Source organism: Lachnoanaerobaculum sanguinis (genome assembly GCF_033242365.1).
Taxonomy (GTDB): Bacteria; Bacillota; Clostridia; order Lachnospirales; family Lachnospiraceae; genus Lachnoanaerobaculum; species Lachnoanaerobaculum sanguinis.
In genome coordinates, this window is the sequence record NZ_BTHK01000011.1 from 1 (window position 1) to 115,343 (window position 115,343).

Consider the following 115,343-nt stretch of genomic DNA (forward strand, 5'->3'; position numbering starts at 1 on the left):
TTCAAATTTTTTGAAATATTTTTTATGTCAGAAAAGCCTTTAAAATAAGGGATTTAAAAGAATTGCATAAAACTAAATAGCTTATTAGAAATTTAAAACGTCGGAACTTTCATAGTACTTCGACGGAAGACGGGTATGAAAATTCGGTAAAGAGCTTGTATTATACTCGACAAAGTAATTTACAGGCTCTTTTGATATTATTTTCAATTTTACTGTATAAATATCCGCTTGAAAAAAAATATTAAAAGCATTATAATGTCAATGCAAATGATAGAAGTAAATACAATGGCTGATTATATTCATTTTAAGAACGTGCATTTATTTCAGATTGTTTGCAGATAAAATAAAAATAGATATGTCAATTATCGGCATCTATTTGTGAAGGGATGATCTTAGTGGCTAAAGAAAACCGAAATACTACAGGAAGTAAGGCATCAAAAGGCAGTGAAAGTGCAAATAAGAAAAAGATGTCACCGCAGGAGTTCTTACAGAAACTGGAGGAACTTGTAAATAAGGGCATGGCTTCTGACATGAAACTTAATATAGGTGAGATAAATGATTTTTTTGCGGGTACGGAGCTGAATGCCGACAACGTAGAGCAGATTTATTCTTACCTTGAGAACAAGGGTATTGAGATCAATGAAAACATCTCGGATGATATTAATATTGATATTGACAATATTGATAATATAGACAGTATTGCAGATGATGACTCACTACTCTTAGACGACGATGATGAGTTTGACAAGGACTCTGAAGAGGACATAGATCTCAGTGCGATTGACCTGCTTGAAGGTGTAGGTACTGAGGACCCTGTAAGAATGTATCTTAAAGAAATAGGTACTGTACCTCTCTTGACAGCAAATGAAGAGCTTGAATTGGCGAAAAGAAAACAGGATGGCGATGAATACGCAAAGCAGCGTCTTATAGAAGCTAACCTTCGTTTGGTTGTAAGTATTGCAAAGAGATACACAGGAAGAGGAATGAGTTTCCTTGACTTGGTACAGGAGGGTAATTTAGGCCTTATAAAAGGTGTAGAGAAGTTTGACTACACAAAGGGCTTTAAGCTTTCAACATATGCTACATGGTGGATCAGACAATCTGTAACAAGAGCACTTGCAGATCAGGCAAGAACCATAAGAGTTCCGGTACATATGGTAGAGACCATAAACAAGATGAGCAAAATGCAAAGAAAACTTACTTTGGAACTGGGTTATGAGCCAAGTGTTACAGAACTTGCAAATGCACTTGATATGACAGAAGAAAAGGTCATGGAAATAATGCAGATTGCAAGAGAGCCGGCATCTTTGGAGACTCCTATAGGTGAGGAAGATGATTCAAACCTTGGAGATTTTGTAGCCGATGCAAATGTTTTGACACCTGAGGGAAATGTCGAATCGGTAATGCTCAGAGAGCATATCGATACATTGCTTGGAGACTTGAAAGAAAGAGAAAGACAGGTTATTGTGCTTAGATTCGGTCTTGAGGATGGACATCCTAGAACCTTGGAGGAAGTAGGAAAAGAGTTTAAGGTAACAAGAGAGAGAATAAGACAGATTGAGGCTAAGGCTTTGAGAAAGCTCAGAAATCCTGTCAGATCAAAGAGAATCAGGGACTTTTTGGCGTGATGAAGAGAAATTTACAAAAAGAATTGGAAGATATTATAAAGAAAGAGGAAGCTTTGGGCAATCGCCCAAGGCTTCTTCTTCATGCCTGTTGCGGACCGTGTTCATCATATTGTATGGAATATTTGGAAAAGCATTTTGATTTGACTGTGTTTTTTTACAACCCGAATATTGATGACACCAAGGAATATAGGCTCAGGGTGGAAGAAGCAAAGAGGCTGATAGAAGAGATGGATTTTACTTCAGAGGTAAAATTTATTGAAGGAGATTATGATCCGAGTATTTTTCACAGCAGAATAAAGGGCTATGAAAATGAAAAAGAGGGCGGAAAAAGATGTGATATCTGCTTCGAGCTAAGACTGCATGAGGCTGCAAAAGCGGCATCAGATTACGGTTTTGACTATTTTACAACTTCTCTTACAATTTCACCTATGAAGAATGCCGAAAAACTTTGTGAAATAGGTGAAGAGGTGGCTAAAGAATATAATGTAAAGTATTTGCCAAGCGATTTTAAGAAGAAAAACGGATATAAGAGATCTGTGGATTTGTCTAAGGAACATGAGCTATACAGGCAGGATTATTGCGGATGCTCATTTTCAAAAAGAGAGTCGATTGAAAGAGCCAAGGCAAGAGAGAATATCGTTTGACGATTGGTATACTTTGATTTATAATTAATAGGTAATGTTTATATCAATGATCAAAAGATCTTGAAATATGAAAGGAAGATTATTATGTTAAGTAGAAAAATTACTATCAAGAATCCTTCAGGTTTGCACCTACGTCCGGCAGGAGTTCTGTCACAGACAGCAATGAAGTTTAAATCAGATATAATAATTGAGTACGGTGAGAAGAAGATAGTTGCTAAGAGCGTACTTAATGTTATGGCTGCAGGTATCAAGTCAGGCACAGAGGTAAATCTGATAGTTGAAGGTGATGACGAAGAGGAAGCAATGAAGACTTTGGTAGAGGCTATCGAGTCAGGCCTTGGTGAAAAATAATAAATAATTTTTCTATTTGTAACATATCATACTTGACAAATGCCTATATTTGGTGGTTAAATAATGCAATGTATTTTGTATTGTGCAAAATACGATGTTATAAAATGAGGTATAGATATGAAAGAAAGAAAAATCCGCCTTCTGTCGGTTGAAGACGCTAAGAACTTTGTTAAAGTTGCTACCGGGTGTGATTTTGATGTGGATTTATATGACAACAGTATCATGATTGACGCAAAATCTATTATAGGAGTGCTGAGCATGGACCTTAGACATGTTTTGGCAGTCAGATATTCAGGCGAGAACGAAGAATTGGAAGCTTTTTTAGATGACCATATGAAGGGAATCGAGAAAATAGCTTAAGCATATTTATGAAATATCATAAATGGTTTAAAATAAGCCGGCTTGACCGGTAGTTGTTTAACATACAGGCAGGTCTTTGACTTGCCTGTTTTTTCATATAGAAGAGACGGAAAGGTAATTATGAGAATAGGACATGGATATGATGTTCACAGACTTGTAGAAGGCAGAAAGCTTATAATCGGAGGAGTGGAGATAGAGCATACTCTGGGACTTCTCGGGCATTCGGATGCGGATGTGCTTTTACATGCGATAATGGACTCTTTACTTGGAGCTGCAGGACTTGGGGATATAGGAAAACATTTTCCGGATACAAAAGCGGAATATAAGGATGTAAGCAGTGTTGTGCTTTTGAAAAAAGTTGCTAATATACTTGACGAGAATGCATATATAATAGAAAATATAGATGCAACTGTTATTGCGCAAAAGCCTAAAATTGCTCCTCATATTGATAGGATGAAGGAAGTGATATGTGATACGCTGAGTATATCACCGAGCCAATTGAATATAAAGGCGACCACAGAAGAGGGGCTTGGCTTTACAGGAAATGAAAGCGGTATATCTGCGCACAGTGTCTGTCTGTTGAATTCGGTAAGAGATGCTTTTTATGTATCTACAGATTCAAAGGATTGCACCGGCTGCAACGGATGCCCAAGTAAAGGATAAAAGGAATTTTATGAAGATTTTTAATACACTTTCTAAAAGGAAAGAAGAGTTTGTACCTATTGAAGAGGGAAAAGTAAGAATGTATGTCTGCGGACCTACAGTCTACAATTTGATACATATCGGAAATGCCAGACCGATGATTTTCTTTGATACGGTAAGAAGATATTTTGAATACAGAGGATATGATGTAAACTATGTTTCAAACTTTACGGATGTTGATGATAAGATAATCAATAAGGCGATAGAAGAGGGCGTTGATGCCTCTGTAATTTCCACAAGATATATAAATGAATGTAAGAAAGATATGGAGGCAATGAATGTGCTTCCTGCAACAAAAAATCCTCTGGCAACAGAAGAGATAGGCGGTATGGAGGAGATGATATCAACTCTTATCGAAAACGGCCATGCATATGTGGCAAAGGACGGTACGGTATATTTCAGAGTAAAAAGCTTTGACGGATACGGTAAGCTTTCACATAAGAATATTGATGAACTTCAGTCCGGATTCAGAGAGATTAAGGTAACGGGTGAGGACAAAAAGGAAGACAGCAATGACTTCGTGCTTTGGAAACCTAAAAAAGACGGAGAGCCTTACTGGGATTCACCATGGTCAAAGGGAAGACCGGGATGGCATATAGAATGTTCCGTAATGAGTAAAAAATATCTTGGCGATCAGATAGATATCCATGGCGGCGGAGAAGACCTTATCTTCCCACATCATGAAAACGAGATAGCTCAGTCGGAGTCGGCAAGCGGAAAGAGCTTTGCAAATTATTGGATGCATAATGCGTTCTTAAATATTGACAATAAGAAGATGAGTAAATCTTTAGGTAATTTCTTTACAGTAAGAGATATCAGTGAGAAGTACGATCTTCAGGTATTAAGATTTTTTATGCTCTCCGCACACTACAGAAGTCCTCTTAATTTCTCGGCGGAGCTTATGGAAGCTTCAAAGAACAGCTTGGAGAGAATTCTTACAGGTGTTGAAAACTTAAAGGATGTTCAGAAGAAGAATAATACTTCACCGATTACAGATGCCGAGCTCTCAAATCTTGAGATGGCAAAGGTATTAAAGGATAAGTTTGTAGCCGCGATGGATGATGATTTCAATACGGCTGATGCGATAAGTGCTATATTTGAGCTTATAAAGCTTTCAAACACTTCATTAAATGAAAACAGCACAACAGAGTATGCAAACGGACTTTTAAATATAATAGAGCCGCTTTGTGACGTACTTGGAATTATTACAGAAAGAAAGACCGAAATTCTTGACAGCGAAATAGAGGATCTGATAGAGCAGAGAACTCAGGCCAGAAAGAATAAGGATTTTGCACTTGCTGATAAGATCAGAAACAATCTCCTTGAGAGAGGTATTGTACTTGAAGATACAAGAGAGGGAGTTAAATGGAAGAGATCTTAGATTATCTTCTGAAACCTTTTAATATAGAAAAAAGGGATGCAAAAGAGTTTTCTCCATTGGTACTGGCTTATATAGGTGATGCGGTATATGAACTTATAATAAGAAGTATTCTGGTATCAGGTGGAAACCGCCCGGTAAATAAACTTAATAAGGATGCCACTTCTCTTGTAAAAGCCGGAGCACAGGCACAAATTATAAAACTGATAAAGGATGAGTTAAGCGAGGAAGAGTTCACCATATTTAAAAGGGGTAGGAACTCTTCTCCGCATACCATGGCAAAGAATGCCAGTATGACTGATTATAAATATGCTACCGGATTTGAAAGTCTTATAGGTTTTTTATATCTGGACAATCAGTTTGACAGAGCGCTTGAACTTGTCAAAACCGGTCTTGACAGATTCTTGGAAAATAATGATATTGGAGTAAAGAATATATGAATGAAAATGCCATAGAAGGCAGAAATGTGGTAATAGAGGCTTTCAGAAGCGGTAAAACTGTTGACAAATTATACTTGCAGGACGGTTTGAAGGACTATACAGTTTCTACAATATTAAGAGAAGCCAAAAAGCACGGTACATATGTAAATTTTGTAAGTAAGGACAGACTTGACACAATGAGCGAGACCGGAAAGCATCAGGGAGTTATTGCCATAGTTGCTGCATATGAATATGCAAGTGTTGAGGATATACTGGAAAAGGCAAGACAAAAAAATGAGCCGCCTTTTGTATTTATTTTAGACGGCATAGAGGATCCGCATAATCTCGGTGCAATTATAAGAACAGCCAATCTCAGCGGTGCTCATGGAGTGATTATACCTAAACACAGAGCTGTAGGGCTTACTGCCGTAGTGGCAAGGGCTTCAGCAGGAGCTATAAATTATACGCCTGTTGCCAAAGTCACCAATATAAATAAAATCATGCAGGAGCTGAAAGATGCAGGAATGTGGTTTGTTTGTGCAGACATGGGCGGCGAAAGGATGTATAATATTGATTTGACGGGAAGTATCGGACTTGTAATAGGTAATGAGGGAGACGGAGTAAGTGAAAGCGTCAGGAAAAATTGCGATTTCATAGCTTCTATACCTATGAACGGTGATATTGATTCACTCAATGCATCCGTTGCCTGTGGTGTATTGGCTTATGAGATAGTCAGACAGAGGATTGCGAAAGGAGCAATATATGAAAAGTGATAAGAGAAAAGTTGTTCTTGTAGGATGCGGTATGGTCGGCATGAGCTACGCATATGCTATGTTAAACCAAAATGTTGTGGACGAGCTTGTTCTTATAGATGTAAATAAATTAAGAGCAGAGGGTGAAGCTATGGATTTAAACCATGGTCTTGCCTTTTCAGGCTCACATATGAGAATCTGGGCGGGAGATTACAGCGACTGTACAAATGCGGACATTGTCGTAATATGTGCAGGTGTTGCTCAGGCGCCGGGAGAGAGCAGAAGGGATCTTTTAAAGAGAAATATGGAAGTGTTCAAATCCATTATCGACCCTATTACGGAGAGCGGATTTAACGGAATATTCCTTGTTGCTACAAACCCTGTAGATATAATGACTGAGATTACATATAAGCTTTCGGGATTTAATCCGAGAAGAGTAATCGGATCGGGTACGGCACTTGACTCTGCAAGACTTAGATATCTTCTCGGCTCATATATACAGGCTGATCCGAGAAGCGTGCATGCCTATGTTATAGGCGAACATGGTGATTCGGAGTTTGTTCCTTGGTCAAATGCAATGCTTGCAACAAAGCCTATAACAGATCTTATAGCCGAATCAAAGGGCAAATTGAATATAGAAGAGCTTGATCGCATTGAAGACGATGTAAGAACGGCCGCTTATAAGATAATAGAAGCTAAGAGAGCTACATACTACGGTATAGGAATGAGCCTTACAAGAATTACAAAGGCAATACTGGGTGATGAGAACTCGGTTCTTACAGTATCTGCAAATCTTCGCGGTGAATACGGACAAAATGATGTATTCGTTGGAGTCCCATGTGTGATAAACAGTGCAGGAATCCAAAGAATACTTGAATTCTCTCTTACAGACGAGGAAAAGGCAAAGTTTGCAAAATCCTGTGAGGAGCTTAGAGCTACATATAAAGAGCTGGAAGAGAAATAAAATAGAGACATCTTTGTTTCATTTTGGAGGGTAGACTTGAAAGACAAATATTATTCTATTGGGAGAGTATCGGAAATATGTAATATTCCTATAAAGACTTTAAGATATTACGACAAAATAAATGTAATGGTTCCAAGTATAAGACAGGAAAACAATAATTACAGATATTATAGTCATGATCAAATGGTAAGGCTTTTTATCATAAAGAGGCTCAGATATATGGGCTTTTCGCTGGAAGAGGTTAGAAATATATTAAAAGAAGATAATATTCAAAAGATAGAACTTATAGTGACAAAAAAACAAAACTCCATAAAAGATGAAATTATTGAGCTCAATAAAAAGTATGAAGAAGCTGCTACTTTAAATAATAAAATTAAATCTGCGCAAAGAATACTTGAAGACAGTAATAATTACAATGTAGAAAGTTCTTTTAAGCTTGAAAAGCAAAGAGAAGTATATGTATTTGGTAAAACTACCATGATGCAGTCTTATAAGAACGAAAAAGTCAGTCTGGAAAAATGGATAGATATTATAGAGTCTGCAAAAGAAAGGAATCTGAATATTCAGGGTGATATACTTGTATCCTATCATACTGAGATGTTTGGACAATTTATTCACAGAGATTGTGAGGTGGAGTTTTCCATTGTAGTTGAAAATGATATCAAGGATGTTGAAGTAAAGAAATTCGGAAACTTTCTTGCCGCCAATGCTATACATGTCGGCGATTACAGCGATATAGTGCATACATATATTTCTCTGAAAAGATGGATAGAAGAAAACGAGCTTATGGTGGATGGACCTGTGACAGAAAGATTTATGCTTTCACCGGTGGATCTGCCTAATACAGATCGACATATAGTAAAAATAATAGTTCCGGTAAAACCGAGAAACTAATAATTGAATAAAGAGTATATTTATATACCGGTAAAAAGTCTCCCCTTAGGGGAGGCTTTTTTGTTTTACATAAATAAGGTTACAAAATTTTGAGATAGGCATAACTAACAAAAATATAAAGTTGATATTGTGTAAGATTACTTTCAAAAAATGGAAATATGCACAAAAGAAAGATTAAAGTTATTTTTTATTAAATTAATTATACGAAAATTTATTCTTTTAGCAATAAATTTATAGGAGACAAAAAGGAAATACAGATAAAATATATGTTAAATTCAGAAAAAATTAACTTGAATATACAATAGCTGTATATTCTAAGATAATAATTGAATAAAATAAGTTCTTAAACAAATAATAGTTAATTATTTAACATTTAAAAACAAAATATGTAGGAAAGGAGGACAGTATGGCGGGATTTATTATATCAAATACCATATCAAACATAATTGTATGTGGCCTATGGACATATATTTCAGCTATGTTTGCCGGTCCGCTGATAGCAACTTGGGTAGGCTTTGCAGGATGTACATCTTATTATGCAGCAGGTTGTGGTAAAAACGGTTTTATCAGATCATTATGCAGTAATATGGCAGGTATCTTTATCGGATGTACAATCATTTGGCTATGTGTAAATGTAAACGGAAGTCTATGGTTTAACGGATTGATAACAGGAATATTCAGTGGAGTTATCATCTATATCACACATTGTGATTTAACCAGATTTGCAACTTGCACATTTATGGGCGGCTTTAGTGCTTTTGCATCAGGTGGTAATTGGAAGATGTTGATTATTTGCTTTATCCTGGGAAATATCGTTGGGCTCGCATCGGATTATCTGGGTAGATTTATATTAGCAAAGTTTTTCAAGAAGACTGATAAAAAAGACTGGGTTATTGCTAAATTTTTAGAGGATTAAGAATCAAAAAGTAAGGGGTTTTAATATGAGCAAAATTTTAAAATTGGCATATGGCATGGAGAAGTCGGAAGGCTTTAATTACAGACTTGCCATGGAGGAAGCATCCAGGTGTCTTCTATGTGAAGATGCACCTTGTTCTAAGGGATGTCCGGCAGGGACAGACCCGGCTAAGTTCATTCGCTCACTGAGATTTAAGAACATAAAAGGTGCTGCAGAGACAATAAGAGAAAACAATCCTTTAGGTGGTTCATGTGCCTGGGTATGTCCTTATGACAGAATGTGTGAAGAAGAATGTAGTAGATGTGGAATAGACAAGCCTATACAGATCGGTAAAATACAAAGATATCTGGTTGAAGAAGAACAGACTATATCGGCAAAGTTTATCAGTGCCGGAGAAAAGATCGGAAAGAAGGTAGCGCTGATAGGTGCCGGACCTGCATCACTTGCTTGCGCAAGAGAGCTTGCACTTGCAGGAGTGGATACAACTGTTTTTGAAAAGCAGGCTAAGGCCGGTGGAGTTTTGAGATATGGTATTACACCTACAAGACTTCCCGACAGAGTTGTGGATTTTGATATAGAACTTATAAAAGAGCTGGGAGTAAAGTTTGAATTTAATAAGGAAATAAAATTTGAAGATATTCCTAAGCTAAAGAGTGAGTATGACGCCGTATTTGTCGGAGTCGGACTTTGGGATTCAAAGAAGGTTGCAGTAGAAGGCAGCGAGCTTAAGGGCGTTGAATCGGCTATTGATTTCTTGTTTAAAGCAAGAACCGGTGAGACAAAAGAGCTTCCGGAGAGAGTAATTGTAATCGGTGGTGGTGATGTAGCGATGGATTGTGCTACAACCGCAAGACAATTGGGTGCTGAGAAAACATGTATCTGCTATAGAAGAACTATAGAAGAAGCACCTGCAAATATTGAAGAGATTTCTTTTGTAAGAGAGATGGGAATTCCTATTTATACAGGATTTGCGCCTGAAAAGATCTGTGGGGAAAACGGTCATGTAAGAGCTCTTGTTGCAAAGGGAATGAAGGACGATAATGAGATGACACTTAAGGCAGATATGGTTATCTTTGCTATAGGTCAGGACCAGGTAGAGGATTATAAAGGACTTATGGCAGGTGATGGAGTATTCACCGGCGGTGACGCATTACATGGTGTCGGTATAACAGTGGTAGAGTCTGTTCATGAAGGAAAAGAAGCGGCTTACCAGATATTAGATTATATAAGGTGAGGAGATTAATATGGCTTTGAAAAAAGATTTATCAATAAATTTTTTAGGTGTTGATTGTGAGAATCCTTTTTTTCTATCTTCTTCACCTGTAGGCAGTAATTATGAAATGTGTGCCAAGGCACTGAGAGCCGGTTGGGGTGGTATTTTTTATAAAACAATAAGTGTTTTTATACCAAATGAATGTTCCCCAAGATTTGATATAGCCTCAAAAGAGGGAACACCTTGGACCGGATTTAAGAATATGGAGATGACTTCAGACAAGCCGAATGAAGTAAACTTTGAGTTCATTAGGCAATTAAAGAAGGATTTTCCGAATAAAGTGATAGTTTCAAGTATTATGGGCGCTAGTGATGACGAGTGGGCAATACTTGCGAAAGAGTCTGAAAAGGCCGGAGCGGATATGATTGAGTGTAATTTCTCATGTCCACAGATGACATCATCCACTATGGGTTCTGATGTAGGACAAAATCCTGATTTGGTAAAACATTATTGTGAAGTGGCTTCTTCAAGTACTAAATTGCCGATAATAGCAAAGATGACACCGAATCTTGGAAATATGGAGATTCCTGCAAGAGCCGCTATAGAAGGCGGTGCAAAAGGAATAGCTGCAATCAATACGGTAAAATCTATCACAAATCTTGATATAAACTTAAGAACAGGAATGCCTGTTGTAAACGGAAAATCTGCAATATCAGGGTATTCCGGAGCGGCGGTAAAACCTATTGCACTTAGATTTATATCAGATTTAATGCATGATCCTATTGTAAGTAAAGTTCCTATAACCGGAATGGGCGGTATAGAGACTTGGAGAGATTGTCTTGAGTTTTTGATGTTAGGTGCATCAAATCTTCAGGTAACAACTGCAGTAATGCAATATGGATATAGAATTGTTGAAGATATGATAAGCGGTATGTCACATTATATGAATGATTACGGAATCAATAAACTTCAGGATATAGTGGGCACTGCTGTAGGAAATATTGTAGGTGCCGATGATTTGGACAGATCATATAAGATTCTGGTTCAGATTGATAAAGAAAAATGTGTCGGATGTGGAAGATGTTATGTATCATGCTTTGATGCGGCACATCAGGCCATTGAATATGACTATGCAACCAGAGTACCTACAATAAATGAAGATAAATGTGTAGGATGTCATCTTTGCTTAAATGTTTGTCCGGTAATGCATTGTATACAACCGGGAAAACTTGTTTATAAGGATAAGAATGATAATCATACCATAAATTTAAAGGAAAATAATAGTTATCTATAATATATCAGGGGGGTTGATCTATGTTAGATTTAATTATTAAGGGTGGAACTGTAGTTACGGCAACGGATATGTTCCCATGTGACGTAGGTGTAAAAGACGGTAAGATTGTTGAGATGGGAATGAATCTTGATATGGATGCCAAGGAAGTAGTGGATGCTACAGGAAAACTTGTACTTCCGGGAGCATTGGATGTACATACCCATCTGGCCATGCCTTTTGGAGGAACAATTTCTGCAGACAGTTACCTTTCAGGTACCAGAGCTGCAGCCTGTGGAGGTGTTACTACAATATTTGACTATCCGGTTCAGAGAAAAGGTGGCACCATTATGGATTTGGTAAATTCCAAAAAAGCCATACTTGAAAAAGAAGCATGTGTGGACTGGGCATCTCATTGTATTATTACAGACTTTAATGACGGTCAGATACTTGAAGAGATGGAAGAAGCCGTTAAAGAAGGTATTACTTCTTACAAATGCTTCATGGTTTACAAAAAAGCCGGAATGATGGTGGATGACGGAATGTTTGCGACTTTGCTTCTCAGAGCAAAGGAACTTGGAGCATTGGTAAATGTTCATGCAGAGAATTCCGATATGATAGATTATTTTGAAGCTAAGTTTAAAAAAGAAGGAAACTTGAGTCCTTGGTATCACTATCTGGCACGTCAGGAGTTTGTTGAGGCTGAAGCCGACAGAAGAGCTTTGCATTGGTGTAAGCATTTGGATGCACCGCTCTACATTGTCCATATGGCTGACAAGGAAGGACTTGAAGCATGTATAGAAGGTAAGAAAGAGGGCGTACCTATTTATGTGGAGACCTGCCCACAGTATCTTGAGTTTACATGTGAGGTATATAAGAGAGAGGACGGAAGAAACTTTGTATGCTCACCTCCTATAAAGGGAGAGGAAAGCAGACAGGCTCTTTGGGAAGCTATAAAGAAAAATCAGGTTGATGTTGTTGCAACAGATCACTGCCCGTTCCAAAGTTATGAAAAGGATTGGGGTATAGACGACTTTACAAAGATTCCAAACGGATGTGCAGGTGTAGAAAATATGTATCCGTATATGCTTGATGCAGCTAATTCAGGTAAAATCACTTTCTCACAGGCGGTAGCTCTTTGCTCAACAAATCCGGCAAGAATATTCGGATGTGATAAGAAGGGCGGAGTCATAGTAGGGAATGATGCGGATATAGTTATTTATGACAGGGATAAGGATTTTACAATAAGTATAAATAATATGCATTCCGACTATGACCATACCATATGGGAAGGAAAGAAGCTTCATGGATATCCTGTAAAGACATTCCTTAGAGGACAGCTTGTCTATGATAACGGAGATTTCGTTGGAAAGCCGGGAATGGGTAGATTCGTAAAGAGAGTACCTAGAAGTTAAAGTATTAATGATTGTATTTTACTGTCACTGCTTTATATATAGGTAGTGGCAGTACGATTTTAAATAATATGTTGTTTTAATAGGGGGTAATATGTATAAGTGTAGCGAAGATAGAATGGCAGATAAAATCAAGACCATGAGTCAGTTTGGTGATGCAGGACATGGCGGTATCACAAGATATTCTCTTTCAAAAGAAAATCTTATGGCAAGAGCTGAATTCAAAAGAAGAATGGAAGCTATCGGTGCAAAGATTAAGACCGATGATATGGCAAATATGTATGCAACATTAGAGGGTAGCGATCCTACCTTACCTGCAATTGTTATGGCTTCACATTCAGATTCGGTTAGAAACGGTGGAAACTATGACGGTATTTTAGGTGTAATGGGAGCTATGGAGGTCTTGGAGACTGTTGCAGAACAGAAGATACCTCATAAACACAATCTTGTAGCAATGATTTGGACCAATGAGGAAGGTTCATTATATCCACCGGCTATGATGTCATCAGGTGTTATCTGTAACGATTATTTGCCTGAAGAGATTGGAAAGAAGTTTAAGCATGAGGACATGCTGGCATCAACCTCGGTTCTTGATAAGAATAAGACATTTAAAGAGGCTCTTGAAGCAAGCGGCTATAAGGGAGATGTAGCAAACAGATTAAATCCTAAGGATTATAAGGCAATGTTCGAGCTTCATATTGAGCAGGGACCTATCCTTGAGGCTGCAAAGAATGATATCGGAATAGTTACCTGTGTTCTTGGAATGATAAACTACAGAATCAAAGCGTTCGGACAGTCAGATCATGCAGGAACAACTCCTATGCCATATAGAAAAGATGCATTATATGCAGCTGCAAAGCTTTTACAGTATCTTCATGATGAGCTTGATAAGCTTGATAAGGCATTAGTATATACCACAGGTGAGATAGTATGTCATCCAAATGTACATACAGTTATTCCTGATTTTGTAGAGTTCTCAATTGATGCAAGACATGAGGATCCTAAGGTTATAGAGCAGGTTGTTGAAGTAATAAAGAATATGCCGAAGGAAATAGTAGGCTGTACTACAGGTTATGAGAGGGCATGGTCACGAGACACAGTTTACTATGATGAGAAGCTGGTAGGTTATGTAACAGAAGCTGTAAATGAGCTCGGATATTCAAATCAGAGAATTAACTCAGGTGCAGGACATGATGCACAGTTTGTAAGTTATATGATGCCTACTACAATGATATTTGTACCTTCAAAGGACGGACACTCACATTGCGAAGAGGAGTTTACACCGGTTGAGCAGTGTACAAAGGGTGCCAGCGTACTTTTGAATGCAGTATTGAAGTGTGATGCTCAATAATATGATTTAAGTGTTGGGGTCAAATATTTTGGCCCCAACATTACAGTAGAACAGAGGTGTGAAATGAGTGTTAGAAAAGTAGCGGAATTAAATTACAATATGACAACTGCCGATGCAAATAATGTTGACGGAAAAATACCGTTTGGAAGACAGTTTGATTTTATCGGTGATGTTGAAACAGAGTTGATGATATTAAATGACGGAGATGAATCTTTGTGCCTTGGATATACAGATGTTGAACTGTATGAAGATGCGTATGTAGGTGATCAACTTAATTTTAGAGCAGAGATGCTAAAGGTGGGAAATACATCAAGAACCTGTAGAATAAGTACATATAAGGTTGCAACACCTGCGTATAGAATGGGTATCAAAGATGCAAATCCGGGAGATATGTATTATTTTGATCCTCCAAAATTGATTACTGAAGGTACTGTAGTACTTGTAGTAAAGAAAGAATTACAACGTGGAAATCAGCCAAGTGGTGAAGTTATTGACCCTTGGAGAGAACTTGATCTTTAATAAGGGGGTATTATGAGTACTGAAGTTACATTAAGATATAGAATGTCCGATAGAGATGTTTTCTACGGTGGAGGAGTTGTAAACGGTGCAAGGTCTATTACTTTGATGGAAGATACCGCAAACAGATTGATGACTAAGGTTTATGGAAATCAGAGCAGATGTGCAAAGGTAAGAAAAGTAAGATTGTTTGTGCCATGTTTTGCCGGAGATTATATGGAGTATAAGGCGAGACTTTTGGGTGAAGAAAACGGAAGAGCAATTATCGAAGTGCGTTCATTTAAGGTTGCGGTTATCCCTGAGGAGCCTGAGTTTGAAAGCTCTATAGATGTTTTGGAGGATCCTCCTCTTTCAACTGTATGTATTTTTGAATATGTTATTCCTGCAAAGAAGGAGAAAAAGAAAGCAAAAGCCCTTGAGGGGCTGAAAGTTCTTGATCTTACACATGCATATAACGGTCCTTTCTGTACCGCACTTTTAGCAGACAACGGTGCTGAGGTTATAAAGATAGAGCCTCTTACAGGTGATCAGTCAAGATATTGGCCTCCAATGGATGACAATAGCGGTGAGAGCGGATTTTATGCATTTATAAACAGAAATAAAAAAGGAGTTACTCTTAACTTAAAGACTGAAAAAGGAAGAGAGATTTTCTATGACCTTGTCAGAGAGGCTGATGTGGTGGTAGAAAACTTCAGAGTCGGAGTAACAAAGAAATTACAAGTTGACTATGAGACATTAAAGAAGATAAATCCGAGAATAATTTATGCTTCAGGTAGCGGATTCGGACAGTACGGCCCGTTCTCAAACAGACCATGTTATGATATCGTAGCACAGGCTCTCGGAGGAATGATAAATCTTACAGGTTATATGGATGCACCACCTGTAAAATGCGGTGTGTCGGTAGCTGATAATGTTACAGGTATTTACCTATGTGTAGGTGTACTTATGGCTCTTTACAGAAGAAATATAAGCGGTGAAGGCCAGCAGGTAGATGTAGCTATGGCGGATACTATATTTACATTGCTTGAAAATGCGATAATATATACAACTCTTAAGGGAATAATACCTCAGAGACAGGGAAATATAGATGCGACAGTATCACCTTTTAATGTATATGAGGCTAAAGACGGATATATTGCTTTAGGAGTAGGTACAGATAAGCTGTTTAAGGTATTCTGTGATGTGATCGGAAGACCTGATCTTGTTACGAATGAGAAATTTGCAACCAATGATCTCAGAATCAAAAATTACAATGACGGTTTACACGAAATAATTGTGGACTGGGTTAAGCAAAGAGGTAAGGCTGAAGTGGAGAGTATGTTTGAAGAGGTCGGAATACCTTGCGGACAGATACTTGATATGAAGGAAGCTATTGAGCATCCTCATTTTAAAGCAAGAGAGATGATGGTACATGTTGAACATCCTACAATTGGAGATATGTATATACAGGGTTGCCCTATAAAGCTTAGTGAAACACCGGGAAGTGTAGATACACCTGCACCTTTACTTGGACAGCATAATAAAGAGGTTTACGGCTTTGATGATGAAACATTAAAGCAATTAAAAGAAGAAGGCATAATCTAGTGGAGGAAAAGAAATGGATCTTAATTTTTCCAAAGCACAGCTGATGCTGAAAAAAACAGTGGCTGACTTCAGCGAAAATATGGTAAAACCCAGAGCTGAAGAAATAGATAGAAGCGGTAAATTCCCAAAGGATCTATTCCTGGAAATGACAAAGATGGGGCTAACAGGTATAGGAACCGAGGAAAAATACGGAGGTAGCGGCGGTAGCGATATTGAAAAGATAATTGCTGTAGAAGAAATAGCAAAACATTGCGGTTCTACCGCTGCAACACTTTCAATACATACTATATTTGCTTCAGTACTGGGAAAGTTCGGTACTGAAGAACAAAAACAAAAGTATTTACCTGTAGTATGTGCAGGTGGAGAGTTGGGGGCATTTGCCCTCACCGAGCCGAATGCCGGATCTGATGCGGGAAGTGCAAGAACAACTGCAATATTTGATGAGAGTACACAAGAGTATGTTCTAAACGGTACAAAATGCTTTATAACAGGTGGCGGTTTGGCAAAGTATGTATTGGTATTTGCTCTTACATCACCTGAATTAAAGACCAAGGGGCTTAGTTGTATACTTGTGGAGCGTGGAACACCGGGATTTTCAATAGGTAAGATTGAAGATAAGATGGGACTGCATGGCTCTGAAACGGCAGAGCTGATATTTGATAATTGCAGAGTTCCTAAAGAAAATCTTATCGGTCCTCTTGGAAAGGGCTTTAAGATTGCAATGACTGCACTTGACGGTGCGAGGATAGGAATTGCCGCACAGGCTGTGGGAATAGCGGCAGGTGCATTGGATGAAAGCGTAAAGTACACAAAAGAAAGAGTACAATTTGGCAGACCGATTTCTTCATTGCAGGGATTACAGTGGTATCTGGCAGAAATGGCTACAAAGGTTGAATGTGCAAGATGGATGACCTACAGAGCTGCAAACTTGAAAGTCAGTGGAATGCCACATACAAAAGAGGCGGCAATGGCAAAGCTTAATGCATCAAAAGTAGCTGTTGAAGTAACGGATAAAGCATTGCAGATACATGGTGGTTATGGATATATGAGAGATTATCCATTGGAAAGAATGTATCGTGATGCAAAAATAACAGAAATATACGAAGGTACTTCAGAGATTCACAAGGTTGTTATAGCCAGAGAAGTGCTGAAATAGGGGGTATTATGAAAATCATTGTATGTATAAAGCAGGTGCCAAATACAAGTGAGGTCAAGATTAACCCTGAGACAAAAACACTTATCAGAGACGGAGTGGAGAGTATAATAAATCCGGATGATAAAAATGCCCTAGAAGCGGCATTAAGGTTAAAGGATGAAAAAGGTGCGCAGGTCGTTGTACTTAGTATGGGACCTATGCAGGCAAAAGAGGCTTTACTTGAAGCTTTGGCTATGGGGGCGGACAGCGCTTATCTTATAAGTGACAGAAAATTCGGCGGATCCGATACTTGGGCTACAGCAACTATATTGGCAGCGGCTATAGAAAAAATCGGAGGTTATGACCTTATAATATGCGGTAGACAGGCTATAGACGGTGATACTGCACAGGTTGGACCTGAAATAGCGGAATTCCTTAATATTCCACAGGTGACATATGCCAAAGAGCTGAAACTTAAAGACGGTGCGGTAACTGTTAAGAGATATTGTGAATCAAAGGACTATGAATTTGAAGTTAAACTGCCTGCCCTTATTACAGCTATTAAGGAACTTAATACTGTAAGATATCCAAGTGTAAAGGGGATCTTCAAGGCTTATGAGAGCGATGAGGAGTTGGTAGAGGTGTTGACCTTTGATGATTTGAATGTAGATGAAACACAGATAGGTATTAAGGGATCGCCTACAAATGTACACCGCTCGTTTGTACCTGTAAAAGAAAAACATAGTGAGTTTATAGAAGGAAATACAGCTATGGAAAAGGCTAAACTTCTTTTAACAAAGCTATACGAAAATAAATTGATACAGTCCGGAGGTGCCAAGTAGTGGAAAGAGCAAAGGTAAATCAAGACATTAATCTAAATGCCTATAAAGATGTATGGGTACTTGCGGAATCTGTAAACGGTAAGATATTACCTATAACATTGGAGCTTATGGGTGAGGGAAGAAAACTTGCAAATGAGCTTGGAAAGCAACTTGCAGTTATTGTACCCGGATACAATATAGAAGAGGCTGCAGGGGAGCTTGTGGAGTATGATGTTGATACGGTATACTATGTAGAACATGAGCTTTTAAAAGACTTTTCAACATTTGGTTTTGTTGAAGTATTATCAAAAGAAGTAAAGAAAAGAAAACCTGAAGTGCTCTTAGTAGGGGCAACTTCAATCGGCAGGGACATAGGACCGAGACTTGCTGCAAGACTTGGAACAGGACTTACTGCAGATTGTACCGGACTCGAGGTGGATGCAGAAGATAAGAAGCTTCTTATGACAAGACCGGCTTTTGGCGGAAATATTATGGCGACTATTATATGTCCTAAAAACAGACCTCAAATGGCTACAGTAAGACCGGGAGTAATGGCAAGAGCCAAGAAAACAGGTAAGTCGGGTGCAATTTTTGAGAAAATTATCCCTGAACTTAAAGAAGAGGATATAAGAACAAAACTGTTAGGAACAGTTGAGCATGACAAAGAACGAGTAAATCTGACAGATGCCAAGATTATAGTATCCGGAGGAAGAGGTATCAAAAATAAGGACGGTTTTGCTTTGATTGAAAGTCTGGCTAAAGCTTTGGGCGGTGAAGTCGGTTCATCACGTGCCTGTGTGGATGCAGGATGGATAGATTCTTCTCATCAGGTAGGACAAACAGGAACTACAGTAAGACCCGATCTTTATATTGCTTGCGGTATATCGGGAGCTATACAGCATTTGGCAGGAATGAGTGAGTCAAAGTATATTGTTGCAATAAACACAGATAAAAATGCACCTATATTTGATATTTGTGATTATGGCATTGTAGGTGATTTAAAAGAAATCATACCGGCTCTTGTTTCAAGTATAGAATCGGGAGAGTTTACATTATAGTCGATTGTCGGTAATTTTGAATATGGGGTGGCTGATGCTGCCCCTGATTTTGTTTATTTAAGGTTTGAAAAATTAAGGAGGAGATATGGAAGAAGTATGTGTTAAAAATAAAATGGAGGTGGAACCGATAAAATCTCTAATTTTAAAGATGTCCATACCGCCTCTTATTTCTATGTGCATGCAATACTCTTACAATCTTTTGGATTGTATATTTGTATCATGTGTCAGCGAGAAATCATTAAGCGCTGTATCAATAATTTTTCCTATTACTACACTTTATATTGCTATAGCCATTTGGATTGGAGTAGGAGTAAGTGTGCTTGTAGCAAAATACCTCGGGGAAAAGGATGAGGAAAAGGCTAATACGATAGTTGCCAATGGAATAATAGTGTCTTTTGTTGTGAGCAGTTTGGTAACTTTTATAACAATGAACATTATGAGGGGATTTATACTTTCATTTACAAGTGATCCGGAGACTATCGGTTTGGCACTGGAGTATATGGATATATGTGTATTTATGGCAATTCCATGTGCAGTACATATTTGTATACAAAAAGTATTGCAGGGAACCGGAAATATGCTGGCACCTATGTGCTTTCAAATAGCGGGTGTATTAACCAATCTTATATTTGATCCTATACTTATATTCGGATACTTCGGATTTAAACCGATGGGAGTGAAAGGTGCTGCTATTGCAACAGTTATGGGATATACTGTCTCTACTATTTTGGCATTTTTGGTATTGATATTCCAAAAGCAAAAGGTTAAACTCGGTTTAAAATACTTTATACTTCGGTTTAATCATATAATGGATATCTTTGTAGTGGGTTTTCCGTCTTTTATAATGAATGTGCTTGGTGCGGCAATGGTATATAATACAAATCTCTTTTTGAAACAATATTCGGAGATTGCAATAGCTTTTTTTGGAGCGTATTTTAAGATACAGCAGATGGTAATAATGACATTAAACGGACTTATACAGGGATGTATACCTGTTATGAGCTATAACTACGGTGCAAAAAGAGAGGACAGATTAAAGGAGAGTCTAAAGATAGGCACAATTGTTGCAATAATACTTACATCATTCAGTATAGTAATGCTTTGGACTTTTACAAAAAATATATTGCTGACCTTTAATCCTCCGAAAGAGATGTTTGAGTTTGGAATTTTTGGTATCAGGATAATGAGTCTTAGCTATGTATTTGTTGGAATTACCACAATGATTGCATCATATATGCAGTCCACAAAGAATGTAGGCAAAAGCATATTGATAAATCTTTGCAGACAACTTTTGGTACTGGTTCCGGTGATATTTGTCGGCTCAAAGACATTCGGTATAAAAGGAATATGGAGCGCATTTTTGATAACGGAGTTGATTTGTGTAGTGTTCAGCTTTGTACTATATAAGAATACAAAAATAGATATGGAAAATATTGGTAGTAGATAGCGCTTTATTTAAACTATAACATATATAAATACAATTATGTTCTGTATATTTTAGAAACAATATGTTATAATTTGGTTAGATAAACCTAACTAAAGCGAATATAGTTTTATATACAGGAGGATTATTATGGCGGAAAAAGGACATGAATTCCTGGCAAGAATTGGTAAGACAAGGCTTAGACCGGGAGGAATAGAGGCAACTAACTGGCTGCTTGAAAAGGCTGATATTAAGGAGGACTCAAAAGTTCTTGAGGTTGCCTGCAATATGGGGACTACTTTAGTTCATATAGCAAAAAAATATGGATGTGATATTGTGGGGGTGGATCTTGATGAGAAGGCAATTGAAAAGGCTGAGAAGAAAATAAAAGATAATGGATTGGAGAACAAAGTAAAAGCCATATGTGGAAATGCATTTGATCTGCCTTTTGAAGATGAGAGTTTTGATGTGGTAATCAATGAAGCGATGCTTACAATGCTTTTGGGAGATCAAAAGGAAAAAGCTTTAAGAGAGTATTATAGGGTATTAAAACCGGGTGGAATGGTAGTAACTCAGGATGTGGTTTTAATTACAGATAATAATGAAAGGGCGAAGGAGCTTCGAATAGGACTTAGCAGAGCTATAAATGTAAATGTTGAACCTCTTTTGAGCGATGGTTAGGAATCCTGCTTTGAAAGGGTCGGATTTAAAGTGGAAAGTAAAACAGGCCCTATGACACTTATGAGTATTCCGGGAATGATGAAAGATGAGGGAATATTCGAAGCATTAAGTATTATAAAAACAGGATTACAGGAATTTAATAAAGAATATTTTCAGAGAATGCGCTCTTTTATGATGGATAATAAAAGGGAACTTGGGTATATTTGTTTTGCAGGAAGAAAAGCGTAAACAATAAAAAATTACTTGCAAATATTGCGCTCATATGCTAATATTGTCAAGTAATGAGCCGGTGTGGCGGAATGGCAGACGCGACAGACTCAAAATCTGTTATTCGAAAGGGTGTGCGAGTTCGAGTCTCGCCACCGGCATTAGACTGTATGAGGAATTCATACAGTTTTTTTAATGCAAAAATATTTTACATTAAAAATATAGTATCAAATCGGATATAAAGGGATAAAATTGGACATTGCATAGAAAGTTTTAAAATTCTTCCTATAAAATGGAAAAGTAAGTCTTTTTATGCTAGAATACATCAAAGAATTTTTATAAGACTTTTATAAAGGTGGCAATATGGATTATAGTAAAGAAGCTTTAAAATTACATGAGGAAAACGGCGGTAAGATTGCCGTTGTAAGTAAAATAAAAATAAATAACAGAGATGATTTGAGTACTGCATACACTCCCGGAGTAGCACAACCTTGTAGAGAGATTGCAAAGGATCCTGAAAATGTGTGGAAGTATACTGCAAAGAAAAATCTTGTGGCGGTAGTTTCAGACGGAACGGCTGTGCTTGGACTTGGAGATATAGGCCCGAAGGCCGCAATGCCTGTAATGGAGGGTAAGGCAATACTTTTTAAAGAGTTCGGTGATGTGGACGCTTTTCCTATATGCGTAGATACAAAGGATACGGAGGAGATAATAAAGACTGTAAAGAATATTGCGCCATGCTTCGGTGGAATAAACCTGGAGGATATTGCCTCACCGAAATGCTTTGAAATAGAAGAAAGACTTGAGAAAGAACTTGAGATACCTGTATTTCATGATGACCAGCACGGTACCGCAATAGTTGTTACAGCGGCACTTATTAATGCTCTCAAGCTTGTAAAAAAGGAAATGTCTGAAATAAAAGTTGTGCTGAACGGACCCGGAAGCGCCGGTACTGCAATTATAAAAATGCTTTTGGAATCAGGTGTGAAGGATATAACGGCCTGTGATGAGTTCGGTATACTGTATAAGACCAGACCTCAGGGTATCAAAGATCATAAGGAGTGGCTGTGTACAGTTACCAATCTTAACGATATGAGAGGAAACTTATCTGATGCTCTTGCAGGTGCGGATGTGTTTATAGGAGTTTCTGTAGCAAATATCCTTACCGAGGATATGATAAAGACAATGGCTGACAAGCCGATAGTCTTTGCCATGGCAAATCCGAACCCTGAGATTTCATATGACGAGGCAATAAAAGCAGGGGTAGCTGTAATGGGAACCGGAAGAAGTGACAGACCGAATCAAATCAATAATGTACTTGCTTTCCCGGGTATATTCAGAGGGGCGCTTAATGCAGGCGCAAGAGATATTAATTATGATATGAAAAAGGCGGCGGCAAAGGCTATTGCGGAGTATATAAAGCCTGAGGATCTTAATGCGGAAAATATTATACCTTCCGCACTTGATAAGTCGGTGGCGCAGGCTGTAGCCAAGTCGGTAGAAAAAGCCGCTATAGATAGCGGTGCTGTCAGAAAGTAGGATATAGTTATGGAAGATATAAAAGAGATATTTTTATTTTCATATAATGAATTGAAAAAAGTAAAAACGATTACGACAGTTGCAATGTTTGTGGCACTGTCAATTATACTTGGTGCTTTTACCGTTCAAATAGGAAATTTCCTAAAAATCGGTTTTTCCTCATTGACTACTGTAAGTATAGGATATTTGTTCGGACCGATAGTCGGAAGTATATTCGGTGCAATTACCGATATTGTAAAATATATGATAAAGCCTACCGGACCTTTCTTTCCGGGATTTACATTTAATGCTGTTATAGCAGGCCTTATATATGGAAGTGTTCTATATAAAAAGCCTGTTTCGATAACAAGGATATTGGTAGCTGAAGTTTTGGTAAGCTTTTTATGTAATATATTGCTTGGTACACTTTGGCTCAATATATTATACGGAAAAGCCTTCCTTGCTATTTTACCTATGAGAGCGGTAAAAAACATGATTTTACTTCCTATAAACAGTTTTATGGCATTTGCTATATTAAAGTTTATGGAGCAGCATAACTTAAGAAAAAACTTCGATTAGAAGTATTAAAATACAACTCACGAAAATACTATAAAAGCTGTGAAATAAAAATAAAAATAATTTTAAAAAAGTGCTTGCAATCGGTTTTTGTTTGTGCTATCCTAGTATGGCTGTGACATTGATAGCTAAGAAGCATAGGTTGCCGTTTACGGGTTTTATGTGGAGCGAAGGTCATGTTGCAAAAACTGGCGACAAGTCACTGTACAAACAGCATCTCATATTGAGTATTTTCGTGGGTTAGTCACTATGACACGCACGGAAGAGTGTACAGTCACCACTTGTCAATTTCTTTTATAAAGATTGAAAAGGAGGCGGCTTTTTTTATGGCAAATCAGGTAATGAGAATCACATTAAAAGCTTATGATCATCAATTAGTTGACAGCTGTGCTGCAAGAATTGTTGATACTGTAAAGAAGACAGGAGCAGCTGTTTCAGGACCTGTTCCACTACCAACAAAGAAGGAAGTGGTTACTATCCTTAGAGCTGTACATAAGTACAAAGACTCTCGTGAGCAGTTCGAGCAGAGAACACACAAGAGACTGATTGATGTCATTGCACCATCACAGAAGACTGTTGATGCACTTTCCAGATTGGAAATGCCTGCAGGTGTGAACATAGACATCAAAATGAAGAGTAGATAATCCGCTAAATAGCGTTAATCCTGCTCTAGGATGAGCACAGAGTGCTCCGCTGTAGAATAAACCAGGAGGTATATTAATGAAGAAGGCAATACTTGCTAGAAAAGTCGGTATGACACAGATTTTCGATGAGAACGGTGTGTTAATACCTGTAACAGTTCTTCTTGCAGGACCATGTGTTGTTACACAGGTTAAGACAGAGGAAAATGACGGATACAATTCAGTTCAGGTTGCATATGGACAGATCCGTACAAAGTTGGTTAATAAGGCTAAGGCAGGTCACCTTGCTAAGGCAGGAGTTGAGAAGACTGTTGTAGAGAACGGTGACAAGAAGAGAGAAGTTTTTGCTGCCGGAAGATTTATCAGAGAGTTCAAGTTTGAGAATGCATCAGAGTATGCTCCAAAGGCTGAAATCAAAGCAGATATCTTCGCTGCAGGAGATAAGGTTGATGCAACTGCTATCTCAAAGGGTAAAGGATTCCAGGGTGCTATTAAGCGTCATGGACAGTCAAGAGGACCTATGAGTCACGGTTCCAAGTTCCACCGTCATCAGGGTTCAAACGGTTCATCTTCAGATCCAAGCCATGTATTTAAGGGCAAAGGAATGCCTGGACATATGGGCGCAAAGAAGGTAACTACACAGAATCTTGAAATCGTAAGAGTTGATGCAGATAAGAACCTTATCCTTGTAAAGGGTTCAATGCCGGGTTCAAAGAAGGCTCTAATAACATTAAAAGAAACTGTTAAGAAGAAATAACTAACAGAAAGGAGGAACACAAATGGCTAATATATCAGTATTTAATATTGAAGGAAAAGAAGTAGGTAGTATAGAATTAAATGATGCTGTGTTCGGAGTTAATGTTAACGAGCATTTAGTTCATATGGCAGTTGTTGCACAGTTGGCAAACAAGCGTCAGGGAACACAAAAGGCAAAGACCCGTTCCGAAGTTAGTGGTGGCGGAAGAAAGCCTTGGAAGCAAAAAGGTACAGGACATGCACGTCAGGGTTCAACAAGATCACCTCAGTGGAAGGGTGGCGGTGTTGTATTCGCACCTACTCCAAGAGATTATACAATCAACTTAAATAAAAAAGAGAAGAGAATTGCTCTTAAGAGTGCCCTTACAAGCAGAGTTCTTGAGAACAAGTTCATCGTTGTTGATGATTTCGCAATGAGCGAGATTAAGACAAAGAAAATGCAGCAGACTTTAAATAACTTAAATGTTAAGAAGGCGCTTGTTGTATGTGCTGAGAATGAGAAGAACACTGTACTTTCTGTTAGAAATATTTACGGTGTTAAGGCTGCTTCACCTAAGACTATCAATGTATATGATATCTTAAAGTACAATACAGTAGTTGCTTCAAAGGACGCTGTTAAGACTATAGAGGAGGTATATGCGTAATGGCAAATATTCAATACTATGACGTAATACTTAAGCCGGTTATTACAGAGAAGAGCATGCTCGGCATGACAGATAAGAAATATACTTTCCTTGTACATCCTGACTCAAACAAGACAATGATCAAAGAAGCGGTTGAGAAGATGTTTGACGGCGTTAAGGTTTCAAAAGTAAATACTATGAACCAGGATGGAAAGACAAGAAGAAGAGGAATGACAACAGGTAAGACTGCAAAAGTTAAGAAGGCTATTGTATGGCTTACAGAGGATAGCAAAGAGATCGAGTTGTTCCAGGGCTTATAAAGCAACAAAAGTTGCTTTCCCGAAATTGATTCGGGATATATTATACGGCATCCTGCCGTGATAAAGTGCGTAGCACAAGAAGGAGAAAAAAATGGGAATAAAGAAATATAGTCCATATACACCGTCAAGAAGAAACATGACAGGTTTGGACTTTAGCGTAATCACAAAGAGTACTCCTGAGAAGTCATTATTGGCACCAATTAAGAAGAACTCAGGAAGAAACAATCAGGGTAAAATAACAGTTAGACATCGCGGTGGCGGTGCAAAGAGAAAATACAGAATCATCGACTTTAAGAGAAACTCTAAAGACGGAGTTCCTGCAAAAGTTGTTGCTATAGAGTATGATCCGAACAGAACAGCTAACATTGCACTTATTGCATATGTAGACGGTGCTAAGGCTTATATACTTGCTCCTGAAGGACTTCAGGTCGGAGCTACAATCGTTAGCGGTTCAGGTGCAGAGGCAAGAGTTGGAAACTGTTTACCACTTGCAGAGATTCCTGTAGGTGCACAGATTCACAATATCGAGCTTTATCCGGGAAAGGGCGGACAGCTTGTTCGTTCAGCAGGAAATGTTGCACAGCTTATGGCAAAAGAAGGTAAGTATGCAACTCTTCGTCTTCCTTCAGGTGAGATGAGAATGGTTCCAATCATTTGTAGAGCTACTATCGGTGTTGTTGGAAACGGTGAGCATTCACTTGTTAAGCTTGGTAAAGCCGGAAGAAAGCGTCACATGGGTATAAGACCTACAGTTCGTGGTTCTGTTATGAACCCTAATGACCATCCACACGGTGGTGGTGAAGGTAAAACCGGAATCGGTCGTCCGGGTCCATCTACTCCTTGGGGCAAGCCGGCTCTTGGTCTTAAGACTAGAAACAAGAAGAAACAGTCTAATAAGTTGATCATCAGAAGAAGAGATGGTAAGGCCGCTACTAAATAAAGGAGGAAAGATAAATGTCACGTTCACTTAAAAAAGGACCATTTGCAGATGCAAGTTTATTAAAGAAAGTTGATGCAATGAATCAGACCGGCGACAAGAGTGTTATTAAAACATGGTCACGCCGTTCAACAATCTTCCCACAGATGGTAGGTCATACTATTGCTGTTCATGATGGAAGAAAGCATGTTCCGGTATATGTTACCGAGGATATGGTAGGACATAAGCTTGGTGAGTTCGTTGCAACAAGAACTTACAAAGGACATAAAGCTGACGATAAGAAAGCTTCAAGATAAGAGAGGGTTGAAAGGAGGTTTTTTAAATGGCAAAAGGACATAGATCCCAGATTAAAAGAGAAAGAAATGCAGTTAAGGACACCAGACCATCAGCTAAGCTCTCATATGCCAGAGTACCTGTTCAGAAAGCATGTTTCGTGCTTGATGCAATCAGAGGAAAGAATGTTGGTGAGGCTTTGGGTATTCTTATGTATAGCCCAAGATATGCGTCAAGTGTTATCAAGAAATTGGTAGAGTCGGCAGTAGCTAATGCTGAGAACAATAACAATTTAGATCCTTCTAAATTATATATTGCAGAGTGTTATGCAAGTGATGGCCCTATAATGAAGAGAATTAAGCCAAGAGCACAGGGTAGAGCTTATCGTATTGAGAAGAGAATGAGCCATATCACAGTGGTCTTAGATGAAAGATAGGAGGAGACGCGAAAATGGGACAGAAAGTTAATCCACATGGACTTAGAGTCGGTGTTATAAAAGACTGGAGCTCCAGATGGTACGCTGATAAGGATTTCGCTGATTGTTTAGTAGAAGACTACAATATCAGAAAGTTCTTAAAGAACAAGCTTTATTCAGCAAGCGTATCAGATATTGAAATAGAGCGTGCTTCAGACAGAGTTAGAATAATACTTCATACTGCAAGACCGGGTGTTGTTATCGGTAAGCAGGGTGCAGAAGTTGAGAAATTAAAGAAGGAAGTATCAAAGTTTACAGATAAGAAAGTATTCATTGATATCAAAGAAATCAAGAGACCTGACAGAGATGCACAGCTTGTAGCTGAGAGCATTGCTACACAGCTTGAGAACCGTATATCATTCCGTAGAGCAATGAAGTCAACAATGTCAAGAAGTATGAAGGCAGGAGTACTTGGTATCAAGGCAAGCTGCTCAGGACGTCTTGGCGGTGCCGACATGGCTCGTACAGAGTTCTATTCAGAGGGTACAATTCCTCTTCAGACATTAAGAGCTGACATTCAGTATGGTTTTGCTGAGGCAAACACAACATACGGTAAAGTTGGTGTTAAGGTTTGGATATATACCGGTGAGGTGCTTCCTCAAAGAAAAACACAGGAAGGGAGCGTAAAATAATATGTTAATGCCTAAGAGAGTAAAGCGTAGAAAACAGTTTAGAGGTTCTATGGCCGGAAAGGCCTTAAGAGGCAATAAGATCACTTATGGTGAGTATGGTTTAGTGTCCCTTGATCCTTGTTGGATAAAGTCAAACCAGATAGAGGCTGCCAGAGTTGCTATGACTCGTTATATCAAGCGTGGTGGTAAAGTTTGGATAAAGATTTTCCCTGATAAGCCTGTTACAGCAAAACCTGCTGAGACTCGAATGGGTTCAGGTAAGGGATCTACAGAATATTGGGTAGCTGTTGTAAAGCCGGGTCGTGTATTATTTGAGATCGCAGGCGTACCTGAAGAGGTTGCCAGAGAGGCTCTTCGTCTTGCAATGCATAAGCTTCCTTGCAGATGTAAGATAGTTTCAAAGGCTGATTTGGAAGGCGGTGAAGCAAGTGAAAACTAAGAATTATGTAAACGAATTAAAGTCAAAAAGCTTAGAACAGTTAAATGAGGAATTGGTTTCCGCAAAGAAGGAACTTTTCAACCTTAGATTCCAAAATGCAACCAGCCAGTTGGATAACACTTCAAGAATTAAGGAAGTTCGTAGAAACATTGCCAGAATTCAGACAGTTATCACTGAGAATGCAAAATTGGCATAAAGATAAAGGAGATAAACCGTGGAGAGAAATCTTAGAAAAACCCGTATCGGCAAGGTTGTTAGCGATAAGATGGATAAGACAATCACTGTTGCAATCGAAGACCATGTAAAGCATCCACTTTATGGCAAGATTGTAAAGAAGACTGTTAAGTTCAAAGCACATGATGAAAAGAATGAATGTAACATTGGCGATACTGTAAAGATTATGGAGACAAGACCTCTTTCAAAAGATAAGAGATGGAGACTTGTACAGATAATTGAGAAGGCAAAATAATTTAGGTAGGAAGGAGTATCCGGCATGATTCAGCAGGAAACAAGATTGAAGGTAGCCGATAACACCGGAGCAAAGGAATTGCTTACAATTCGTGTTATGGGTGGTTCAACTAGAAGATATGCTCATATCGGCGATATAATCGTCGCTACCGTTAAAGATGCAACACCAGGCGGTGTTGTAAAGAAAGGTGATGTTGTTAAGGCTGTTGTAGTAAGATCAGTCAATAGCACACGCCGTAAAGACGGTTCATACATCAGATTCGATGAAAACGCAGCAGTTATAATCAAGGATGACAAGACTCCAAGAGGTACTCGTATCTTTGGACCGGTTGCAAGAGAACTTCGTGAGAAGCATTTCATGAAGATTGTATCTCTCGCACCTGAAGTATTATAAGGAGGTCTAGCGTGCATAAAATCAAAAGAGACGATATGGTTAAGATCATATCTGGAAAAGATAGAGGCAAGACAGGTAAAGTATTAAAGGTTGATACTAAGAAGAACAGAGTAGTAGTTGAAGGCTGTAATATGATTACAAAGCATACAAAACCAAGTATGGCTAACCAGAACGGTGGAATCGTAAATACAGAGGGAACTATTGATATATCAAATGTAATGTTAGTTGTTGACGGTAAGGCTACAAGAGTCGGTTTTGAAGTAAAAGACGGCAAGAAGGTTCGTGTAGCTAAGAAGACCGGCAAGGCTATCGACTAATTGGAAAGGAGGAAAACATGACAAGATTAAGGGAAACATATGAGAACGAAATCGTTGCAAAGATGATTGAGAAGTTTGGCTATAAGAATCCTATGCAGGTACCAAAGCTTGATAAGATCGTTATCAACATGGCTGTTGGTGAAGCAAAAGATAATGCAAAAGTATTAGATGCTGCAGTTAGAGATCTTGAAATTATCTCCGGACAAAAGGCGGTAGTTACAAAGGCAAAGAAATCAGTTGCTAACTTTAAACTTAGAGAGGGTATGCCTATAGGTTGTAAGGTAACTCTTCGTGGTTCAAAGATGTATGAGTTTGCTGACAGACTTATAAATCTTGCTCTTCCTAGAGTGCGTGACTTTAGAGGTGTAAATCCTAATGCATTTGATGGCAGAGGAAATTATGCTCTTGGAGTTAAGGAACAGCTTATCTTCCCTGAGATAGAGTATGATAAGATTGATAAAGTGCGTGGTATGGATGTTATATTCGTTACTACAGCAAACACAGATGAAGAAGCTAGAGAACTTTTGACATTATTCAATATGCCATTTTTCAAATAATTTAGGAGGAAGATTTCATGGCAAAGACTTCAATGAAGATTAAGCAGGCTAGACCGGCAAAATTCTCTACAAGAGAATACAGCAGATGCAAAATCTGCGGTCGTCCACATGCTTATCTTAAAAAGTATGGTATCTGTAGAATTTGCTTCCGTGAATTGGCTTATAAGGGTCAAATCCCGGGAGTTAAGAAAGCCAGCTGGTAGGCATTGAGCACTTAATGAGCACAAACGAAGTGCCGTGCGAATTTAGTGCGAAAGCCCGTCCCGAGACATTGAACACTTAGTGAACACGTAGTGTGAACTTAGTGTGAAAGTCGTTCGCGACACTCAGCGAAAACAAAGTTTGAGCGCTAGTGGAGTCGAACCAACCTTGCAAACATATGTATGCGAATGTCGAGTGGACGTTGTAAAGTTGCAAAAAGCTTAATCGAAGTAAAAAAGTAGTAATCAGATACATTTAAAATAAACAGGAGGAAAAAATTCCATGACAATGAGCGATCCAATTGCAGATATGCTTACCAGAATCAGAAATGCAAATACTGCAAAACATGACTCAGTTGATATTCCTTCCTCAAAGATGAAAATAGCAATAGCTAACATACTTGTAGAAGAAGGTTATGTAGAGAAGTACGAACTTGTTGACAATGGTAACTTCAAGGATATCAGAATATTCTTAAAGTATACAGCTAACAAGAGCGAGAGAATAATAAGTGGATTGAAGAGAATTTCAAAGCCGGGCTTACGTATATACGCAAGCAGAGAAGAGCTTCCAAGAGTTCTTGGCGGTCTTGGAACAGCTATTATTTCAACAAATAACGGCGTTATCACAGACAAAGAAGCAAGAAAGCTTAACGTAGGTGGAGAAGTATTAGCTTTCGTTTGGTAGGCATTGAACACTTAACGAACGCGAGCAAAGCGAAGCGTGAGTTTAGTGTGAAAGCCCGTCCCGAGACATTGAACACTTAGTGAACACGCAGTGTGAACTTAGTGTGAAAGTCGTTCGCGACACTCAGCGAAAACGAAGTTTGAGCGCTAGTGGAGTCGAACCCACCGGCAGATATACGTTTGCCGATGTCGAGTGGATGCCGCCCGGCACATTTGTGTATGCAAATGTCGAGTGGACAAAACAAATATAAATTAAGTTTCAACTCTAATAGCAGTAGTCATAAAGAAATATTTCTTTAATGGCTGCCTATTAGATGATATAAACCTGAAAACCTGAGCGAAAAGCTCACGATAAATTTAAGGAGGAAGACGGCATGTCACGAATTGGAAGAATGCCTATCGCAATTCCGGCAGGAGTAACTGTTACAATTGCAGAAAATAATCATGTGACTGTAAAAGGTCCTAAGGGTACACTTGAGAGAGCATTACCTGTAGAAATGACTATTAAGCAGGAAGGTGATGATATTGTAGTAACTAGACCAAATGACTTAAAGAAGAATAAGGCATTACACGGTCTCACAAGAACTCTTATACATAACATGGTAGTAGGTGTAACCGAAGGCTATGAGAAGGTACTTGAGGTAAACGGTGTTGGTTACAGAGCAGCAAAGCAAGGAAACAAGCTTGTACTTTCACTCGGATATTCACATCCTGTAGAGATGGAAGATCCTGAAGGTATCACATCTGTTCTTGACGGACAGAACATCATAAAGATTCAGGGTATTGACAAGGAAAAAGTTGGTCAGTACGCTGCTGAAATAAGAGGCAAGAGAAAGCCTGAGCCATATAAGGGCAAGGGTATCAAATACTCTACTGAAGTTATCAGACGTAAAGTCGGTAAGACCGGTAAGAAATAATAGGAGGGTAAGTAAATGGTTAGCAAAAAATCAAAAAGCGATCTTAGAACTAAGAAGCATTACAGATTACGTAATCGTCTCAGCGGAACAACTGAGAGACCACGTCTTGCTGTATTTAGAAGTAACAACCATATGTACGCTCAGATTATTGACGACACAGTGGGAAATACAGTAGTTAGTGCCTCAACACTTGAGAAGAGTGCAAGAGCGGAGCTTTCAAAGACAAATGATGTAGATGCTGCAGCATTCGTTGGAACTCTTATTGCAAAGAGAGCACTTGAGAAGGGTATAGACAAAGTTGTGTTTGATAGAGGAGGATTCATCTATCAGGGTAAGATTGCCGCACTTGCAGAAGCTGCACGTGAAGCAGGATTACAATTCTAATAGGAGGAGAAACATACATGAAGAGACAAATCATCGATCCAAGCAAATTGGAGTTAAATGACAGAGTCGTAAATATCAAGCGTGTATCCAAAACCGTAAAGGGTGGACGTACAATGAAGTTTTCTGCTCTTGTTGTTGTAGGTGACGGTAATGGTCATGTCGGTATCGGTCTTGGTAAAGCAGGAGAGGTACCTGAGGCTATCCGTAAAGGTAAAGAAGCTGCAACTAAGTCATTAGTTGAAGTTAGAATAGATGAGAATTTCAGTGTACCACATGATTACACAGGAAAATTCGGAAGTGCAAGTGTTCTTTTAAAGAGAGCACCTGAAGGTACAGGTATCATCGCAGGTGGCCCTGCCCGTGCGGTATTGGAGCTTGCAGGATATAAGAATATCCGTTCAAAGTCTTTAGGTTCAAATAACAAGACAAATGTATGTCTTGCTACACTTGCAGGTTTAGCAGCACTTAAGACTCCTGAGGAGATTGCAAAACTCCGTGGAAAGTCAGTTGAAGAAATATTAGCATAATAGGAGGAAAATATGGCAAAGTTAAAAATTACATTGGTTAAATCCCCTATCGGTGCTATCCCAAAACAGAGAGCAACTGTAGAGGCGCTTGGTTTAAGAAAATTAAACAAGACAGTGGAAATGCCTGATAATGATGCTGTAAGAGGCATGATTTGGCATGTAAGACATCTTGTAAAAGTTGAAGAAGTCTAAAGAAGGAGGTGTAGTTATGGATTTATCTAATTTACAGCCTGCATTAGGCTCAAAGCATAGCGATAATTTCAGACGTGGCCGTGGACATGGTTCAGGTAACGGTAAGACTGCCGGTAAGGGTCACAAGGGTCAGAAAGCTCGTTCAGGTGCTACAAGACCGGGATTCGAAGGTGGACAGATGCCATTATACAGACGTATCCCTAAGAGAGGATTTACAAATCGTAACTCTAAGGATATCGTAGCTGTAAACATTTCTGTTCTTGATCGTCTTGAGGACGGTATAGAAGTTACTCCTGAGACATTAGTAGCTGCAGGAATAATCAAAAATACAAGAGATGGAGTTAAACTCTTAGGAAACGGTTCATTAACAAAGAAGTTCAATATCAAGTATATTGCTGTTAGTGAAAGCGCAAAAGCTAAGATTGAAGCCGCAGGCGGAACTTGTGAGGTGATCTAATGCTCACAACACTCCGAAATGCATTTAAGGTAAAGGATGTACGAAAGAAGCTTCTGTACACATTTATAATGCTGGTAATTATTCGCTTCGGCAGTAATTTACCGATACCGGGTGTGAATACAACTTATTTTAAAGATTTTTTTGCAAAGCAGACCGGTGACGCATTTGGATTTTTCAATGCAATCACCGGAGGCTCATTTGAAAGTCTGAGTGTGCTTGCACTAAGCATTACTCCATATATTACAAGTTCTATCATAATCCAGCTTTTGACAATTGCAATTCCTGCACTTGAGGAATTACAACAGGATGGTGAAGACGGTAGAAAAAAGATAGTAGAGTACACAAGATACTTAACTGTCGCACTAGCCCTCTTACAGTCTTCAGCCATGGCAATAGGATTCGGTAGACAGGGACTTTTAATTCATTTTGGAATAAAGAGTGTAGTTGTAGCTGTAGTTACAATGACAGCAGGTAGTGCATTTTTGATGTGGATGGGAGAGAGAATTACGGAAAATGGCGTAGGAAACGGTATTTCTGTTGTTCTTCTTCTGAATATTCTTGCTTCATTACCGTCAGACTTTAACAATCTGTATGTCAGATTCTTAAAAGGTCAGACAGTGGCAAGAATGGTGGTTGCCGCAGTTATTATAATAGCTTTTATAGTAGCAATGGTAGTGTTCACCATTATCTTACAGGACGCCGAGAGAAGGATTCCTGTACAGTATTCATCCAAAACGCAGGGTAGAAGAAGTGTAGGCGGAACATCATCCAATATTCCGCTTAAAGTAAATACTGCAGGTGTTATTCCTGTTATTTTTGCTTCTTCATTATTCTCTACACCTATAGTTATTGGCCAATTCTTGCAAATTAATAACGGCTCAATAATAGGTGAGATATTAACATATATGAATTCATCAATGTGGTTTAAGCCTGAAGCACCGAAGTATTCAATCGGACTTATAGTTTATATCATTTTGATTATCTTATTTGCTTATTTTTATACATCAATTACTTTTAACCCACTTGAGGTAGCTAACAATATGAAGAAATCAGGCGGATTTATACCGGGTATCAGACCCGGAAAACCTACCAGCGATTACTTCTCAAAGATTTTAAGCTACATTATCATTATAGGTGCAACAGGACTCATAATAGTTTGTATCATACCTATAATAATTTCAGGATTGTTCAATATCAGTAGACTTTCATTTACCGGAACATCCCTGATCATCATTGTTGGTGTAGTCCTTGAGACAATAAAAGCAATTGAATCACAAATGCTTGTAAGAAATTACAGAGGATTCTTATTAGACTAGTCATCTTACGAAAAACCACTGGGGATATTCTTCAGGGGTTTTTCGTGGTTACTAATGAAAATTGGGGAGATACGCCATGAAAATTATTATGTTAGGTGCACCCGGTGCCGGAAAAGGCACACAGGCAAAGAGAATTGCAAAAAAGTATAATATACCGCATATATCCACAGGCGATATATTCAGAGCAAATATAAAAGAAAAAACCGAGCTTGGAAATAAAGCAAAAGAGTATATGGATAAGGGAGAGTTGGTCCCTGACGATATTACTATCGGAATGCTTTTAGACAGAATACATAAAGATGATTGTAAAGACGGTTTTGTACTTGACGGTTTTCCAAGAACGATACCTCAGGCAAAGTCTTTAACAAAGGCGTTATCGGAGCTTGGTGAAAAAATCGATTATGCTGTAAATATAGATGTTCCGGATGAGTCGATTATCACAAGAATGGGCGGTAGAAGAGCATGTTTAAATTGCGGAGCTACATATCATATAGTATATTCGGCACCGAAAGCGGAGAATGTATGTGATACATGTGGTAACGAGCTTGTAATCAGGGATGACGACAAGCCGGAGACCGTAAAGAAAAGACTTGAGATTTATCATGATCAGACACAGCCTTTGATAGACTACTATGATAATGAGAAAATTTTGACTTCAGTAGACGGAACAAAGGATATGGAAGAAGTATTCTTAGACATTATTGCAGTTTTGGAATAGATTGTGAGGATGAAAATGGCAGTAACAATAAAGTCTGACAGAGAAATACAATTGATGAGAGAGGCCGGAATAATACTGGCTAAAACTCATGAAGAATTGGAAAAGGCATTACATGCAGGTATGAGTACATATGAGGTGAATAAAATCGGAGATGAGATAATAAGATCATACGGTTGTGTTCCTTCATTTTTGAACTATCACGGTTATCCTGCTTCAATATGTGTGTCTGTAAATGAAGAAGTTGTACATGGTATTCCGTCAAAGAAAAGAATTTTAAAAGACGGAGACGTTGTGAGTCTAGACGCAGGTGTTATCTGGAAGGGATACCATTCAGATGCTGCCAGAACCCATATAATAGGCGAAGGAAGCGAAAAAGCAAAGGAACTTGTAAAGGTTACAAGAGAGTGCTTTTACGAGGGAATAAAATATGCGATTGCAGGAAATCACCTGAATGATATCTGTAAGGCAATAGGAAGTTATGCAAAAGAAAGAGGATATGGCGTAGTAAGAGATCTTGTGGGACATGGTATAGGTACACATCTTCACGAAGACCCTGAAGTTCCAAACTTTGATATGAAAAGAGGCGGAATTAAACTACAGCCCGGTATGACACTTGCAATAGAGCCTATGATTACGGCAGGAAGAGATGAAGTGGTATGGCTTGATGATGACTGGACGGTTGTTACAGATGACAACTCGCTTGCGGCACATTATGAAAATACTATTTTGATAACAGACGGTGAGCCTGAGATCCTTTCTTTAAGAAAAATATGATAAATACAGGCGATATCGTAGTATCAATAACGGGACATGACAGAGGAGAGCATTATTTGGTCATAGACTGTGACAAAGATTTTATCTATGTTGCCAACGGCAGATTAAAGACTCTTGACAAGCCGAAGAAGAAAAATAAAAAACATGTCAGCAGGCTTGGAAAAAGTGATGAATTTATTGATATTAAGAACAGTGGTGATAACTTTAACGATGTTAAGTTAAAATATCTCTTGAAAAAGTGGAGGAATAAATGTCTAAATCAGACGTTATAGAGATTGAAGGAACAGTTGTTGAAAAGTTACCTAATGCAATGTTTCAAGTAGAACTTGAGAACGGGCATCAGGTATTGGCACATATCAGCGGTAAACTTAGAATGAATTATATAAGAATTTTACCGGGTGATAAAGTTACTATCGAATTATCTCCATATGATTTGACAAAAGGAAGAATCATTTGGCGTGATAAATAAAATAAGACCTTGCATATTATAGTAGTTAATGCTATAATACTATGGCGTCTTTATTAGTAGCGATGAAAGGAGAGTTACAATGAAGGTCAGATCTTCAGTGAAACCGATTTGCGAAAAATGCAAAATAATTAAGAGAAAAGGTTCCATCAGAGTAATTTGTGAGAACCCAAAGCACAAGCAGAGACAAGGTTGATCTGCATAGGAATAAGGAGGAAGTAGGTAAATGGCTCGTATAGCAGGCGTTGATTTACCAAGAGAAAAGCGTATTGAGATTGGTTTGACATATATCTATGGTATAGGTCTTACAAGTTCAAAGCGTATCTTGAAAGAGGCTAATGTAAATCCTGATACAAGAGTAAAGGATCTTACAGACGATGAAGTAAAAGAATTGGCACAGGTTATTTCCGATACTCAGATGGTAGAGGGTGATCTTAGAAGAGAGATCGCTATGAACATCAAGAGATTACAGGAAATAGGATGTTATCGTGGTATTCGTCATAGAAAGAATCTTCCGGTTCGCGGACAGAAAACTAAGACAAATGCAAGAACACGTAAGGGTCCAAGAAAGACAGTAGCAAACAAGAAGAAATAATAGATAATATAGTCTATTCATTTTTTCGAAAAGTAATTTTCGCTGTATGTTTTAAAAACAGGAGCGTAGTAAAGTTTAAAAAGGTAGGTTAGTTTAATGGCAAAGAATGCGTCCACCAAGAAGGTGACAAAAAAGCGCGTAAAGAAAAACGTTGAACGCGGACAGGCACATATTCAGTCATCATTTAACAATACAATTGTTACATTAACTGATACCCAGGGTAATGCGATATCATGGGCAAGTGCCGGTGGTCTAGGATTTAGAGGTTCAAAGAAATCTACTCCATATGCGGCATCTATGGCTGCAGAAACTGCTGCAAAGGCAGCTTTAGTACATGGACTTAAGTATGTAGATGTTATGGTAAAGGGACCCGGTTCAGGAAGAGAAGCAGCTATTCGTGCGTTGGCTGCATGTGGAATAGAAGTAACAAGTATTAAGGATGTAACTCCGGTACCACACAATGGATGTCGTCCACCAAAACGCAGAAGAGTCTAATAGGAGGTACTAAAAGTGGCAATTAATAGAGTTCCCGTTCTTAAAAGATGCAGATCACTTGGCCTTGAGCCGGGTTTTCTGGGAATAGATAAAAAGTCTAACAGAGATACAAAAAAAGCAGGCCGTAAGCTTAGCGAGTACGGTTTGCAGCTTAGAGAAAAGCAGAAAGCAAAGTTTATCTACGGTGTATTAGAGAAACCGTTCAGAAATTACTATGCTAAGGCTGAGAGAATGAAGGGCCAGGTTGGTGAGAACCTTATGATTCTCTTAGAGAGAAGACTTGACAATGTTGTTTTCCGTATGGGATTCGGCAGAACAAGAAAAGAAACAAGACAGATTGTTGATCATAAGCACGTTCTTGTAAACGGTAAGTGTGTAAATATTCCATCTTACCTTGTAAAGGCAGGAGATGTTATAGAGATCAAAGAGAAGGCAAAATCATCTGCAAGATATAAAGAAGTTGTAGAGTCAACAGCCGGAAGAATTGTACCGGCTTGGATTGATGCAGATCTTGAAAACTTAAAAGGTACTGTAAAGAGCCTCCCTACAAGAGAAGAAATTGATGTTCCTGTAGACGAACTTCTTATCGTTGAGTTGTACTCTAAGTAATAGGAATCTTAACAGCTGATACTTATTTTCGTATCAGCTGATTTGCTAATAATAGAAATATTTTAGCCTTGAAGTATTAACCAAGTCTCAAATATTTGAGACATAGATATAGTTTATCTAAAAGGAGGGACATTCGTGTTTGATTTTGAAAAACCCAATATAGAGATTGCAGAAATTTCCGAGGATAAGAAGTTCGGCAGATTCATATGTGAACCACTGGAGAGAGGTTATGGAACAACTTTAGGCAATTCCCTAAGAAGAATCATGCTCTCATCCCTCCCTGGATCGGCTGTCAGTCAGGTTAAGATTGACGGTGTGTTGCATGAATTTTCTTCCATACCGGGAGTAAAAGAAGATGTGACAGAGATCATAATGAATGTAAAGAGCCTTGCAATCAAAAATACATCTATTGATGATGAGCCGAAGGTTGCTTATATAGATTTTGACGGTGAAGGAGTTATCACTGCAGAAGATATTCAATGTGATCCAAGTATAGAAATCATTAACAAAGACCAGGTTATTGCAACAGTTTCAGAAGGAAAGTTCTACATGGAACTGACAATAACAAACGGTAGAGGTTATGTAAGTTCAGATAAAAATAAAGGAGAGGATACTCCTATAGGTGTGATAGCTATTGACTCTATTTATACACCTGTAGAGAGAGTAAATCTTCTTGTAGAGAACACTCGTGTAGGTCAGATGACAGACTTTGATAAATTAACACTTGATGTTACTACAAACGGTACATTGGCACCTGATGAGGCGGTAAGTTTAGCTGCCAAAGTTTTGAGTGAGCACCTTAATCTGTTTATAGATTTGTCTGATAACGCTAAAACTGTCGATGTAATGGTAGAAAAAGCAGAGGATGACAAGGAAAAAGTTCTGGAGATGAATATAGATGAACTTGAACTGTCAGTTAGATCTTACAACTGTTTAAAGAGAGCAGGAATCAATACAGTTGAAGAATTGTGTTCACGTACTTCAGATGATATGATGAAAGTCAGAAATCTGGGTAGAAAATCATTAGAAGAAGTCCTTCAAAAGCTTGAAGAGCTTGGACTTCACCTTCGTGAGAGCGAAGAATCATAAAAAAGAATAAATAGACATATATAGTAAGTCCAATGTCAGCGTATATATGTTTCCTATGGAGGAGAAAAAAATGGCAAAGTATAGAAAACTTTCAAAGACATCAAGTCAGAGAAAAGCATTATTGAGAAACCAGGTTACAGCACTTTTACAGCATGGTAAGATTGTGACTACAGAGGCAAGAGCAAAAGAGATCAGAAAGATTGTTGAGCCGCTTATAGCATTAGCTGTTAAGGAGAAGGATAACTTCGACCTTGTAAAGGTAAATGCAAAGGTTGCAAGAAAAGATGCTGACGGCAAGAGAGTAAAAGAAGTTGTAGACGGTAAGAAAGTTACTGTTTATGACGAGGTGGAGAAGGAAATCAAGAAAGACAGACCTTCAAGACTTCATGCAAGAAGCAAAATCAATGCTGTAGTATATGTTCCGACAGAGTTACCTGCAAAGGCAGCCGGAAAGAAGAAGAATACAAAGTCAGTTGACCTTGCAAAGAAGCTTTTCGATGAGTACGGTCCAAAGTATGCAGATCGTAAGGGTGGATACACAAGAATAGTTAAGATCGGTCTTCGTAAGGGAGATGCGGCTATGGAAGTTTTACTTGAGTTAGTATAATACCATCTTTGATATATAAAAGTAGCAGTCTATGACTGCTATTTTTTATGCAATAAATTTGACATTGATTGAGCTTACAGAATATTTATGATATAATTCGATAACTACGACAGGAGAGTCTTTTATGATTGAAAAAAAACTTAGAGGATATATTCTGCCTAATATCCTTGCTACAACAGGTACATCATGTTATGTATTGGCAGATACTATTTTTATATCGATGGCGGAAGGAGCAAACGGAATAACCGGATTAAATCTTGTTTTACCTATATTTGCAATAACATTTGCTATAGGAGCCATGATCGGAATAGGCTCTGCAACAAAGTACACATTATTAAAGTCACTTGGTAATAAAAACAGTGCGGATAAATATTTTTCAAATTCATTTTTTTGGAGCTTCTTATTCAGCTTACCTTTTTTAATTTTGGGTATTTTTGTTCCTGATGTTGTACTTAAGATTTTCGGTGCGGATGAAGTAATAGTAAATGTAACTCACACATATGCACGTATTATTCTTTGCTTCTCGCCGTTTTTTATGTTGAACTTTACATTTACAGCGTTTGTGAGAAATGACAACTCACCGAGGATTGCTATGGCGGCAACACTCATAAGCGGAATTTTTAATATAATATTTGATTACATACTTATTTTCCCCGTAGGTATGGGTATGGCAGGTGCGGCACTTGCAACAGGAATATCACCGATAGTAAGTATGAGCATCTGTATGGTACATTTTCTGTCAAAAAAGAATAATGTGCGTTTTTGCTTTAATTTGCCTTCAGTAAAAAAATTGATTTTATCATGCAGTCTCGGTCTGGTGGCATTTGTAGGTGAAATTTCAAACGGAATAATAACAACAGTATTTAACTTTATACTGCTCTCACTTGTAGGTAATATAGCGGTTGCAGCATATGGAGTTATAGCAAACTCCGCCTTGGTGGGAGTGGCGATGCTAAACGGTGTATCACAAGGATTACAGCCCGTGGCAAGTGAAACTTTCGGTAAAGGTGAAAATAAAGACTTAAAGAAAATATATATATATTCAATTTCTGTAGGTATGATTATAGCAGGAGTTTTGGTGGCAACGGTTATGGCATTTGCTCCAAATATTATAGCCGAATTTAACAATGAAAATTCCGATGTGTTGGCAAATTATGCAATTCCGGGTATCAGAATTTATTTTATAGGATTTATACCTGCCGCATTTAATATTATTACGGCAGGATTTTACAGTGCTACAGGAAGAGGAAAAGAGTCCTCTCTTATAGCAATATCAAGAGGTATAGTGGCAATAATTGTATTTGCACTTATCTTACCGGGGATTTTCGGAATAACAGGAGTTTGGAGCTCATTTTTTGCTGCGGAAATGTTTACTGCAATATTATGTATAATACTGATGAGAAAAAGTTTTTGAAAAAAATAAAAAATTTGCAACAGCATGCAATAAAATGATATTCTCATGCATTAATATAGTGAAAGGATGATTATTAGATGCTTAATTTTGTGGCGGTCTTGGAGGAGGGATCAAAAGCTTCGTCGACGGTGGATGATAAACTTATAAAAGATATCGCAAAGGGAAGTATGGAGGCTTTACATACTTTATATGAAAAAACTCATAAAAGTGTATATGCCTTTGCCCTTTCAATAACAAAGAATACTCATGATGCAGAGGATATTTTGCAGGATACTTTTTTGAAAATCTATCAAAAGGCAGCAGATTACACCTCATACGATAAACCGATGGCATGGATATTTACAATAGCAAGAAATTTTGCACTTATGAAGATTCGTGACGGAAAAAAAGAGGGTAGTTTAGAAGATGATAATGATTTGCCGGAACAGGATTTTTCCTTTGTGGAAGATCTCAGTGAGCGTATTATTCTAAAAACAACTATAAATAAGTTGGACGATAATGAAAGAACGATACTTTTGCTGCATGCGGTGGCAGGTCTTAAGAATCGTGAAATAGCGGAATTACTTGATATGTCCATAAATACCGTGCTTTCAAAGTACAACAGGACTGTCAGGAAGATGCAGAAATACTTGGAAGAGGAGGGCTTTTGATGAAAAGAGAAGAAATTGAGAAGAAGCTCGACACTGCTGTATCGGGAATGATTCCCGAGGATATGTTTAAAAGAATTTCTGAAAATATTGTTTCTGTTGACGCAGAAAGGATTGAAAAAGGAATGAAGAAGAAGTTTAATATATTCGGTAAGGGATTTATAGGAGTGGCGGTTGCCGCTTGTGTGCTGTTTGCAGTAGGAGTTGTAGGTGTTCCGTATTACGGAAATAACTATGTTCCGGATTCACATGTGGATATTGACGTAAATCCGGGAGTTGAGATTGTAACAAACAAAAAGAATAAGGTTTTAGAAGTTCAGTCCACAAATCAGGACGGAGCAAGCGTTATTGACGGAATGGATCTAAAGAATACCGAGCTTAAGGTTGCCGTTAATGCGCTTATAGGTTCAATGGTCCAAAAGGGTTATATCCAAAATGACAATACAGGTATTTTGGTAACCGTAAGAAATGATAATGAAGAAAAGGCAAACAAAGTTAAGGCGGAAGTGCTAAATGATATAAATACTGCACTTTCAACAAATTCGGTACAGGCAACAGTTATAAATCAGACTGTAAAGACTACTGTGGATGCAAAGAAGTTTGCGACAGAAAACAATATATCCATAGGAAAGGCGGTATTTGTACTGAATCTTGCCGCTAAAGACGGTTCTCTGGATGCAAAAGAACTTGCCAAGATGAAAGTAAGCGAGATTGCAAGTCTGGTTGTACAAAAGGGCATAGATATCAGAGATATAGTTGATTACGATTTTGATGACAGTATCTGGGAAAATATTGCAGATGCTATTGAAGATATAGATGAAGATGCGAGAGAAAAAGAAATTGCTACAAGCGCCGCCGTAGAGAACAGTACTGCAGCCGCCACAACACCACAGCCTGCTACGACGCAGCCTGCAGTAACTGTCGCACCTGCTACAACAGCCGCACAGTCAAATAACACTGTCGGAGATATAGGCATAGAAAAGGCTAAAGAAATAGCTATGTCTCATGCAGGAGTTTCAAGCGGAAGCGTATCATTTGTAAAGGCAAAGATTGACACAGAGGATGGTGTAAAGGTTTATGATATAGAATTCTACAGCGGTAATGTTGAGTATGATTATGAAATCAACGCCGCAACAGGTGCAATAGTGTCATTTGACCAGGATATTGAAAACTATGAGATACCTACACAGCCGGCAGCGCCTACACAGGCACAGACAGCTTCAGTTATCTCAGTAGACAAAGCAAAGCAGATAGCACTCTCACATGCCGGTGTTAGCGGTGCAAGTTTTAAAAAAGTAAAACTTGATACAGATGACGGCGTAAGAGTTTATGAGATTGAGTTTAAGGTTGGAAATGTAGAATACGACTACGATATCGATGCTTCAAGCGGTGCGATAATATCAAGCAGTTCAGAGATAGATGATTAAGATAGATATAAAAGAATATAGTTATAAAAGTAACGATACTATACATATTGACAAACCGCTAAAAAGGATTTACATTGTATACAGATGCTCCTAACAAGGAAGACGGGATCTTTATACCGTATCTGACTTGAAAGGTGGTTTGTGAATGTATAAGATTGTGCGAATGCACATTTATTTGATTACCCAAAGCCACCGAGGCTTTGGGTTTTTTGATACAAAAATCTATTATTTATAAAGGGGAAATATGGATAACAGAGTAGCATTGATGGCAATAATTGTGGAGGACAGGGATTCTGTAAAAGAGCTCAACGATTTATTGCATGAGTACGGAGATCATATTATCGGAAGAATGGGTATACCCTATCATAAAAGAGGTATAAGTGTGCTGTCGGTTGCTCTCGACGCACAAAATAATGTGATTTCAAGTCTGTCAGGTAAAATCGGGAAATTACCGGGGGTAAGTATAAAAACCGCTTATTCAAATGTGGGTGATGCAAATGGCTAAAGATATATCACTTTATAAGACGAACTTTAAAAATACCGAATATGACAGACATTTGGAAATTGATAAAAGCATTGCTCTGATAGAAAGATTAGAAAAAGAAAGAAGTCTTAGCCTTGAAGAATACCAATATCTTGTAGAGAATTTGAACGAAGAGGTATTTGACTATATCAGTAAAAAGGCAAGAATTATAGGCGATGAAAATTACGGTAAAGATGTTTATCTCAGAGGCTTGATAGAGATAAGCAATATTTGCAAAAACGATTGTTATTATTGCGGAATAAGACATTCAAACAGAAATTGTGACCGCTACAGGCTCACAGAAGAAGAAATACTTGAATGTGCGGATGAAGGATACAGGCTCGGTTATAGAACCTTTGTAATGCAGGGAGGTGAAGACGGAAAATTTGAACCGGATTATATATGTAGTATTGTAAAGAAAATCAAGGAAAAGTATAAGGACGTTGCCGTTACACTTTCTTTGGGAGAATATGAGAAAGAAGACTATCAGAAAATGTTTGACGCAGGTGCGGACAGATATCTTTTGAGACATGAGACTGCGGACAAAGAACATTATGAGAAACTTCACCCAAAACAGATGTCATTCGAGCACAGAATGAACTGTCTTAAAGCTTTAAAAGATATCGGATTTCAGGTAGGATGCGGATTCATGGTGGGCTCACCGTATCAAAGCTCTTTTACATTGGCTAAGGATTTAAAGTTTATAGAAGAATTCGGACCGCAGATGTGCGGTATAGGACCTTTTATACCACATCATGATACTGCATTTAAGGACGAAAAAAGCGGCAGTATTCAAATGACTTTATTTTTAATAGCTATTCTTAGAATAATGAGACCGAATATGCTAATACCGGCAACGACTTCTTTAAGTACATTGGACAATCTGGGGAGAGAGAAGGGAATACTTGCAGGTGCAAATGTGGTGATGCCGAATCTTTCACCGTTAAAAACAAGAAAAAAATATGAACTATATGACGGAAAAGTATGTACAGGAGATGAAGCCGCTCACTGCATCGGATGTATTACCAACAGAATCAACAATATAGGTTACGGAGTTGCAAAAGTAAGAGGAGATTATAAATGTTTAAATACGATGTAAAATCAAGGAACGCCGAAGAATTTATAAACCATGAAGAAATATTGGAGACATTAAAGTTTGCCGAGGAAAATAAAAACAATATTCCTTTGATAGAAGAATACCTTGAAAAAGCAAGACCGAAAAAAACGGAGAAAGGTATTATAGCCAAAGGGCTTACTCATAGAGAGGCATCAGTACTTCTTGCCTGTGAGGACAAGGAAATCATAGAAAAGATATATGAACTTGCCGGAGAGATAAAGCAGACCTTTTATGGAAACAGAATAGTAATGTTTGCACCTCTCTATCTTTCAAACTACTGTGTAAACGGATGTGTATACTGTCCATATCACGCAAAGAATAAAAATATAGCCAGAAAGAAACTTACTCAGGAAGAGATAAAGAATGAGGTAATTGCACTTCAGGACATGGGACATAAGAGACTTGCCATAGAATCAGGTGAGGATCCTATAAACAGTCCTATTGAGTATATACTTGAATCCATAAAGACTATCTACAGTATAAAGCATAAAAACGGTGCTATAAGAAGAGCAAATGTAAATATTGCAGCCACTACAGTGGAAAATTATAAAAAGCTTCATGAAGCCGGAATCGGAACATATATACTTTTCCAAGAGACCTATAATAAAGAATCTTATGAGAACCTTCATCCTACAGGACCGAAGCATAACTATATATACCATACAGAGGCTATGGACAGAGCTATGGAGGGTGGAATTGATGATGTAGGTCTTGGAGTACTCTTCGGACTGGAGTCATATAAATATGAGTTTGCAGGAATTTTGATGCATGGGGAACACTTGGAAGCGACATTCGGAGTAGGACCTCATACTATAAGTGTACCCAGAATTAAAAGAGCCGATGATATAGATCCGGATGCTTTTGACAACGGACTTGATGATGATACTTTTGAAAAGATTATTGCATGTATAAGAATAGCGGTTCCTTATACCGGAATGATTATCTCTACAAGAGAGAGTCAGGAAGTAAGAGAAAGAGCCTTGAAGGTGGGAATTTCACAGATAAGCGGTGCTTCAAGAACCTCAGTCGGCGGATATACTGAGGAAATCAGACCTACAGATTCGGAGCAGTTTGATGTATCGGATCAAAGAACTTTGGATGAGGTTGTGGACTGGCTCATGGGAATGGGACATATACCTTCATTTTGCACCGCCTGCTACAGAGAAGGCAGAACAGGTGACAGATTTATGAGCCTTTGCAAGAGCGGACAGATTATAAACTGCTGTCATCCGAATGCTCTTATGACTCTCAGTGAATATATGACCGATTATGCATCCGATCAGACCAAAGAGCATGGAATGAAGATGATAAAATCGGAGATTGAAAAGGTAAGCAATCCGAAGGTAAAGGAAAGAGCAATTCAGTATATCAATGAAATTGAAACTACAAATGCAAGGGATTTCAGGTTCTGATATGAATAGTACACCGATGGGAGAGAGAGCGACTATTTGTCTTTTCGGTCGCTGTAATGTTGGAAAATCAAGCTTGATAAATGCTATAACCTCACAGGACATTGCAATAGTATCCGATATAAGCGGAACCACAACAGATCCTGTTAAAAAGAGTATGGAGCTTTTACCGTTCGGTCCGGTGGTACTTGTGGATACACCGGGACTTGACGATAGGAGCAGTCTTGGAAATTTAAGAGTGGAAAAGAGTCTGGAATATATAGACAGAGCCGATCTTATACTCTTTGTAGTGGATGCAGGAAGCGAGTTTAGTGATGATGAGCTTGAATTTTTAGAAAAGATAAAAGAAAAGAGATGTCTTGTTGTAGGAAATAAATGTGATTCTATAGCAGATGAAGAAAGAACAGAGAAAAAAATTGATATATATGTTTCCGCATTAAATAATATTAATATAGATAAGCTGAAAGATATGATGTCTGAGGTTCTTGGAAAAGAAAAGAAAGAAAAGACCATACTCGGTGATATGATGAAGGAAGGTGATATTATAATGCTTGTAACACCTATAGATTCATCAGCACCGAAGGGCAGACTTATCTTACCCCAGCAGCAGGTAATAAGAGAAATTCTTGACAGGCATGGTATTGCTGTTGTGGTCCAGGTAGATGAGATAGAAGCAACACTTAAAAAATTTAATGATATTGCCTTGGTGGTATGCGATTCACAGGTGTTTAAAGAAGTGGATGAATTGATACCTCAAAACATACCTCTAACTTCATTTTCAATAATATTTGCCAACTATAAGGGGGCTCTTTACAATCTTTATAATGCTGCAAGAGTTATAGACACACTTAAAGAAGGAGATAAAATACTTATAAGTGAAGGCTGTACACATCACAGACAATGTGAAGACATAGGAAGTGTGAAAATACCGAGGCTTGTCAGAAAATTTACAGGTTTGCAGGATGAAGATGCGTTGAAGTTTGAACTTACAAGCGGAGGAGAGTTTCCAAAAGATCTGTCTGAATACAAGATAATAATTCATTGCGGTGCATGCATGTTAAATGAAAACCAGATGAAGGCCAGAATGAAGTATGCAAATGAAGCTACAATACCAATGACAAATTATGGTATATCAATAGCTTATATGAACGGCATACTTGAAAGAGCGATGAAACCTCTTGAGGGTAAATTTTAGATAACAAAATGGGGCTTCGCCAAGATGATTCAATCATTTAAAGCGACAGCCCCGTTTTTATCTCAAGCTAAGTAAAGAAAGTGATTCTTCATTTCTGAATTGAAGTGAAATCTCTGTGAGCTCATCGGGAGTTTCCTTCATATCTCGGCTCATCCAGAATATCAGATTATTGTAAATTCCACCTATAATATAAGAAAGCTCATATTGTTTTGAGAGTGGAAAATCTTTTGCAAGTTCACTGAATTGAAATCTCTTTGAAAGCACATCCAAAAGCAGGAATGAGAGATTAGCATAATGAATAAGTAAAATTTCTTTTCTGTAATTAAAAAAAGCGGTATATATTGAATGTATATACAGTGTAAAATCAATACTTGAAAGATTTGTATAGCCTTCAAGTGATTCTTTTAAAACCATATCAAAAAAGAATGATATAATATCTTCCTTAGATTTAAAATGTCTGTAGTATGATGATCTGTCCACACCGGCTTTTTTGGCAATCTCACCGATTGAAATTTTTGTATAATCTTTTTCAAGCATAAGTTCTAATAGAGCACCGGCCATATAGCCCATCATCATTTCATGCGTAGTATTTTTTCGTCTCATATATTTCTCCATAACAAAATACAAATGAATTATAATATCAGAAAAAATAAAAGGCAATATATATCCTTTATTTTAGATATATATTGCCTTTAAAGAGGGATGTATAAATATTTATCAGTCTTCTTTTTTCTTTGTAACTCCGGCAACCATTCCCATAGCTACCAAAGAGCCGAAGAGCATCATTACGCTTCCTGTCATGTCTGAAGCATCGGCAGTCTTAGGAACATTAAGTTTTCCTCTTGTGTTCTTTCTTGCAGAAGGACCTACAGGTGAAGGTGCCTTTGTGGCATCGCCTGCTGTATTCTGAGCTGCAGGTGTTACACTTGGAGCTGCAGGTGTCTGACTTGGAGTTGTAGCAGTGTAATTGCTGCTTGAAGAACGTCTGCCTGAACTGCCGCCTGAACTTGAACCGCCTGAACTCTTTCTTGAGTTTGAGCCTGTAGCAATTATAGAATTAGATGGTGTCGTAGGCTTTATTGTTGCTGTAGAAGATGTTGCTCTTGGTGTTGAAGGTGTAGCAACAGCAGGTGCAGCAGGTGCAACAGTTGTAGTTGTAGTAACTCTGTCTATTATGAAGATATACTGTGCATTTGAGTTCTTTGCTTTTCTTCTTACAAAGATTGCATCATTTGCACCGAGGTTTTGAACGTTTTTTCCTGAAGGAAGAGTAAGTGTAAAGTTTCCCGAAGCGTCAGGAGTAGCAGTTGCATTTGAAAGAGCTACTATATTTGAGCTTGCATTAAATATAGCGTTTGCAGCTGCAGCTGTGATAGAACCTGATACCTTTGGAGCAACAGTGTACTCATATGTGTAGTCGTTTAAGCTCTTAGCAACTGTATTAGAGTATAATGAGCCTCCTGTAACCTTTGCAGAAAGTGTAGTAGCACCTGCTGCAGGAATCTCAACGCTTATCTGTGTATCGTCATTTACGATTTTATTTGCTGTAGCATTAAATGTTGAAGAACCTACAGTTGAAGATACTTTAACACCCATCTGCTCTGAGTTGTGGAAAAGTGTCTGCCAGTTTGCAGGGAGCTGGAAGCTGAATCCTGTCCAAGCGCCTGCGCTGCCTGTCCATGTAAGAGCAGGTGCGGTAACTATTGCAGATCCTGCATTATTAGTTATAGTAACAGAAGTTGTAGCTTTTACAGCATCACTGATTCCTGTTCCCTCAAGGGCTACAGCTACAGTATTTCCTGAAATATTAACAGCGTCTGTATTAGGAATTGCATGTCCCTGTGCCACTGCAGGATTTGATGCAAAACCTCCGGCGAAAACACTTAATGTAGGTAATGCGGTTGCTGATATGATCGGTGTTGCCAATGCTAATGAAAGAGCAATTGCAATTGCTTTCTTGTTTAAATTTAATTTCATATTCTTATATCTCCTGTTCCTTTGAACTTTTTAACATATGCGTATTATACAATATTCTTGAAAGGATATTTTTAAAAAGTATAAATTGCGTGATATTAGGTATAAACTGCGTAATAAATTCAAATATTAAGTAATCTTTACATTTTTTGGTTATAATCTTATCTTTTTTTTATAACCGGATTGGGATATAATAAGATAAGTAGTGCAAATTTACTATTTTAACAATGGGGGTCAATATGTCAAAAAATAAAAATGCTCTCGGAGTATTTATGCTGTTGCTCGCGGCTTTGATATGGGGATCGGCTTTTTCAGCACAGAGTATAGGAGCAAGATATGTAAATGCTTATACATTCTTGGCAATAAGGAGCTGGATATCCTTTATTGCAATGATTCCTGTAGTATGTTTTTTTAAGAGTAAAAAAAGTTCAAACAGACATACAACAAATAAGTCTTATAATAAGACATTAATCATAGCTTCACTATGCTCAGGATTCTTTCTTTTCATTGCAAGCGCTATGCAGCAGATAGGTATAAAAGAATCCAATGCGTCAAAAGCCGGATTTATCACCGCATTGTACGTGATTTTCGTTCCGATTATTTCAATTATATTTTTTAAGATGAAAGAAGGAATTAGACTTTGGATAAGTGTTGTACTTAGTGTTGCAGGACTTTTTTTACTATGTATACATGACGGATTTAATTTAGAGTACGGAGACGCAATTCTTTTATTCTGCGCATTTTTATTTGCCCTTCAGATAATAACGGTGGCTCATTTTGTAAAAAAAGTGGACGTTTTGGATTTGTCTATATTTCAATTTTTGGTGGTGGCAATTTTTTCAAGTATTGTGATGATTGCTGCCCAAAAACCGTCTGCAGATATGATATTTAAGGCAATGCCCGCACTTTTATTTGTAGGAATTTTCAGCGGTGCATGCGGATATACATTGCAAAATGTAGGACAGCAATATGTAAGACCAAGTATTGCAAGTCTTTTGATGAGTCTGGAGAGTGTGTTCAGTGCGATATTTGCATGGATAATATTGGGGGAAATGTTGGGAAGTCGTGAGATGCTTGGAGCAATACTTATGTTTTCCGCCATAATCTTGGCACAGCTTCCTATAAAGGGTAGAGAATAATGGATATCTATGATTTGATAAAGGATGAAGAAAGAGTCTCTTTTATCGGAATGTGTAAGAATGCAGGAAAGACCACAGTATTAAATGAGGTAATAAAAAAACTTCATAATAATAATGAAAGTATTTTGCTTACATCCATAGGAAGAGACGGTGAAGAACTTGATCTGGTAACCAATACCAAAAAGCCGGAGATATATGTTTATAAGGAAGATTATATCGCAACAGCAAGAGATTTGATAAAGTATTGTGATATAACAAAAGAAATAGTAGAGAGTACCGGAATATATACTCCGCTTGGAGAAATAATAATAATCAAAGCCCTGAGTGACGGCTTTGTACAAATAGCAGGTCCGTCTATTGCTACACAAATGGCAACAGTTTGTGAGAGCTTTAAAAAATACAGCAAGGGAAAGATCTTGATAGATGGAGCCTTGGAGAGAAAAAGTATTGCTACAGGGAAGGTAAGTAATGTGGCAATACTTTCAAGCGGTGCTTCATACAGTGTTGATATGGAAAAGACTGTCAGGGATACAATATATACATCTATGCTTTTTTCACTTCCGGAATATAAGCTTGATCTTCCGAATGATTTTAACAGAGAAAATTACGGTGATAAGTATTACATAATAGAAGGTAATACTATAAAAAAGACTGATAAAAAGATTGAGCTTAGAGAGGTATGGGCAAAGGAAAGTGAAGTAGAGAGTATATTTGTAAACGGTGCGCTAAGCGATGCCATGATAAATTCTTTGCTGTTATCAAATGTAAAACTTGAGGGAAAACGACTTGTGTTTTTTGACGGTTCAAGAATTTTGATAAAATATGAAAATTTTGAAAAACTCAGACAAAGAGGTTTGATATTTTCATGTATTGAGGCAATAAATATAGTGGCGATTACAATAAATCCTTTTTCAGCCTACGGACATCACTATGACAGTGAAAAATTTTTAGCATATATGCAAAAGTGTACAGATTTACCGGTTATAAATATTGAAAGCAATCATAGGGGGTAGCATGGAATTTTGTCAAAGAGAAAATATCGGCTTTGAATATATAAAAAGCAAAATGTTGCCTGCAACTCCTTTCGGAACGGAGCTTATAAAAAATATAACTCCGTTTGGAAGGGGCGAAAAGGATTTACTGAATGAAGAACTTGAAAATTTGAATGAACTGTATCAAAAATATGATACTGTCAAATCAGATGTTAATGCCATAAGAAGAATTTTTATGCAAATAAAAGATGTGAGGGGCTCCGTTAAATTCGGAAGAGAAAATACATTGTCTGACATAGAGCTCTTTGAGATAAAAACACTTTTGATGCATATGGAAAAACTTAAACCTCTTATTGAAAGAGTCTCAGGCGAAATAGGATTAACAGGTTTTAATATAGAGTCTGTAAGTGAGGCTGTGGACATACTTGATCCGGATAAAAGAAGAATACCTACATTTGCAATATATGACGACTATTCAGATGAACTGAAAGAAATCAGAAGAAAAAAACATGAGATAGAAATCAAAATGCAGGAGAGTGATACAGCTTTTGAAGAGCTTAAGGATAAAAGACTTGCAGCAACTGTGGAAGAAGAAAGAGAAGAAAGAAAGATAAGGGAAGACCTTTCTGTAAAACTGCGACCCTATTTTGACAGAGCATTAAAAAATATAGATGTAATAGGCAGACTTGATTTACTTTTGGAAAAATACAGGGTGGCAAAGCTGTATCCTTCATGTTTACCGGAGATCACTGAAGATGTACTTGTATTGGAAGAAACAACAAATCCTTTTATCTGTGATATATTGGAAGAAAAAGGACTTAAATTTACACCTATAACCATAGATATGACAATAGGTACGACAGTGCTTACAGGTGCAAATATGGGCGGAAAGAGTGTTACATTAAAGACGGTAGCGCTTAATACATATCTTGCATTATGTGGATTCTTTGTATATGCAAATGTTGCAAGTATTCCTTTATTTGATGAAATAGTTATAATATCCGAAGAGTCACAGTCGGTAGATAAGGGATTATCAAGCTTCGGCGCACAGATAGTGGAGCTTAAAAATCTTTTGAATGAGATTGAAGGTAAATATATATTTGCAATATTGGATGAGTTTGCAAGAGGAACAAATCCTAAAGAAGGTGAGAGTATAGTGAGAGGGCTTGTAGCGCTTTTAAATAAAAAAAGAGCAATAAGTCTTTTGGTAACACATTTTGATCATGTTGCCGAGCTTTCGGGAAGCCATTACCAGGTAAGGGGATTACAGGGAGCTTCAGAAGATAAAATAGCCAAAGCGCTTCTTACAAAGTCAAGTGATGATGCAAAGATCACAGCAATTGCACAGTTTATGAACTACGGTATTTTTAAAGTAAAAAAGCAGGCACAGCCTCCAAAAGAGGCACTTATGATTTGCAGACTTTTAGGATTGCAGGAAGAACTTATGGATATTTTAAGGGAAATAAACTAGAAAGGCCGGATTATGCCACTTACTGTTAGAGACATTATTGAGAATAATTTCTTTCCGGGAACGGAACTTATAACCGGAAGGGAAAGTGCCGGAAATATAATCAGCTGGGTAAATGTTCAGGAAATTTTGGACTCTGTTGATATGGTTGGAAGCGGTGAACTTCTCATAACAACCGGATTTGATCTGGCTGATTATACAAGATACTTTAATTTGATAAAGAGACTGAAAGCCAAGGGAGTGGTCGGACTTATGGTACAGACCGGATATTATGTGGACAGTATACCGGTTTATATACTTGAGTCTGCCAGAAAATACAAATTTCCTGTACTTGAATTGCCGGCAAGTTTTTCCTTTTCAGAAGTTTTAAAGACATTGATAAGTGAGATAAACAGAGAGTCGGTACTCGGAAATCAAAGCTATCTGGACTATAATTATTTTTACCCGAAGCTGAAAAAGAAACTTAAAGAAAGTCTCCTTCGAGGCATCGGAAATGAAAATGAGATTGCAGTTTTGACGGTTTCGTCGGTAAATGTATATAATGAAGTAGGACCTGATATAAAGGAGGCCTTTGAAAATATAAATTCTTTGGTGGTATTCAGCTGTGATACATATATTTGTCATTTTGAAAAGGGAGTGCAAATGACATTTTGTATAGGTCTTGAGAGTATGACAAAGCTTAAGGATTTGTTGGCTGAAATACAGGTATTACTTATAAGACTCTCAAATAAGATAGGATTGAATCTATTTGCTACGGCAGATATGCTTACAGATAATAACAGTCCGGATATTGCAATGAAACATTGTATGGAGGCGCTTCAGACCTTGCACAGTGTCAGAGCTATACGAGGCACATGTCTGTATGATCATATGTCATTTCTTAAAAAGTTATATTCAATATACAGAACAAATACACTCTATTCAAAGGAAAATAAGGTATTAAGGCTGCTGCTTGATAAAGACAGAGAGTCTGACAGTGATTATATAAAGACTATAAGATTTTACTTGGAGGAAAACGGTAATGTAACCAGAGCCGCAAAAAGACTTTTTATACACAGACATACCCTTATAAATAGAATGGACAGTATTAAAGATCTTACAGGTTTTAACTTTGATGATTACTATGAGAGACTGGATTTGTCCATGGCCTTGATTCTTAATGATTATTTTGATTGATATTTTTAAAATATAAAGATATAGATTGCATAAATAAATTGTATGTAATCTATATCTTTTTTAATATGAATATAGTTGATATTTTATAAAGAATTTACTTATAAAAATATGTCCCAAAAACAAATTATACCAAATAGACATTTTGTCCACTAACTTGTATTTTTTTATATACATTTAGTCAGTGATAAAAATATTAATTTTATTGTAATATATATACATAAAAAAGGATAAGAAGACTTATCTACGTGAGGAGGAAAATATAATATGGTTAAATCAACAATCAGACTTCGTATGAGCGCTCATGATGCACATTATGGCGGTGAATTGGTAGACGGAGCAAGAATGCTTGGTTTATTCGGAGATGTGGCAACTGAGCTTTTGATTATCAATGACGGTGATGAGGGACTTTTTAAAGCTTATGACAGTGTAGAGTTTTTGGCACCTGTTCATGCAGGAGATTTTATCGAAGCGACAGGTGAAATCGTTTCTGTGGGAAATACATCAAGAAAGATGGTATTTGAGGCAAGAAAGGTTATTACACCGAGAACAGATATCAATGATTCGGCATGTGATGTTTTGGAAGAGCCTGTAGTGGTATGCAGAGCAAGCGGAACCTGTGTGGTATTAAAAGACAGACAAAGAAACAATAAATAGAGAATATATTATGGATAAACTTATTATTACGGCATGTATATGCGGTGCAGAGGTTACAAAGGAACAAAACCCGAATGTGCCGTATACAGTGGAAGAGATTGTAAGAGAAGCAAAGTCGGCTTACGATGCCGGAGCCGCTATTATACATCTTCATGTAAGAGAGGATGACGGTACACCTACACAGAGCGCGGAAAGATTTAAAGAATGTATTGACGCTATAAAAAAAGAATTACCTGATGTTATCATTCAACCTTCAACAGGTGGAGCGGTGGGTATGAGCAATGAAGAGAGACTCGCACCTACTTTACTTCGTCCCGAGATGGCAACACTTGATTGCGGAACATGTAATTTCGGCGGAGACGATATTTTTGTAAACACCGAAAATACAATTATAGAATTTGCCAACAGAATGAACGAGCTTGGCATAAAACCCGAGGTTGAGGTATTTGACAAGGGAATGGTGGATATGGCTATTCGCCTCAATAAAAAAGGCATTATAAAATCACCTATGCATTTTGACTTTGTAATGGGTGTAAACGGCGGTATCTCAGGAACTGCAAGAGATTTAAACTTTATGGTGGAGAGTATACCTGCAGGATCCACATGGACAGCATCGGGAGTGGGAAGAGCGGAATTTCCTATGGTGACCATGGCGATACTTATGGGCGGTCATGCAAGAGTTGGATTTGAAGATAATGTATATCTAAGTAAAGGTGTTATGGCAAAGTCAAACGGTGAACTTGTAGAAAAGGTCGTAAGACTTGCAAAGGAACTTGGCAGAGAGATAGCAACACCGGCTGAAGCAAGAGAAATATTGGGTTTAAAATAATGGAGGACTTATGTTAAAGGGAAACAAGTACGGTATTCACAGAGTTATTGAACCACAGGGAGTTTTAACTCAGGCGGCAAAGAAGATAGACAATGATATGACAAAGAGATATTCAAATGAGATTATCTGTGATGTTATTTCATTAAATATCGACTCCGCATCATTTACACAGATCGAAGAAGCTTGCAATAAAGATGTTGAAAAAATCGGACAGATGATACTTGATATAGTAAATGAAAGAGGAAAAATGCAAAATCCTGTAACCGGTTCAGGCGGTATGTTTATAGGAACTGTAAGCTATATCGGTGAAGAGCTTGATACGGATATCAAGGTTGGAGACAAGATTGCATCTTTGGTATCACTTTCAATGACACCTTTAAAGATTGATAAGATAAAGGCTATCCATCCTGAAATCGACAGAGTGGATATCGAAGGACAGGCTGTATTATTTGAAAGCGCATTATATGCAAAACTTCCTGATGATCTTCCTGAGCCACTTGCACTTGCAGCTTTGGATGTAGCCGGAGCTCCTGCACAGACAGCAAAGCTTGTACAGTCGGGACAGAGTGTACTGGTACTCGGAGGAGCCGGAAAGAGCGGAATGCTTGTTTGCTATGAGGCAATGAAGAGAGTAGGACCTACAGGTAAGGTAGTTGCTATGGACTATAGCAAAGAAGGTGTGGAAGAGTTAAAGAAGATGGGACTTTGCCATGAAGCATTCCAGGCAAGTGCCGCACTTCCTGTGGAAGTACTTGATAAGGCTTTGGAGCTTAATGACGGAAGAGAATATGATGTTTCGATATGCTGCGTAAATGTAAATAACTGTGAGATGAGCGCAATCCTTCCTGTTCGTGACGGCGGATGTGTATACTTCTTCTCAATGGCTACAAGCTTTACAAAGGCTGCACTCGGAGCGGAGGGTGTAGGAAAAGATATTGATATGATCATAGGAAACGGATATACAAAGGGACATGACAAGATAACATTGCAGGAAATTCGTGAAAATCCGGCAATCAGAGAAGTTTTTGAGAAAAAATACGTGTAATTTACAGTAAGTAAGGGGAAATAAAGATGAGAAACAGTAGAGAAAACGGATTGTTCGTAGACGTTCCCGATAATGAGTGGAACGACTGGAAATGGCAACTTAGAAACAGAATAACAAATGTAGACAGTTTAAAAAAGTATGTAAAGCTTACCGAAAAAGAAGAAGAGGGTGTAAAGAGATGTCTGGAAAACCTTAGAATGGCTATCACACCATACTATCTTTCACTTATCGATCTTGAGGATGAAAACGACCCTGTAAGAAAGCAGGCGATACCTACAGTATCGGAGCTTCATATAGCTGAAGCGGATCTTGCGGATCCTTTACATGAGGATACGGATTCACCTGTACACGGTCTTACACACAGATATCCTGACAGAGTTTTATTCCTTGTAACAGACCAGTGCTCAATGTATTGCAGACATTGTACAAGAAGAAGATTTGCAGGACAAAACGATACAAGTGTACCTACATCACAGGTGGATGCATGCCTTGACTACATCAGAAGACATCCTGAGGTAAGAGATGTACTGCTTTCAGGCGGTGATGCACTGCTTATCAGCGATGAAAAGCTTGAATACATTATATCAGAGCTTAGAAAAATAGAGCATGTTGAGATAGTAAGAATAGGATCAAGAACACCTGTTGTTATGCCACAGAGAATTACACCTGAGCTTGTAAATATGCTTAAGAAATATCATCCGATCTGGCTCAATACACATTTCAATCATCCTAGCGAAATTACAAAAGAGTCGGCTGAGGCTTGTGCAAGACTTGCTGATGCAGGTATTCCTCTTGGAAACCAGACAGTACTTTTGGCAGGTGTAAATGACTGCGTACATATAATGACCGACCTCGTTCATGAGCTTGTAAAGATAAGAGTAAGACCTTACTACATTTATCAATGCGACCTTTCACAGGGACTTGAGCATTTCAGAACACCTGTATCAAAGGGTATCGAGATAATAGAAGGACTTAGAGGTCATACTTCTGGATATTGCGTTCCTACATTTGTAGTTGATGCACCGGGAGGTGGCGGAAAGACACCTGTTATGCCGAATTATGTTATTTCACAGAGCCCCGGAAAGGTTATACTCAGAAACTATGAGGGAGTTATCACAACATATACGGAGCCTGAGCATTATGAGAATCATTGCAATTGTGATATTTGCAGGGGAAAGAAAGAAAAGCATTTAGGAGGAGTGGCAGCTCTTGAACAGGGACTTGCCATGACAATTGAACCGGCTGATTTGGCCAGATTCAGAAGATCACATGATAAGAAATAGGAGATATACACATGAGTAAACTTGGACTTGATAAAAGTTTAATCTCTAAAGCCAGAAGCAGTGCTAAGAATGTTGCACTGGATGTCCAAGCCTTTATTGATGATCATACTACAGTAGCTGTAGAGAGAACGGTATGCAGACTTTTGGGGATTGACGGAGTAAACAGCGTGGAAGTACCGCTGCCAAATGTGGTGGTTGATCACCTTGTAGAAAATAAACTTCTTCCGATGGGTGCGGCATTTATGCTTGGAAACGCAATGCTTGAACTGTCACTTTCACCTCTTGAGATAGCACAGGGGATTGATAAGGGTGAGATAGATTTATCAAAACTTAAGATTCATTCATCTAAAGAGATAGAAGAAGCAATTGCACCTGTAGCAAAGGCTATGGTGGAAAGAATTCAAAAGAATGTTGACAAGAGAAATGAATATCTGGGTAAATTCGGAGATAAGGAAGGACCTTATATATATCTCATAGTTGCTACCGGAAATATATATGAGGATATAACACAGGCAGTGGCTGCAGCCAAGCAGGGAGCAGACATAATCGCCGTTATAAGAACTACAGGACAGAGCCTTCTTGACTATGTTCCATATGGTGCCACTACAGAAGGCTTCGGTGGAACATATGCGACACAGGAAAACTTCAGACTGATGAGAAAAGCTTTGGATGAGGTTGGAGAGAAAGAAAACAGATATATCAGACTTTGCAACTACTGTTCAGGACTTTGTATGCCTGAGATAGCCGCAATGGGTGCGATGGAAAGACTTGATGTAATGCTCAATGACGCACTCTACGGAATTCTTTTCAGAGACATAAATATGCAAAGAACTCTGGTTGACCAGTATTTCTCAAGAGTTATAAACGGATTTGCAGGTGTTATTATAAATACGGGTGAGGACAATTACCTTACTACTGCAGATGCTATAGAAGAGGCACATACAGTACTTGCATCACAGTTTTTAAATGAGCAGTTTGCTATAGAAGCAGGCCTTCCACCTGCACAACAGGGGCTTGGTCATGCTTTTGAGATATCACCGGATGTCGAAAACGGATTCTTATTTGAGTTGGCACAGGCACAGATGGCAAGAGAAATCTTCCCGAAGGCACCGCTAAAATACATGCCTCCTACAAAGTTTATGACAGGAAATATCTTCCGCGGTCATGTGCAGGATGCGCTCTTTAATATGGTAACCATACTAACAAGTCAAAAGATACATCTTCTGGGAATGATGACAGAGGCTATACATACACCTTTTATGTCTGACAGAGCGCTTGCTATAGAAAACGCACAGTATATCTTCAGAACAATGAAGAACTTTGGAGATGAGATAGAGTTTAAAGAGGACGGTATTATAAGAAACAGAGCAAATGAAGTTTTAAATAAGGCGGCAACACTGCTCTCGGAGATAGAAACAAACGGACTGTTTGCTACACTTGAAAAGGGAACTTTTGCGGATATAAAGAGACCTTTTAACGGAGGTAAGGGATTAGACGGAGTCGTTGTTAAAGATAATGTATACTTCAACCCATTCATTCCTCTTATGAAAAAGGAGGTGAAAGATGAGTAGCGGTTTATATAATCTTAATAAGGTTGAGTTTGATAAGACTCTGGACCTTACAAAGCTTAAAGCCTATGGAGATACCATGAATGACGGCAAGGTTCAGATCAGTTTCACACTTCCTGTCAAGAACGATGAGAGAGGTGAGGAAGCTGCAAGAATACTTGCAAAGAAGATGGGACTTTCAGATGTGAATATCGCACACAGAATGTCACTTGATGTAGAGTTTACATTTTACGTGGTTTATGGTAGTCTGGTACATAGTGTTGATTATACAAATATTCATGTACAAACTGTCGAAGAAGAAACTATGAGCATGGAGGAAGTTAATGAATTTATCAAAGAAAACTTCCACAGAAAAATAGTAGTGGTAGGAGCTTCTACCGGTACCGATGCTCATACTGTAGGTATAGATGCTATAATGAACAGAAAAGGATTTGCAGGACATTACGGACTTGAGAGATATGAGATGATTGAAGCTTATAACCTAGGTTCACAGGTAGCAAACGAAGAGTTCATAGAGAAGGCAAGAGAGCTGAAGGCAGATGTACTTTTGGTGTCACAGACAGTTACACAAAAAGATATTCATATAAAAAATCTTACAAATCTTGTGGAACTTTTGGAAGCTGATGAGCTTAGAGATAAATATGTGCTTATCTGCGGAGGTGCAAGAATCACACATGAGCTGGCTAAAGAGCTTGGTTATGATGCAGGATTTGGAACCGGTAAGTTTGCGGATGATGTAGCTACATTTGCAGTTACGGAGATGTTAAGAAGAGGCTTAGGTAAGTAAAGGAGATATTATGACAGGACTTATTCATGTATACGAAGGCGACGGTAAAGGAAAGACAACTGCAGCGGTAGGCTTGGCAGTGAGATGTGCAGGTAGTGGTAGAAAAGTCCTGTTTTCACAGTTTTTAAAAAGTGATACTTCAAGCGAACTTAAGGTACTAAGAAATATAGAAAACATTGAATTGTATACAAAAAAAAGCAATTTCGGTTTTACATTCAATATGACTGATGAAGAAAAGGTTCTTGCTAAAGAGTTTTTCACCAATCATTTAAAAGAAATTATTCATCTGGCTATCGATAAGCAGTTTGATATGGTAGTTATGGATGAGATAATAGATGCTTATAATCTTAATATGGTGGAGCATGATGTACTGACAGATTTTTTAAAATCCCGCCCGAAAAATCTGGAAGTGGTTATGACCGGAAGAAATCCTAAGGATGAGATAGTAGAACTTGCTGATTATCTGACACACTTTCAAAAGGTTAAGCATCCGTTTGACAAGGGTATAAGAGCCCGTGTCGGAATAGAAATGTAAAAGAGAGGAAAAGGTATGAATAGTGGTAATGACACTTATAATCCCGGATTTTTTAGAAATAAAAAATCATACTTGCTATGTTTAGCAATCTTAATTTTAGTTATGTGTCCGATGATAGTGTATGGAGCTGAAGCTGAAGCACCTAAGCCGGCACTGTATGCAACATTTTGGTCACTTGTACCACCACTTATAGCTATTGTACTTGCTCTTATCAGCAAGGAAGTATATAGCTCACTTGCAATCGGAGTTATCTTCGGTGGACTTTTGGCATCAGGATTTAACTTTGAAGGAACAATGAAGACCATTTTTGAAAAAGGATTTGTTTCGGTTTTATCCAGTGCTTACAATGTAGGTATTTTGATTTTCCTTGTTATTTTGGGAATGGTTGTTGCCCTTATGAATAAGACCGGCGGTTCGGATGCCTTCGGTAAATGGGCATCAAAGAGAATTAAGACCAGAGTAGGAGCTCAGCTTACATCAATCCTTCTCGGATGTCTTATCTTTATCGATGACTACTTCAACTGTCTTACAGTAGGTAGCGTTATGAGACCTGTTACAGATAAGCATCAGGTTTCAAGAGCAAAGCTCGCATATTTGATAGATGCTACAGCGGCTCCTGTATGTATCATTTCACCTATTTCATCTTGGGCTGCAGCAGTTACAGGATTCGTTGACGGTGAAGACGGATTTGCACTTTTTGTAAAGGCAATTCCTTTTAACTACTATGCACTTCTTACAATCGTAATGATGCTTGTTATTACACTTTGGAAGTTTGACTTCGGCCCTATGAAACTCCACGAAGAGAATGCAAAGAAGGGTGATCTCTTTACAACCGGAGAAGAGAAGTTTGAAGACCTTGACAGAGGAGAGCATAAAGACGGTAAGCTTATAGATATGCTTTTCCCTATAGTTTCATTGATTATTTGCTGCGTTATCGGAATGCTCTATACAGGTGGAATATTCAGCGGTGCAGGCATCGTTGAAGCTTTCTCAAACTGTGACGCTTCAGTAGGACTTTCAATGGGTAGCTTTGTAGCACTTATTATCACATTGGCATTCTATATAGCAAGAAGATCACTTAAGTTTACAGAATGTATGGATTGCTTACCTGCAGGATTTAAAGCAATGGTACCTGCAATTCTTATCCTTACATTTGCATGGTCATTAAAGTCTATCACAGATGTACTTGGAGCAAAGGAATTTGTTGCTACAATGATGGAGCACTCAGCTAACGGTATGCAATTACTCCTTCCGGCAATTATATTCGTAGTAGCGGTTTGTCTGGCTTTCTCAACAGGAACATCATGGGGAACATTCGGTATCCTTATACCTATAGTTGTTGCCGTATTTGCAGGAAAAGATTCACAGATGATGATCATTTCAATCTCAGCATGTATGGCAGGTGCTGTTTGCGGTGACCACTGCTCACCTATCTCAGATACTACTATCATGGCGAGTGCAGGAGCACAGTCAAATCATATCAACCATGTAAATACACAGTTACCATATGCAATGTTAGTTGCAGCGGTATCATTCGTAAGCTATATAATAGCGGCTTTTGTAAAGAATGTTGTTATATCACTTATAATAGCTGTAGCATTGATGGTTGGAGTACTCTTTATAATAAAGAAAGTTACATATAAAGAAGATTCAGTAAAAGCTGTTTAATTAATACGAAGGCACTCCCGACCGAGAGATTGGGAGTGTTTTTTAATTTTATATTAATATAAAGAGCATAATATTGACATAAAAAACATGCCTGTATATAATCGGCATATAAAGTTTGTTGAAAAGAAATATTATAAAATAGTCCTTTGTGTGAAAAATGTAGGTATGTGTAAGTAAGGACAAATAAAGACCCGAAGTATATAATTGTATTCTATAGTTTTATAAACTATTAGAAAATATATTTTTTAGCTGTATCACTTTCTTTTTCATAGATATCTCAGCGGTGACTTGTTTTAGTTACTAAGTGAGATATAGGTATGATAAGTAAGGAGGGTAGAGCTGAAAGGAGTACTTATGAAGAAACTATTTTTATTAACAGCTGCTTTTTCAGTGATTATGTGCTTTAATGCATTTGCTTTTACGTCAAGCAATCCTGATGTCACAATAAAGAGCGGAGATACGGGAAGGACTTACACTTGGACCTCACCACTTGGAACAGAGATAACCATGCCGGTTATTACAAAAGATGCTGTTCTAAGTATAAATAAAGGTGATTCACAGTATATGGAGACATATTTCTATGATCCTTCAGGTGCAATTAATAAAGAAAATAATGTTATTATGTTTGGCTACAAAAACTCGGCTTTTGCAGCTCCTACATTGGCTCTGGAAAAAGCAACAGAGTATTCACCACTTACAATAAATGGTTATAATGTTGGTAAACCGGTCTTAGAGAGAAGTACATATAAAGGATATACCGGACAGGATATTATAATCGCTTTTTACAAAATTACAGGTGATAATTCTATAAGTCCGGTTTACTTTACCGGAAACTATTTAAAAGAGGAAAATGCAAATAAAGTAGGCTACTTTTATGTAGATATGGGTTCATCTGCAAATACATCATCTCAGGGTTGGGAAAACACTGATAGAGGATGGAAGTATAAAGAGTCTAACGGAAGCTATGTAACTAATACATGGAAGCAGGTTGACGGCATATGGTATTTCTTTGACGGAGAGGGACATATTGCTACAAGCTGGAGACAAATAGACGGAACTTGGTACTTCTTTAATGCAAGCGGAGCAATGCTTACAGGTTGGGTACAGTCAGGAAATGACTGGTATTACATGAACCCTTCAGGTGCTATGGCTACAGGCTGGGTACAGTCAGGAAATGATTGGTACTATATGAGCCCGTCAGGAGCAATGCTAAGCAATACCACTACCGCAGACGGCTATAGACTTGATGCTTCAGGAAGATGGGTAAAATAATTCGATACTTTATATCGAGGTGAAATATAAAATTATCGGGAGCAGGGGAAGGAAAGCTTCTCCTGCTCTTTTAATATAATCGGGAGGATGCCTTTTAGGCGAAAGTTAAGAAGATGAAAAATGTAAAAAAAATGTTGCTTATCGGTGTATTGGCTACAGCAAGTATTATCGGAACCGGATGTGGTAAGTCTGACAAAAGTACAGGCAGTACTGCAACCGGTGAAACTACTGCAAAAGAAAGTAAGGTTGAAGAAACCAAACAAAAACCTGCCAAGAAAAAGGAGTTTGAATATGGTGTTACACTTGGAACTATAGGCGGAATGGACCTTATGGCAGACCGTGAGTTCCCAAAAGCTGGCTTTTTTCCGGCAGGTGGGATTACATTAGGGTTTGATGAAAATAAAGGTGAGCTTGCTTCCTGTTTTTATCAACGTGAATGTACTGATAAAACATCTGCAGAAGAAATATGGCATGTAGAATACAGTGAAGATCTGGAAAAAATACCAGGAATCTTAAAAGGGTTGAAGGGTATATGGGAGGATTTTTTAGAGGATGGAAGAATGTACAAAATGCATTCTGACCAACAGTATGAATTGATTGTAGATAATAGTGAAAAGGTTACCTACAACGGTATCGATTTTATAAAAGAGGAAGGGCATATAGATGTAACAAGAAAGGATCCTTCAAATACATATGCCCCAGAGTTGGTTAGATGTAAATATATAGCATATTACTACTTCAGTCCTGAAGGTGCCGGTTCAAATCCTGCCGATGATAACCAAGGCTACGGAATGGGAATGGCAGTATGGGGTTTAAGACCTGTAGATATGTCGGATGAAGCTGAAGCAAAGACTATGGAAGCAAACTATGAAAAGCTGAAAAAATCAACAACAGCTTCTATGGAGACATTGATAAGCTTAGATGACTACTGGAAGATTGATAAAAAAGCCTATTAAAATATTCCGGATAAATAGTCTTGAGTTAAGCAGTTTTATCTGACCACACTAAGGAGCAAACATACTTATGATTTTTATTGCGGCATATATAGCACTTCTAAGCATGATGAATGTATACAGGGCATATACATGTATACAGAATGCTATAGATCAGACTGCAAAGCAGGTGTCCGAATATGCTTATATTGCCAAGAAACTTGGAGTACATAGTACAAAATAAAAATATCCTGACAAATACAAGGCATTTTAGCTTTGTGGTTTTGTCAGGATATTTTTTTAGTAGCATTTGGAGTATTCTCATAAATTGATAGTTTATATTATAATTCAAAACTTTTCTTTTGAAATCTATATTATAGGATTTAATATAAATAAACAAATCAGTGGGTGATTGTAAATCAAAAGCAATATACTCAAAGTTTTCTCTCAAATCTCTGTAAGACTGTTTAGATAATTTTATTTAATATATCATAGACCATAATCTTTTCGAATGTCTGCAAAGACTTCATTCACATTTTTCGTTCTTCCGGCTTGCATATCCGCATATCCTTTTTCCAATTCATCATTGAAATGTGATTCTGCCTTCAAATTCTCATCATAACTCTTATCCGCATCAAGTCCGAAAGCTTTAAAAACTTTTCTTTTGAGTTCTATGTGATCAGGATTTTTCAAATCAGGCACATTCTTTTTATTGTATTTCTCCCAAAACGGAGAATTGGATTTTGCTTCGATACACTCTTTTAATTTATAAGTATCTATTACAAAACCGATGCCTTCTCTTCTGAGAGTCTGAGGACCTATGTTTAATTCCTTGATAAGCTTCAGATAATCGGACAGAGGAATTTCTTTATAGATAAGTCCATACTGTAGGTATGCAATATCGGGATCTGTAGCGCTTATACTTTCGCTGACTGAAATAAACATATCATTTTCTTCCGGCCTCAAAGGTAAATTTCCTAAAATAACGGCTTCACCATAGTAAAAAATATTATCCATAACAGCCTGTGGAGGCAAAGCATGGCACCTTGATAATTCTTCCAAATCAATATTTTTGGTATCACTTATGTTATGATAGACTTTGATTATTAAAGGCTTTCCCATAAGATGTGCTAAGCCGTAATTTTTATTTTTCTTGAAATTTTCATCCTTGTGCAGCTTGGCGACATCAAGTAAAATTCTGCCAAATCCCCACTCTCTTCTTGAGAGCTTAAAAGCAAAGAAATCACCTTCTTTGAATTTGCAATGTTTTCTTTTTGTGTTTTTAAATTCTTCTATTTCTTTTAAATCTTCTTCAGTAGTTTCCTCTATCCATTTATCCAGCCATTTTTTCAGATCATCAATTGTGATATTTTCACTTTTCGGAAAGCTTTCCGAATAGTAAGTCCTTTGCGTAGTATAGTTTGCAATAATAACCTGATCTGTAGAAAAGGTAAAATAAGTTCCAAATGGTGAAAAAGATTGAACTGCAGTATAATTAAACTTTTTAATTTTACCTCTTTTAGTTTTTGGAAGTATCATTGTACGGTTTTCTGCCGTCTTTTCATTTAGTTCAGATTCATGATAATAGTTTTCACTGACTGTTATCTCTTTTTTAATAGTATCACCTTCAAAATAGTGATAAATATTGTCATCAAACTTTACAAGTTCCCAGTGCTCTTCTACAGGATTAAGCCCCAGATATTTTCTTTGCTCATTAGTAAGTTCAAATATTAAATTCATCTTAACCTCCGTGTTTATATGTATTATAGCATATTAATGTACTGTACTAATCAGGTATTACATGTCAAAAATTATTAAGGTTTCCTTACGGAAGAGCATGCTTTTTTAGAAGTTAGCACCAAAATTTACAACATGTTTTTATATAGTATAGACAATAAATTAAGGTATGAGAAAAAAACATTCACAAAGATGGAAAAGCTATATTGACACCAAACTGTTAGGCCGATATAATCGTGTCATAAAGTTTTTTTGCAAATTGTAGTTATTACGTAGAATGGATTAGATATAATTGTATATTATGTTTAAAGGAGAGCAGTATGAACGATTTGGAACGAAAAGCTTTTTTATATCAAGCGAGAGAATACATATCTAAATATTTCGATTTAAGCAGGTTAAAGGACGAAGAGCTTTATTCAAAAATAGAAAAGCTGGTCAGTGAGCAATTGGGCGATGTCTATATTTCAATCAAAGAAAGAGTAAATTTAACAGATGAGCTTTATTCATCAATAAGAGGTCTGGGGCTTCTTGATATGATTATAAAGGATGATGATATCACAGAGGTTATGATAAACGGTACGGATGAAATCTTTATTGAGAGAAACGGAAAGATTGAAAAGTTGAAACAAAGTTTTGACAGCCAAAGAAAACTGGAGGATATAATACAACGTATTGTAGGAAGAGCCGGTAGAGAGGTAAATCAATCAAATCCTATTGTGGACACAAGGCTTCCGGACGGATCAAGAGTGAGCGTGGTTTTACCTCCGGTAGCATTAAAAGGACCTACTTTAACTATTCGTAAATTCTCAAAGACACCTATGACGGTGGAGCAACTCATAAAATATAAATCCATTACACCACAAATAGCCAAGGTTTTAGAAACATTGGTAAAAGCAAAATACAATATGTTTATAAGCGGAGGTACAGGAAGCGGTAAAACCACTTTTCTAAATGCCTTATCTAATTATATTCCGAAAACAGAAAGAGTCATCACAATAGAAGATTCTGCCGAACTTCAAATAGTCGGTATAGAAAATCTTGTAAAACTTGAGACGAGAAACTCCAACTCCTCAGGTAAGGGAATGATTACAATAAGGGATCTTATAAAGACATCTCTAAGAATGAGACCTGAAAGAATTATAGTCGGAGAGGTAAGAGGTGCTGAGACACTGGATATGTTACAGGCAATGAATACAGGACATGACGGTTCTCTTTCAACAGGACATGCCAATTCTACGAAAGATATGCTCAGTAGAATGGAGACTATGGTACTTATGGGTGCGGAAGGGCTGCCTCTGGAAGCTATTCGTCAGCAGATATCTTCTGCGGTAGATATAATTATACATCTTTCAAGACTTAGAGATCATAGCAGAAAGACTATGGAGATATCGGAAGTTATGGGATTAAAAGACGGTGAGATAGAACTAAATCCTCTGTATGTATTTGAGGAAAGTGAAGAAAGCACAATGGATAAGGTAGTAGGCGAGCTTAAGAGAACAAAGAATCCTTTAAAGAATACATTTAAACTTAAACTCATGGGATATAAAGGAGTTATTTGATGATAAAAAGAATACTAAAGAGTAAGTCGGATATTTATATAGAAAATCACGGTCTTATGGGAAATGCCGATGACTACCATATCTATCATATGAAGTGGATTGATTATATTATAGGTTTTTCATTGGGATTTGTACTGGGCTTTGTAGTAATTATGGTCTTCTTTCGAGTATTCAGTGTTTCTTTAATATCAGGAATTATCTGTGGAATCCCTGCTATACATTTTTTTAGAAAATACAGAAAAGAAAAAAGACAAAGAGATTTGCTTGTTGAATTTAGAGATCTGCTTGAGGCACTTACAACATCTTATTCATCAGGGAAGAATACCATGGAGGCATTTGCAGAAAGCTATCAAGACCTATTAAGTCTTTATGGAGAAAAATCAGATATTGTAAATGAAACCAGAATAATAATAGCCGGGATGACAAATAATATAATTATTGAGGATCTCTTAAAGGACTTTGCAAATAGATGCGGACTTGATGATGTGGCAAGCTTTGCGACCACCTTTGAGTCGGGGCTTAGACAGGGCGGAGATATTAAGCAGGTCGTATGGGACAGCAGAAAGATAATCAATGACAAGATAGAAATTGAGATGGAAATCAAGACCATTCTTACTGAAAAAGAAAATGAATTAAATATTATGATGGTAATGCCCATTGTAATAATGCTTGCACTTAGCGGAATGGGAACTATGTCTGCGGCGGCAAATACGGCTTTTACAGTAATGGTAAAGATATTTGCCATAGGATTGTTTGCAGGAGCCTATATGATGGGAAGAAGGATAGTGAATATAAGGATGTAAAAATATGATAGTAATGATATTGGTAACAATATTTGCATTGTTTGTACTCTACTTACATTTCAGATTCAGTAAAAAATTTGTGGATATATTATCGGGAATACCGGATGGAGAGTACCCGATGTCTGACATATATTATATCGGATTTGGACTTATGGAGCTGATACATTTTGATATGAACAGTAAAAATGCCAAAGGAAAGATAAAGCTTATTTCAGAAATATATGGAAAACAATACGGACCGTATTATTTTTATATACTGCGAGGCGGACAGATTACATTCGGAATAGTGCTTACACTACTTATGTTTATGATAACGGGAATAAGCGGTAATTTTAAACTGGTAATAGCCGGAGTTGCGGTAAGCGCAATGATGATATGGTATTTGGATGAATTGTTAAATGACAAGATAAACTCAAGAAGGGATGAGCTTTTAAAAGATTATCCGGGAATGCTCTCAAAGCTTACTTTGCTTGTAAATGCAGGTGTACCTATACGAGAGGCATGGACAAAGGTGGCAGCCACAAATGAAGGTATTCTATATCAGGAAATGCGAAACACCGCCTTGGAACTTAGTAACGGAATTCAGGAGGTGGAAGCTTATAAGACTTTTGGAGAAAGATGCTCTATAAAGTCTCTTAGGAAGTTTTCGACAATGATGATACAGAACCTGCAAAAAGGAAGTGGTGAAGTAGTTGTTTTTCTTAGAGATATGAGCAATGAAGCTTGGGAAGAGAAAAAACATGAAGTAAAAAGAAGGGGTGAAAAGGCAAGCAGTAAGTTGATAATGCCCATAGGACTTATATTTTTGGGAGTACTTATTTTGATAATGGTGCCTATGTTTGCCGGTCTCAGATTTTGATGTTTGAGCTGAAAGTCGACTAAAGCTTTTACATAACTAAAACTTTCAAAGAGAGGAGAAACAAGATGGAAAAAATGTTTGAACTTATTGATCTGTTTTTTATTACACAGACAATGAAACTTACCGGAGCTATTGAGGCTTTTAAGAAAGAAGAGCGTGGAGCATCTGATATGGTTGCGGTTATGGTACTTATAGTTATCATAATAGCACTTGCAACTTTGTTTCATGACAGACTTAGGGAAATAGTTGGCCAAATACTGGATAGCCTCAGCGGTTTCGTTAGTACTAACAGCACACCATAAAATATTTAGCCAAGGAGGAGATATGCGAGGTGAAAACAATCGCGGTACTTTGATGGTAGAAGCGGCAATAATATATCCGTTATTCATATTTACTATAATTGCAATGCTTATCTTGGGGCTTTTAAAGCTTGAGCAGACTCTGGTACAGTTTGCAGGTACAAAGATTGCCTCGCAAGCTGCAAGAGACGGAGCATATCCCGGATATGAAAAATATCTTGCACCGATAAGCAATGGTATAGATATAGATGTAATGAGTTTTCCGGGTACGGACGGTGTTGACAGTTATTATAAAGAGAGAGAACTTTACGCAGGTTTTTTCAGAAGTAAGGATGAAATAGGAAACGGTTTTGAAGAAAAACTGAATACGCTTTTATATAAATATACCATGGTTAGCGGTTTGAGTGTAGATTCCGATATAGAGTTCACCGGGATAATAACACCTACAGTAAAAGTCAATATCAAGTACGGCATCAAATTGCCTAAAGGATTGGGTAAAGCACTTAAAAGTGTAGGTGTTCCGGAAAATATTGAGCTTAAGGAATCAAGCTATGCATTCTCCTCCAATGCAACAGAATTTGTCAGAGACATCGACCTGGGTGCAGATCTTATTGATTTCCTTTTAGAGAGATTTAACTTGAAGGAAAGGGTCGATGTCTATGTAAATAAATTAAAGACATTAAGAGATAAACTGGGTGGAACAGGCAGGTGACAATATGAAAATCTTTTATAACAAACATGGTTCACTGACCATATTTATGTCACTTATCTTAACAGTGGTTATAATATTTACCACTGTTTTGGTTGATGGCGGCAGAATAATACTTGCCGGAAATATAGTATCGGGTGCGGGAGATATGGCACTCAATGCCGGATTGACTTATTATAATTCGGTTCTTCAGGATACATATGGGCTATTTGCCATTTCAAAAGATATGAATGAATTAAGGAAAAATCTTGAAGTGTATTTTGATGCTACATTAAAAAGCAACGGACTGCATGATCAAGGCCTGGTAAAAGAGCTTGTTGATATTGCATTATCAGGAAGCGGTGGAAACGAAATTTCAGATATTATGCAAATGAAGCTGACTGACAAAAGTTTTGAGGTAAGTCAGGCGGCAGGAGCAAATCTTTCCAATGCAAATGTGCTTAGGGCACAGGTGCTTGATTATATGAAGTTTAGAGCACCGGCAGTGATAGGGTATGGATTTTTGGAGAAGATGAATATCTTAAAATCTTTACCTGATCAGCAAAAGGTATTGGAAAACAAAAGAGATTACGAAAAAAAGCTAAAGGACATTCAAGATCTTTGCTTAAGGATATATGCTCTTTCAAGAGAGTATGAGGATTATTTGATAAATCCGACCGGTAATTTTAAAACTCCAAAGGAGATAAAGGATGATATTTATGTCTTAGGAGACAATAATTTTCAATATGCTACAAGAGATGCACTGGCATATGTACAGGTGGAAAAGCTGTCAAAACTTGAGCAGGATAAATATTGGCGTAACAGTAACAATGATGCACAAGGTGGTGATATTCATTATTCAATGGAAAATTTTGAAAATGATATAAGTGAATTGAAAACAGACTTTCATATGGTTACAAGTTCTTTGTCATATGGAGATTGGATGTCAACGCCAAGAGGGAATGCCACTTTAGATTACAATAGATTCGGCAATTATGTGAATTATTATAATCGATATAAGACTGAGGTATATGAATTTCAAACTGTAGTTAAAAGGTTTAATCTTGCACAGGAGCATTATGAAAGTGAGAAAATAAGAATAAATGGTGAAATTGCAAGTTATATAAGTAAAAGTGATGAAGAGAATGACTACAACTCAGAAATTACAAGATTAGAAAATGAATTAAGTGAGTTGGAAGATGATTGGAAAAATATCAAGGAATGGTATGATAAAAAGTTTGTAGGTGATTGGGCACAAACAGGCGTAAATGAAGTTGTACCTGACAATTACGGGAGTTCGGAACTCTCAAGCGCACCTCTCGGTCCAAACTATAATGTAAACAATTTGAGAGATAAGTACATGAATGATCTTAGGAATGATATTAAACTTCTTGCTACACCTCAAATGAGGACTGCAAGAGAGTACTATCTGTGGTTTACAGGGCTTAAGGAGAAAGCTGAAGGTGTTCGAGGTGAGCTGTTAAAACTTAAAACATCGGCTAAGGAACTGAAAGATATAGCCAATAACTGGGATATCAATATCGGCAATATGGCGGAGTCAGGTGTAAAAAATGATATGCGTCAGGACTATAATACCAAGACAAAGGCTGTTATTGAAGGTTATGTCACTGAAATGACAAAAATATTTGATAGATCTATAGATTATTCAAATAAGGTTATAGCAAATCTTGAAAAATATGAATATGCGGGAATACATCCGGCTATTTCAGATGATACGGATGACGGTTGGGTGAACAGCATAATATCATATGTATCCGGATTGACAAATACGGATACATTAACTACAAACAGTGAAATTGAGTCAAAGCAGGAAGCATTACATACATTGGGAGCTTATATTCCTACAGAAGACAGCAGACTTGTATTCCTGGATTTTGAGAACAGTATCCCTTCCAAGATACAAAAGGTGGTTGAAACTACCGAAGAGGAAAAGGGATATAAAGTAGTTGATTCGGAATTTGGATACATAAATCCAAGACTGCGAAACTATATTGGAGTAGAGTGCTATGATATGGATTCAGTAACTTCCGGTATGACAGATACAGACGGAAAGTACTATGTAGATCCGCTTTTTGCATTTCTTGAAAGAAACAGTGTTGCGACAAAAACTGAAGGTGATTCGGAGCAGAAAAACAAGAGAGATGAGATGATTAACGGCTCACATGTTGATAATACTCCGGAACCTGTGCAAATAAGTCCGGTAAGAATAGCTGATGTAATGAATATAGGTGCTCAGGCGGCACAGATAATGAATTCAAATACAATGGAAACACTTCAAAGTGGCGGTGATAAGAAATTGGCTGACAATGCTTTGAAGGCCTCAAAAGAAGCTGTTTCGGGATTTGACAGAATCGGAGACATACTGGTAGGCGGAAGAGACAAGCTATATCTAATGGCATATACCACCACAATGTTCAGCTGCTATACAACAAACAGGGAAGAGGGCGGTATCACAAATGAAAAGACTTTGTCGGGAGTGCCTTTCAGTGAAAAGAACAATGAAGCTTACAGAGCTGAGCAGGAGTATATACTTCTTGGTAATCCTAAATTGAATGAAAATGTGTCCGGTGTACAAACAAGAATATTCGGTATAAGACTTTTATTAAATTTAATATACGCGTATACAAGTGACAGTGCTTTAAGAAATGAGACCTTTGCAATGGCTACCGCTATAGCAGGCTGGACAGGATTTGGAGTTCCGATAGTTCAGAATGTATTATTGATTGCGGCGGCATTGACTGAAAGTGCGTTGGATATCAATGACTTGGTGTCGGGAAAGTCGGTACCGCTTTATAAAAATCCGAATGTATGGAGATCAAGATTCAGCGGTATGGCTCAAGCTGTTGCACAGACTGCTGCAAGTCAGCTGTATAAGAAGATGAATGAGTATACGGATGATATGAAAGAGGATTTTAATGATACTTTGGATATATATGTGACAGATATGGTTGACACATCTACTGAAACGATTATTACATCCATTCAAACTCCAATACAGGAAAAAATAGTATGGTGTATAGCTCAAGTTGGAGATGCAAGAGACGGATTGGAAGACAGACTTAGAGCAGCAATCAAAGAGACCTTTGATCAAATGCAGGCCGATATAGAAGCTGAGGTAGATACGGGAGGCTTGGTAGCTAAGGCTAAGCTTGAGGCATTTAAGGCTATAAATACCGGTGAAAATCAAGATAAGCTTGTTGGTTATACCATGTCAGCTATAGGTATTACAAAGGAAAATATTAATGAAGTAACGGAAACTGTAAATAATAATATTAAAAATTTTTTTGATGATAAAAGATTATTATTAAACGAGAGAATACATTCAATAATAGATAAAAGTCAACTTCAAGAGAAGTTGAAATCAAGTGTAGGAAGTGCGCTGGATGCCGCAAACAGTAATGCTCAGGAAGCAATAAATAATAAGATAAACGAGTTTAATAAAGAGTTTGAAGGTGCAGGTGGAGATGCTCTTAGTATAGGAGAAGGAAAGGATAAACTTGAACTTAACGGTTTTGATAAGACGAAGGCAAGCACTTTTAACATGAGCTATAAAGATTATCTTATGGTTTTTTTGGCTATACAGTATTTATTGGATGAGCAGAGTGTGATTTGTAGAATGGGGAATCTTATACAGACTAATGCAAGTAAGGAGGGATCACTCTACTATGCAGGAGAAGAATTTTCTATGCAGGAAGCTACGGTATTGTTGCAGGTAGAGGCTAAGACTCAGATAAAACCTGTATTTATACATTTGGATGCTTTTAATTTAAAAAACGAAAAATTCAATTTAAAAGGGGAATTTGGATACCCTATAGATTATAAAGGTGTATTGGGATATTAAAAGGAGGTTGGCCACAGGCCAAAAATACTATGCAGAATATAAATAGAATTTTACTTATAGGTATATTAGCTACAGCAAGTATTATCGGAAGTGGATGTAGTAAGTCAGATACAGGAGTAAGCGGTGCGACAAGTGTTGAAGGTACGGCTAATGAGAGTAAGGCTGAAGAAACTACCAAATCAAAGCCAAAGAAAAAAGCATTTAAAAGAGCAGAAACACTTGGCACTATAGGTTGGATAGATTTGGAAGACGATGAAAGCTTTCCAAAAGCCGGTTATATACCTTTGCCCTATATTACCTTGGGTTTTGATGAGAATAAAGGTGAACTTGCATCATGCTATTTTAAAAATACATGTGTTGAAAAAACGGATGCGGAAGAAACCTTACATGTAGAATACACGGAAGATTTAGAAAGAATACCTGATATACTTAAAAAATACCCTACATTTTGGAATTCTTTTGTAGAAGAAAGAAGAATGTACTTTATGTTTTCTTCACAGCAATATGAAGTAGTAGTGGATAATACAGAGAAGGTTACCTATGGTGGTGTTGACTTTATAAAAGAAGAAGGACATATAGACGTAACGAGAAAGGATCCTGCTAATACAAATTATCCGGAACTTATAAGAGGAGGGTATATTGCTTACTACTATTTCAGTCCTAAAGATGCAGGACAGTTGGAATCCGACACCATGCAAGGCTATGGAATGGGAATGGCGGTATGGGGTGTAAGACCTGTAGATATGTCAGATACAGAAGAAGCCAAGACTATGGAAGAAAACTATGAAAAGCTTAAAAAGTCTGCGGAATTTTCTATGAAAACTTTTTCAAGTCAAGAAGAATACAGGAGTTTGGGTAAGTAGATTAAATATACTCCTTCAAAATGACCACACTAAGGAGCAAACTAATGGATAGATACAGGCAAAGAGGTTTTATCACGGTAGAAGCAAGTCTTATACTTATGATTTTTATTTCATCGTATATTGCCATATTAAGTATGATTAATGTTTACAGGGCATATACAAGTATACAAAATGCTATAGATCAAACTGCGAAGCAAGTGTCCGAGTATGCTTATATAGCAAAGAAACTTGGAGTACACAATATAGGACAGGGTGCATCAAGTGAGGCGGGTGAATTTACCGATAAAACAAAGAAAATGCTTAATACCGTACAGGTGTTTTTCAATGCCAGTGCAAACGGTCTGGAAAATGCAACTGATGTGACTTCAAATATATTGGATGAAGGAACTGAGCAATATCCTGAAGATATATTATCTCAAATGAACAGTGTGGGACAGAGTGCACAGGAGATATATGATGCAGGACAGGCTATGCATACTTCCGTTACCGACTACTTTTCTGATGAAAAAGCAATTTTTAACGGAATATTGGCGGTTATAAAAGACGGTGCATATGATGCTGTGAAGTTGGCTGTTGCAATGCCTATAAGCAGAGCCGTTACAAATAAGTACTTACAGAGTTTTCCAAACGGATATTTGGAAAAGTTGGGAGTACAGGGTGGAAAAAACGGGATAAACTATTGGGGCTCGAGTTTCTTCCTGGATATGCAAAGCATTGAAATAAGTGCCACATATAAGATGAGAATACCGTTACCGTTTATAGATAAATTTGATTTTATATTGAAAAATACCGCATCCACCAGAGCTTGGATTGGAGACGGAAGCTTTAATGAGCCCAATGAGGCCGGAGGAGCCGTTGCAGGTGCGGCACTTGAAGACGGTGCTGATGAAATACCGGGTGAAGAAGACAATTTTGATAATGTAACTCCGGTAGTAACACCGAGCAACAGGCTGAATATTCCGGCTTCAGTATGGGATAAGAGTACCAAAGATAGAGGCGAGGAGATAAGCAATTACGATAATACAGTTGTAAAGAGAAATCTGGATTCAAGTATATACAAAAGTATAAGTATTTTTAATGAAGAAGAGAGTTATATAGCCAGAACTCATAGTATGGATACCGATTTAATAGAGTATCAGGACGGTAAGAAATTTTTAAGTGCTATAAAAAAAGATATGAAAAGGCTTAAAAACTTCAGTTGGGAAGGTGATATTACATCTGATAAATATAATAAAAAGTATTATTATCTGGTGGTAAAAAACAAAGAATTGAGTATTGATCAGCAAAAGGCAATAATCCTTGCAACGGAATATGCAAGAGAAAACGGCATGGAGTTGAAATTATATACGACAGAATAGGAGATACAGGTGATGGTGAACTTGATTTTTTGTGTGGTTTTTATGTTGATAACATATGCTGTTACACTGTATATGTACAAGAAAAGGTATGGCAATATTTATTCAAGGCAAAATGTATTTTTGATAATTACATATTTGATTATAGGAATTGCTATAGGCATCTTATATAGGATATACGCTTACGATATTTTTAAATCGTTTAAGGCTTTGACTGTGATATCCGTCTCCTTAATAATTGCAGTAATTGATTACAGAGAAAAGATAATACCGAATGAGGCGGTTGTATTTATATTGGGAATTTCCTGTATATTTATTTTGATAAATGTATTTACAAATACAATTGAGGCATTGGCTATATTTATAGATTCTGCTGTAGCAATGATTATCGGTAGCGGACTTTTTGCTATAAGTAAGGCAATCAGTAAAAACGGTGTCGGAATGGGGGATATAAAACTTGTAGGTGCACTGGGATTTTACTTAAGAATTTATACTTTAATGGGTGTATTGATAGTATCACTTGTATCCATTGCATTATACGGTCTGTTTAAGGTGTTTACAAAAAAGGCAACTACAAAGGATGAAATACCTTTTGCACCTTTTATTGCTTTCGGTGTAACTGCATGTATGTTACTGGGATTTTAGGAGCTGTATATGACAATGAAAAAGATATTGGTACCTGCAATAATCTTACTGTTGGTACTTGGCTGGGGCAATATAATAGGCGGCAATGCAAGAGAACGTAAAAACTATAATGAACATATGTCAAATGCCAAAGCTTTTGATGAAAAAGAAATTTATATAGATGCACTCGATCAATATAAGAAGGCACTGGAATTTACTAAGAATAAGCTGCCGGTAGAAGAGGCGATTCTCGATGATTATCTCAATTTAAAGAAATATAAAGAATTTGAGAAGCAGGGAAGTATGATTTTGGAAGATTATAATTATCCGAAAGAAATAACAAAAAAGGTCGTCGATTACTATATGGAAAGAAAGCAAAGTGCTAATGCTCTAAAAGTTGTAAATGCTTATCTTGAAAGACAACCGAATGATGATGAGTTTTTGGAATTGCAGGGAAAGCTTAGAGGTGTATATACGGAAATCTATTTTGCAGGAGCTTCTATAGATGAATTCTACAACGGATTTTATGTATTCACAAATAATGATAAAAAGGGACTGATGAAGTCGGATGGCAGTGAAAAGATAAAGTCTCAATATGATGATATATTACCATATGGTAAGGATCCAATTTATGCTCCTGTTTGTAAAGACGGTGAGTGGTATTACATAGAAAAAAACGGATATAAAAAGCTTTTACCTGACTTTAAAGTGGATTCACTTGGTGTATTTGGAAACAAGTTGGCTCCTTATAAGATGGGGGAAAAGTATTCTTATATGGATGAGTATGCAAAAAAAGCCACTGAGTTAACCTATGATTTTGCAGGAGGATTTGCAAATAAGAGGGCGGCGGTAAAAAAAGATGGTAAATGGGCTGTTATAAAAAATGATTTTTCACAGATTACAGATTTTATATATGATGATGTGATAATGGATGATTTAGGTTTTGCTACTTCACAGAATGTATATATTGCAAAGCTTGACGGTAAGTATCATATTTTTGATTTGGACGGAAATATGAAGGGAAGTGAAGGCTTTGATGATGCAAAAGCATTTGTATCGGATGATATGGCAGCAGTTAAAATGAATAATAAATGGTGTTTTGCAAATAAGAACGGTGAAATTGAATTAATGACCGAATATAAGAATGCAAAATCTTTTTCAAACGGTTTTGCCGCTGTATATGACGGGAAAAAGTGGGGATATATAAATAAAAAAGCCACAGTAGTTATTGATTTCGGGTTTAGTGAAGCAGGCTGCTTTAACAGTAGCGGCGTAGCGGCTGTGAAAAAGGGAACTTGGAAATTTATTAAGCTTGTAGAATAGGAGGTTTTTAATGAAAATCAGACTGGCTTTAATAGATACAGATGAGGATTACAGAAAAAGATTGTCGGATTTTTATATTAAAAAATATCAGGACAGAATAGAAATATTGACCTTTTCTTCATTAGATTCATTTGAAAATAACAGAGGGAACAAGTCTATAGATGTTATGCTTGTATCTGAAAATATAGAAGATGACTTATCGTCATACAGTGAAAAGATGAGTATGGCATACCTCTCTGACAGGGATTTGATAGAGAGAAAAAACAATATAAAGACAATCAATAAATTCAAGAAGCCTGAAAATATATATAAGGAAATATTGAATGTATTGGCAGACGGTTCAAACGGTGATATTGCATATAAATTTAATGACGGAAATAATACTTTGGTTGAGGTGTTTATGCCGGTAAACGGAGGGGCGGGAGCTACTTCTCTTGCCATAGCCTATGCAAAGAGATTGGCAAGGCGAGGAACACCGACACTCTATTTGAATTTTGAAATACTTAATTCATCCGATATTTTCTTAAACGGAGAGGGAAATATCGGATTTGATGAAATCATATATGCAATAAAGAGTAAAAAGCAAAGTGTTTCATTAAAAATAGAAAGCAGCGTTTTAAAGACAAGTGAAGGGCTGAATTTCTTCAATAAATCAAGGGCGGCTCTGGATATGCTTGAACTTAGTGATGAAGATATATCGGTACTTATTAAAGAAATAAAGGGAATGGGTAAGTACAGACATATAATTATAGACTGCAATTTCGATCCCGGAAGCAGATTGAATACTTTTTCAAAGTTTGCACATAAGATAGTGTTTGTTTTCGATGATACAAAGCAAGGAATCAAGAAAATGTCCGAGTTAAATGAGGCATTACATATTATGGAAAATAATGGAGCTATTGATATAACAAACAAAATAACTCTTATATGCAATAAGGTAAAAGATATTAATAATATTTCAATTCCACAAAACTTGTCTGTAAGAGACTTTGTAAAAAATTATAGTGCAGATGGCAATGATTTGACTGAGATACTGTCAAAGGTTTCATTTTTGTAAAATTTGAGATAGGAGGCCCATATGTTTAAGAGTAATGAGACTGAAAAGGATATTGAGCTTATATATTATGTTGCTGAAAATGAAAAAATTGATAATGTAAGCATCGGTATGATGAGAAATAATGATATTAAAGGTTTGCTTCCTATAGATATAATCATGCATGATTCAATGACGGAGTTTAAGTATAAAACTGAAAAGTTAAAAAATCTGGATGAATATTTGAGCGAAGAACTTACAAAGGAAGATTTGCTGAATGTATTTGAGAACATTTGTAAAGCTTTAACGGATATAGAAGAATATATGCTTGGTGAAGCACAGTTGGTTTTGGAAAATAAATATATTTTTACAGATAACAGAAATATAAAAATGATACTTCTGCCTTTGTATGACAGAAGAAATAATTTAAGCATACTCGAATTCTTTAAAAATTTACTGCTTTATATGATGGTTAAAAATAATAAGGCTGCAAATTTTGCGGCAGATGTAAGCAGGCAACTCTCAGATGAAGAATCATTTTCAATCGAAAAATTCTTACAATTAATATCCCAAATAAAACAAAAAAAACATATTGAAAACTTCGATATCACAAAGCCGGAAATCAAATCCGAGTTTAAAGAAAGAAGGGTATACAATATTGAGGAGCAACTCGAACAGTTAACTCCTGATAATACCGGTTACAGCAGCGGAGCACGGATTCCGGTAAATATGCAATTCCCTGTAAATACTTTCAATTCTGTTAATAATAAACCCCTATCAAATATTGAATTGGATGTGAAACCGGTAAATTCAGAAAAGAAAAAGGGTTTGTTTGGCTTTGTAAAGGTTGAAAAGAAAGAGGAAATTTCAAAAACTCGGGAAAATGATTACCATAAACAAAGCAGTTTTCTTATTCCGGGTAGAGAAGAACCGGTAAATATAGCTACAGTCAGCCGGAAAGAATCTAATGAAAAAAAAGGATTTTCTCTTTTTGGGAAAAAGAAGGAAAAAGAAGTTTACGTTGTTGATAACAAGACGGAAGCATCAAAATTACATTCAAATAATTTTGCAGAAACCACTGTTTTACAAAATTCAGACCGCTTTGCTGAGACGACATTACTTGGACTTTCTGTAAACGTATTAAACGCATTTCTGATATGGAAGAGAACAGGTGAAAAAATTCTTATAGATAAGTCAAGCTTTAGAATCGGAAGAGAAAAAAGCTATGTTGATTTTTGTATAAATGACAATTCTTCAGTCGGTAGGAATCATGCGGAAATTGTAAGAAAAGACGGATCATTTTTTATAAGAGACTTGAAGTCATTGAATTTTACAATGGTAAACGGTGAAAAAGTATCATCAAGTGTTGAAGTTGAACTTTGGGATAATGACATTATAAGTTTATCAAATGAAGAATTTGAATTTCACATGGTATAAAATATGAATTATTTTTTGGCGGCACAAACCGAAGTCGGATTAAAAAAGAGTTGTAATCAGGACAGTGTAATATTAAAGAGAGCCAAATTTAAAGGTGAGGAAGTCTGTATAGGCATAATTTGTGACGGAATGGGTGGACTTTCCTGTGGTGAGTTGGCCAGCAAGAGCATAGCGGAAGCATTTTCAGACTGGTTTTTGTACAGTTACAGTAAATATGAAAGTATCTGGGATGAAAGCAGAATGAGGGAAGATGTAGGAAGTATCATAAGTTCTGAAAATGAGGGATTGCTCTATTATGGGAAAGAGCATGGAATATATCTCGGTACAACAATAACCGCTTTTCTTTTGGCAGGAAACAGATTTTTTGTATGGCATGTAGGAGACAGCAGACTATATAAAATATCTTCATCTAAAATAGAGAGACTTACAAATGACCATACGGTTATTGCAAAAGAGGTGGCAGAGGGAAGACTTACAGAAAAAGAAGCAAAAAATGATCCGAAAAGAAATGTACTTTTGCAATGTATCGGAGCATCAGAACGGGTAAAGCCTGATATGTTTTGCGGAGAAGTGAAAAAGGGAGATATTTTACTGCTTTGCAGCGACGGATTCAGGCATGAGATATCTGAAAAAGAGATGTTGAGTTTACTTGGCAGATGCGAAAGTAATAAACTTAATGAGATGATTAAGAGGCTGATATCATTGAATCTTAGAAGAAATGAACAGGATAATATATCGGCGGCATTGGTCAAAGTTCAATAATAGGGGTAATATGTTGGAAATAGGCAGCCTTTTAGACGGAAAGTATAAGATTTTAAATAAGATCGGACAGGGCGGTATGAGTGTTGTTTATTTGGCAATGAATGAAAAGGCAAATAAACAATGGGCCATAAAGGAGATGCGAAAAGAGAAAAACAAAAATTATGAGATTATGAAACAAAGTCTTATAACTGAAACGAATCTCTTGAAAGAATTAAAGCATCCTTACCTGCCAAGTATCGCAGATATAATTGAAAATGACGATACCATAATAATAGTAATGGATTATGTGGAGGGTAGGCCTTTATCCGATATTTTGTCTGAAGAAGGCGTTATAGAAGAAGATAAAGTGGCGGATTATGCAATACAGCTTTGTGATGTGCTGGATTACTTGCATTCACAGAATCCTCCGATAATATACAGAGATTTGAAGCCGGCAAATATTATGTTAAGACCTGACGGTAAAATCACTTTGATAGATTTCGGAACGGCAAGAAAATACAACTACGACAGTGTATCGGATACAACCTGCCTCGGTACTATAGGGTATGCCGCACCTGAGCAGTTTGCGGGAGAGACTTTAAGACAAACAGATGCCAGGACGGATATATATAATCTTGGTGCAACTATGTATCATCTTCTTACCGGTGTGAATCCTTCAGAGCCGCCATATGAGCTTTATCCGATAAGAAGATGGGATGAGAGTTTGTCAAACGGTCTTGAAAAGATAATTCTCAGAGCCACAAGAAAAGATCCTGACAAAAGATTTAACGATTGTAAAGAAATGTCATATGCACTGCAACATTTCAGAGATTTGGATGATTCATACATAGCAACTCAAAAAAAGAAAATATATTTGTTTGTGGCAAGTCTTATTCTGTCTTTTACTTTTTTCTCTATGGCTATTGTTGTAAACGGAATGGAGAAAAGGGAAATCTCAAAGGTCTATAACAATTATTTATCTGAAGCGGCTCTTAAAATTGCTTCAGCAGGAAGTGAGAATGTAGTTGATTCTGATATTTTAAAACTTTTCCGGGATGCGATAAATATATCCCCAAACAGTACGGAAGCATATATAAGAATGCTTGATTATTACTGTGATCTTGGGCAGACAAGGAACGGACTTATGGCGATTTCTGCAATGATTGCATCGGGAACAGGTGATTTGGGTAATAATGACGATCTTATGATGAGAATGGGACAGATTTATTTTCTCGGCAACAGTAAGGATACAGAGTTTGATATTGACTATGGAACGGCCGCAAGATATTTTGACAAAGTAAATATAAAGAAATATCCACAGGCAAAATATTATTCTTCTTTAGCAAGATCATTATCGGAAATAGGGACGGACTGGAACATTATAGTCAAAGATATGAAAAATGTTGATGAATATCTGAATACAGAAGTAAATGAGGAAGAAAAGGCCGAGATATATATTACATTGTCAAAGATTTACAGATCAAATGCTTTTGCCATACAGAAGGTGGGTGAAAAACCTTTTGATAAAGCGATGGAACTTTTAAATAAAGCCGGTGAGATATTAAACAGCTCATATATAGACAAGGATTTAAAAGAAAAATATCTACCGGAATTATACTTCGGATTTGCGGATGCCTACTATAGAAGAGCAAATATTGAACCGGATGAAAAAGAATCAAGAAATGATTTATATGAAGCCGTATCATATTATGAAAGATATCTGATATTCGCTACGCCTGAACAGACGGTTTTATTTAAAAACAGGGTAGGAGATATTTATAGAGTTCTTGGGGAATACAAAAGGGCAGCTGAAGAGTACGAAGATATTATAGAAAAATATCCTGAAGATGCTACGGCTTATATAAGTCTTGCGACTATGTTGTTGATAGATATGAAAGACGTGAATACATCAGCTATGATTTATATGAAGGCGGGGGAATTACCTGATATAGAATTTAATTCCAACTTCGTTTCTTTAAAGAATAAATTGAAAAATATCGGAGGTATCTGATGCATAGAATACTATATTTTAGCGGATTTTTTTCAGGTGTCATCATGTTGTTTATAAGTATTTTGTTATGGTTTAAAATGGGAGTAAGAAAGGCATTTAGTGATATTTTAAGTTATGGTTCAAAGAAAAAGTGGGTGGTGGATCAGAAGATGCAAAACACAACCATGCCTCTTAGAAAAATAAACTCAAGGAAATTACCGGCAAAAAGAGGAACACATGATATCGTTAAAAATAATAAAGATATGGACGAAACAATTCTTTTAGAAAATTATCATGGTCAGATTCTAAATAATCACAATGAAAATACAAATTTTGAAATTATCGAAGAAATTAATTTAATTGCGGGAGGCAGATAGTATTATGAATATGAGAGGCATAGAAAAAAAGTTAATTGCAGTAATCATTTGTTTTTGTTTTTTATTTCAAATTATTTTCAGATCTTTTATTTTTGATTCCATGGCAGCGTCTACAAACATTTTGATAGGATTGATTTTCAGAGACGGTGAAGGATACCATATCAGGAATGTTTCATCATTCTTAGATTCGGAAGGTAAGTTAACCCTGCCTAGACCAAGAGATTTGGGTGATACAAATGATGAAAGTTATTTTAACTGGAGTCCTGTTTTGGTAGAAAATTCTTTTGAAAATATAAAGAATGTTATTTTAAACGGTGGGAATATTGAGATAGAAGATTATGATGTTTCAAGACCTCAGGCTCTTGCTACATCATCTGTTGCGACTTCTTCCATTGCGACTTCTTCCATTGCAACACATTCAAACACAAATAGAGATGATTTGGTAATCAGAACAGGATTTTCAAATTTAAGTAATACCGAAAGTAGAAATGCAAGTATTACTCTTTATAGAAGCAATGTATACTTTGAGATAGGACGCAGTGTACAGATCACAAGAACAAACGGCTTAAACACAGTTAATACAGACATGAGAAGGTTTGTTTCAAAAAACGGTAATAAGAATCAGATATTCTTTTTGGCGGCTCAGCCTGTTATAGAGCCCGAAGTACCACATGAAGTACATGAAAATATACAGCTTACAGAAAGGTCGAGAATGTCAAACAGCATTACTGTAGTTACCGTAGATACGAACAGGAGCAATACGGAAGATACAGGTGCAGGAAGAACAGATAGTGCCCGAAGAACGTATAGCGTCGACAGTAATGTAAATACTGAGAGAAATATATCCGGTTCAGTGATAAGAAATAATATTGCAAACAGAGATATTGTAGATAATAATACAAGTCAAACTACTGAGACGGAAATACAAGACAGTCCTCAACCTGTTCAAACAGAAGAAGTAACAGATGTATCAAATGAAGTACCACAATTTTTTCAACCTATCGGAAATGGAAATTCCGTAAGCGAAAGAACGGATATCGACAGAAGTATAAATAATGTCAGACATACAGTAAGCATAAACAGAGATATAGTAAATAACAGGGTGAACGGATTCTTGAATACAAGATCTACATATGTAAATGTTGACGACAACGATTTTAATGAGAATAATTATTCGGTATCGGTTTACAAAAACGTGAATGGAAAAGAAGTACTGTCAAATACAAGATATACCTGGAGTTCGGACGGTGTAAATCACAGAGCCAATATAGTGTTTGATGATGACGGAGAGTACAGAATCGCAGTTGTTAAAAACAATCCGGGTTCAGAGTCGGAAAGAGTAAGATTTGAAGAAAAGCTTAATGTTGATGCTACAGCACCGTATATTACGATTACAGGAGTGGAAGATTTGACTGCAAATGCAAGAACAGTTTCACCTGTAGTAAAATACAGCGATGTAAATATAGATTTACTAAAGTCAAAGATTACTCTTACAGCCGTAGCGGACGGAAAGTCAAGAGACCTTATATATAAGGCAAAGAAACAGGACGGCGGATATATATTAAATCTTGATCCTATATATATTGACGACAATTATATACTTACCGTAACCATATATGATATGGCAGGAAATGTTACCGAGAAGAAGGTGAATTTCTCTGTAAATAAAAAAGGTGCTACATTTAAGTTTAAGCCTGAAGAACTTGTAGGACAGTATACAAACAAGCCGTTTAAACCAAGTATTGAGGTATGGAACACCGATGAAATTTCTATTGTGTCGGCAACTGTAAACGGAATGGATGAGCCGTTTGAGTTTGTAAACGGTGAGTTGAAGTTTTTAAATTCAATAGATAAGGATGGAAAATATACTTTTAATCTTGAAGTGATAGATACGGCAGGAAATAAGTCTTCAATGAGGCCGGTGGAAGTTATATATGATGCCACAAAACCTGTAGCTATGATTTTAGGTGTAGAAGATAGACAAATATATGAGGGCAATGTAAATATTATTTTAAGTACGGAACTTCCCGGAGATTTTATTGAATCGGTTTGGCTTGATGATAAATTACTTGATAAGAGTGAGTATACGATTAAGAATGACGGTACAATAAACTTAAGTATTTATACAGAAGGTAAGCACACCGTAAAAGCACAGGGAAAAGATAAGGCGGGTAATTTAAGCGATATCGCTTCTGTAAGCTTTGAAATAAAAGCACCGAAGGCAAAACTTTTATCAGCAGGTTATATTCCTTTGGCAGTTATAACTTTAGGCATTGCATTGGGATTGGGAATAGTCTTTGTATACAAAAAGAGAAAAGAAGAATAGATGAGTGTAATGGGGCTGTTACAAAAGTGACGGCCCTTTTACTTAAAATTTATAATAAAAAACAACCTGATAATAATATTTTTGGTATAATAGGGGGAAGAGATATGAAAGATAAGGACATAACTCAAAAGATGCTTGAAAAGTACAATGATGTATTTGCTGATATCTTAAATGTACTTTTATTTGACGGCAAAGATGTAGTTGATGAATCTTCATTGTCGGATGCACTGCCAATGAGTATGCTTAAGATAGGAAGTAATGTCAGATTACAGGAGAGAGATATTGCAAAATACTGGCAAAACAGTAAAATAAATATATCACTGTTTGGATTAGAGAATCAGACAAGACCTGATAAGTTAATGCCTCTTAGAGTGTTCGGATATGACGGTACAGAGTATGTAAATCAGACAAGAAAAGAAAACAGATATAAGGAAAAGTATCCTGTGATTACTTTAGTCTTATATCTTGGGTATGATAAAAGATGGAATTATCCTACTACACTTTTAGAAATATTGAATGTACATAATGATATAAAATCTTATGTAAATGATTTTAAGATTAACCTTTTTGAAATTGCATATCTGGACAGAGTAAAAATTGATTTATTTAAAAGTGACTTTAAAATATTGGCGGATTATCTGTATCAAATGCGAACAAAGAGAGACTATACTGCTGATAAAACTACAATTGAGCATGTTGAAGAGTTACTGTATCTGATGAGTGCAATGACCGGAGATAACAGATTTGAAGAAACTATAAATGAGCTGAAGGGAAAGGAGAATGTTAATATGTGCGAAGTACTTGATAGAGTTGAAGCAAGGGGAGTAGAGAGGGGAAGGCTTGAAGGTGCTGTAACTACTCTTGCATCCTTAGTAAAAGACGGAATATTAAGTATTGAAGATGCCGCAAAAAGAGCAAATATGAGTGTTGAAGTGTTCAAAAAATATATTTATTGAAAAAGATATTTACTTATGCTAAAATGAGTTAGCATAAAGCTTGTTGTCGTAGTACGACATAGAAGGAGAATGTATATGAAGCATGTTGTTACTTTAAATGAGAAAACTCTTAAAGAGAGCTTAAAGCGTGGTGGTTGTGGCGAGTGCCAAACTTCTTGTCAGTCAGCTTGCAAGACATCTTGCACAGTTGGAAACCAGGGTTGTGAGAATCCTAACAGATAAGACGCTTGTATCAAAAACCCCCCTTCGCGGTCATAGACTGTTAAGGGGGCTTTTCATGTTGTAAAATTTGCTTCATGATAGAAAGAGGAATAATTTGTTACACCAATATAAGAATAACGGATATAATATAGTTTTAGATGTCAATTCAGGTTCTGTTCATGTAGTTGATGAGCTTATGTATGATGCAATGGAACTTGGTGAAAAGCTTATTGGAGAGATAGATGCTCCGATAAACTTAAGTGATGAGATAAAAGCTGATATTAAATCAGGTTTGAAGGATAAGTACAGTGATGAGGAAATAGATGAGGCTATATCCGATATACAGGAGCTTATAAATGCGGAAGAGCTTTATACCAAGGATACTTATGAGCTGTACATCAATGATTTTAAAGAGAGAGAAACAGTTGTAAAGGCACTCTGTCTTCATATCGCTCACGATTGTAATCTTGCATGTAAATACTGCTTTGCCGAAGAGGGAGAGTATCATGGCAGAAGAGCTCTTATGAGCTATGATGTCGGAAAGAGAGCGCTTGATTTCCTTGTAGCCAATTCGGGAAACAGAAGGAATTTGGAAGTAGACTTCTTTGGAGGTGAGCCGCTTATGAACTGGCAGGTGGTAAAAGAACTTGTAAAATATGGCAGAAGCCTGGAAGAAGCCAATAATAAGAAATTCAGATTTACAATTACTACAAACGGAATGCTTTTGAATGACGAAATTATGGAATTTTGCAATCAGGAGATGTCAAATGTAGTACTCAGCTTGGACGGCAGAAAAGAAGTTAATGATGCTATGCGTCCTACCAGAGGAGGCAAAGGCAGCTATGATGTTATAGTTCCTAAGTTTGTAAAATTTGCAGAAAGCAGAGGCACAAAGGATTACTATATCAGAGGTACTTTTACAAGAAATAATCTTGAGTTTTCAAAGGATGTATTGCATTTTGCAGACCTTGGATTTAAGCAGACAAGTATGGAGCCTGTAGTAGGTGAAGACGGTGAAGCCTATGCAATCAGAGAAGAAGACATTCCAAAGATTATGGAAGAGTATGATAAGCTTGCGGTAGAATATATCAAGAGAAAGAAGGAAGGAAGAGGATTCAATTTCTTCCACTTCAATATAGATTTGACTCAGGGACCATGTGTTGCAAAGAGACTTTCAGGATGTGGTTCGGGAACGGAATACTTGGCGGTTACACCTTGGGGTGATCTATATCCATGTCATCAATTTGTCGGAAAAGATGAGTTCTTGCTTGGAAATGTCTTTGACGGTTTGAAGAGAAAAGACATCAGTAATGAGTTTAAGCTATGCAATGTTTACGCTAAGCCAAAGTGTAAGGATTGCTATGCAAGATTTTATTGTAGTGGAGGATGTGCGGCTAATTCTTATAGCTTCCACGGCTCTATTACAGATACTTATGATATCGGTTGCGAACTTCAAAAAAAGAGAATTGAGTGTGCAATAATGATAAAAGCAGCGTTAGCTGGGTAAAATAGGAGAAGATAATGAAGGACAATAAGCAAAAGGGCTTAGCCTCTCTGTTTATCACAGTTGTGGTTTTGGTATTTTTCGGTTTTCTTGCTTACAATGTTTTATCTGCAGGTAAGGGTAATACCGGTGCTGTAGCAACAAGTGAGACTACCATATCAAATGAGAGCGGTAAAGTGACCGGAGATGAGGCAACAGACAGTGATGTAGCTGATGAAATAGGTAAAACTTCCAAATTCAGTACAGGTAAAATAAAACTTGGACTTGATTTGGCAGGTGGTGTAAGTATTACTTACCAAACAGTTGAGCCGAATCCGTCAGATGAGGATATGGCGGACACTATCTATAAGTTGCAGCAGAGAGTACAGAATTACTCAACAGAGGCTGAAGTTTACAGAGAGGGTGGCAATAGAATTAATATTGATATCCCGGGTGTATCTGATGCCAATGCAATACTTGACGAACTTGGAAAACCTGGTTCTTTGATCTTTGTAGATCCACAGGGTAATACTGTACTTACAGGTGATCAGGTGGCAACAGCCAAAGCCGGTATTATAGATAATAACGGTAACAGTGAGTATGTTGTATCACTTACATTTACAGATGAGGGTTCAAAGGCTTTTGCAGAGGCTACTGCAAGACTTATCGGACAGAGAATTGCTATTATATACGACAATGTTATTTATTCAAATCCTACAGTTCAGACTGCTATAACAGGCGGAACGGCACAGATTACAGGTATGACTTCATACGATGAAGCAAAGAATCTTGCTTCTACTATACGTATAGGTTCACTTTCACTTGAGCTTGAAGAGCTTAGAAGTAATGTGGTAGGAGCAAAGCTTGGACAGGAAGCCATATCTACAAGTATGAAGGCTGCTGCAGTAGGATTTGTGATCCTTGCAGTATTTATGGTGGCGGTATTCTTACTTCCGGGATTTGCATCGGTACTTGCACTTTCATTATATGTTATACTTGAGATTTTACTCTTATCTGCATTTGAAATCACACTGACATTGCCGGGTATTGCCGGTATCATACTCTCAATCGGTATGGCGGTGGATGCAAATGTAATTATTTTTACCAGAATCAAGGAAGAAATCGGACTTGGTAAGAGCGTAAATGAAGCTATCAATTTAGGATTTAAGAAGGCTTTGTCAGCTATCGTTGACGGAAATGTTACTACACTTATAGCCGCAGCTGTACTTTATCTTAGAGGTTCAGGTACTGTAAAGGGATTTGCACAGACACTTGCACTCGGTATTATACTGTCAATGTTTACAGCACTTTTTGTTACAAGATTTATAATGAAGGCTTTCTACAATATAGGGCTTGATAATCCTAAGCTTTATGGTAAGAAACTTGCGGCAAAGCCTATAAATTTTGTCGGAATGAAGAATATAACGATTGCAGTTTCAGTAGTTGTTATACTTGCAGGTATTTTCGGTGCAGGAGTAAATAAGGCAAAATATGGAGATCTGTTCAACTACGGTATAGACTTCAGAGGCGGAACATCTACAAATGTTACATTTAATGAAGATTATTCACTTGACAGAATCTCAAAAGAGGTTGTGCCTGTAGTAGAATCAGTAACAGGTGAAGCTGGAACACAGACACAAAAGGTCGAAGGTTCAAATGAGGTTATCATAAAGACACGTACACTTTCAGTAGACGAGAGAGAGAAACTTAACAGTGCTCTTGCTCAAAAATTCGGTGTGGATGCCGAGAAGATCACAGCAGAGTCAATATCAGGTGCTGTAAGTTCCGAGATGAAGAAAGATGCTGTTGTAGCTACAGTTATTGCTACAATACTTATGCTTCTTTATATCTGGTTCAGATTTAAAGACTTCAGATTTGCAACAAGTTCAGTGCTTGCGCTTGTACATGATGTTTTAGTTGTAATTGCATTCTATGCACTGCTTCGTTGGAGTGTAGGCTCAACATTTATTGCATGTATCCTTACAATAGTAGGTTACTCCATAAATGCTACTATAGTAATATTTGACAGAATAAGAGAGAATAAGGCATTATTGCCAAAGGCTACAAAAGAAGAGATTATAAATACAAGTGTAACCGAGACTCTTACAAGAAGTATTTATTCATCACTTACTACATTTATCATGATTTTCGTACTCTTTATAATGGGAGTTTCTTCTATCAGAGAGTTTGCATTACCGATCATGGTAGGTATCGTAGCAGGTACATATTCTTCCGTATTCTTATCAAGTATCTTCTGGTACATCTTTAGCAACAGATTTGATAAAAAAATCGAGCAGAAGAAGGAAGAGCAGAAGGCCGAAAAAGCTAAGAATAAGAAGAAAAAAGATAAAAAAGTTGAAATAAATAAAGACAGCAATGGTGCTGTAGTTTAGGTATTTTATGAAATATGAAATAAAGGCTGTGGACAATAGAGCAAAAAGCGCTACTATGGAAACAGTGCATGGTACCGTAGAGACACCGCTTTTTATGAATGTCGGAACTGTAGCCGCTATAAAAGGAGCTGTCTCGACGGATGACCTTAAGGAAATAGGTTGTCAGGTTGAGCTCTCAAACACCTATCATCTGCACGTAAGAACAGGTGACAAACTTATAAAAGAGTTTGGAGGTTTACATGAGTTTATGCATTGGGACAGGCCGATACTGACAGATTCGGGCGGTTTTCAGGTGTTTTCACTGGCTAAACTCAGAAAAATTAAGGAAGAGGGCGTCGCTTTCAATTCACATATTGACGGAAGAAAGATATTCATGGGACCTGAAGAGAGTATGCAAATACAATCAAATTTGGGCTCTACAATAGCAATGGCATTTGATGAATGTCCTCCGGCACTTGCGGAGAGAAGATACATAGAGGAATCTGTGGCACGTACTACCAGATGGTTGCAAAGATGTAAGGTAGAGATGGACAGGCTCAATTCATTGGAGAATACCATAAATAAGGAGCAGTTGCTCTTCGGTATAAACCAAGGCGGAGTTATTGACGACATCAGAATTTCACATGCAAAAGAAATAAGCGAGATTAACCTTGACGGATATGCAATAGGCGGTCTGGCTGTCGGTGAGAGCCATGAAGAGATGTACCATATACTTGATGTAACTGTTGAACATCTGCCAAAGGATAAGCCTACATATCTTATGGGTGTAGGTACCCCTATAAATATTCTTGAAGCGGTAGACAGGGGAGTGGATTTCTTTGACTGTGTATATCCGAGCAGAAACGGTAGACATGGACATGTATATACAAACTATGGAAAGCTGAACCTTTTCAACAAGAAATATGAGCTTGATAAAAGACCTATAGAAGAGGGATGTAACTGTCCGGCCTGTAGATCATATTCAAGGGGCTATATCAGACATTTGCTGAAGGCAAATGAAATGCTTGGTATGCGTCTTTGTGTATTGCACAATTTATATTTCTATAATACAATGATGAGTGAAATTCGCACAGCTATACGCGAAAATAGATATACAGAATATAAAAATAACAAAATTAGAACCATGCTTGAAGGTTCTAAATAGGAGGACTATGAATATTTTGGCAACTGCGAATGCAGGTGGTGGTTTTGGAGTAGGTGCGATTGCAATGTATGTAGTGTTTATAGGAGCTATATTTTATTTTATGGCCTATAGACCTAATAAAAAAGAAAAAGCTAAGCAGGCTGAGCTTTTTGCAAGTTTAGAAGTTGGTGATACGGTAGAGACTGCATCAGGATTTTATGGTGTATTGATTGATATTACAGATGATACTGTGATAGTGGAGTTTGGAAACAATAAAAATTGCCGTATTCCGATGAGAAAAGATGCCATTGTAAAGAACGAAAAGATGACATTATAAAATAAGACAAAATCAAAGCACATCTTCGGATGTGCTTTTTTGGAAAGGTGGATATGGATAGTTATATAGTGCTGGATTTGGAATGGAACCAAAGTCCTAACGGCAGAGAATACAGCAATAAAGATCTTCCCTTTGAAATAATAGAAATAGGAGCGGTAAAGCTTGATTCAAAGCTTAAAAAAGTCGATGAATTTCATAGAGTAATAAAGCCCACAGTTTATAAAAAGATGCATTTTAAGGTACATGAGGTGGTACAGATAGGTATCGGAGAGCTGAAGAAAAAAGGAGTTCCTTTTACAGAAGCTATAAAGGATTTCTTTGAGTTTTGTGAGCTTGACAATAAGCAAAAAAAGACCATACTCTGTACATGGGGAAATCTCGATTTGGTGGAACTTCAAAGAAATATGAAATTTTACGATGTGGAAAATAAATTTGAGTATCCTTTGTTTTACTATGATATTCAAAAGCTCTTCAACATAAGATACCCTAACGGAGAACAGGACAGGATACCTCTTGAAAGAGCTGTGAATATGCTGAATATTGAGAATAACAGACCTTTTCATCATGCTTTAGATGATGCCGTATATACAGCCAAAGTAATGCAAAATATGGATTTCGGACCTGTAAGTGAATATTATTCACTTGACTATTATCGTGTACCGAGAAGCAGTGAAGAGGAAATATATTTGCATTTTTCGGGATATTCAAAGTTTGTATCCACTCTGTTTCCTACAAAGGAAGAGGCGATAGCGGATAAGCATAATTCAGATCTTATTTGTGACAGATGCAACAGAATGTTAAAGAAAAAAATAAAATGGTTTTCAACAAATCAGAGGAATTACTACTGTGTAGGAATCTGCCCTGAACATGGAATTGTGAAGGGGAAAATAAGAGTAAGAAAAAATAATGACGGATACTATGTAATAAAGACTACAAAGGTTGTAGATACGGCAACCTTTGAAGAAATCAGAGAAAAGTACGAAGAGAGTAAGCAAAAGAGATTGATTAAGAGCAAAAGAAGGTTTTTAAAAGATTCGGAAGAGGTATAATTGGAGCAGGAAATAAAAGAAACTATTGTAAAAAAGATAGATAAAAAAGATATTGATGAATTATATGGGGACGGAGATATTAAAGAGGCCGCAATTATAATAAAAAATGGAGGCCTGGTGGCGTTTCCTACAGAAACGGTTTACGGACTGGGTGCAAATGCTCTGATGCCTGAAGCTGCAAAAAAGATCTATGCGGCAAAGGGCAGACCGAGCGACAATCCGTTGATAGTGCATATTTCAAAAACGGAAGACGTAAAAGATATTGCAAATGATATACCGGAGCTGTTTTATACTTTGGCAAACAAGTTTTGGCCGGGACCTATGACTGTGGTATTAAAAAAGAAGAGCATTATACCGGATGCTACAAGCGGAGGCCTTGATACGGTTGCGATAAGACTTCCTGAGAGTAATATTGCAAGAGCTTTGATAGAAGTTTCAGGAGTACCGATAGCCGCACCGAGTGCAAATACTTCAGGCAGACCTTCTCCGACAAAAGCATCTCATGTATTTGAAGATATGAATTCCAAGATAGAAATGATAATAGACGGGGGTGAAGTCGGAATAGGTGTGGAGTCCACAATAGTGGATTTGACAGAAAATACTCCGACACTGTTAAGACCGGGTGCAATTACTCTTGAAATGCTTAGAGATGTATGCGGCAATGTAAATATAGACCCTGCCATTGAGCATCTTTTATCAACAGGAGAGGCTCCTAAGGCGCCGGGAATGAAATATAAGCACTATGCACCGAAGGCTGATATGAAGATGTTAAGAGGAAGTGAAAGTGCTGTATCAGATTATCTGAGGGCACAGATAACGGAATCGAATATCGATACGGCGATACTTACAGTGGATGAACATAAAAGTGTTTTATTACAGCTTATAAACGAAAATAAAAAGGATAATATAAAACTTTTGAGCCTCGGAAGTATAAAAGATATGAGCAGTATTGCCCACAATCTCTTTGATGTACTCAGAAAATGTGATGACCTTGGGGTAAAGAATATAATATCCGAGTCATTTGATGAGAGCGGTATCGGAAGAGCGGTAATGAACAGACTAAAGAAAGCTGCAGGCTTTAATATAATAGATTTATAGGTGGATTATGAGCGAAAAGAGAGAAGATTATATAAACTGGGATGAATATTTTATAGGTGTTGCAAAGCTCAGTGCAAGAAGATCAAAGGATCCGAACACTCAGGTAGGTGCCTGTATAGTAAGTGAGGATAATAAGATACTGTCTATGGGATACAACGGATTTCCAAGAGGCTGTTCAGATGAAGATTTTCCATGGGGAAAGGAATTTGAACTTACAGATCCTTATAATGCAAAGTATCTGTATTCCACACATAGTGAGTTGAATGCAATATTAAACTACAGAGGAGGTTCTTTAGAGGGAAGTAAAATATATGTGACTTTATTTCCATGTAATGAATGTGCAAAGGCAATAATTCAGGCTGGGATAAAGACTATAATATATGAGGAGGATAAATATGCCTCAAGCCCTTCCGTAAGAGCCAGTAAAAGAATGTTGAATGCGGCAGGCGTAAGATATTATGAATATCAGCCAAGCGGAAGAAAAATAGAGATAACGGTATGATTGATAAAAGACTTGAAAGAATTTTAAAAAAGCTGGATGAAACATATGGTACGGAAAAAATAATTTATTTGGAGTATAATACTCCGTGGCAACTTCTGTTTGCAACCATACTCAGTGCTCAATGTACAGATGCAAGAGTAAATATGGTGACAAGAGATTTGTATAAAAAATATGACAGTCTTGAGAAGTTTGCCGATGCAGATTTGTCTGAAATGGAGAAAGATATACATTCCATAGGTTTTTATCATAATAAGGCTAAAAACTTGATTGCCTGTGCAAGGAAGCTTTTGACCGACTTTGGAGGAGAGGTGCCAAGCGATTTGGATGACCTTTTAACTCTTCCGGGAGTGGGCAGAAAGACCGCCAATGTAATCAGAGGAAATATATTTGATCTGCCAAGTATAGTGGTAGATACACATGTAAAAAGGATTACAAAAAAACTCGGGTTTACAGAAAGTGACGATCCGGTAAAAATAGAGTTTGAACTTATGGAGATACTTCCAAAAGATCACTGGATAGTCTGGAACACGGATTTGATAACTCTTGGCAGGACCATATGTATTGCAAGAAGGGAAAAATGTGATATTTGTTTTTTAAGAGACGACTGTCCGAGTGCCAAAGTATGATGATTTCCGATTATATAGCAATTGACCTTGAAACTACCGGAATAAGGTTGTCAAAAGATAAGATAATTGAAGTTGGACTTTTAAAAGTAAAAGATTCACAGATAATTGATACTTTCTCCTGTGTTATAAACCCGGATATGCCGGTGGATGACAAAATACTTGAATTGACAAAAATCAGTGAAAACGAGCTTGAGAATGCAAAAAGGATATATGAGGTTATAAATCATATAGTGGACTTTTGTGAAGACTATGTTCTACTTGGACATAACACAATTTTTGATTACAGCTTTGTAAAAAAAGAAGCAAACAGAGCAGGATTGGAATTTGAGAAAAGAGGTATTGATACATATAAATTATGTAAGAAGGTACTTCCGGATAATGTGAGAAAAAATCTTACTGATGCATGTGCCTACTTCGGTATTGAAAGAAAAAACTCTCACAGAGCGTTCAGTGATGCATACTATACTCATGTCTTATTTCAGGAAATTATGAAAAATTTTAAAACTCTTGAAATAAGCCCGGAAGCTATGAAGGTTAAGATAAAAAAGTTCGTTCCGATCAGAAAAAGAACAAAAGAGGACTTGCAGAAATTACTAAACTGTCATAGAATTGGATGCAAGGTAAATATTGACTTGCTTTCAGAATCCGAAGCTAAAAGGATGATGGATAAAATAAAATCAGGAAGCGTTGATTTTACCTGATAAAGCGCAAATATTACAGTCTACATTCTGTAGACTGAAAACATTTCACTAAAATCATAAAAGTATAGTTTATCCCATAAAGAAAAGAGGTTTATATGAAGAATAAGAAAAGACAGATTATATCAATAGTTATAGTTACAATTTTAGTTCTGGCTATGGTGGTACCTGTAGTAGTTTCAGCATTGTCAATATAGGTATGCCGGTCTAGAGAGGACAAGGGAAAGTTGAAGAAGAATATAGGAAATATAACTGCAGCAATGGCTGTGTTTATGGCTGTTGCAGGATTTGGAATAGGTAGTAGAGCGGGAAGTTTTGAAGTTAGAGCCGAAAAGCAGGAGGCAAAAGCTGACGATAAGAAGTCTACAGACAGTGATGCTAAAGAAGAGGAGACAACCAAAGAACAGGAGAGCACACAGGAGGCTGTAACTGAAGATGAAGGAATAAAAGCTGAGAGAAGACTGCCTGAAGGATTCAGTGTAAGCGGATTGGATGACAGCGTTAAAACAATGACTGCACTTAGTGAAGCTTTGGAAAAACTTCAGACTAAAGTTGATGAGAAGAAGTTTATCTTATCTGTAAACGGAGAGCAGATAGAGAGCAGCTTTTCGGATCTTGGTGCAAGCATAGAAAATAAAGAGTATATACTGTCTGAAGCGGGCAAATATACATCAGGAAATATGATTGAAAGATTTGCGAAAAGTGCAGGTCTTATAGAAAATCCTGAAAGCATTACTCCCGATATAGAATTTAATGAAGAAGCTTTAAATGCATTTTTTAAGAGAGCCAACAGTAAGAATCCGGATGCACCTGTTAATGCAACTATAAAAAGAGTCGACGGTGCATTTGAGATAACACCTGAACATGACGGATATGCAATAGATAAGGACTCTACTGTAGACAAGCTTAAGGAAGCGATTCTTAAAAGCGGAGAAGAGACAATAGAAGCACAGGTGACGAAGCAGGCCGCAGCCGTTAAGGCTGAGGATTTGAAAGATATAAAGGATGTGCTTGGTACATTTACAACCAACTACTCGTCTTCCACATCCGAGAGAGCCACAAATATTGCTGTCGGAACACAGAAGATGGACGGTGTGCTTTTGATGCCCGGTGAAACAATATCGGGTTATGAAAGAATGCAACCGTTTACAATTAAAAACGGATATAAGATGGCAAAGGCTTATCAAAACGGATTGGTTGTAGACAGTGTCGGCGGTGGCGCATGTCAGATTGCAACAACATTATATCAGGCCGCGCTGAGAGCTGAAGTAAAAATCACAGAGAGAAAAAATCACTCAATGATAGTAGGTTATGTACAGCCAAGCGGTGATGCGGCGATTGCCGGAGATTATAAGGATATAAAGGTTACAAACAACAGAAGTACTCCTATATATGTAGAGGCTGTTACATCCGGAAGAAATGTTACATTCACTATCTGGGGTAAGGAAGACAGATCTACAAACAGAACAATTGAATTTGTTTCTGAAGTAATCAATGAAACACCTAAGGGAAAGACTTATAAAGACGATCCTTCAAAGCCTGTAGGATATATCAGAAAGGAATCAGACGGACATAAGGGAAGAGTTTCAAAGCTTTGGAAGGTTGTAAAGGAAAACGGAGTTGAGGTAAGCAGAGAATTGGTATCAAGTGATAATTACAGAATGGCCGACGATATTTATATCAGAGGTACCAGAGTGGACACCCCTGCTCCTACAGCTGCACCGGTAGAAAATACCGAGGGTGGCGAAACTGTGAATGATGCTCCTGCAGATAACGGACCTGCAGATAATTCTGTTGATGTCAGTCAAGGTCCGGGTTTTAATCCGAATATTAATGACGGACAGTAATGAAAAAATATATAATATTTTGCGGATATGCCGGACTTAAGGGCTCTTTGATATTGATAGAGAATTACCGTGAAGAATTAAGCGGATATTTTAATAAAGTATATATAGAGAGTATAGAAAAGCATGTTAAAGAAAACGGTTATTATGGGAGATATTTATCTCCCATAAATAATGACAGACCTGAATGTGCTCCTGTAGATATAAACGGTATATTCACAGAGGTCGATGGTGAAACGGTAGATGTTTCAGAAGGTGGAATCCTAAAGGCATTATATAATTTTGCAAAGTCTCGTGGCCGCGGTTTTGAGATAGAAATAAAAAAAATAAGTACAATACAGATTTGTATTGAGATTTGTGAATATTTCGGAATAAATATATATAGACTTTTAAGCGAAGGCAAGATAGTTCTGAGTGAGGACCCTATATCTGCCTGTAAATACTTGGAGGAAAGAGGGATTGCTGCACAGGTAATAGGTTGTTTGACAGACAGCCTTGATAAGGTGATTACAGATAAGGAATCTGTAGAATATGTGAACAGGCCTTTGCAGGATGAAATTTTTAAGGTGATAAAAGATGAGAGAGAAGATATTATCGGTAATTGAAAAAAATTCCAGAATTGATATTGCGGAGTTGGCTATTTTATTGGGTGAAGATGAGGTGGCCGTTGCAAATGAGATTTCCGATATGGAAAAAGAAGGTGTGATATGCGGTTATCATACATTGATCAATTGGGAAAAAACAGCCAATGAAAAGGTGAATGCACTTATTGAAGTAAGAGTTACACCTCAAAAGGGTATGGGCTTTGATAATATTGCTGAAAGAATTTACCAATTCTCTGAAGTAAGTGCAATATATTTGATGAGTGGAGCATTTGACTTTACTGTTTTTATTGAAGGAAGAACAATGCGAGAAGTGGCACAATTTGTCTCTGATAAATTGGCACCTATGGATTCAGTGCTTTCAACCGCAACACATTTTGTACTGAAAAAATATAAAGACCATGGAACAATATTATCTGCAAAGAAAAAAGATGAGAGGCAGTTGATAACACCATGAGAAATCCATTATCAAAAACAATAACATCAATAAAACCTTCAGGTATCAGAAAGTTTTTTGATATAGTCAATACTATGGAAGATGCAATATCTCTTGGAGTTGGAGAGCCCGATTTTGATACACCTTATTTTATAAGAGATGCAGGTATATATTCTCTTGAAAAAGGAAGAACTTTTTATACATCAAACTCAGGTTTGATGGAGCTTAGAGAAGAAATAAGAAAGTATCTTATAAGAAAGCTTAATGTAGAATATAATCCTAAAGACGAAATGATCATTACAGTAGGTGGAAGTGAGGGCATTGATATTGCGCTCAGAGCAATGCTTGATGCAGGCGATGAAGTTTTGATACCTCAGCCTTCATATGTTTCATATGAGCCTTGTACAATTTTGACAGGAGGAAAACCTGTAATAATTGAACTCAAAGCCGAAGACGGTTTTAAGCTGAAAGCAAGTCAAATTTTGGAAAAAGTAACAGATAAGACAAAGATACTTATTTTACCTTTTCCGAATAATCCTACAGGATCAATACTCAATATAAATGAGTTAAAAGAGATAGCAAAAGTTTGTATAGAAAAAGATTTGTATGTAATATCCGATGAAATATACTGTGAACTTACATATGAAGGAGAACATGCTTCAATAGTTCAGGTAGAAGGAATGAAAGAAAGAACCATACTTATAAACGGTTTTTCAAAATCCTATGCCATGACGGGATGGAGACTCGGATACGCGACAGGTCCTAAGGAAATTATAGCTCAGATGACAAAGATTCATCAATATGCCATTATGTGTGCACCTACTACAAGTCAGTATGCCGCTGTTGAGGCTCTGGCGCATGGAGATGACGATGTGGCCAAGATGAGAGAGTCATACAATCAAAGAAGAAGATTTCTATTACATAAATTTGATGAACTTGGAATGACATGCTTTGAACCGCAGGGAGCATTCTATGTATTTCCGAGTATAAAAAGATTTAATATGACATCGGAAGAATTTGCAACAAGATTGTTGGAAGAGCAAAAGACCGCTATAGTTCCGGGCACGGCATTCGGTGCAAGCGGAGAGGGCTATGTCAGAGTCTCATATGCATATTCTATGGAAAGACTTAAGGAAGCAATCTCAAGAATTGAGAAGTTTGTAAGGAGTCTTTCATGAATATAGTATTACTTGAACCTGAAATACCTGCAAATACAGGCAATATCGGAAGAAGCTGTGTAGCAACGGGTACAAGACTTCATCTGATAGAGCCTCTGGGTTTCAGAATCAATGAAAAAGAGATAAGGCGCGCAGGTATGGACTATTGGAAGAATCTTGATGTTACAATATATTCCGATATAAATGACTTTTATGAAAAGAATCCTGCGGCAAGAGAGCATATGTATTTTGCAACTACAAAGGCACATCATACATATAAGGATGTAGAGTATAAGCCGGATGATTATATAATGTTCGGTAAAGAAAGTGCAGGAATACCTGAAGAGATACTTGCAGAAAATGAAGACACCTGTATACGAATACCTATGTGGGGAGATATCAGAAGTCTGAATCTGTCAAATTCGGTGGCAATTATCTTGTACGAAGCATTGTCACAAAACGGATTTGAAAAAATGCAACTTACAGGAGAATTACACAGACTTAAATATAAATAATAAAAAAACTCCGGACCGTTTGGAATGGAGTTTTTTTATTATTTTAATTATATTAATGTTTTTCGTATAAATAGTCATCGTTTTTCTTAGGCGGTTTTTCATTTAAATTTCCGACATCGAAAGTAGTCTGATCGGAGATATCATTTTCATTATTTCCGGATTCTTCAACAGGAATATCATTTACTTCTGTACCTTCAGCAGAAACAAGTTTTGTCTGGTTGACTTCGCTGTTGTTAAATTCAACTTCTCCTTCATTCCCCGCCGTATCGGAAACATACGCCTTTATAGAGTAGGTATCAAATTCAAATGTAGCTCTGCCCTCTTCTTCATCTATTTTTGAAGGCTTTAACTTTCTGTCATCACTGTCTATTGCGTAGATGCTGTCATAGTCAATATCTGAATGTCCGTCCTCAAATGTTATATTAAGCACGCCTTTTTTCACCAACTGTGCAAATATAGTAGGTGCTGTGGAGTCGATATTATCTATTCTTTCATATATAGTCTGAGACATTGTATTCAGATTTGTAGCAACTACTTCCAGAGTACCGTTCTTTGTTGCTGTAGCCACATATGTATTACCGTTCTTTGTATATGAGAGCGGCGAGTCGTCAAGAGTCATTGTAAAACTTTGCAATGGGAAAAAGCTCTTTTGAGTCACTCTAATTTCTACAGATTTGGAATCGGAATCCGCAACTGTGGAAATTTCGAAATGAGGCTGTGAGGTTACAGCAAAAAATATGATTACATTTATGAATATAAATGCTATTATATATTTGAGTTTTGAAAACTTCCTTTTTTTAGGTTTTTCATTTACATTATTTTCATCTGCCATGGATTTTCCTCACTTTCAATTGTACAAGCAATCTTTGACTAGAATAACAGACTTAAAAAAAAACTTCAAGTTAAAAATCGACTTAAGAAAAATATAATAATTAAAGGAGTTGTTATGATAGAAAAAGCAGTGAAATTTGCGATTAAGGCACATGAGGGCCAGTTCAGAAAGGGGAGCACAATACCGTATATTACACATCCCTTGGAGGTATGTACCATTGTATCCTTGATTACAGACAATGAAGAAGTAAGAGTAGCATCATTACTACATGATACGGTTGAAGATACTTCCGTTACCATAACCGAGATAGAAAAAGAATTCGGGAAAAAAGTAGCGGCTCTTGTAGGAAGTGAATCTGAGGATAAGTCAAAGACATGGATTGAGAGAAAGATGCATACATTAAAAACTTTGAAAGATGAATCAATAGAAGTAAAGATAATAGCTCTTGGAGATAAACTGTCAAATATCAGAAATTCCGCAAGAGATTATCTTTGCCTCGGAAATGATTTTTTACTTAGGTTTAATGAGAAAGATAAGGTAAAGCAGGCAATGTACTATTATGGTATACTTGATGCGTTGAAAGACCTGGAAGATAATGAGTTTTATAGGGAATATGAGAAACTTTGTGATTTTGTTTTTGGAGATGTGAAAGAGAAAATATGAGAGACGGTTTTATAAGAGTTGCAAGCGTATCACCTGATATCAGAGTATGTGATGTGGACTATAACAAGGAAAGTATAAAAAAGGCCATAGAAAAAGAATGGGAAAATAAAAGCAGTATCATAGTATTTCCGGAGCTTTGTCTGACCGCATATACATGTAATGATCTTTTTTTTCAAGATTCGCTTATCAGTGAAGCCAAGAAGGCATTGAAAGAAATAGTTGATTTTACAAAGGGACATAAATCTGTTATTTTTCTGGGGTTGCCTTGGGATTATAAGGGAAAGCTTTATAATGTTGTAGCGGTTATATCAAACGGATTGATGCTGGGACTTATAAATAAAATAAATCTGCCGAATTATGGTGAGTTTTATGAGGAGAGGTATTTTAACAGAGGATTTGAAAATGCGGTATGGGTTGATCTTTTCGATGATGTAATCCCTATGGGCTCAAAGATATTGTTTGAATGTACAAATATGCCGGGACTTGTTTTGGCAGGTGAGATATGTGAGGATCTTTGGGTTGCAGATCCTCCAAGTATAGGACATGCACTTGCAGGTGCAAATATTATTGTAAATGCCTCGGCATCAAATGATATAGTCGGAAAAAAGGCATACCGTGACAGCTTGATAAGCAATCATTCAAAGAAACTTATATGCGGTTATATCTATGCAAATGCCGGAGAGGGAGAATCTACTCAGGATCTGGTATTCGGAGGACAGGGAATAATAGCGGAAAACGGTAAAATTCTGGCTGAAAGTACAAGGTTTAAAAATGAAGCCGTAAGAATAGAGATAGATGTAAACAGGCTTAATTTGGAAAGAAGAAAGCAGACTACATTTAAAATAAGAGAAGGACAGGAGAGCAATCGTAAAGATTACATGGTTATGGAGTTTGAGATCGAGAATGATGAGCTTGAACTTGAGAGAAACTTTGATCCTAAGCCTTTTGTACCTGATGATATGTCAAAGAGAAATGAAAGATGCGAGGAGATACTCACAATACAGGCTCTTGGACTTAAGAAAAGACTTATGCATATCGGTGCAAAAAATGTTATTCTCGGAATTTCCGGAGGACTGGATTCAACTCTTGCACTTCTTGTATGTGCCAAGACCTATGATATGCTGGGACTTGATAAAAGCGGCATAAAGGCTGTTACAATGCCGGGATTCGGAACTACGGACAGAACATATAATAACGCCTGTGAACTTACAAAAAGCTTCGGTGCAACTTTGGAAGAGATCTCAATAGTTGAATCCATAAAGAGGCATTTTATTGATATCGGACATGATATAAATGTAAAAGATATTACTTATGAAAATGCACAGGCAAGAGAAAGAACTCAAATTCTTATGGATATTGCTAACAGAGATAACGGTATAGTTGTAGGAACAGGTGATTTGTCCGAGCTTGTGCTTGGATGGGCAACATATAACGGTGATCATATGTCAATGTATGGTGTGAATGCTTCAATTCCAAAGACACTGGTTAGACATTTGGTAAATTACTATGCCGATACCACTGAGGATAAGAAGATAGCAAATATACTTTATGATATTCTTGATACACCTGTATCTCCTGAGCTTTTACCTCCTGAAAACGGAAAGATAGCACAAAAGACGGAAGATTTGGTGGGACCGTATGAATTACATGATTTCTTTTTATACAATGCACTTCGCTTCGGTTTTATGCCTTCAAAGATATACAGAATGGCAAAGAAAGCATTTAGGGATATCTATGATGCAGAGACAATTTTAAAATGGTTGAATGTTTTCTACTCAAGATTCTTTTCACAGCAGTTTAAGAGATCCGCACTGCCTGACGGCCCTAAGGTCGGAAGTATTGCAATATCTCCAAGAGGTGATCTTAGAATGCCAAGTGATGCAAGTAAGGCTTTGTGGATAAAAGACCTGGAAAATATAAAAACGGATTTGTAATATGGGAGAAGCTAATGATTACTTCATCAGGAAATAAGAAGATAAAAGATCTGGCGGCACTTATAAAAAAGAGCAATGCCAGGAAAAAACATAATGCCTATATTATTGAGGGCATCAGAATGTTTAAAGAACTCAAAAAGGATGAGATATTGGACGTATTTGCAAGTGAAAGCTTTGAGGCTGAAAACGGGAAAATATTGTCCGAAATCTATCCGGAGTATGAGACGGTCAGTGACAGAATATTTGAGTCCGTATCCGATACGAAAACTCCACAGGGTGTAATGGCTGTTGTAAAAAGAAAAGAATATACGCTTGAAAAAATATTGGAAAAAAGAGATACTCCACATAGTTTGCTTATTCTTGACAGCCTTCAGGATCCGGGAAATCTCGGTACCTTGGTCAGGGCCGGAGAAGGAGCGGGAATTACAGGTATTATAATGAATGAAACCACTGTGGATATATATAATCCTAAGGTTATACGCTCTACAATGGGATCGGTTTTCAGAGTTCCTTTTATTTATGTAAAGGATCTTAAAGAAGTGATACAAAAGCTTTATTCAAAAAATATTAATATTTATGCAAGCAGTCTTGAAGGGGCAATTGAATACGACGCTCCGGATTATACAAAGGATATTGCATTTATAATAGGTAATGAGGCAGCAGGAATCTCAAAAGAAGTTTTAGATATAGTAAAAGATAAGGTTAAAATACCAATGCTTGGTGAGGTGGAGTCTTTGAATGCAGCGGTTGCAGGAAGCATACTGATGTATGAGGCTGCAAGACAAAAAAGAAAATGAATGAATTTTTATACAGACAAATTTATATTTATATGATATACTGTTAAAATATTAAGAAAGGGGTATATTTATGAATTTATTTGGAAGACATTTTCTTACACTGAAGGATTTTTCAAGAGAAGAGATAGAATATTTGCTGGACTTGGCTGCAAAGCTTAAGGATGAGAAGAAAAAGGGTATTACCGGAGACAGATTGAAAGGCAAAAATATAGCGCTCCTGTTTGAGAAGCCTTCAACAAGGACAAGATGTGCTTTTGTTGTAGGTGCAAGAGATGAAGGAGCATTTCCTGAATATCTCGGTAAGGATGATATACAGCTTGGTCATAAGGAAAGCGTTGCCGATACGGCAAGAGTTCTCGGAAGAATGTTTGACGGTATAGAGTTTAGAGGTTTTAAACATTCCACAGTGGAGGAACTTGCAAAGTATGCAGGTGTACCGGTATGGAACGGCCTTACGGATGAGTATCATCCCACACAGATTCTGGCAGATCTTCTTACTATGAAGGAACATTTCGGAAATATAGAGGGATTGAATTTTGTTTATGTCGGTGACGGAAGAAACAATATGGCAAATTCTCTTATGATCGGAATGACAAAACTTGGAGTAAATATGACGGTTCTGGCTCCGAAATCGCTGCAACCAAGTAAGGAACTCATAAGCTTGTGTGAAGGTTATGCAAAATCCTCAGGAGCAAAACTTCTTATAAGCGATAATACGGATGCTGTTAAGGATGCGGATGTAATATATACAGATGTATGGGCTTCAATGGGTGAAGAGGATAAAGCGAAGGAAAGAATCGAACTTTTAAGGCCTTATCAGGTAAATACGGAACTGATGAAAAAAACAGGAAAGGAAAGTACAATATTTATGCACTGTCTGCCTGCCGTAAAGGGATACGAGGTAACTGAGGATGTGTTTGAAAGCGCAAAATCAGTGGTGTTTGATGAAGCCGAAAATCGTATGCACACTATTAAGGCGGTGATGGTAGCTACATTGGGTAAAGGAGATGACAGGTAGAAGAAAGCAGGGTTTTCTTTTGTTCAGGGATGTAATGCATGTGATACTTGCGATTGTTATCATAGTGATGGTGGTATTCGCATTTTTATCACCAAATAAGTATGCAATATTTTTCCCTTTGATATTTTTATTGTTTTCAGTAAGTTGTCTGTTGGATGCAATAAAATATTTCAAGAATGAGGAACATTTAAAGTACAGTTTTATAAAAGCAATAATAATGTTTATTTTATTTTTGTTTATGCTTTTAATGTCGACTATAGGATTTTTAAATATTTAACTGATATGCACCGGGAAATAAAGTTTATTTTCGGGTGCATATTAATTTTAAGAATATAAAAACTTGATTTTTTTACCGGAGTAGTCTAATATTCTTATAGTGGTGGAGTTGTGCTTAGGTATATCCTCCGCAGATATTATAGGGATGGGATTTATTATGACTTTCAATCACAAATCGGTGCTTTTGAATGAAGTGATAGAATCTTTGAATATAAAAGCCGACGGCTGCTATGTTGACGGCACTTTAGGTGGTGGAGGACATGCCTTAGAAGTGGTTAAACGACTGGGAAGCGGTAAACTTATAGGAATCGACCAGGACGCGGATGCTGTCAAGGCTGCTACTCAAAGATTGATTGATTATAGTAATAATGTTATTATTATAAGAGACAACTATGTTAATATAGAGAATATATTGAAAAAAGAAAACATAGACAAGGTTGACGGAATATACATTGACCTTGGAGTATCTTCATATCAGCTTGACACTGCCGAGAGAGGTTTTACCTATAGATATGATGCTCCGCTTGATATGAGAATGGATGACAGAAACGAGTTAAAGGCGTCTGATATTGTAAACGACTATTCGGAGTCTGAACTTTTTCATATTATAAGAGACTATGGTGAGGACAGATTTGCAAAGAACATTGCAAAACATATTGTTGAATATAGGAATAAGAAGAGAATAGAAACCACTTTTGAGTTGGTGGATATTATAAAAGCTTCAATTCCTATGAAAATACAGGTAACAGGAGGACATCCTGCAAAGAGAACATTTCAGGCCATAAGAATTGAATTAAACAAAGAGCTTGAGGTTTTAACCGATTCATTAAATGTAATGATTGATTTATTGAAACCGGGAGGAAGGTTGTCTGTTATCACATTCCATTCTTTAGAGGACAGAATAGTAAAACAGGCATTTAAAAAAGCCGAGTCACCATGTGTTTGTCCGAAAAAATTTCCTGTCTGTGTCTGCGGGAATAAATCAAAGGGAAGAGTTATTACGAGAAAGGCGATACTGCCAAGTGAGGAGGAGTTGGAGGAAAATTCCAGATCCAAAAGTGCAAAACTTAGAGTATTTGAAAAGGGAGTCTAAATGAAAGAAACTGTTAAGAAAAAAAGGCAAGGAACGAAGAAAAAGTCAGGTACAGAGATAGAATATTATGTAGACGGTAATGTTGTAAGAAAAGTGGAAACAGCCGTTCCGAAAAAAGCACCTAAGCCCTCTGAAGGTGAAGCGGCAAAAACAAACAGAATGATAAGGAAAAACAGGGAAAGAGCATTGTCCATGGACTTCCCTTATCTTGTTGTGTTTTCAGCGGCTATGGTAGTCATGCTGTTTTTGTGTGCAAACTATATTGCAATACAGTCAAAGTTGACTTCCACTATAAAGCAGACACAAAAAAATGAATCAAATCTCGAAAAGTTAAGAAATGAAAATGATTCGCTGGAGAATATGATTGCGACTTACGTTGATTTGGATCATATATATGATGTAGCTACAAATAAGTTGGGTATGATTTATGCTAAGAAGAATCAAGTTATAACATACGAAAAAACGGAAAGTGAATATGTCAGACAATTTGAAGATATCCCGAGATAAAAAGGGGATTAATAAAAAAGGTAAGGACGGAAGTACTTCCAATCCTTTAGATAATTTGCAGGGAAGGCTTGTAATCATCCTGTTTATGATTATACTTGCTTTCGCTGCATTGTTTTTTAAGATTCTAATGTTACAAGGAAGTAAGTCTAAGGAATACAATCAAAAGATTCTGTCACAGCAAAAATATGATTCGCGGGATATACCTTACAAAAGAGGTGATATACTCGATAGAAACGGAACATATATTGCTACAAGTGAAAAGGTTTACAATTTGATAATCGATCCGAAACAGATAAACAGCGATCAGGAAGATTACTTAAATGCTACAGTATCTATACTGAGTGAAGTTTTCGGATACAGCGTCGATGAGTTAAAAAATACTATTGCAGAAAAGTCGGACAGCTCATATGTAAAATATGCTAAGGATATAAGCTATGAGCAAAAAACAGCTTTTGAAGAAAAAAAAGAAGAGTACAATAAGTCTTACAAAGAGAGTAAAAGCTCTGAAAGAGTATACGGTATCTGGTTTGAAGAAAGTTATGTAAGAAGATATCCTTACGGTTCGAGTGCATGTAATGTTATAGGCTTTGCAAATAATGAAGATTTGAGCGGTAATTCAGGAATAGAGCAGTATTACAATGATAAATTAATCGGAATATCGGGCAGGGAATACGGATACTTAAATGATGAATCGTCTCTTGAAAGAGTGATTAAAAATCCTACAGACGGAAACAAGGTGGTTTCGACCATAGATTTGAATATCCAAAAGATTGTAGAAAAACATATTGCAGAATGGCAAAGTTCTACAGGTTCAAATATGACTGCGGCAATAGTGATGAATCCTAATAACGGTGAAATTCTTGCTTTGGCTACCAGCAGAACATTTGATTTGAATAATCCCAGAGATTTGAATAATTATTACTCGCCTGAACAGCAGGCCGAGATGGATGACAAGGCAAAGGTGGAGGCGCTCAGTAATATATGGAGAAACTATGCTGTCAGCGATACATATGAGCCGGGTTCACCTTCAAAGGTATTTACGGTAGCTTCCGCCATGGAAGAGGGAATTATAACAGGTAATGAAAGCTATGACTGTAAGGGATTTGAAGAGGTCGGAGGCTGGAAGATAAGATGCGCCAACAGAAACGGACATGGTGTGCTGAATGTTACCGAGGCCCTTATGGAGTCCTGTAATGTGGCGATGATGGATATTTCAAGAGCTGAAGGAAGTCAGAAGTTTTATGAATATCAAAAGGTATTCGGATTCGGTTCAAAGACCGCAATAGATTTGCCGGGAGAAGCGGATACAAGCGGACTTATACATACTGCGGATAATGCAAGTGCAACGGATCTTGCAACAAACTCTTTCGGACAAAATTATAATACAACTATGATTCAACTTGCGGCTGCGTATTCGTCTGTTGTAAACGGCGGTTCATATTATCAACCTCATGTTGTAAAACAGATTTTGAATTCAAAGGGTGCAATAATAGAAAATATTGAGCCTGAGCTTGTAAGAGAGACGGTTTCCGCACATACCACGGCGTTTATAAATGAAGCGCTCAGGAGAACGGTAGCGGAAGGAACAGGTAGTGCCGCAGCGGTTGCAGGATATGATGTCGGCGGAAAAACCGGTACTGCAGAAAAGTACCCGAGAGGAAACGGAAATTATTTGGTTTCTTTTATAGGAAGCGTACCTGCACAGGCACCGGAAGTTGTATGCTATGTTCTTGTGGATACTCCTCATGTGGCGGATCAGGCAAGATCGGCATATGCAAGCTCTTTGTTCTCAAAAATCATGACAGAAGTATTGCCATATATGAATATATATTCAAATGTAGACGAAAGTATAGATGTAAGTTCATTCCCGACTGCAGAGGGTATTACGGACAGCAATACTCCAAAGCAAGAGGAGTCAAAGAACTATTCTACAGAAGAAGTAATACCTAACGACGGCGGAAACGGGCTTCCCGGAGCGCCTGCCGGAGAGGGAGAAGAATAAAATTTTGGAGTTATTATGTTAAGAGATACATTGATTGCATTATTGATAGGTTTTGTTGTTACTGCAATTGCATGCCCTTTGTTTATTCCTGTTTTGCACAGACTTAAATTCGGACAGATGGTAAGGGATGACGGGCCTAAGGAACATTTGAAGAAGACAGGTACTCCCACGATGGGCGGAATTTCATTTCTGGCCGGCATATTGGTTGCAAGCCTGTTTTTGATACCTAAATATAAAGAAGTGGCGGTAGTATTCTTATTTACTATATCCTATGGTATAATAGGATTTTTGGATGATATTTTGAAAATAAAGAAAAAGCAGTCTGAAGGACTGAAGTCATCACAAAAATTCATACTTCAGCTTGTAGTCAGTGTTATTTTTATAATATATCTGTATAAAATATATGGACTTGACTACGGTGTGCTTATACCTTTTACAGGTTCATTTGATAAAGGTATAATATTAAATCTCGGTATTATATGGATACCTTTTGCACTGTTTGTAATACTGGGAACCGATAACGGTGTGAATTTTACCGATGGACTTGACGGATTATGCTCAAGCGTTACTGTTATAGTAGCATTATTCTTTATGCTTATAGGATTAAAGGGCGGTTTTTCGGTCACACCTGTTACAGGTGCGGTTATAGGCAGCCTTATGGGATTTTTGATATTTAACGCTTATCCTGCCAAAGTATTTATGGGAGACACGGGTTCTTTGGCACTTGGAGGTTTTGTTGCATCATATGCACTTATGTGCAGGATACCTGTATTTATTGCAGTTATCGGATTTATATATATGATAGAGGTAATATCGGTAATCATTCAGGTCGGATATTTTAAAGCTACAAAGGGCAAAAGATTTTTCAAGATGGCGCCTATACATCACCATTTTGAACTCTGTGGCTGGTCTGAGACAAGGACCGTGACAGTATTTTGTGTAGTTACCATAATACTTGGTATTTTAGTTTATCTGTTTATGTAGGAGGCAATATGATTGGAGTTGCGGGCTTAGGAAAGAGCGGTATATCCGCCGCCACATTACTTTTAAAAAATAATGAGGCGGTAATACTCTTTGACAGTAATAAAGAACTTAATAAAGAAGAAATACTTGTAAAGTTTGATAAGGCATATCACAAAAACATAAATATTATTCTCGGAGAATTAAAAAAGAAAGACTTAGAGGATATGTCATATTGTGTTATAAGTCCGGGAATAGATTTGGAGACTGATTTTGTACAGGTACTTAAAGCAAATAACATTCAGATATGGAGCGAAATTGAGCTCGGGTTTAAATACGCTAAAGGCGGATTGATAGCTATAACAGGTACAAACGGTAAGACAACCACAACATCACTTGTCGGTGAGATAATGTCAAATTTTGCAAAAAGCAGCTTTACGGTCGGTAATATAGGAATACCTTATACCGATATAGCAGATAAAACGGATGAGAATTCGGTTACGGTGCTTGAGACATCATCTTTCCAATTGGAAACGATTATTGACTTCAGACCGAATATATCGGCTATTTTGAATATAACTCCGGATCATTTAAACAGACATCATACTATGGAGAACTATATCAAAGTAAAAGAAGATATAAGTAAAAATCAAACTGAAGATGACTTTTGTATTTTAAACTATGAAGATGAGGCTTTGAGAGAATTTGCAGACAGGGTAAAAGCCAAAGTCGTATTCTTTTCAAGCAGGAGAAAGCTTGAAGACGGATTTTATCTTGATAAAGATATTATTATGCAGAGTAAAAACGGTGTTGCAAAAGAAATTTTGGATACAAAGAAGTTGAATATACTTGGCAGACATAATTATGAGAATGTTATGGCCGCAATAGCGATAGCATCTTCATACGGTGTACCTATGGAGAGCATCGTAAATTCATGTTACGCATTTCATGCCGTTGAGCATAGAATAGAATTTGTAAAAGAAGTTAACGGAGTAAGATATTATAACGACTCCAAGGGTACAAATCCTGATGCGGCGATTCAAGCCGTACTTGCAATGCCGGCGGCAACATATATTATTGCCGGAGGTTATGATAAGGACTCGGAGTATGATGAATGGATTGAGAGCTTCGGTACAAAGGTTAAAAAACTTGTACTTATGGGAGCTACAGCCGGGAAGATAGAAGAATGTGCAAAAAAACACGGCTTTAATGATATAGTTACGGTTGACAGCATGCAGGAGGCCGTAAGAATATGTGCAAATGAAGCAAAAACGGGAGAATATGTACTTCTTTCACCTGCTTGTGCAAGTTGGGGAATGTTCAAAAACTATGAGGAGCGTGGAAGAATATTTAAGGACTGTGTTAGGGAATTAGGATAATATGGCTGATGATATAAAGAAGAATAAAGCCAAAATTAAAAATGTAGCAAAAAAAGAATTGAAAAACCAAGCCGTAAAAAGAAAAATAAAGGTGGAGAAAGGCGGACAGAAGAAAACAAAAGTTGATACTGCTAAAGAAAATAAAATAAGAAAAATCGGGGTCAAGAAACCGGTTGTTAATGACAGTAAAAAAAATGAAACTAAAAAAAGAAGGTTTTACGATTACAGTCTTATATTTATTATTTTGTTTTTGTTGGTGATGGGCTTGATAATGATTTACTCGGCAAGTTCATACACTGCAGATTTGAAGTTTAAAAACTCCGCTTATTTTGTAAATAAACAGCTTATCTTTGTTGTTGCAGGTCTTATTCTGATGATATTTGTATCAATAGTACCTTACCAAGTTTGGATAAAACTGTCGAAGCTTATTTATGTGGTTGCGACTGCACTTGTCGGAGCTGTTTTGGTTATAGGTAGGGATGCAAACGGAGCAAGAAGATGGATTAATCTGTTCGGTATAAAATTCCAGCCTTCAGAGTTTGTAAAGGTGGCGATTATTATTTTTTCGTCTTACTATCTGGTAAAATATAAAAATGATTTACATTCTACAGACAGAAAGGTTGCTGAAAAGAAACTTTGGTTTTTATTCGGAGTGATCTTTGTTCCGACAGTATTGGTTATGGTTGAAAATCTGAGCACATCCATAATTATATTTTTGATTGCGTTTTGCATGAGCTTTTTAGGTACATCAAATAAGAGACTTCACACAGTAGGTGCAATAGCAATGGGTGTAATTTTGTTTTTCTCAAAACCTTTTGTAAAATTTATATATGAAAGAGGAGCAAGAGATTATCATTTGACAAGATTGCTTGTTTGGGCGGAGCCGGAAAAGTTCAGCAGAGACGGAGGATATCAGGTAATTCAGGGACTTTATGCTATAGGTTCAGGAAGTTTCTTCGGCAAGGGGCTTGGACAGGGAATGCAAAAGTTTTTCCTTCCGGAGTCTCAAAATGACATGATTTTTGCTATAATAGTTGAAGAACTCGGACTTTTCGGTGCCGGACTTATAATGGGTGCATTTGTATTTTTAATATACAGAATGATAAAGATATCATTCTCCGTAACGGATCCTGAAGGAGTGTATCTTGTGGTGGGAATTTTGATACATTTGTCTTTGCAGGTTATACTTAATATTGCGGTTGTAACGGGAGTGTTGCCTAATACCGGAGTTTCACTTCCATTTATAAGTTACGGAGGTACATCTATTTTGGTACTGCTTGGAGAGATGGGAATTGTT

General features: G+C 37.2%; 126 protein-coding genes and 1 tRNA gene (1 of these 127 running past the window's edge). 123 read left to right on the top strand and 4 right to left on the bottom strand.

All coding sequences use genetic code 11. The features are described 5' to 3' along the window. The first annotated feature begins 386 nt into the window (after positions 1-386). From rpoD to hydF, 65 genes are all read left to right on the top strand, one after another. On the top strand, positions 387-1,628 hold the full coding sequence (gene rpoD / locus SBH76_RS08285) for an RNA polymerase sigma factor RpoD (RefSeq protein WP_432706865.1): 1,242 nt from the start codon (positions 387-389) through the stop codon (positions 1,626-1,628). Continuing rightward, the gene (locus tag SBH76_RS08290) at positions 1,628-2,272 is read left to right on the top strand and encodes an epoxyqueuosine reductase QueH (protein WP_317977529.1); all 645 of its coding nucleotides are present in this window, start codon (positions 1,628-1,630) and stop codon (positions 2,270-2,272) included. Before rpoD ends, SBH76_RS08290 begins: the two co-directional genes overlap by 1 nt. 84 nt (positions 2,273-2,356) lie before the next feature. Continuing rightward, positions 2,357-2,623 (top strand): HPr family phosphocarrier protein, encoded by a 267-nt coding sequence (locus SBH76_RS08295; protein ID WP_007593403.1) that lies wholly within the window; start codon positions 2,357-2,359, stop codon positions 2,621-2,623. A 117-nt stretch (positions 2,624-2,740) separates the two neighbouring features. Beyond that, positions 2,741-2,983, top strand: a complete 243-nt coding sequence (locus SBH76_RS08300) for an HPr family phosphocarrier protein (RefSeq protein ID WP_009663010.1) — start codon at positions 2,741-2,743, stop codon at positions 2,981-2,983. A 120-nt stretch (positions 2,984-3,103) separates the two neighbouring features. Next, positions 3,104-3,646 carry a 2-C-methyl-D-erythritol 2,4-cyclodiphosphate synthase gene (ispF, locus tag SBH76_RS08305; protein WP_317977461.1) on the top strand — a complete coding sequence of 181 codons (543 nt, stop codon included), beginning with the start codon at positions 3,104-3,106 and terminating at the stop codon, positions 3,644-3,646. Between the two features lie 10 nt (positions 3,647-3,656). Further along, positions 3,657-5,066 carry a cysteine--tRNA ligase gene (gene cysS, locus SBH76_RS08310; protein ID WP_317977462.1) on the top strand — a complete coding sequence of 470 codons (1,410 nt, stop codon included), beginning with the start codon at positions 3,657-3,659 and terminating at the stop codon, positions 5,064-5,066. Continuing rightward, entirely contained in the window at positions 5,051-5,503 is a 453-nt protein-coding gene (locus SBH76_RS08315) for a Mini-ribonuclease 3 (RefSeq protein ID WP_034213163.1), read from the top strand. The genes cysS and SBH76_RS08315 overlap by 16 nt, the downstream gene beginning before the upstream one ends. Continuing rightward, a complete protein-coding gene (rlmB, locus tag SBH76_RS08320) occupies positions 5,500-6,255 on the top strand; it encodes a 23S rRNA (guanosine(2251)-2'-O)-methyltransferase RlmB (protein WP_317977463.1) in 756 nt (251 codons plus the stop codon). The genes SBH76_RS08315 and rlmB overlap by 4 nt, the downstream gene beginning before the upstream one ends. Next, positions 6,245-7,198: an L-lactate dehydrogenase gene (locus SBH76_RS08325; RefSeq protein WP_315035378.1), complete on the top strand. Its 954-nt coding sequence runs from the start codon at positions 6,245-6,247 to the stop codon at positions 7,196-7,198. Before rlmB ends, SBH76_RS08325 begins: the two co-directional genes overlap by 11 nt. 36 nt (positions 7,199-7,234) lie before the next feature. Next, positions 7,235-8,092 carry a MerR family transcriptional regulator gene (locus tag SBH76_RS08330; RefSeq protein ID WP_317977464.1) on the top strand — a complete coding sequence of 286 codons (858 nt, stop codon included), beginning with the start codon at positions 7,235-7,237 and terminating at the stop codon, positions 8,090-8,092. Positions 8,093-8,498: 406 nt separating this feature from the next. Beyond that, positions 8,499-9,008 (top strand): DUF1097 domain-containing protein, encoded by a 510-nt coding sequence (locus tag SBH76_RS08335; protein WP_007593390.1) that lies wholly within the window; start codon positions 8,499-8,501, stop codon positions 9,006-9,008. A gap of 25 nt (positions 9,009-9,033) precedes the next feature. Beyond that, a complete protein-coding gene (locus SBH76_RS08340; protein ID WP_317977465.1) occupies positions 9,034-10,242 on the top strand; it encodes an FAD-dependent oxidoreductase in 1,209 nt (402 codons plus the stop codon). Positions 10,243-10,252: 10 nt separating this feature from the next. Next, entirely contained in the window at positions 10,253-11,515 is a 1,263-nt protein-coding gene (gene preA, locus SBH76_RS08345) for an NAD-dependent dihydropyrimidine dehydrogenase subunit PreA (RefSeq protein ID WP_317977466.1), read from the top strand. A 20-nt stretch (positions 11,516-11,535) separates the two neighbouring features. Beyond that, on the top strand, positions 11,536-12,906 hold the full coding sequence (gene hydA / locus SBH76_RS08350; protein ID WP_317977467.1) for a dihydropyrimidinase: 1,371 nt from the start codon (positions 11,536-11,538) through the stop codon (positions 12,904-12,906). A gap of 91 nt (positions 12,907-12,997) precedes the next feature. Next, positions 12,998-14,254 (top strand): Zn-dependent hydrolase, encoded by a 1,257-nt coding sequence (locus tag SBH76_RS08355; protein WP_317977468.1) that lies wholly within the window; start codon positions 12,998-13,000, stop codon positions 14,252-14,254. 63 nt (positions 14,255-14,317) lie between these two features. Next, on the top strand, positions 14,318-14,773 hold the full coding sequence (locus tag SBH76_RS08360) for a hypothetical protein (RefSeq protein ID WP_007593385.1): 456 nt from the start codon (positions 14,318-14,320) through the stop codon (positions 14,771-14,773). Between the two features lie 12 nt (positions 14,774-14,785). Then, positions 14,786-16,354 carry a CoA transferase gene (locus SBH76_RS08365; protein WP_317977469.1) on the top strand — a complete coding sequence of 523 codons (1,569 nt, stop codon included), beginning with the start codon at positions 14,786-14,788 and terminating at the stop codon, positions 16,352-16,354. 13 nt (positions 16,355-16,367) lie between these two features. Then, the gene (gene acrC / locus SBH76_RS08370) at positions 16,368-17,510 is read left to right on the top strand and encodes an acryloyl-CoA reductase (protein WP_317977470.1); all 1,143 of its coding nucleotides are present in this window, start codon (positions 16,368-16,370) and stop codon (positions 17,508-17,510) included. 8 nt (positions 17,511-17,518) lie between these two features. After that, positions 17,519-18,331: an electron transfer flavoprotein subunit beta/FixA family protein gene (locus SBH76_RS08375; protein ID WP_007593381.1), complete on the top strand. Its 813-nt coding sequence runs from the start codon at positions 17,519-17,521 to the stop codon at positions 18,329-18,331. Further along, on the top strand, positions 18,331-19,368 hold the full coding sequence (locus tag SBH76_RS08380; protein ID WP_317977471.1) for an electron transfer flavoprotein subunit alpha/FixB family protein: 1,038 nt from the start codon (positions 18,331-18,333) through the stop codon (positions 19,366-19,368). The genes SBH76_RS08375 and SBH76_RS08380 overlap by 1 nt, the downstream gene beginning before the upstream one ends. An 85-nt stretch (positions 19,369-19,453) precedes the next feature. Continuing rightward, positions 19,454-20,815 (top strand): MATE family efflux transporter, encoded by a 1,362-nt coding sequence (locus SBH76_RS08385; protein ID WP_317977472.1) that lies wholly within the window; start codon positions 19,454-19,456, stop codon positions 20,813-20,815. A 126-nt stretch (positions 20,816-20,941) separates the two neighbouring features. Then, positions 20,942-21,472, top strand: coding sequence for a class I SAM-dependent methyltransferase (locus SBH76_RS08390; protein ID WP_317977473.1), 531 nt, complete (start codon positions 20,942-20,944; stop codon positions 21,470-21,472). Positions 21,473-21,523: 51 nt separating this feature from the next. Further along, positions 21,524-21,700, top strand: coding sequence for a hypothetical protein (locus tag SBH76_RS08395; RefSeq protein ID WP_317977474.1), 177 nt, complete (start codon positions 21,524-21,526; stop codon positions 21,698-21,700). A gap of 57 nt (positions 21,701-21,757) precedes the next feature. Next, positions 21,758-21,840: transfer RNA gene (locus tag SBH76_RS08400), tRNA-Leu, on the top strand. Between the two features lie 202 nt (positions 21,841-22,042). Continuing rightward, the gene (locus SBH76_RS08405) at positions 22,043-23,218 is read left to right on the top strand and encodes an NAD(P)-dependent malic enzyme (protein WP_317977475.1); all 1,176 of its coding nucleotides are present in this window, start codon (positions 22,043-22,045) and stop codon (positions 23,216-23,218) included. Positions 23,219-23,227: 9 nt separating this feature from the next. Next, entirely contained in the window at positions 23,228-23,776 is a 549-nt protein-coding gene (locus SBH76_RS08410) for a folate family ECF transporter S component (RefSeq protein WP_317977476.1), read from the top strand. A 323-nt stretch (positions 23,777-24,099) separates the two neighbouring features. Next, positions 24,100-24,417: a 30S ribosomal protein S10 gene (gene rpsJ / locus SBH76_RS08415; protein WP_007593367.1), complete on the top strand. Its 318-nt coding sequence runs from the start codon at positions 24,100-24,102 to the stop codon at positions 24,415-24,417. A 76-nt stretch (positions 24,418-24,493) separates the two neighbouring features. Then, positions 24,494-25,171 (top strand): 50S ribosomal protein L3, encoded by a 678-nt coding sequence (gene rplC / locus SBH76_RS08420; RefSeq protein ID WP_034213126.1) that lies wholly within the window; start codon positions 24,494-24,496, stop codon positions 25,169-25,171. 22 nt (positions 25,172-25,193) lie between these two features. Further along, a complete protein-coding gene (gene rplD, locus SBH76_RS08425; protein WP_007593364.1) occupies positions 25,194-25,814 on the top strand; it encodes a 50S ribosomal protein L4 in 621 nt (206 codons plus the stop codon). Beyond that, a complete protein-coding gene (gene rplW / locus SBH76_RS08430) occupies positions 25,814-26,113 on the top strand; it encodes a 50S ribosomal protein L23 (RefSeq protein ID WP_007593360.1) in 300 nt (99 codons plus the stop codon). Before rplD ends, rplW begins: the two co-directional genes overlap by 1 nt. A gap of 91 nt (positions 26,114-26,204) precedes the next feature. Next, a complete protein-coding gene (gene rplB / locus SBH76_RS08435) occupies positions 26,205-27,053 on the top strand; it encodes a 50S ribosomal protein L2 (RefSeq protein ID WP_007593357.1) in 849 nt (282 codons plus the stop codon). A 14-nt stretch (positions 27,054-27,067) separates the two neighbouring features. Next, the gene (gene rpsS, locus SBH76_RS08440; RefSeq protein ID WP_007593355.1) at positions 27,068-27,346 is read left to right on the top strand and encodes a 30S ribosomal protein S19; all 279 of its coding nucleotides are present in this window, start codon (positions 27,068-27,070) and stop codon (positions 27,344-27,346) included. A 26-nt stretch (positions 27,347-27,372) separates the two neighbouring features. Then, positions 27,373-27,759, top strand: a complete 387-nt coding sequence (gene rplV, locus SBH76_RS08445; RefSeq protein WP_007593354.1) for a 50S ribosomal protein L22 — start codon at positions 27,373-27,375, stop codon at positions 27,757-27,759. 14 nt (positions 27,760-27,773) lie between these two features. Continuing rightward, a complete protein-coding gene (gene rpsC, locus SBH76_RS08450; RefSeq protein WP_009220720.1) occupies positions 27,774-28,430 on the top strand; it encodes a 30S ribosomal protein S3 in 657 nt (218 codons plus the stop codon). Between the two features lies 1 nt (position 28,431). Continuing rightward, the gene (gene rplP / locus SBH76_RS08455; protein ID WP_007593351.1) at positions 28,432-28,869 is read left to right on the top strand and encodes a 50S ribosomal protein L16; all 438 of its coding nucleotides are present in this window, start codon (positions 28,432-28,434) and stop codon (positions 28,867-28,869) included. After that, positions 28,859-29,065, top strand: a complete 207-nt coding sequence (rpmC, locus tag SBH76_RS08460; protein WP_007593349.1) for a 50S ribosomal protein L29 — start codon at positions 28,859-28,861, stop codon at positions 29,063-29,065. Before rplP ends, rpmC begins: the two co-directional genes overlap by 11 nt. An 18-nt stretch (positions 29,066-29,083) precedes the next feature. Beyond that, positions 29,084-29,338: a 30S ribosomal protein S17 gene (gene rpsQ, locus SBH76_RS08465; RefSeq protein WP_007593341.1), complete on the top strand. Its 255-nt coding sequence runs from the start codon at positions 29,084-29,086 to the stop codon at positions 29,336-29,338. 24 nt (positions 29,339-29,362) lie between these two features. Continuing rightward, on the top strand, positions 29,363-29,731 hold the full coding sequence (gene rplN / locus SBH76_RS08470) for a 50S ribosomal protein L14 (RefSeq protein ID WP_007593340.1): 369 nt from the start codon (positions 29,363-29,365) through the stop codon (positions 29,729-29,731). An 11-nt stretch (positions 29,732-29,742) separates the two neighbouring features. Beyond that, positions 29,743-30,048 (top strand): 50S ribosomal protein L24, encoded by a 306-nt coding sequence (rplX, locus tag SBH76_RS08475; RefSeq protein WP_007593339.1) that lies wholly within the window; start codon positions 29,743-29,745, stop codon positions 30,046-30,048. Positions 30,049-30,065: 17 nt separating this feature from the next. Next, entirely contained in the window at positions 30,066-30,605 is a 540-nt protein-coding gene (gene rplE / locus SBH76_RS08480) for a 50S ribosomal protein L5 (RefSeq protein WP_007593338.1), read from the top strand. Positions 30,606-30,622: 17 nt separating this feature from the next. Further along, on the top strand, positions 30,623-30,808 hold the full coding sequence (locus SBH76_RS08485; protein WP_007593336.1) for a type Z 30S ribosomal protein S14: 186 nt from the start codon (positions 30,623-30,625) through the stop codon (positions 30,806-30,808). 280 nt (positions 30,809-31,088) lie between these two features. Further along, the gene (gene rpsH / locus SBH76_RS08490; protein WP_007593334.1) at positions 31,089-31,490 is read left to right on the top strand and encodes a 30S ribosomal protein S8; all 402 of its coding nucleotides are present in this window, start codon (positions 31,089-31,091) and stop codon (positions 31,488-31,490) included. A gap of 373 nt (positions 31,491-31,863) precedes the next feature. Then, positions 31,864-32,406, top strand: a complete 543-nt coding sequence (rplF, locus tag SBH76_RS08495) for a 50S ribosomal protein L6 (RefSeq protein ID WP_007593332.1) — start codon at positions 31,864-31,866, stop codon at positions 32,404-32,406. A gap of 15 nt (positions 32,407-32,421) precedes the next feature. Continuing rightward, a complete protein-coding gene (rplR, locus tag SBH76_RS08500) occupies positions 32,422-32,790 on the top strand; it encodes a 50S ribosomal protein L18 (RefSeq protein ID WP_317977477.1) in 369 nt (122 codons plus the stop codon). Positions 32,791-32,807: 17 nt separating this feature from the next. After that, positions 32,808-33,317, top strand: a complete 510-nt coding sequence (gene rpsE, locus SBH76_RS08505) for a 30S ribosomal protein S5 (RefSeq protein WP_007593327.1) — start codon at positions 32,808-32,810, stop codon at positions 33,315-33,317. A 12-nt stretch (positions 33,318-33,329) separates the two neighbouring features. Further along, on the top strand, positions 33,330-33,509 hold the full coding sequence (rpmD, locus tag SBH76_RS08510) for a 50S ribosomal protein L30 (RefSeq protein WP_007593325.1): 180 nt from the start codon (positions 33,330-33,332) through the stop codon (positions 33,507-33,509). A 16-nt stretch (positions 33,510-33,525) separates the two neighbouring features. Beyond that, complete coding sequence (rplO, locus tag SBH76_RS08515; protein WP_315035356.1) at positions 33,526-33,966, top strand: 50S ribosomal protein L15; 441 nt, start codon at positions 33,526-33,528, stop codon at positions 33,964-33,966. Next, entirely contained in the window at positions 33,966-35,282 is a 1,317-nt protein-coding gene (gene secY, locus SBH76_RS08520; RefSeq protein WP_007593321.1) for a preprotein translocase subunit SecY, read from the top strand. Before rplO ends, secY begins: the two co-directional genes overlap by 1 nt. 76 nt (positions 35,283-35,358) lie before the next feature. Then, a complete protein-coding gene (locus tag SBH76_RS08525) occupies positions 35,359-36,000 on the top strand; it encodes an adenylate kinase (protein ID WP_034213121.1) in 642 nt (213 codons plus the stop codon). Between the two features lie 15 nt (positions 36,001-36,015). Beyond that, positions 36,016-36,774, top strand: coding sequence for a type I methionyl aminopeptidase (gene map, locus SBH76_RS08530; protein ID WP_317977478.1), 759 nt, complete (start codon positions 36,016-36,018; stop codon positions 36,772-36,774). Then, positions 36,771-37,046, top strand: a complete 276-nt coding sequence (locus tag SBH76_RS08535) for a KOW domain-containing RNA-binding protein (RefSeq protein ID WP_317977479.1) — start codon at positions 36,771-36,773, stop codon at positions 37,044-37,046. The genes map and SBH76_RS08535 overlap by 4 nt, the downstream gene beginning before the upstream one ends. Beyond that, complete coding sequence (gene infA, locus SBH76_RS08540; RefSeq protein ID WP_007593317.1) at positions 37,025-37,243, top strand: translation initiation factor IF-1; 219 nt, start codon at positions 37,025-37,027, stop codon at positions 37,241-37,243. The genes SBH76_RS08535 and infA overlap by 22 nt, the downstream gene beginning before the upstream one ends. A gap of 79 nt (positions 37,244-37,322) precedes the next feature. Beyond that, on the top strand, positions 37,323-37,436 hold the full coding sequence (gene rpmJ, locus SBH76_RS08545) for a 50S ribosomal protein L36 (protein ID WP_003497809.1): 114 nt from the start codon (positions 37,323-37,325) through the stop codon (positions 37,434-37,436). A 30-nt stretch (positions 37,437-37,466) separates the two neighbouring features. Beyond that, positions 37,467-37,835: a 30S ribosomal protein S13 gene (rpsM, locus tag SBH76_RS08550; protein ID WP_009663113.1), complete on the top strand. Its 369-nt coding sequence runs from the start codon at positions 37,467-37,469 to the stop codon at positions 37,833-37,835. 96 nt (positions 37,836-37,931) lie between these two features. Beyond that, the gene (rpsK, locus tag SBH76_RS08555) at positions 37,932-38,330 is read left to right on the top strand and encodes a 30S ribosomal protein S11 (protein WP_007593313.1); all 399 of its coding nucleotides are present in this window, start codon (positions 37,932-37,934) and stop codon (positions 38,328-38,330) included. A 15-nt stretch (positions 38,331-38,345) separates the two neighbouring features. Then, a complete protein-coding gene (rpsD, locus tag SBH76_RS08560; protein WP_009663027.1) occupies positions 38,346-38,939 on the top strand; it encodes a 30S ribosomal protein S4 in 594 nt (197 codons plus the stop codon). Between the two features lie 135 nt (positions 38,940-39,074). Continuing rightward, on the top strand, positions 39,075-40,028 hold the full coding sequence (locus SBH76_RS08565) for a DNA-directed RNA polymerase subunit alpha (RefSeq protein WP_007593307.1): 954 nt from the start codon (positions 39,075-39,077) through the stop codon (positions 40,026-40,028). A gap of 70 nt (positions 40,029-40,098) precedes the next feature. After that, the gene (locus SBH76_RS08570; protein ID WP_009663030.1) at positions 40,099-40,635 is read left to right on the top strand and encodes a bL17 family ribosomal protein; all 537 of its coding nucleotides are present in this window, start codon (positions 40,099-40,101) and stop codon (positions 40,633-40,635) included. A 124-nt stretch (positions 40,636-40,759) separates the two neighbouring features. Then, on the top strand, positions 40,760-42,049 hold the full coding sequence (locus tag SBH76_RS08575) for an MATE family efflux transporter (protein WP_317977480.1): 1,290 nt from the start codon (positions 40,760-40,762) through the stop codon (positions 42,047-42,049). A 77-nt stretch (positions 42,050-42,126) separates the two neighbouring features. Next, entirely contained in the window at positions 42,127-42,699 is a 573-nt protein-coding gene (locus SBH76_RS08580; RefSeq protein WP_034213112.1) for an RNA polymerase sigma factor, read from the top strand. Next, positions 42,699-44,123 carry a PepSY domain-containing protein gene (locus SBH76_RS08585; protein WP_317977481.1) on the top strand — a complete coding sequence of 475 codons (1,425 nt, stop codon included), beginning with the start codon at positions 42,699-42,701 and terminating at the stop codon, positions 44,121-44,123. The genes SBH76_RS08580 and SBH76_RS08585 overlap by 1 nt, the downstream gene beginning before the upstream one ends. 244 nt (positions 44,124-44,367) lie before the next feature. Then, entirely contained in the window at positions 44,368-44,628 is a 261-nt protein-coding gene (locus SBH76_RS08590) for a TM1266 family iron-only hydrogenase system putative regulator (RefSeq protein ID WP_317977482.1), read from the top strand. Next, positions 44,621-45,745 carry a [FeFe] hydrogenase H-cluster radical SAM maturase HydE gene (gene hydE / locus SBH76_RS08595; protein WP_317977483.1) on the top strand — a complete coding sequence of 375 codons (1,125 nt, stop codon included), beginning with the start codon at positions 44,621-44,623 and terminating at the stop codon, positions 45,743-45,745. Before SBH76_RS08590 ends, hydE begins: the two co-directional genes overlap by 8 nt. Continuing rightward, positions 45,727-47,175: a [FeFe] hydrogenase H-cluster radical SAM maturase HydG gene (gene hydG / locus SBH76_RS08600; RefSeq protein ID WP_317977484.1), complete on the top strand. Its 1,449-nt coding sequence runs from the start codon at positions 45,727-45,729 to the stop codon at positions 47,173-47,175. The genes hydE and hydG overlap by 19 nt, the downstream gene beginning before the upstream one ends. After that, a complete protein-coding gene (gene hydF, locus SBH76_RS08605; protein ID WP_317977530.1) occupies positions 47,153-48,367 on the top strand; it encodes a [FeFe] hydrogenase H-cluster maturation GTPase HydF in 1,215 nt (404 codons plus the stop codon). The genes hydG and hydF overlap by 23 nt, the downstream gene beginning before the upstream one ends. Before the next feature lie 57 nt (positions 48,368-48,424). Here the strand turns inward: hydF and SBH76_RS08610 are convergent, their stop codons facing one another. Together SBH76_RS08610 and SBH76_RS08615 are read right to left on the bottom strand one after the other, a co-directional pair. After that, the gene (locus SBH76_RS08610; RefSeq protein WP_009663007.1) at positions 48,425-48,970 is read right to left on the bottom strand and encodes a TetR/AcrR family transcriptional regulator; all 546 of its coding nucleotides are present in this window, start codon (positions 48,968-48,970) and stop codon (positions 48,425-48,427) included. Between the two features lie 114 nt (positions 48,971-49,084). Further along, positions 49,085-50,344, bottom strand: a complete 1,260-nt coding sequence (locus SBH76_RS08615) for a hypothetical protein (protein ID WP_317977485.1) — start codon at positions 50,342-50,344, stop codon at positions 49,085-49,087. Positions 50,345-50,580: 236 nt separating this feature from the next. Here SBH76_RS08615 and SBH76_RS08620 point away from each other — a divergent pair, with 236 nt between their 5' ends. From SBH76_RS08620 to SBH76_RS08690, 15 genes are all read left to right on the top strand, one after another. Beyond that, positions 50,581-51,480 carry a DMT family transporter gene (locus SBH76_RS08620; protein WP_317977486.1) on the top strand — a complete coding sequence of 300 codons (900 nt, stop codon included), beginning with the start codon at positions 50,581-50,583 and terminating at the stop codon, positions 51,478-51,480. Then, entirely contained in the window at positions 51,480-52,493 is a 1,014-nt protein-coding gene (gene kamB / locus SBH76_RS08625; protein WP_317977487.1) for a lysine 5,6-aminomutase reactivase subunit KamB, read from the top strand. Before SBH76_RS08620 ends, kamB begins: the two co-directional genes overlap by 1 nt. Before the next feature lies 1 nt (position 52,494). Next, complete coding sequence (gene kamC / locus SBH76_RS08630) at positions 52,495-53,943, top strand: lysine 5,6-aminomutase reactivase ATPase KamC (RefSeq protein ID WP_317977488.1); 1,449 nt, start codon at positions 52,495-52,497, stop codon at positions 53,941-53,943. A 12-nt stretch (positions 53,944-53,955) separates the two neighbouring features. After that, positions 53,956-55,116: a PucR family transcriptional regulator gene (locus SBH76_RS08635; protein ID WP_317977489.1), complete on the top strand. Its 1,161-nt coding sequence runs from the start codon at positions 53,956-53,958 to the stop codon at positions 55,114-55,116. Positions 55,117-55,380: 264 nt separating this feature from the next. Continuing rightward, on the top strand, positions 55,381-55,770 hold the full coding sequence (kal, locus tag SBH76_RS08640) for a 3-aminobutyryl-CoA ammonia lyase (RefSeq protein ID WP_007593276.1): 390 nt from the start codon (positions 55,381-55,383) through the stop codon (positions 55,768-55,770). A 10-nt stretch (positions 55,771-55,780) separates the two neighbouring features. Further along, the gene (kce, locus tag SBH76_RS08645) at positions 55,781-56,599 is read left to right on the top strand and encodes a 3-keto-5-aminohexanoate cleavage enzyme (protein ID WP_009663037.1); all 819 of its coding nucleotides are present in this window, start codon (positions 55,781-55,783) and stop codon (positions 56,597-56,599) included. 10 nt (positions 56,600-56,609) lie between these two features. Further along, positions 56,610-57,644: an L-erythro-3,5-diaminohexanoate dehydrogenase gene (gene kdd / locus SBH76_RS08650; protein WP_317977490.1), complete on the top strand. Its 1,035-nt coding sequence runs from the start codon at positions 56,610-56,612 to the stop codon at positions 57,642-57,644. Between the two features lie 26 nt (positions 57,645-57,670). Then, positions 57,671-58,927 (top strand): lysine 2,3-aminomutase, encoded by a 1,257-nt coding sequence (gene kamA / locus SBH76_RS08655; RefSeq protein WP_317977491.1) that lies wholly within the window; start codon positions 57,671-57,673, stop codon positions 58,925-58,927. Between the two features lie 11 nt (positions 58,928-58,938). After that, positions 58,939-60,498: a lysine 5,6-aminomutase subunit alpha gene (kamD, locus tag SBH76_RS08660; protein ID WP_317977492.1), complete on the top strand. Its 1,560-nt coding sequence runs from the start codon at positions 58,939-58,941 to the stop codon at positions 60,496-60,498. After that, the gene (gene kamE, locus SBH76_RS08665) at positions 60,491-61,282 is read left to right on the top strand and encodes a lysine 5,6-aminomutase subunit beta (RefSeq protein ID WP_128674668.1); all 792 of its coding nucleotides are present in this window, start codon (positions 60,491-60,493) and stop codon (positions 61,280-61,282) included. Before kamD ends, kamE begins: the two co-directional genes overlap by 8 nt. 10 nt (positions 61,283-61,292) lie before the next feature. After that, positions 61,293-61,817 carry a cob(I)yrinic acid a,c-diamide adenosyltransferase gene (locus SBH76_RS08670; RefSeq protein WP_317977493.1) on the top strand — a complete coding sequence of 175 codons (525 nt, stop codon included), beginning with the start codon at positions 61,293-61,295 and terminating at the stop codon, positions 61,815-61,817. 15 nt (positions 61,818-61,832) lie between these two features. Beyond that, a complete protein-coding gene (locus SBH76_RS08675; protein ID WP_317977494.1) occupies positions 61,833-63,485 on the top strand; it encodes a Na+/H+ antiporter NhaC family protein in 1,653 nt (550 codons plus the stop codon). 354 nt (positions 63,486-63,839) lie between these two features. Then, entirely contained in the window at positions 63,840-64,757 is a 918-nt protein-coding gene (locus SBH76_RS08680; protein WP_317977495.1) for a cell wall-binding repeat-containing protein, read from the top strand. A 113-nt stretch (positions 64,758-64,870) separates the two neighbouring features. Then, a complete protein-coding gene (locus SBH76_RS08685; protein WP_317977496.1) occupies positions 64,871-65,713 on the top strand; it encodes a hypothetical protein in 843 nt (280 codons plus the stop codon). 67 nt (positions 65,714-65,780) lie between these two features. Then, entirely contained in the window at positions 65,781-65,933 is a 153-nt protein-coding gene (locus SBH76_RS08690; protein ID WP_317977497.1) for a hypothetical protein, read from the top strand. 245 nt (positions 65,934-66,178) lie between these two features. Here SBH76_RS08690 and SBH76_RS08695 read toward each other — a convergent pair whose 3' ends face one another. Further along, a complete protein-coding gene (locus SBH76_RS08695) occupies positions 66,179-67,429 on the bottom strand; it encodes an immunity 26/phosphotriesterase HocA family protein (protein ID WP_317977498.1) in 1,251 nt (416 codons plus the stop codon). A gap of 317 nt (positions 67,430-67,746) precedes the next feature. Here SBH76_RS08695 and SBH76_RS08700 point away from each other — a divergent pair, with 317 nt between their 5' ends. From SBH76_RS08700 to SBH76_RS08855, 32 genes are all read left to right on the top strand, one after another. Next, a complete protein-coding gene (locus tag SBH76_RS08700; protein ID WP_317977499.1) occupies positions 67,747-68,985 on the top strand; it encodes a TadA family conjugal transfer-associated ATPase in 1,239 nt (412 codons plus the stop codon). After that, positions 68,985-69,788, top strand: coding sequence for a type II secretion system F family protein (locus tag SBH76_RS08705; protein WP_317977500.1), 804 nt, complete (start codon positions 68,985-68,987; stop codon positions 69,786-69,788). Before SBH76_RS08700 ends, SBH76_RS08705 begins: the two co-directional genes overlap by 1 nt. A 4-nt stretch (positions 69,789-69,792) precedes the next feature. Beyond that, complete coding sequence (locus tag SBH76_RS08710; RefSeq protein ID WP_314096598.1) at positions 69,793-70,647, top strand: type II secretion system F family protein; 855 nt, start codon at positions 69,793-69,795, stop codon at positions 70,645-70,647. Between the two features lie 65 nt (positions 70,648-70,712). Further along, a complete protein-coding gene (locus tag SBH76_RS08715; RefSeq protein WP_317977501.1) occupies positions 70,713-70,949 on the top strand; it encodes a Flp1 family type IVb pilin in 237 nt (78 codons plus the stop codon). 22 nt (positions 70,950-70,971) lie between these two features. Next, the gene (locus tag SBH76_RS08720; protein ID WP_317977502.1) at positions 70,972-71,658 is read left to right on the top strand and encodes a TadE/TadG family type IV pilus assembly protein; all 687 of its coding nucleotides are present in this window, start codon (positions 70,972-70,974) and stop codon (positions 71,656-71,658) included. Positions 71,659-71,662: 4 nt separating this feature from the next. Continuing rightward, the gene (locus tag SBH76_RS08725) at positions 71,663-75,496 is read left to right on the top strand and encodes a DUF5702 domain-containing protein (protein ID WP_317977503.1); all 3,834 of its coding nucleotides are present in this window, start codon (positions 71,663-71,665) and stop codon (positions 75,494-75,496) included. Between the two features lie 29 nt (positions 75,497-75,525). Beyond that, a complete protein-coding gene (locus SBH76_RS08730) occupies positions 75,526-76,359 on the top strand; it encodes a hypothetical protein (protein ID WP_317977504.1) in 834 nt (277 codons plus the stop codon). Between the two features lie 44 nt (positions 76,360-76,403). Continuing rightward, positions 76,404-77,717, top strand: a complete 1,314-nt coding sequence (locus SBH76_RS08735) for an endonuclease toxin domain-containing protein (protein ID WP_317977505.1) — start codon at positions 76,404-76,406, stop codon at positions 77,715-77,717. Between the two features lie 12 nt (positions 77,718-77,729). Beyond that, positions 77,730-78,359 carry a prepilin peptidase gene (locus SBH76_RS08740; protein ID WP_317977506.1) on the top strand — a complete coding sequence of 210 codons (630 nt, stop codon included), beginning with the start codon at positions 77,730-77,732 and terminating at the stop codon, positions 78,357-78,359. 9 nt (positions 78,360-78,368) lie between these two features. Then, a complete protein-coding gene (locus SBH76_RS08745) occupies positions 78,369-79,661 on the top strand; it encodes a WG repeat-containing protein (RefSeq protein WP_317977507.1) in 1,293 nt (430 codons plus the stop codon). A 10-nt stretch (positions 79,662-79,671) separates the two neighbouring features. Further along, the gene (locus SBH76_RS08750; protein ID WP_317977508.1) at positions 79,672-80,718 is read left to right on the top strand and encodes a P-loop NTPase family protein; all 1,047 of its coding nucleotides are present in this window, start codon (positions 79,672-79,674) and stop codon (positions 80,716-80,718) included. 21 nt (positions 80,719-80,739) lie between these two features. Continuing rightward, positions 80,740-82,131 (top strand): DUF6382 domain-containing protein, encoded by a 1,392-nt coding sequence (locus SBH76_RS08755; protein ID WP_317977509.1) that lies wholly within the window; start codon positions 80,740-80,742, stop codon positions 82,129-82,131. A 3-nt stretch (positions 82,132-82,134) separates the two neighbouring features. Next, positions 82,135-82,893 carry a PP2C family protein-serine/threonine phosphatase gene (locus SBH76_RS08760; RefSeq protein WP_317977510.1) on the top strand — a complete coding sequence of 253 codons (759 nt, stop codon included), beginning with the start codon at positions 82,135-82,137 and terminating at the stop codon, positions 82,891-82,893. A gap of 10 nt (positions 82,894-82,903) precedes the next feature. Beyond that, positions 82,904-84,883 carry a serine/threonine-protein kinase gene (locus SBH76_RS08765; protein ID WP_317977511.1) on the top strand — a complete coding sequence of 660 codons (1,980 nt, stop codon included), beginning with the start codon at positions 82,904-82,906 and terminating at the stop codon, positions 84,881-84,883. Further along, complete coding sequence (locus tag SBH76_RS08770) at positions 84,883-85,239, top strand: hypothetical protein (RefSeq protein WP_317977512.1); 357 nt, start codon at positions 84,883-84,885, stop codon at positions 85,237-85,239. Before SBH76_RS08765 ends, SBH76_RS08770 begins: the two co-directional genes overlap by 1 nt. Positions 85,240-85,243: 4 nt before the next feature. Continuing rightward, a complete protein-coding gene (locus tag SBH76_RS08775) occupies positions 85,244-87,565 on the top strand; it encodes an Ig-like domain repeat protein (protein ID WP_317977513.1) in 2,322 nt (773 codons plus the stop codon). A gap of 104 nt (positions 87,566-87,669) precedes the next feature. Then, positions 87,670-88,521 (top strand): RpnC/YadD family protein, encoded by an 852-nt coding sequence (locus SBH76_RS08780; protein ID WP_317977514.1) that lies wholly within the window; start codon positions 87,670-87,672, stop codon positions 88,519-88,521. A gap of 75 nt (positions 88,522-88,596) precedes the next feature. Next, positions 88,597-88,743: a six-cysteine ranthipeptide SCIFF gene (gene scfA / locus SBH76_RS08785; protein WP_007593215.1), complete on the top strand. Its 147-nt coding sequence runs from the start codon at positions 88,597-88,599 to the stop codon at positions 88,741-88,743. 94 nt (positions 88,744-88,837) lie between these two features. Continuing rightward, on the top strand, positions 88,838-90,229 hold the full coding sequence (gene scfB / locus SBH76_RS08790) for a thioether cross-link-forming SCIFF peptide maturase (RefSeq protein ID WP_315085202.1): 1,392 nt from the start codon (positions 88,838-88,840) through the stop codon (positions 90,227-90,229). 14 nt (positions 90,230-90,243) lie between these two features. Continuing rightward, positions 90,244-92,598: a protein translocase subunit SecD gene (gene secD, locus SBH76_RS08795; protein ID WP_317977515.1), complete on the top strand. Its 2,355-nt coding sequence runs from the start codon at positions 90,244-90,246 to the stop codon at positions 92,596-92,598. A 7-nt stretch (positions 92,599-92,605) separates the two neighbouring features. Beyond that, entirely contained in the window at positions 92,606-93,742 is a 1,137-nt protein-coding gene (tgt, locus tag SBH76_RS08800; protein WP_317977516.1) for a tRNA guanosine(34) transglycosylase Tgt, read from the top strand. Between the two features lie 7 nt (positions 93,743-93,749). Next, positions 93,750-94,058 (top strand): preprotein translocase subunit YajC, encoded by a 309-nt coding sequence (gene yajC, locus SBH76_RS08805; protein WP_007593197.1) that lies wholly within the window; start codon positions 93,750-93,752, stop codon positions 94,056-94,058. Positions 94,059-94,111: 53 nt separating this feature from the next. Continuing rightward, positions 94,112-95,107, top strand: a complete 996-nt coding sequence (locus SBH76_RS08810) for a 3'-5' exonuclease (RefSeq protein WP_007593195.1) — start codon at positions 94,112-94,114, stop codon at positions 95,105-95,107. Then, positions 95,108-96,205, top strand: a complete 1,098-nt coding sequence (locus tag SBH76_RS08815) for an L-threonylcarbamoyladenylate synthase (protein WP_317977517.1) — start codon at positions 95,108-95,110, stop codon at positions 96,203-96,205. A gap of 7 nt (positions 96,206-96,212) precedes the next feature. Beyond that, positions 96,213-96,707: a deoxycytidylate deaminase gene (locus SBH76_RS08820; protein WP_007593190.1), complete on the top strand. Its 495-nt coding sequence runs from the start codon at positions 96,213-96,215 to the stop codon at positions 96,705-96,707. Next, a complete protein-coding gene (gene nth, locus SBH76_RS08825; protein ID WP_007593188.1) occupies positions 96,704-97,333 on the top strand; it encodes an endonuclease III in 630 nt (209 codons plus the stop codon). The genes SBH76_RS08820 and nth overlap by 4 nt, the downstream gene beginning before the upstream one ends. Further along, the gene (locus SBH76_RS08830) at positions 97,330-98,034 is read left to right on the top strand and encodes a 3'-5' exonuclease (RefSeq protein ID WP_007593187.1); all 705 of its coding nucleotides are present in this window, start codon (positions 97,330-97,332) and stop codon (positions 98,032-98,034) included. The genes nth and SBH76_RS08830 overlap by 4 nt, the downstream gene beginning before the upstream one ends. 224 nt (positions 98,035-98,258) lie before the next feature. Further along, positions 98,259-99,878 carry a VanW family protein gene (locus SBH76_RS08835; protein WP_317977518.1) on the top strand — a complete coding sequence of 540 codons (1,620 nt, stop codon included), beginning with the start codon at positions 98,259-98,261 and terminating at the stop codon, positions 99,876-99,878. Continuing rightward, positions 99,878-100,480, top strand: a complete 603-nt coding sequence (locus SBH76_RS08840; protein WP_317977519.1) for an AIR synthase-related protein — start codon at positions 99,878-99,880, stop codon at positions 100,478-100,480. Before SBH76_RS08835 ends, SBH76_RS08840 begins: the two co-directional genes overlap by 1 nt. Next, positions 100,452-100,934 carry an Lrp/AsnC family transcriptional regulator gene (locus SBH76_RS08845; RefSeq protein WP_007593174.1) on the top strand — a complete coding sequence of 161 codons (483 nt, stop codon included), beginning with the start codon at positions 100,452-100,454 and terminating at the stop codon, positions 100,932-100,934. Before SBH76_RS08840 ends, SBH76_RS08845 begins: the two co-directional genes overlap by 29 nt. After that, entirely contained in the window at positions 100,931-102,091 is a 1,161-nt protein-coding gene (locus tag SBH76_RS08850) for an aminotransferase class I/II-fold pyridoxal phosphate-dependent enzyme (RefSeq protein WP_317977520.1), read from the top strand. The genes SBH76_RS08845 and SBH76_RS08850 overlap by 4 nt, the downstream gene beginning before the upstream one ends. Continuing rightward, a complete protein-coding gene (locus tag SBH76_RS08855; RefSeq protein ID WP_007593169.1) occupies positions 102,088-102,585 on the top strand; it encodes a tRNA (cytidine(34)-2'-O)-methyltransferase in 498 nt (165 codons plus the stop codon). The genes SBH76_RS08850 and SBH76_RS08855 overlap by 4 nt, the downstream gene beginning before the upstream one ends. 52 nt (positions 102,586-102,637) lie before the next feature. On the opposite strand, the gene SBH76_RS08860 is transcribed toward SBH76_RS08855, so the two are convergent. Beyond that, positions 102,638-103,417: a hypothetical protein gene (locus SBH76_RS08860; RefSeq protein ID WP_007593161.1), complete on the bottom strand. Its 780-nt coding sequence runs from the start codon at positions 103,415-103,417 to the stop codon at positions 102,638-102,640. A gap of 114 nt (positions 103,418-103,531) precedes the next feature. On the opposite strand from SBH76_RS08860, the gene SBH76_RS08865 reads away from it, so the two are divergent. From SBH76_RS08865 to SBH76_RS08915, 11 genes are all read left to right on the top strand, one after another. After that, positions 103,532-104,080, top strand: coding sequence for an HD domain-containing protein (locus tag SBH76_RS08865; protein WP_007593159.1), 549 nt, complete (start codon positions 103,532-103,534; stop codon positions 104,078-104,080). Then, positions 104,077-106,014 carry an NAD(+) synthase gene (locus SBH76_RS08870; RefSeq protein ID WP_317977521.1) on the top strand — a complete coding sequence of 646 codons (1,938 nt, stop codon included), beginning with the start codon at positions 104,077-104,079 and terminating at the stop codon, positions 106,012-106,014. The genes SBH76_RS08865 and SBH76_RS08870 overlap by 4 nt, the downstream gene beginning before the upstream one ends. Positions 106,015-106,028: 14 nt before the next feature. Beyond that, positions 106,029-106,811: a TrmH family RNA methyltransferase gene (locus tag SBH76_RS08875; protein WP_317977522.1), complete on the top strand. Its 783-nt coding sequence runs from the start codon at positions 106,029-106,031 to the stop codon at positions 106,809-106,811. A 70-nt stretch (positions 106,812-106,881) separates the two neighbouring features. Further along, positions 106,882-107,829: an ornithine carbamoyltransferase gene (argF, locus tag SBH76_RS08880; RefSeq protein WP_317977523.1), complete on the top strand. Its 948-nt coding sequence runs from the start codon at positions 106,882-106,884 to the stop codon at positions 107,827-107,829. Continuing rightward, positions 107,819-108,106 carry a DUF6637 family protein gene (locus SBH76_RS08885; RefSeq protein WP_034242966.1) on the top strand — a complete coding sequence of 96 codons (288 nt, stop codon included), beginning with the start codon at positions 107,819-107,821 and terminating at the stop codon, positions 108,104-108,106. Before argF ends, SBH76_RS08885 begins: the two co-directional genes overlap by 11 nt. A gap of 156 nt (positions 108,107-108,262) precedes the next feature. Beyond that, positions 108,263-109,198, top strand: coding sequence for a 16S rRNA (cytosine(1402)-N(4))-methyltransferase RsmH (gene rsmH, locus SBH76_RS08890; protein ID WP_007593149.1), 936 nt, complete (start codon positions 108,263-108,265; stop codon positions 109,196-109,198). After that, a complete protein-coding gene (locus SBH76_RS08895; protein WP_007593147.1) occupies positions 109,199-109,705 on the top strand; it encodes a hypothetical protein in 507 nt (168 codons plus the stop codon). It begins immediately after the preceding gene. Continuing rightward, positions 109,674-111,707 (top strand): peptidoglycan D,D-transpeptidase FtsI family protein, encoded by a 2,034-nt coding sequence (locus SBH76_RS08900; protein WP_317977524.1) that lies wholly within the window; start codon positions 109,674-109,676, stop codon positions 111,705-111,707. The genes SBH76_RS08895 and SBH76_RS08900 overlap by 32 nt, the downstream gene beginning before the upstream one ends. A gap of 15 nt (positions 111,708-111,722) precedes the next feature. After that, positions 111,723-112,691 carry a phospho-N-acetylmuramoyl-pentapeptide-transferase gene (mraY, locus tag SBH76_RS08905; protein WP_007593144.1) on the top strand — a complete coding sequence of 323 codons (969 nt, stop codon included), beginning with the start codon at positions 111,723-111,725 and terminating at the stop codon, positions 112,689-112,691. Positions 112,692-112,699: 8 nt separating this feature from the next. Then, positions 112,700-114,046: a UDP-N-acetylmuramoyl-L-alanine--D-glutamate ligase gene (murD, locus tag SBH76_RS08910; protein ID WP_317977525.1), complete on the top strand. Its 1,347-nt coding sequence runs from the start codon at positions 112,700-112,702 to the stop codon at positions 114,044-114,046. Position 114,047: 1 nt separating this feature from the next. Next, positions 114,048-115,343, top strand: the 5' portion of a protein-coding gene (locus tag SBH76_RS08915; protein ID WP_317977526.1) for an FtsW/RodA/SpoVE family cell cycle protein. 36 nt of this gene lie beyond the right edge of the window; 1,296 of the gene's 1,332 nt are visible here — the first part of the coding sequence; the start codon lies at positions 114,048-114,050; the stop codon falls past the right edge of the window.

What these genes read in the sequence shown, in the direction of transcription:
- SBH76_RS08720 (WP_317977502.1), top strand. Translation starts at nt 70,972, where the DNA reads ATGCGAGGTGAAAACAATCGCGGTACTTTGATGGTAGAAGCGGCAATA.
- rpsK (WP_007593313.1), top strand. Translation starts at nt 37,932, where the DNA reads ATGGCAAAGAATGCGTCCACCAAGAAGGTGACAAAAAAGCGCGTAAAG.
- SBH76_RS08395 (WP_317977474.1), top strand. Translation starts at nt 21,524, where the DNA reads ATGACACTTATGAGTATTCCGGGAATGATGAAAGATGAGGGAATATTC.
- murD (WP_317977525.1), top strand. Translation starts at nt 112,700, where the DNA reads ATGATTGGAGTTGCGGGCTTAGGAAAGAGCGGTATATCCGCCGCCACA.
- SBH76_RS08590 (WP_317977482.1), top strand. Translation starts at nt 44,368, where the DNA reads ATGGATAACAGAGTAGCATTGATGGCAATAATTGTGGAGGACAGGGAT.
- SBH76_RS08585 (WP_317977481.1), top strand. Translation starts at nt 42,699, where the DNA reads ATGAAAAGAGAAGAAATTGAGAAGAAGCTCGACACTGCTGTATCGGGA.
- SBH76_RS08765 (WP_317977511.1), top strand. Translation starts at nt 82,904, where the DNA reads ATGTTGGAAATAGGCAGCCTTTTAGACGGAAAGTATAAGATTTTAAAT.
- rpsM (WP_009663113.1), top strand. Translation starts at nt 37,467, where the DNA reads ATGGCTCGTATAGCAGGCGTTGATTTACCAAGAGAAAAGCGTATTGAG.
- SBH76_RS08615 (WP_317977485.1), bottom strand. Translation starts at nt 50,344, where the DNA reads ATGAAATTAAATTTAAACAAGAAAGCAATTGCAATTGCTCTTTCATTA.
- mraY (WP_007593144.1), top strand. Translation starts at nt 111,723, where the DNA reads ATGTTAAGAGATACATTGATTGCATTATTGATAGGTTTTGTTGTTACT.
- SBH76_RS08485 (WP_007593336.1), top strand. Translation starts at nt 30,623, where the DNA reads ATGGCAAAGACTTCAATGAAGATTAAGCAGGCTAGACCGGCAAAATTC.
- SBH76_RS08885 (WP_034242966.1), top strand. Translation starts at nt 107,819, where the DNA reads ATGACAGGTAGAAGAAAGCAGGGTTTTCTTTTGTTCAGGGATGTAATG.
- ispF (WP_317977461.1), top strand. Translation starts at nt 3,104, where the DNA reads ATGAGAATAGGACATGGATATGATGTTCACAGACTTGTAGAAGGCAGA.
- SBH76_RS08845 (WP_007593174.1), top strand. Translation starts at nt 100,452, where the DNA reads ATGAGAGAGAAGATATTATCGGTAATTGAAAAAAATTCCAGAATTGAT.
- SBH76_RS08290 (WP_317977529.1), top strand. Translation starts at nt 1,628, where the DNA reads ATGAAGAGAAATTTACAAAAAGAATTGGAAGATATTATAAAGAAAGAG.
- tgt (WP_317977516.1), top strand. Translation starts at nt 92,606, where the DNA reads ATGAAATATGAAATAAAGGCTGTGGACAATAGAGCAAAAAGCGCTACT.
- kdd (WP_317977490.1), top strand. Translation starts at nt 56,610, where the DNA reads ATGTTAAAGGGAAACAAGTACGGTATTCACAGAGTTATTGAACCACAG.
- SBH76_RS08675 (WP_317977494.1), top strand. Translation starts at nt 61,833, where the DNA reads ATGAATAGTGGTAATGACACTTATAATCCCGGATTTTTTAGAAATAAA.
- kamB (WP_317977487.1), top strand. Translation starts at nt 51,480, where the DNA reads ATGGATATCTATGATTTGATAAAGGATGAAGAAAGAGTCTCTTTTATC.
- SBH76_RS08365 (WP_317977469.1), top strand. Translation starts at nt 14,786, where the DNA reads ATGAGTACTGAAGTTACATTAAGATATAGAATGTCCGATAGAGATGTT.
- SBH76_RS08865 (WP_007593159.1), top strand. Translation starts at nt 103,532, where the DNA reads ATGATAGAAAAAGCAGTGAAATTTGCGATTAAGGCACATGAGGGCCAG.
- argF (WP_317977523.1), top strand. Translation starts at nt 106,882, where the DNA reads ATGAATTTATTTGGAAGACATTTTCTTACACTGAAGGATTTTTCAAGA.
- preA (WP_317977466.1), top strand. Translation starts at nt 10,253, where the DNA reads ATGGCTTTGAAAAAAGATTTATCAATAAATTTTTTAGGTGTTGATTGT.
- rplC (WP_034213126.1), top strand. Translation starts at nt 24,494, where the DNA reads ATGAAGAAGGCAATACTTGCTAGAAAAGTCGGTATGACACAGATTTTC.
- SBH76_RS08610 (WP_009663007.1), bottom strand. Translation starts at nt 48,970, where the DNA reads ATGAGACGAAAAAATACTACGCATGAAATGATGATGGGCTATATGGCC.
- SBH76_RS08570 (WP_009663030.1), top strand. Translation starts at nt 40,099, where the DNA reads ATGGCAAAGTATAGAAAACTTTCAAAGACATCAAGTCAGAGAAAAGCA.
- cysS (WP_317977462.1), top strand. Translation starts at nt 3,657, where the DNA reads ATGAAGATTTTTAATACACTTTCTAAAAGGAAAGAAGAGTTTGTACCT.
- kamD (WP_317977492.1), top strand. Translation starts at nt 58,939, where the DNA reads ATGAGTAAACTTGGACTTGATAAAAGTTTAATCTCTAAAGCCAGAAGC.
- SBH76_RS08735 (WP_317977505.1), top strand. Translation starts at nt 76,404, where the DNA reads ATGGATAGATACAGGCAAAGAGGTTTTATCACGGTAGAAGCAAGTCTT.
- SBH76_RS08580 (WP_034213112.1), top strand. Translation starts at nt 42,127, where the DNA reads ATGCTTAATTTTGTGGCGGTCTTGGAGGAGGGATCAAAAGCTTCGTCG.
- SBH76_RS08715 (WP_317977501.1), top strand. Translation starts at nt 70,713, where the DNA reads ATGGAAAAAATGTTTGAACTTATTGATCTGTTTTTTATTACACAGACA.
- SBH76_RS08770 (WP_317977512.1), top strand. Translation starts at nt 84,883, where the DNA reads ATGCATAGAATACTATATTTTAGCGGATTTTTTTCAGGTGTCATCATG.
- SBH76_RS08535 (WP_317977479.1), top strand. Translation starts at nt 36,771, where the DNA reads ATGATAAATACAGGCGATATCGTAGTATCAATAACGGGACATGACAGA.
- rplV (WP_007593354.1), top strand. Translation starts at nt 27,373, where the DNA reads ATGGCAAAAGGACATAGATCCCAGATTAAAAGAGAAAGAAATGCAGTT.
- kamE (WP_128674668.1), top strand. Translation starts at nt 60,491, where the DNA reads ATGAGTAGCGGTTTATATAATCTTAATAAGGTTGAGTTTGATAAGACT.
- SBH76_RS08830 (WP_007593187.1), top strand. Translation starts at nt 97,330, where the DNA reads ATGATGATTTCCGATTATATAGCAATTGACCTTGAAACTACCGGAATA.
- SBH76_RS08335 (WP_007593390.1), top strand. Translation starts at nt 8,499, where the DNA reads ATGGCGGGATTTATTATATCAAATACCATATCAAACATAATTGTATGT.
- SBH76_RS08855 (WP_007593169.1), top strand. Translation starts at nt 102,088, where the DNA reads ATGAATATAGTATTACTTGAACCTGAAATACCTGCAAATACAGGCAAT.
- acrC (WP_317977470.1), top strand. Translation starts at nt 16,368, where the DNA reads ATGGATCTTAATTTTTCCAAAGCACAGCTGATGCTGAAAAAAACAGTG.
- SBH76_RS08525 (WP_034213121.1), top strand. Translation starts at nt 35,359, where the DNA reads ATGAAAATTATTATGTTAGGTGCACCCGGTGCCGGAAAAGGCACACAG.
- SBH76_RS08755 (WP_317977509.1), top strand. Translation starts at nt 80,740, where the DNA reads ATGTTTAAGAGTAATGAGACTGAAAAGGATATTGAGCTTATATATTAT.
- SBH76_RS08690 (WP_317977497.1), top strand. Translation starts at nt 65,781, where the DNA reads ATGATTTTTATTGCGGCATATATAGCACTTCTAAGCATGATGAATGTA.
- hydF (WP_317977530.1), top strand. Translation starts at nt 47,153, where the DNA reads ATGCAAGGGATTTCAGGTTCTGATATGAATAGTACACCGATGGGAGAG.
- SBH76_RS08895 (WP_007593147.1), top strand. Translation starts at nt 109,199, where the DNA reads ATGAAAGAAACTGTTAAGAAAAAAAGGCAAGGAACGAAGAAAAAGTCA.
- SBH76_RS08295 (WP_007593403.1), top strand. Translation starts at nt 2,357, where the DNA reads ATGTTAAGTAGAAAAATTACTATCAAGAATCCTTCAGGTTTGCACCTA.
- kce (WP_009663037.1), top strand. Translation starts at nt 55,781, where the DNA reads ATGGATAAACTTATTATTACGGCATGTATATGCGGTGCAGAGGTTACA.
- rplF (WP_007593332.1), top strand. Translation starts at nt 31,864, where the DNA reads ATGTCACGAATTGGAAGAATGCCTATCGCAATTCCGGCAGGAGTAACT.
- rpsJ (WP_007593367.1), top strand. Translation starts at nt 24,100, where the DNA reads ATGGCAAATCAGGTAATGAGAATCACATTAAAAGCTTATGATCATCAA.
- SBH76_RS08810 (WP_007593195.1), top strand. Translation starts at nt 94,112, where the DNA reads ATGGATAGTTATATAGTGCTGGATTTGGAATGGAACCAAAGTCCTAAC.
- SBH76_RS08820 (WP_007593190.1), top strand. Translation starts at nt 96,213, where the DNA reads ATGAGCGAAAAGAGAGAAGATTATATAAACTGGGATGAATATTTTATA.
- rpsH (WP_007593334.1), top strand. Translation starts at nt 31,089, where the DNA reads ATGACAATGAGCGATCCAATTGCAGATATGCTTACCAGAATCAGAAAT.
- rplD (WP_007593364.1), top strand. Translation starts at nt 25,194, where the DNA reads ATGGCTAATATATCAGTATTTAATATTGAAGGAAAAGAAGTAGGTAGT.
- hydE (WP_317977483.1), top strand. Translation starts at nt 44,621, where the DNA reads ATGGCTAAAGATATATCACTTTATAAGACGAACTTTAAAAATACCGAA.
- SBH76_RS08900 (WP_317977524.1), top strand. Translation starts at nt 109,674, where the DNA reads ATGTCAGACAATTTGAAGATATCCCGAGATAAAAAGGGGATTAATAAA.
- SBH76_RS08860 (WP_007593161.1), bottom strand. Translation starts at nt 103,417, where the DNA reads ATGGCAGATGAAAATAATGTAAATGAAAAACCTAAAAAAAGGAAGTTT.
- SBH76_RS08750 (WP_317977508.1), top strand. Translation starts at nt 79,672, where the DNA reads ATGAAAATCAGACTGGCTTTAATAGATACAGATGAGGATTACAGAAAA.
- infA (WP_007593317.1), top strand. Translation starts at nt 37,025, where the DNA reads ATGTCTAAATCAGACGTTATAGAGATTGAAGGAACAGTTGTTGAAAAG.
- SBH76_RS08315 (WP_034213163.1), top strand. Translation starts at nt 5,051, where the DNA reads ATGGAAGAGATCTTAGATTATCTTCTGAAACCTTTTAATATAGAAAAA.
- rpsS (WP_007593355.1), top strand. Translation starts at nt 27,068, where the DNA reads ATGTCACGTTCACTTAAAAAAGGACCATTTGCAGATGCAAGTTTATTA.
- SBH76_RS08700 (WP_317977499.1), top strand. Translation starts at nt 67,747, where the DNA reads ATGAACGATTTGGAACGAAAAGCTTTTTTATATCAAGCGAGAGAATAC.
- hydA (WP_317977467.1), top strand. Translation starts at nt 11,536, where the DNA reads ATGTTAGATTTAATTATTAAGGGTGGAACTGTAGTTACGGCAACGGAT.
- rpsC (WP_009220720.1), top strand. Translation starts at nt 27,774, where the DNA reads ATGGGACAGAAAGTTAATCCACATGGACTTAGAGTCGGTGTTATAAAA.
- SBH76_RS08620 (WP_317977486.1), top strand. Translation starts at nt 50,581, where the DNA reads ATGTCAAAAAATAAAAATGCTCTCGGAGTATTTATGCTGTTGCTCGCG.
- SBH76_RS08325 (WP_315035378.1), top strand. Translation starts at nt 6,245, where the DNA reads ATGAAAAGTGATAAGAGAAAAGTTGTTCTTGTAGGATGCGGTATGGTC.
- SBH76_RS08680 (WP_317977495.1), top strand. Translation starts at nt 63,840, where the DNA reads ATGAAGAAACTATTTTTATTAACAGCTGCTTTTTCAGTGATTATGTGC.
- SBH76_RS08875 (WP_317977522.1), top strand. Translation starts at nt 106,029, where the DNA reads ATGATTACTTCATCAGGAAATAAGAAGATAAAAGATCTGGCGGCACTT.
- SBH76_RS08730 (WP_317977504.1), top strand. Translation starts at nt 75,526, where the DNA reads ATGCAGAATATAAATAGAATTTTACTTATAGGTATATTAGCTACAGCA.
- rsmH (WP_007593149.1), top strand. Translation starts at nt 108,263, where the DNA reads ATGACTTTCAATCACAAATCGGTGCTTTTGAATGAAGTGATAGAATCT.
- SBH76_RS08775 (WP_317977513.1), top strand. Translation starts at nt 85,244, where the DNA reads ATGAATATGAGAGGCATAGAAAAAAAGTTAATTGCAGTAATCATTTGT.
- yajC (WP_007593197.1), top strand. Translation starts at nt 93,750, where the DNA reads ATGAATATTTTGGCAACTGCGAATGCAGGTGGTGGTTTTGGAGTAGGT.
- SBH76_RS08780 (WP_317977514.1), top strand. Translation starts at nt 87,670, where the DNA reads ATGAAAGATAAGGACATAACTCAAAAGATGCTTGAAAAGTACAATGAT.
- SBH76_RS08385 (WP_317977472.1), top strand. Translation starts at nt 19,454, where the DNA reads ATGGAAGAAGTATGTGTTAAAAATAAAATGGAGGTGGAACCGATAAAA.
- SBH76_RS08760 (WP_317977510.1), top strand. Translation starts at nt 82,135, where the DNA reads ATGAATTATTTTTTGGCGGCACAAACCGAAGTCGGATTAAAAAAGAGT.
- rplE (WP_007593338.1), top strand. Translation starts at nt 30,066, where the DNA reads ATGACAAGATTAAGGGAAACATATGAGAACGAAATCGTTGCAAAGATG.
- SBH76_RS08705 (WP_317977500.1), top strand. Translation starts at nt 68,985, where the DNA reads ATGATAAAAAGAATACTAAAGAGTAAGTCGGATATTTATATAGAAAAT.
- rpoD (WP_432706865.1), top strand. Translation starts at nt 387, where the DNA reads ATGATCTTAGTGGCTAAAGAAAACCGAAATACTACAGGAAGTAAGGCA.
- SBH76_RS08840 (WP_317977519.1), top strand. Translation starts at nt 99,878, where the DNA reads ATGAAAAAATATATAATATTTTGCGGATATGCCGGACTTAAGGGCTCT.
- secY (WP_007593321.1), top strand. Translation starts at nt 33,966, where the DNA reads ATGCTCACAACACTCCGAAATGCATTTAAGGTAAAGGATGTACGAAAG.
- rpmD (WP_007593325.1), top strand. Translation starts at nt 33,330, where the DNA reads ATGGCAAAGTTAAAAATTACATTGGTTAAATCCCCTATCGGTGCTATC.
- SBH76_RS08745 (WP_317977507.1), top strand. Translation starts at nt 78,369, where the DNA reads ATGACAATGAAAAAGATATTGGTACCTGCAATAATCTTACTGTTGGTA.
- rlmB (WP_317977463.1), top strand. Translation starts at nt 5,500, where the DNA reads ATGAATGAAAATGCCATAGAAGGCAGAAATGTGGTAATAGAGGCTTTC.
- SBH76_RS08725 (WP_317977503.1), top strand. Translation starts at nt 71,663, where the DNA reads ATGAAAATCTTTTATAACAAACATGGTTCACTGACCATATTTATGTCA.
- rplO (WP_315035356.1), top strand. Translation starts at nt 33,526, where the DNA reads ATGGATTTATCTAATTTACAGCCTGCATTAGGCTCAAAGCATAGCGAT.
- SBH76_RS08670 (WP_317977493.1), top strand. Translation starts at nt 61,293, where the DNA reads ATGACAGGACTTATTCATGTATACGAAGGCGACGGTAAAGGAAAGACA.
- scfA (WP_007593215.1), top strand. Translation starts at nt 88,597, where the DNA reads ATGAAGCATGTTGTTACTTTAAATGAGAAAACTCTTAAAGAGAGCTTA.
- SBH76_RS08405 (WP_317977475.1), top strand. Translation starts at nt 22,043, where the DNA reads ATGGATTATAGTAAAGAAGCTTTAAAATTACATGAGGAAAACGGCGGT.
- SBH76_RS08300 (WP_009663010.1), top strand. Translation starts at nt 2,741, where the DNA reads ATGAAAGAAAGAAAAATCCGCCTTCTGTCGGTTGAAGACGCTAAGAAC.
- rpsE (WP_007593327.1), top strand. Translation starts at nt 32,808, where the DNA reads ATGAAGAGACAAATCATCGATCCAAGCAAATTGGAGTTAAATGACAGA.
- SBH76_RS08575 (WP_317977480.1), top strand. Translation starts at nt 40,760, where the DNA reads ATGATTGAAAAAAAACTTAGAGGATATATTCTGCCTAATATCCTTGCT.
- rpmJ (WP_003497809.1), top strand. Translation starts at nt 37,323, where the DNA reads ATGAAGGTCAGATCTTCAGTGAAACCGATTTGCGAAAAATGCAAAATA.
- rplB (WP_007593357.1), top strand. Translation starts at nt 26,205, where the DNA reads ATGGGAATAAAGAAATATAGTCCATATACACCGTCAAGAAGAAACATG.
- SBH76_RS08410 (WP_317977476.1), top strand. Translation starts at nt 23,228, where the DNA reads ATGGAAGATATAAAAGAGATATTTTTATTTTCATATAATGAATTGAAA.
- SBH76_RS08710 (WP_314096598.1), top strand. Translation starts at nt 69,793, where the DNA reads ATGATAGTAATGATATTGGTAACAATATTTGCATTGTTTGTACTCTAC.
- SBH76_RS08375 (WP_007593381.1), top strand. Translation starts at nt 17,519, where the DNA reads ATGAAAATCATTGTATGTATAAAGCAGGTGCCAAATACAAGTGAGGTC.
- kal (WP_007593276.1), top strand. Translation starts at nt 55,381, where the DNA reads ATGGTTAAATCAACAATCAGACTTCGTATGAGCGCTCATGATGCACAT.
- secD (WP_317977515.1), top strand. Translation starts at nt 90,244, where the DNA reads ATGAAGGACAATAAGCAAAAGGGCTTAGCCTCTCTGTTTATCACAGTT.
- SBH76_RS08635 (WP_317977489.1), top strand. Translation starts at nt 53,956, where the DNA reads ATGCCACTTACTGTTAGAGACATTATTGAGAATAATTTCTTTCCGGGA.
- rplW (WP_007593360.1), top strand. Translation starts at nt 25,814, where the DNA reads ATGGCAAATATTCAATACTATGACGTAATACTTAAGCCGGTTATTACA.
- nth (WP_007593188.1), top strand. Translation starts at nt 96,704, where the DNA reads ATGATTGATAAAAGACTTGAAAGAATTTTAAAAAAGCTGGATGAAACA.
- rplR (WP_317977477.1), top strand. Translation starts at nt 32,422, where the DNA reads ATGGTTAGCAAAAAATCAAAAAGCGATCTTAGAACTAAGAAGCATTAC.
- map (WP_317977478.1), top strand. Translation starts at nt 36,016, where the DNA reads ATGGCAGTAACAATAAAGTCTGACAGAGAAATACAATTGATGAGAGAG.
- rplN (WP_007593340.1), top strand. Translation starts at nt 29,363, where the DNA reads ATGATTCAGCAGGAAACAAGATTGAAGGTAGCCGATAACACCGGAGCA.
- SBH76_RS08870 (WP_317977521.1), top strand. Translation starts at nt 104,077, where the DNA reads ATGAGAGACGGTTTTATAAGAGTTGCAAGCGTATCACCTGATATCAGA.
- hydG (WP_317977484.1), top strand. Translation starts at nt 45,727, where the DNA reads ATGTTTAAATACGATGTAAAATCAAGGAACGCCGAAGAATTTATAAAC.
- rplP (WP_007593351.1), top strand. Translation starts at nt 28,432, where the DNA reads ATGTTAATGCCTAAGAGAGTAAAGCGTAGAAAACAGTTTAGAGGTTCT.
- SBH76_RS08355 (WP_317977468.1), top strand. Translation starts at nt 12,998, where the DNA reads ATGTATAAGTGTAGCGAAGATAGAATGGCAGATAAAATCAAGACCATG.
- SBH76_RS08850 (WP_317977520.1), top strand. Translation starts at nt 100,931, where the DNA reads ATGAGAAATCCATTATCAAAAACAATAACATCAATAAAACCTTCAGGT.
- SBH76_RS08695 (WP_317977498.1), bottom strand. Translation starts at nt 67,429, where the DNA reads ATGAATTTAATATTTGAACTTACTAATGAGCAAAGAAAATATCTGGGG.
- SBH76_RS08740 (WP_317977506.1), top strand. Translation starts at nt 77,730, where the DNA reads ATGGTGAACTTGATTTTTTGTGTGGTTTTTATGTTGATAACATATGCT.
- kamA (WP_317977491.1), top strand. Translation starts at nt 57,671, where the DNA reads ATGAGAAACAGTAGAGAAAACGGATTGTTCGTAGACGTTCCCGATAAT.
- SBH76_RS08685 (WP_317977496.1), top strand. Translation starts at nt 64,871, where the DNA reads ATGAAAAATGTAAAAAAAATGTTGCTTATCGGTGTATTGGCTACAGCA.
- SBH76_RS08360 (WP_007593385.1), top strand. Translation starts at nt 14,318, where the DNA reads ATGAGTGTTAGAAAAGTAGCGGAATTAAATTACAATATGACAACTGCC.
- SBH76_RS08340 (WP_317977465.1), top strand. Translation starts at nt 9,034, where the DNA reads ATGAGCAAAATTTTAAAATTGGCATATGGCATGGAGAAGTCGGAAGGC.
- kamC (WP_317977488.1), top strand. Translation starts at nt 52,495, where the DNA reads ATGGAATTTTGTCAAAGAGAAAATATCGGCTTTGAATATATAAAAAGC.
- SBH76_RS08390 (WP_317977473.1), top strand. Translation starts at nt 20,942, where the DNA reads ATGGCGGAAAAAGGACATGAATTCCTGGCAAGAATTGGTAAGACAAGG.